The organism is Lederbergia sp. NSJ-179 (assembly GCF_022867885.1).
Lineage (GTDB): Bacteria > Bacillota > Bacilli > Bacillales > Bacillaceae_C > Lederbergia.
Genome location: NZ_JALIFP010000005.1, coordinates 57,672 through 173,014, shown reverse-complemented (window position 1 = coordinate 173,014; position 115,343 = coordinate 57,672). Strand labels below are relative to the sequence as shown.

Here is a 115,343-nt window from a genome sequence, read left to right as displayed (position 1 = left end):
ATTTATAGAATGGACAACATTGTCGAATTAGGAATTGCGGGGAATCCAACAACAGTTGTCAAATGGGCATCAAACAAAATGTTTGTTAATGCTTCTAAAAACTCAAAGTTTACTCTTAACTTAACACATGTTGCTTTGCCGCAAGAAGTGCAAGACAAGATGGACGGAGTAACGCCTGTTAAGGGTATTTCGTTCAGCAACGCTAAGGTTAACGAATACCCAATGTTTGCTCTTGGTTTTATTGCACCACTATCTGATGGATCCAAAGTAGCTAGATGGTATCCTCGAGTACAAAAAGTACCAGCAGAAGAAACATTCTCTACAAACACAGAGGAATCAGAAGTTAAAGATCAGGCTGCAACGTATGAAGCTACACCACTTTTATATAACGACAATACAGAAGTTAAATTTTCGGAGGTACGTGAAGGCGCTGATGGTATAACAGTTGAGGATTTCATGAAACAAGTTATTTGTGACGAATCCGAAATTGCGACAATCTTTCCTGATAAACCCTAAACGGCCCGTAAATTTAGTCTCGGATAATGTTACAGATACAAGCGTTACATTGGTTTGGGACTAACTCAGGGCTATTTTTAATTAAACGAATGGAGCTGAAACAATGGCGAAATTAAGAGATTTGGTAAACGTCAATATTAATAGAAATACCATCAAGATACAGGGTGTAGAAATCCCTGTTATTTTTACGTTTGAAAGTTTCCCGTATTTGGAACAAGCGTATGGAAAACCGTATCATGTGTTTGAAAAAGACCTTAATCAGATGATGAAAAAAGGAAGAGTCACGCTCGGTAAAAATGAATTTAAGCTGATGAAAGCTTTAATCTATGCGATGGTGCGGAGTGGGGGAACCGACTGTACAATCCATGAACTTGAGGGAGCGATATCTATAGATGATTTACCAGGAGTTTTCCAGGTAGTCTTAGGAATCTTCCAAAACCAAATCTTTCAGGCGGACGATGCTCAAAAGATAAAAACTGAAAAAAAAAGCTGATGAATAAGTCTCAGTCCAACGAATTGGATTGGGACTTTTATTTTTATGTTGCTGAAACATTACTTGGTTGGAGTAGAGAATCGTTTTTCAATAGTACACCTGCCCATTGGCTTAAACAATACATCATGCATTTAAAGCACAATGCGCCTGATGCATTAGAACCAGAAAAGAAAATTCACTTCTTGGACGATACGCCATTTTTATAAAAGAGGATGTGAGGTGATATGGCAGATAAGGAAAAAAATGTCGTCCTTAATTTTAAGATGGACGGCCAGGTTGAATATGCTAAAACCATTCGTGATATTAATGCAATAATGAACGCTGCCGCATCTGAATATAAAACGCATATAGCGGCCATGGGGCAAGATGCTTCTGCTACACAAAAGCTTGCAGCAGAGAAAAAGAAATTAGAAATACAGTTGGAAGCAGGTAAAAAGCGTACTGAACAATTAAGAACAGAATATGACGCTATGGCCAAAAGTTCCAAGACAACAACAGGACAATTGGCGGCTAAGCACAATCAATTGATGAAATCAGAACGTGCTGAACTTGCTTTAGAAAAAGCTTTGGAACAAGTCAACGAAGGGCTAAGCGATCAAGCAGAAGAGTCACGAAAAGCTGAACAGGCAATGAATCTACTTGAATCTCAAGCAGAACGTCTTGACTCGCAAACACAGTTACTCAATGCAGAATATGAATTGCAAAAAGAAAAGCTTGGTGACAGTGCCGACGAGAGTGAGAAATTAGCACTCAAAATGGCCCATCTTAATGATATTCATGATGTGGCCAAGGATAAGGTTGAAAATTACGAGGAACAGTTAGAACTTGCCAAGCAACAATATGGCGAGAATTCAGTCGAAGCTGAGCGATATGAAATTCAACTACTCGAAGCCCAAGCTGCTGAACAACGACTGGCCAATGAAATTGCATCAACTAGTAAGGAATTAGACCAACAAGTCAGCAAACTTGCGAAAACATCTAAATCACTTCAAGACCTTGGGAAACGCCTTAAGGATGTTGGCAGTGATATGTCCGACATCGGGAAGGACTTGTCTTTAAAAGTTACTGCCCCTGTTGTTGGTTTAGCAGGCGCCCTTGTTAAAACTGGGGTCGAATACAAAGCGTTCAAGGAAGAAGCAAAACAAGCCTTCACGGTCCTGTTAGGTAGTGCTGAAGCAGCGGAAGAACACATGGACCGCATCATGGCTTTTGCTAAAACTACGCCATTTGCTTTCCCGGATCTCGTCAGTGCTAACCGTAAATTAGTCTCTTTTGGAATGGAAGCCGAAAAGACTGAACCGGTTATGGAAGCAATTGCTAATGCTGTTGCTGCCATGGGTGGCGGGGCGCAAGAAATTGGTACTCTGGCAGATGTCTTTGCGAAAATTCAATCGGGCGGAAAAATTACAGGTGAAGAGCTTAATAGATTTTCCGACCAAGGGGTTAACGCTCTTGCTATTTTGGCAAACCAAGCTGGCGTGTCTATGGACGAAATGCGCAAAAAGATATCTGCAGGTGCAATTGACAGTGAAACGGCCATTGCAGGATTAGTTGATGGAATCATGAATGGAACTGAAGGCGTAGCTGGAGAAACGGCCAAACTTGGTGGATCTCTCGATGCTCTTTCTGGTACGTGGAAAGGTGCTCTTGATAGTATGAAGGGTGCTTGGAGACGTGCTGGGGATGCCATTGTATCGGATGACATGTTTAGCAAGATGACGGAATCTGTTGGGAAATTAACAGAAATCATTAACAAATTGCCTGAAATCTTGGGACCTGTCGCGGATACATTAGGAACTATGTTAATAGGCTTGATTGATAATTTAAGCGTACTAGCCGATTGGTTTTTAAACTTGGATCCTGTATTCCAGCAAATGGTCGTTAAGTTAGGTTTAGTGGCAGTGGCTGCAGGACCGTTGCTTTTAGTGCTAGGAAAAACTATAACTGTTGTTGGAAGTGTAATCTCCACTGTCGGAACTTTGATTGGGTGGTTCGGAAAACTAATTCCGATTATAAAAGTAGTTGGAGTATTTATTGGTGGTATTTCAGCTCCAGTTTGGGGAGTCATAGCAGCCATAGCTGCACTGATTGCAATTGGTGTGCTTGTTTGGAAAAAGTGGGAACCGATAAAAGCATTCTTCATGAATCTTTGGGATGATATTAAAGTTGTTTGGTCAAACTTCGTAGAGTGGAGTAAAGAAATTTTTAATTCTTTCATAGATTTTATGAAGGAATGGGGCCTTGTCATACTAGGTGCTATTCTTGGACCAATCACTTTAGCAGCTGCTCTCATTTTTAAATACTGGGAACCAATAAAGGCATTTTTCACAGAAACGATACCGCAAGCTTTTAATGATTTAGTTGCATATATGCAGGAACTACCTGGAAGAGTAATGGAGTTTTTGACTAAGCTATTTGTTGAAGATATTCCATCTGCAATCGGTTTTGGAATCGGATGGATGGTAACGAAAATATCTGAGGGGATAACAAATACAATTCAGTTTTTCCAAGAATTACCGGGTAAAGTGTTGGTGTTTTTAATAGAAACCATCTCTAATATAACTACCTGGGCAACAAATATGAAGGAAAGAGCAATTCAAACTGGAACAGAGTTTTTAATCAATGTAATTAAGTTTATTCAGCAATTACCAGGTAAAATAGCTTCGTTTTTAACTAACATTATTTCAAATGTTAGTGGTTGGGCTTCGAATATGAAATCTAAAGCTACTGAAGCTGGGAGTAACTTTATTAACAATGTAATTAATTTCATCAAGGGATTGCCCGGTAAAATTGCAAAGTTTTTGATAGAAACTATTTCCAAAGTTATTAAATTCGCATCAGATATGAAGGATAAAGCGAAAGAAGCGGGCAAGAATGCTTATGATTCGATTGTCGATGAAATCAAAAAGATTCCAGGGAAATTAGTAGAACTTGGTGGAGACATTATAAGCGGTCTAATCAAAGGTGTAACAGGTAGTATTAGTAAGGTTGCAAGTCTCGCCAAAGACGTAGCATCTAGTTTTATTGGTGGATTCCGGAAAGCAATGGATATGCACTCGCCATCTCGTATAATGTTCAAGGACGGGCAGTTTGTCATGAAGGGCCTTGGGCTTGGCGTTGAAGACCAAGAGGATTACGTTGTAAACAAGGCGGTAAATGTGGCCCGCTCGATCACAAATACTATGAGAGATGGCATTGAGTTACCAGACATGGAAATAGGTACACTGGTAAGGCAACCATCTAATTTTGGAACCTATGGAAATAACTATAATACCTCATCTACAGAATACAATTACCATACTGTAGACATGCAAGGCATGTTTGATGGTGCTGTATTCAACGTAAGGGATGATCAAGATATACCTAAGTTGGCCAAACAGTTAAATGACTATATCAAAATGGATGCACGTAGAAATGGGGTGGTCATGCCGTGATAAATCTAGATGGTAAAAATATATCTGAGTTTGGTTTCGAGGTGGAACCTGGGCATGAGGACCCGATCACTCCCAACATGGAAAGAAAAACACTTCCCATTCCTGGTCGTCCTGGCCTTTGGGATTTTGGCACCGAGATCAGGGAAAGGCCATTTTCTTTTCCTGTAAAAATAATGGATAGATTTCACGATAACATGCAACAGGCTTATAACGAGCTTGTTGCATTTTTGTTTGATCAATATGGACGGCCAAGAGAAATAAAAATGGTGAGGGAATATGAGCCTGATAAGTTTTATATGGTTAAAGTTGCTCAGCAAATGATTCCAGAAAGGCCTTCTGAAGATGGTACTTTAAATTTACCTTTTGTTGCGGATGACCCATATAAGTATTCGAACACTTTTGCTGATGAAGTTACATGGGGTAGCGAAATAATCACATTCGAATACCATTACCTGCTGGGGCGTGAAGGATTAAATGGAAGTGTGAAGATTACTACCCTACAAACATTAAATATTCCGGTAGACGGTCTAGCAATACAGCCAATCTTTGAAATTAGTGGAACTGCAAGCAATCTTACAATAAGTGCAAATAGCCATTCTTTCACTCTACCAAATTTCAATAACGAAACTTGGGAAGCAGACTTTGAAAAATATGTAGTTTTTAGGAATGGGAAAGATACTATGATTGAAATAAGAGATTTCTACTTAATGCCCGGTAATAATCAAGTGAAGATAACAGGTAGCAATATCAACATAAACATGCGGATTAAATTCCGCGATAAGTACAGCTAGGGAGGTTGTGATATGGCTGAATATATTAGCGAACAAGACAGTTTAAATACTGGCCGAAAAAAGATCAATGAGGTTTTAACGGTATCAAATAATAACGCAAATAAGGCTAAGAGCGATTCGGCAGAAGCTTTATTAAAATCCATAGCATCAATGGAGCTATCGGATAGAACAAGAAAAGAGCTTGCTCAAGCCATTTTAAATGGTGATTCTAGTCCTTTAGGTGGTCAGTTATCTGTTGGTTCTGACGGAACTGTATATAATGATCCACAGGAGAGATTGGTTAAAGAATATTATAAGACTACGTCGCAGTTGGTAGATACTGATAAACAACGTTTTTATGAATCTATGGTAAATCGTAAGGAGCCTGTTGGCTTAAGTTATTCTTGGGTAGATGATGACGGGCAAATTGGTGTTTATACAAAATTAAAAGAAATAGCAGAAGAGTATGGAGTGATTTTTACAAGTGCACTCATAACATCCCGAATCGGGGATGATAGGTATATGGACCTGACCCATATAAAAGAACTGCACGAAACAGGTTTATTTGAGTTTATGTCACACACCCATTGGCATGATAATAATCATCGACCAACAGATATGACGGAGGAAGAGCTTGACTATGATTTTAGAACTAGCCAGCAGATCATAAAATCTTTAGGGTATAATCACAGGGGGTTAGTGTTACCTTTTGCAGGAAACAACGACAAGATACAAAAAGTGGTCAGACGTTATTATGACTATGTAATCGGGACTGGTACAGGTCTAACCGGTCGTCCGCAGTACCCGGGAGAGCTTGACAACTATTATATCAGACGCGTTTCTGTCGAATACGGATTTGATTTCGTAAAAGAACAGTTGGATGCAGCTAAAGCGCGAGGGGTTGCGTGGGTAATTTTCGTTTCACACGTAGATCAAGGAGATTGGTATAGCGATGCTTATGTGCGTCAAATAATAAATTACACTTTATCATTAGGCTTTAATTCTATTAGCACCAAAGAGGGGATTGAACGTTATGGTAACATAGCGCAGTTTGGCGATAATCGAATTGGTGCAGATGGTTCAGTATTTGGGGATAAAATCGGCAAAGTTAGGTATATGAACCCAAACAAAGTGAATTTCGATACCCTTCTAAATGAATTTCAAAGAAACACTATTTCCTTTACTGAATATAGCTCCGTGAACCCTGAAACAGCGAAAATGCCAAAAGGGCGAGCAGGTGTAGCCCAAACACATAACTATGCCGAACTAGCCTATGGATATCAGGACTATACAACTTCACGTGAGCACAGAGATTTTCGAAGGAGCTGGGACGCCAATAACAATAAGTGGGGCGACTTTAAACAGATAAACATTGCCCAATACTTTGGTGACAACGGCATATCATTTGATGAATCGCCTTTGACTACCAAATTAAGGGATATGATCTCTTGGGCGTCGATAAGAAGGGAAAAAGCCGAAGCTGAGGGATGGCCGGAAAATGAGCCTGGCACTGTAATGGTCAATTCATTGAGGGCTCAAGACCGATATCCGTCCAGAGAATACTACGTTTATAATTCCGATAGAGTGTATAAGAGTGTATGGGACAGTACATCGTCATCATGGGCGCCTTTTAAATTGCAACCAAATTATATTGGTAAACTTACTCGCACAGTAAATACAAATATACCACCATTTTCTACAAAAAATTTATATATAGAAGCAAGCAGTATAAGTGGGTCGGAAATATTACAAGTAAATGCGAATAAGTTACTTCCAGATGGCGTGATATATAACTATTATGTGGTGAATAACGGGCAGATACTAATTAGGGTCGCGAATTTATCAGACCAAGAAGTAGTTTTAAATGGCGTCATTTTCGAATGTCACAGGCTCGGAATATAGCTAACTTATTATAAAAAGCTAATCATATAGGAGTTATTTATCTAACAAACTTCTATATGATTAGCTAGGTTTATTTATCCCAAATAAAATAATATGGGTCGAATACGGAATCAGATAAAATCACAAAGTTGTATAAGATTAAAACGAATATCAGCACCATCATGTATATTACTCTTAAATTTTTATTTTGCATTTTTGAAAATAAGAACGGTATCAATAACAGTGCGTAGGACGCGAAGAATCTGGATAATCTTTCTACCATTTCGACTTGGAGTGCTAAGATATTAAAAATGGCATAAAATACAACCGCATTAAACCAAATCCTATGCATATTATTTTTCGGATCAAGTTTTTTAACGTGAAACAAACTAAAAATTAAAAACGCAATAGGCAGAACAACATTCGCAACGTTTTGCCCCGTCATTCCATAGGAGTTTTCTGTGTAGTTGTCATATGCAAAGTTTTGCACAAAGTCTATGACACCATCAAAATAAAAAACTAAAATAGTAGAGCTTATAAAAAATAATAATAAGTTCCTTATATTAATTCTGAAATTTAAAATGAAATAAAAAGGAATCATGATGAGTGCTGTCTTATGAAATAAAAACGCTAAAAGTACAACTAGTAGATATTTGAAAAACTTCCGTTCGTATAAAAATTTTGAGCCGATGAATATTATTGATGCTGCTAATATTTGTCTTGTTATATTAAACGAGGCATAGTAAGAACCAGCAGTGACAAGCATTAAAACGCTAAGCCAAATATTCACAGAGTATTTTTTAAACTGGTGATAAAACCCAAATAATATAATAAATGTTGTGATAGCAAATAAGAAAATTTCGTTACTTGTAAACAATCCTATTGTTCTATTAAGTAATACGTAGCCAAATTCTCTTTCGGGACCATATATAAATGCATCAAAAAACCCAAAACTATTAATTTTTCTAAATAAAAATGTATAATTGTTATAGTCTGTAGTGAAGTTGCCCCTGAATGCAGAAATAATAAATAATAGCAAGAAACTAGGTACTATATAAAAATATGTAGGTAGCTTTTTTTGGATTCTTTGTTTAGTTATCGAATTCACAGCTTCAAAACTCAAACCTAATATAATTAATACTATGGCTACAAGGAGATAAGTTTCCATCTAATGATTTAACGTCCTTTCTTTTAAAGTCCGTTAAATTGTACCATAAAAGATAAGCAAAAAGAATTAGAAAGAGAACAACGGAACCCTAAATAGTAAAATGTTAATAGTGAAAAAGAAGGTTTTCCTCTTTTCGTGTCGAATTGAGTAGATACAAAAGGGGGGATAAATATGACTTACTACGAAGATGAAATCTTAAATGAATTGGAAGTTGGAGAGGATTATACATCAAGGCAGGTTCTTATTTTTCTGTACGAAAATAAAAATGCAACAATCCTTTCAGACTCAGGAAGAATAACTAATAGTAATGAAATTAAATACAGGGTAGTTGGTAGAAAAGATAAATATATTCATACGAGTCGAGATCACGACAGAGTATACACAATACCTAATGAAACTTCTAAAATATATGAAATAGAGAGACTATAAGCACCCACTGCGGTGCTTTTTCTGATGGAGGAGATATTTTGATCCGCACACTAAACCTAAACCGCCAAACCACGGCGATATTAGAAAACGCATATGCAATAGGCTATGAGAAGCAAACCAATGCCATTTGGTCTGCTTCTTTTTCTTTGCCTTTGAATGACCCAAAGGTCGATAAGGTAGAATTATTGAAATATGTGGAGATTACTGATGACGATGAATACATTGGTCTGTTCAGGATTATTCCGAAATTAACCATCAAAAACGAGTCTACCCAAGAGGTAAGATTTCAATGCGAGCATGTTCTGGCCACCCTGCTAGACAGCTCGCTTTTTAAGTACCATCAGAGGTCCAATTTTACTACGGAAAGCAATATTGAGTATTTATTATCCAAACAAAAGCACAAGCACTGGAGAAAAGGGAAGGTAGAGTTTACCCGATATTTCCATTACTCTTGGGAAAATGAAAATCTATGTTCATCAATTTTTAGTGTCCCGAAACCATTTGACGAGCCATATATTTGGGACCATGACACTAAGTCTTATCCTTGGACACTCGATTTAGTTAAACCAGATAACGAGCCTATTTGCCGTATCAAAGAGGGTTACAATCTTATAGGATTAGAGATTGAGGAAAATCCCATGTCCGTTTATAACCGCATCTATCCTCTTGGAGCCGGGGAAGGGGTCAATCAGTTGACGATTGAATCTGTCAATAACGGCATTCCTTACATTGAAGACCGTAAGCCGGGCGAAGAAATTAAAGAATACATTTGGGTAGACCAACGTTTCACGGACGTTAATTCACTTTTAGCCAGCGCCAAAGCCTTGCTAAAAAAATGGAAAGAACCTATTGTCACATGGAAAGTATCAGCTGCAGAGGTATCTAAAATAACGGATTTATCGATTGATAAGTTTAAGGTAGGCAAAGTAGTTCGCCTTGATATAGACGGTCTCCCTGTCACTGACCTGCGAATTATGAAAGAATCTAAGGCAGACATCATAGGTGCTCCAGGCAACGTTGAATTAGAGATTGGTAATGTCCAGGAAGATCTTTCAACTACTCAAGCTGATCTAGAGCGTAGGCAACAAATTAACGAACTTTACAGTCAAGGTGCCACCAACATATTAAACTTCACATATCAGGATAATTGCGATAGTAAAATACCCGCGATTATCCCTTTTTATATTGATGATGATGTGGTCAATATCAATACGGTGGAATTAACATTCAGAACAAAAAAATTCCGTGCTTACTCTCAAGCCACAAAAGGTGGTGGAGCTCTTGTTAAGTCTACTAAAGGTGGCGGGGGCATTGTTAAATCTACCAAAGGTGGAGGAGGTACAACACAAACCACCACAAGTGGAGGTGGTACCACACGATCAACTACCAGTGGAGGGGGATCACAACAAACGTCGTCAAGTGGCGGAGGTGTAGCTAAATCAACGGCAAGTGGTGGGGGGAGTTCCCAAACATCTAACGCAGCTGGAACTCACAGGCATAGGGTATTTGGATACAGCAAAAGTAATGGGGGCGCACCAAGCGCAGGAGATTATGAGCAATTTCATGCGCCTAGAAATCCAAACGGTACAGCTGCAGGATTGCTAATTATCGCGGGTGCTCCAGGTGACGTTTATACAGAGTCTGCAGATGGCTCTCACTCACATAGTGTCTCGATTCCAGCGCATACACATAACTTTGAGGTGCCCAGTCATACGCACAGTGTTAATATACCAGCGCATAGTCATGACGTCACAATACCGGACCATAGCCATAGTGTCACTGTTCCTGACCATACACATGAAATTGATTTGCCTAACCATACGCACGAGATCGAGCTGCCCGATCACACACACGAAGTGGAACATAAGATTGTTGAACTAGATACTATGCCAAGTAAGGTAACTATTAAAGTTGATGGCAATATTGTGCCGCACACTAGCACAAGTGGTGATCGTATTAATCTAGTAGATTACATGTCCAAAGATAGTAGCGGAAAAATAAATCGTGGAAGACACGAGGTGCAAATATTGCCAAACGGATTAGCGAGAATCGAAGCTGACCTTATTTTGAGAGTGTTTATTCAATCACAATTGGGAGGGAATTTTTAGTGAAAAAATATATTCTGATGGCTACTGATGAATTCATTTCAGATAGATTCCAAAGGGAATTTTCTCCATATGATAATGTATCAGTTTGGAATGGAACGTTTGAAACCTTACCAGGTATAGATTGTTTGGTTAGCCCAGGTAATTCCTTTGGTCTTATGGATGGCGGTATGGACCAAGCAATCGTTAATTACTTTGGAGACGAAATACAAATAAAGGTCCAAAGCGTTATTTCTGACGTCTTTTATAGTGAGCAACCTATTGGGACTAGTTTCATCGTAGGAACAGGAGATGATAGCATCCCTTATTTGGCTCATACACCAACCATGAGGGTTCCGACTGATATTAGTAGTACCGATAATGTCTATAACGCCATGAGAGCTACATTAATGGAAACGGAGAGACACGAAGATATAAACACTGTAGCTATTCCAGCGTTTGGACATGGTGCTGGTGGGGTGCATGGTGCTAAGGTTGCCTACCAAATGGCTAAAGCATTTTTGCAGATAGTTGCACAACCAAAAGTAATAGATTGGGAATATGCCACTAAAGTTGACTATGGAGTAGGAGGGAGCTTTTAATGATCAAGCTTGAGGTTAGCACTCACGGCAGTGAAAGCTTCATTGTCGAGGTAGAAGAATACAACGCCGAATCACTAAATGAGCAGCTAAACGATAATGACATAAATACAGTGGTTCTCGGTGATCTAGTCATATCACGTATAAATGTTAAAAGCGTTAAGCCTGTTCAGGAAGAAGAATAAGGCTTTTTCTAATTAAAGAGAAAAAAACGGGGGTATTAAATTATGAATAAGGAGCTGGATAGAGTATGGGAGGTTTTAATTTGGACCACCTAGAAGCTGTTAGATTTTATTTATTTGGAGATGTAAAATTTCTCCATCTGTTAATTTTACTAATGGGATTGGATATTATCACAGGGATTGCTAAAGCGATCAAAGATCAAAACTTATGGAGTCGCAAATCATTGTTTGGATATGCTCGTAAAGTATTGGTCTTGGTAGTTGTCATATTAGCCAATGTGATCGATCAAATATTGGATTTAAACGGGATGGTAGCTTATGCAACTGTCCTTTTTTATATCGCGAACGAGGGATTGTCTATTACGGAAAACTTAGCTCAGGTAGGTGTGTTGGTACCCCAAAACATAGCTGAAAAGCTAAAACACATTGAGACCGGAAAGACATTGCCGGAAGAAGTAAGAGAAGAATTTACTACTAAAGAAGGGGATGATAAATAATGGCGACAATTATTGATATTTCACATCACCAATCACCAAGTTCCATCAATTACGACAAGCTTGCAAAAGAGGTTGATCTAGTTATTATCCGTACCCAATACGGTTCTAATTTGATCGACAGACATTATAAGACCCACCATAAAGAGTTTCAAAAGCGTGGAGTTCCGACAGCGGCCTATGCTTGGCTTAGAGGGGTATCTGTAACGGACATGGAAAAGGAAGCTACAGACTTTTATAACCGTACAAAAGAGTTTAATCCTACTTTTTGGTTTTTGGATGTGGAGGAAAAATCAATGAACGACATGCGGAAAGGGACAAGCGCATTTTTAAAGAAATTGCGCTCTCTAGGTGCCAAGAAGATCGGCATTTATGTTGGCCACCATTTATATAAATCTTTTAATCTAAATTTAAGTGAAGCCGATGCGGTATGGATCCCGCATTATGGTAAAAACAACGGTAAAGCTAACAGCAAGCCATCCTATGCGTGTGATCTACATCAATACACTGATCGAGGTAAGCTCAATGGTTATAACGGCCATTTGGATTTAAACAGGATTATCAGTGATAAAAAGCTTTCTTATTTTACGGATGGCGGGAAGGTAGACAAACCTGTTGTTAATAAAACAGAAAATAAAACTCTCTCCACATACACCGTTAAGTCAGGCGACACATTAAGCCATATCGCTGTTAAATACGGGACCACAGTTAAAAAGCTTGCCGATCTAAACGGGATTAAAAATCCTAACCTAATCACAGTGGGACAAAAAATTAAGTTATCCGGATCTGCACCAGCTAAAACAGCAACGCCTAAGCCTACTTATCATACTGTAAAAAGTGGTGATACTGTTTCTGGTTTGGCTGTTAAATATGGCAGCACACAGGCGCAGATCAAGTCTTGGAACAATCTTAAAAATATCAATAAAATTTATGTTGGACAAAAATTAAGGGTTAAATAATAAAAAAGCCCTCACTTTTGTGGGGGCTAATACATCACATAAACCTTTCCATTGGGGCAGACGATCCAATCTGCGTTAGTATCATTTTCAATTCTATTTTTAGCCTCTTTAATACTCACATTGTACTCTTTGGCAAAATAATTCGCAGCATCTTCTAATCCATTAAATGTTTTTACTGCCTTTTCTTCAAATTCATTTTTAAATTCTTCAAAATGTTTTTTCGTGCTAATCATTTTATTCGCCCTCCTTGATATCAATCCATAAATCATTCAGCTTCAGTTTATTTTTCTTCATAAATTTCCACCCGGTATTTTTTCGCTAATAATTTAATTTCGTTAAAGTCTTCTACGATTTTTAATAAAGTGCTTTTTGTACGCCTTTTTCCTTCATCGTTGTAATATATCTTAACAAGATAAACTCGATAACGATTATCGTCTGTCTTTTTAAATTTGATATACATTAGTTCACCCCTTTTTTTATGAGGTATCTCTTTTTAAAATACTCGCTACACTCCTTACAGTATGGCTTTCCAGATTCAACTGGAACCTTGCCACACTGCTTACAGAGACCTTTCCTTTCCCGTTCCTTGTATTTTCTTCTTTTATTTACCCTCCACCTGCATGTGTCGGAACAATATTTTCCTGTAGAAATTTTAGGAATGAACCGTTTCCCACAATCTAGGGCAGAGCAAACTCTCACGTTACCACGTTTTGTATCGCCATCTTTATACGTCACTAGCGATCTCATGCCTTTGTTTATAAAATCCTAGTAACCATTTATCACTTAGTGGGCGATCATCATAAGATTCAATGCCGATTTTGTCCACAATTTGATCAAATAACCTTATTAATCGCTCTTCTTTATCACCAAATTTATGCGTGTAGTTCATTAACTCTTCATGGATTTTGGCAAAAGTGGTCATTGGTTTGCGCTGGAATTTTTCCATATAACGCGCCTGGACAGCAGATTTACCCTTTTCAAATACCAATTGCCCAAACACGTCACATACACCAAATAAACGCCCGAAAAGCAAATCCCTGTCCTTGTTGCCAATTTCTTTTTCCTCTTTTAGTTGGAGATAGCAATTATACAATTTGATTGCATTTCCAAAGGTCATATTCTCGATGTCCGATTTACCGTTGGAATACTTCCCAAGGACAGGGGGGCTAATCCCTGTCATCTGAGAAATTTTATAATTAGATATACCTGATTCGAAAAGTAAGTATTCTATTGCTCGCTTTGCTTCTTGCATTAGAAATCCACCTGTCCATTTACTACTTCAAAAGTAGGGTTTTCCCAATATCCTCTTTCAACCCAATCGATTAATTCCAAGATATCCTCTTGACGATCTTCTTCATCCGCATAGTATCTGTATTCATTCAATGGGGTATCGTGTGTGACGTGAAACTGATTACTTGTAAGGTGTAGTCCTAATTCACCTTTTCTTTCAAATTTAGTAAATTTAAAACCTGGTTCGTTTGTCATTTTTAATTTCCTCCTTTGGTTTGATCATGTTTTATTGATTAACTAAAGTATAATAAACTTAAGTATATTAGTCAAGGGTTTTTATAAAAAAGTTTTTATTTATTTCCCAAAAAGAAAAAAGCAATTCACCACATTGATGGGTGTCTGCTTTTTCTGTTAAGCATATAATCCTCTAAAAGTTCCTTACTTCGAGTTTTGAGTACATGTTTTGTAAATCTTCGTACCTCCCCATAACCTTTGTATATTACCTCATACTTTGTATAACTTAAACGGTATACCTTTATATTATTATCTCTCATGTATTTCTTCGTTTTGTATGAATCCTTCTGAATAGCATGCATTAATTTTTCCACATATCTATAGTAAGGCTCCTTAAATTTTAGTTGGCTTTGCGCAATAGCTTTCAGATCATGATTTAAAACCTTTATAAGTAACGGGAGATAAATAGCCTTTTCAATTATGGGTTCGTCATGATAAGGTATTAGCATAAGATCACCTTTTTGATCTTATTTTAGCTAAGTGGGGCCAGATAATCAAGAACATTAGTTCTATATGAGATCGTTATCTTTGCTCCTTTCATATAGTTCCCCGATGTCCACCTCTAATAAATCTGCTAATTTATATGCTTTATCCATAGTTGGGTATGTTTTCCCTACACTCCAATTAGAGAGCGTATTTGCGCTTACGCCCAAAACACTTTGGATATATTCCCTTCTATATTTGGATGTTCTTAACAAACTTCCTATTCGGCTTTTTAACATTGAATCACCTCTGTTATTAAATTTCCACAAAAAATCATTAAATCCTTTCACAAATATTTGTGATAAAAACAAATGATGACCCATATAGATAAATTAAGACGTCACCAGACGCCACTTGACGTCATTACAAGTCTAGGAGGGCAATAGATGTATAGACCGACAGTTCGATATGCAGACGTCTATAAAAGCTATGTAGATGATTTATTCCAATCCACTTATTTAGATCGTAACCAAATAATCAGGGCCGCACTTTTTACAGCTGCACATTCTTCCGTTTTTTTAAAACTAATGAATGAGAACAAACGACCTGACGTCCTTCTCCCCTCCCCACTATGGCAGTTAGATCAACCGGAATTATGGATGGAAAGTAACCCTAAATTTGAGAAGGAGAGGAGAGACGTCAGCAGTGTTGACAATAAACGAGCAGGAAAAATTGAAAGCATTAATGACATTGATTGGGGATCCGGAGGAGGAGAAACGACAATCCAACATAGACGTCAGAGGGAGATCCAGAGACGAGAAGGGGAGGTTCGCACCGGAAACGGAGGAATCAGAATCAAGATCGGTTAGACAAATAAAGTTGGTGAAAGTGAAAGGGTCCTACGGGACGTATCTGGTTCAAGATAAAATCACCTGGACAGATAGGCTTTATGTGGTTATGATATTATTGGTGTTTTTGGTTTTAATGATCTTTTAAAAAAGGCCCCTATAAGCAACACATTTTATACATTTTTTAAAACACAACACAAATACAACACAGCACAAGCGCCGTGCATTGATATATCAAGGGTGGAGGGGCTAAGTTACACCCCGACCACCGGTATTAAGAAAGACTGATATGATGACATTTTGACGGAATTATCCGTTAGGATGTCGTCTTTTTTAAAAGGTAAGAAAATAAATATAAAAATTGGCTAATGTTTGGATCTAGCTCCAGCGCCTAGCCCCTCGAGGTCAAATAACCTGAGACAATAAAAGTCAAAACCGGACTTTTCTTGTCTCAGAGCATTTGCTTGTCGGGGCTGACCAAGGCGCTTGCGCTTTTCTTACGTTAAACGTGACGATAACTGATCGTGTGCCTAATTCGGTACATACGTACGCTATCGCTTTCCTTCAAAATTAACGGAGGGGAGCGATTTTATTGTCTAAACGGAGAGATAAAGTTCACGCGAAATTGACGTTGCAATCGAGCCGATTGAGTTCAAGCGGTTATGTGATGATGTTGTTGTTCATTTGTTTGCCGAAAGGGATATCCATTCTGGCACCCACACGATGGCGACTGCCTGCCTTACATTTCATTCTTAATAAATTCGTAGAATGAGATGCAAGTGAGAGGCGTTGTTTCTTATTGAACAAACACGGGGATCGAATGTTGAATAAGTATCACCCTGAATAACGACATAAATAATCAAATTAAAAGAATTGAATTTTCAAGTAAATATAATCAAAATTCAAGGGTTGCCTCCCAGAATCTTTTCGAGAAAAAGAAATTCTTCAATCCATTGATCCGTCATTTCCGTCTCCAAGGGATATTCTAAGCCCTTCTTTTCAGCTCTCTCAATGATCTCTGTTACCTTTGGCCGAGAGTTAGCCGTACTTACTGCGATTTCCCTTAGACTGATTTTTTCATGATGTAATTCCAAAATCTTTCGATAATGAATCAACCAAAAAAACTGCTATATAAAAGTGTCACTTCTCCGTAGGTGTGCTCACTAATTATATAAGAGGTTTTAGCTGGTAAACAGTTTGGCAATCGGTGGTAAATTTTTGTCATACGATGGTAAATAAGATGGCAGAGGTGGTAAATTTCAGTGGTTGTAATCACAGTAGTTCAAGGTACTTAGTCGATTTCCCAAAAGGGGGTCTTGGCTGTTTTTACAATGTAGAAAACAATAATTAGCTGCATGAAATAGGGTACTAACTTGATAAAGATAAGAGAGATTAGCCATTGTAATTCCAACCCTCTCCGAAATTTTTGTTACGTGTTAAAATAAAGAAAAACTAAAGGTGGTGAGAGGATGAGAGCCCCGAGAGTGATTTTCGGAATATTGACCACAGCGATTATGATTGCGCTAATTTTTACAATCTACTTTTATTTGAAGGCGCTCTCTTATGAGGTTACGATCAATGGTCAAGAAGAGGAGAAGGAATATGATTATCATTTCTCACTCATCGTTCAGGAATATAATAATCCTTACCTTGTGGAATTGTCGAAAGGGGCACAAGAAGCTGCCCGGCAAAATAATATTTCTCTCGAATACCGCGGCCCGCGGCAAACGAATTTTGAGGAACATATAAAAATGATTGAAAAATCAATTGCATCTAAAGTGGATGGCATTATTACGCAAGGGCTTTCTGAAGATTTTATTCCGGTTATTCAAAAAGCGGAAGAAATGGGGATTCCGGTTATTACCATTGATACAGATTTAAAAGCAAGTGGCCGCAAGACGTATATCGGTACAGATAATTACCAAGCAGGATTTCAAGTTGGTTTAAAGGTGATCGAAGAGAATCAAGCAAAAACGAAAGTAGGTATCATAGCTGGTGATTTAGAGACCAATCAGCATAGTCAAAGAGTAGAGGGTTTTTTGGATGCAGTGAAATCCGCGACACATATCGAGATTGCAGCGATTGAAGCATCCAATTTGAGTAATATCCAGGCCACGGAAAAAACGTACCAAATGTTGCAAGATCATCCTGATATTGAAGTTTTCTTTGGAACAAGTGCAATGGATGGACAAGGAATTGCAAGTGCGATTGATATTTATCGACCACAAAGAAAGATTAAGGTTTATGCATTTGATGATCTAGAAGAAAATATGGAATTGTTAAAAGAAGGAAAGCTCCATGCGGTGATTCAACAGCTGCCGTACGATATGGGGTATGAGAGCATCCGGTTAATGACCCAATTGAAAAAGGGAACGACCATTGAGACGGATCATTATACCGATGTTCATATCTTGCAAAAGGATGATGTACTTCACAATAGATAGGCGGTCATTGAAATGTATAAAATTCAAACAAAAACGATCTTATTTTTCATACTCTTATTTTTAATTTTAAATAGTTACCCCTTCTTTTTGATTTATACTCATACACAAACGATTGAGGAATACGATCAAATGTTAAATCGGTTTTTTATCTTCAATGATGCTTCGAAAGCAACAAACGAACTCTATGCCAACATGGGTTTGTATTTAAATAAAAAGCAATCAGAGAGTTATGACGACTATATGGATGTACGAGAAGAGTTACTTTCCCTTACGTCAGAAATGGATAAACGAATAAAAAATAGTCACAATAAAATAACGATCACAAACTACCAAAATATGATTCATAGTTTCATTGATGAAAGTGATGATTCCTTGTCAACCTTCTTAATAAATGATGTGGAGTCTTATTCTATGAAACAACGAGAAGCGTTGAAACTATTAGAGTTTATTCAGGAAGAAACATTGGATCTTTTAAATAATGATTTAACGGAATTTCATTCTTTCTATGAAAACATGAAGATCCGTAATCAATACATGAATTACATGGGGATTTCTTTGTTTATTGGAACGTTTTTAACTGGGCTATTCATCGCTTATGTATTTAGTCGCGATATTACGAATCCAATCAACCGCTTAACGGGTATAGCCAAAGATATTGCGAAAGGAAATTTAGATGGAGAAGAGCTTCATTTAAATCGAAAGGACGAACTCGGCTTTTTAACGGAAACGATGACCCAAATGCGACGGGATCTTTCCTATTATGTAAAACAAATTAAGGAAAAATCTGAACAAGAAAAATTACTGAAAGAGATGGAGTTGAAAAGTCTTCAAAATCAAATCAATCCGCATTTTCTCTTCAATGCGTTAAATACGATTGCCAGAACTGCCTACTTAGATGGTTCTCAACATATCTCAAATTTAATTACAGCGTTATCGAAAATGCTCCGCTATAATTTAGGGAAATTGGAGAAACCGGTGACCCTGAGAGATGAGATGAATAATGTGAAGGAGTATTTTTATATTCAGAAAACAAGATTTGGAGAGCGTGTGCATTTTGAACTTGACTTACCAGATGATTGTGCATCTGTCCGTTTGCCGATCTTGACGGTTCAACCACTAGTTGAAAACGCCTTTATCCATGGGATTGAGTCTATGGAAAGTGATGGAGAAATCCATGTCAATGCACAGAGACAAGGGCCATATACAATCGTTCAGATCACTGATAATGGAATGGGAATGGATCCTAAAATTGTTCAACAATTAAAGGATAGAAAAGAAGTGACAAGCATAAGTAAAAAGAGAGATTCAACGGGATTGGGATTAGGCAATGTGATCCGCCGATTGGAACTATTTTATCAGCGATCGGATGTGGTACAAATTGAGTCTGAAGTAGGAAAAGGGACAACGATTATGTTGAAATTGGGGGATGAAGACAAATGGGAGCAAAAATATTAATCGTTGATGATGAAGCACTTGAAAGAAAAGCGATTCGGAAATGTTTACAGGATCATGGGCGTGGTCAATATGAAATCGAAGAAGCGGAAAATGGTCGGGTTGCAATCATGAAAGCGGAGGATTTTCGTCCGGAGATTATTTTTATGGATATAAAAATGCCCGGAATTAATGGGATTGAGGCGGCTACTGAAATTTTAAAACAACAAGCTAGTGTTCGTTTTATTATGTTATCAGCATACGACACGTTTGAATACGCTAGGCGGGCCATGAAAATTGGGATTAAAGATTATTTATTAAAACCGAGTACAGATCAGGAAATAATGAATACAGTCCACCACCTTATGGAAGAGATTCAACGGGATCGGATAAAGAGACAGGAGGAAATTGCGTTAAGAGATCAATATCAACGAGCACTAACGGTGATTGAAGAAAAGGTCATTAATTTAATTTTAGCCGGTGAGGAATGGAATAGCGCCGATCCCCCATTTACGCAACATTATATTGATCAACTTCAGCGCCCAAGTCTTGTCGTAGTTGTCGAATGCAGGGAAAAAGATAAAAGTTCAATAGGAAGTTCGCTTCTCCATTCAGCTTTTTCCTTCATATATTCCTTTTTTGATCAGCAGTACGCGAAAGTGTTCCAGGGGTCACGCCAAAAACATATTTTTCCGTTGCTTATTCAATTGAATCGGGAAAATCGAAAACGTGATTTTAATAAAGAGATAAAGGAGTACGGAACTGAGTTGATTCAAAAATGTTCCGAACGGTATCCGGAACTTGTTGTTCGCATGGGAATTGGAACCGTTTACGAAGAGCTTGATTTATTTGCAAATTCCTATCAAGAGGCATTATTTGCTTTACAGGCTTATTCACCCACAGGCAAAGATATTTCTTTTTATAGGCAGCTGATTTACCATCAAGCGCCGGCAAGCTCTTATTCTTATGAGTTGGAATCAAGATTAGTAGAAATTATTGTTTCTGGGCTAAAGGATGAATTTGATGACTATTTTAAAAGGTATTTTTTCATGTTATCCCACCATGGTCATCAACGCTTAAAAGAGGTGGAGAAAAAATTGCATGAATTTTTAATTGTGTTAAATAGAGAGCTACAACGCTCCATTCCTGCTCTAAAGTTTCCTGCCGTTCAGCTAAAGGCTAGTACATTGACGGAGCTTCAGAGAATGGTGAAACAAGCTTTGTTGCGATTAACGAATAGGATTTTTCATCTGCATTTTTCTAGTCAACAGGATCGAATAGATGTGGCAAAGAAATATATTGATTTGCATTATAAGGAACAGCTAACATTGGAAGATGTAAGTGAATTTGTTCAGCTAAGCCCTCCATATTTTAGTAAATTGTTTAAAACACGAACGAATCGTTCATTTATTGAATATGTTACAGAGGTGCGCGTAAACAAAGCAAAGGAGTTATTGGTAAATCCTGATGTGAACGTAAAAGAAATTTGCTTTGATGTCGGCTATAAAGACCCGAATTATTTTAGCCGCGTCTTCAAAAAAGTAACGGGACTTTCGCCAAGTGAATATAAAGGGAAGCTTCAATCAGATTATAATCAAAGGGCTCATAATCGGTGAAAAAATAACCAACCTGAAGGAAGACACTTCCAAAACGAACAATGCTCAGCTAAATGGCGGAGCATTTTTTTGATGATAAAAAAATGCTCTTCAAGGTAAAAGAATGCTATTGGAAGAGGAATCGATGAGTCGGACACAAGAAACAACAAAAATGTATAGGCTTTCATGGAAAGATGAAGCAATTCCTCCCGTTACGGCGCCTACTTACCAATTATACTTAAAGCGGATTTAGTAAAAAGAAGGGGAGGAAAGGCAATGAAAAAGTATATAATTGCCATCGTATCATTGTTACTCGTTATTTCGTTAGCAGCATGTGGCGGTAAAGCCGGGGGGAGCAAAAAAGGATTTGTCGGAATTGCGATGCCAACAAAATCATCAGAACGTTGGGTGCACGATGGTGAAAACATGGTGAAAGAATTTGAAGAGCTTGGGTATAAAACGGTTCTTCAGTATGCAGAAGATGTAGTAGAAAACCAAGTGTCACAGATTGAAAACATGATTAGCCAAGGTGTGGATGTCTTAGTGATCGCTTCTATTGATGGTGAAGCACTTACAAATGTTCTTGAACAGGCAAATGCAGAAGGGATCGAAGTGATTGCGTATGATCGTCTTATTAAAGGAAGTGAGCATGTTTCCTATTATGCAACCTTCGATAATTTCCAGGTTGGAGTATTACAAGGGCAATATATTGAAGAAGCACTCGATTTAAAAAATCAAGCGGGACCATTTAACATAGAGCTATTTGGTGGATCTCCAGATGATAACAACGCGTATTTTTTTTATGATGGAGCGATGTCGATCCTCCAACCATACATCGATGAAGGAAAACTTGTTGTCAAGAGTGGCCAAACAGGAATGGACAAAGTTTCAACATTAAGATGGGATGGAGCTCAAGCTCAAGCAAGAATGGAAAATTTATTAAGTACTCATTACACCGATGAGGAAGTGGATGCAATTTTATCACCATACGATGGAATCAGTATTGGGGTTATTGCAGCTTTAAAGAATATCGGTTATAAAGAACTACCAGTCATTACGGGACAAGATGCGGAGCTTGCATCGGTGAAATCGATTGTCGCTGGTGAACAAACAGCTACCATCTTTAAGGATACCCGTAAACTTGCAGAGAAAGCTGTCGAAATGGTAAGCGCTGTCCTTGAAGGAGAAGAAGCAGAAGTAAATGATACGGAAACGTATGATAACGGAAAGAAGATTGTTCCTTCTTACTTGCTCGATCCAGTGCTTGTTGATATTGACAACTATAAAGAGATCCTAATTGATAGCGGCTATTACAAAGAAGATGAGATTTAAATAAACAATGGAAGCGCCATTCAGTACAAGCTCTGTTTTGAATGGTGGCTTTCATGCTAGGATTCACTCCTTTCATAATCCTTTATTTCATTTTCTTACCCCTAAAAATAGGCTCAAAAAGGTGTGACAAACATGAAATCAATTTTATTAGAAATGAAAAATATAACGAAAGAATTCCCGGGTGTAAAGGCCCTTGATGATGTCAACCTGCAAGTGCTTGAACATGAAATCCATGCATTATGTGGTGAGAATGGTGCTGGAAAATCAACATTAGTGAAAGTATTAAGCGGCGTTTATCCACATGGATCCTATGAAGGAAGAATCCTTTACAAAAATAAAGAATGTGAGTTTAAAGATATTCGCCAAAGTGAAGAATTGGGAATTGTTATTATTCACCAGGAATTGGCGCTCATTCCAGAACTTTCGATAGCAGAAAATATTTTCCTTGGAAATGAACAGGCGACTCAAGGTGTCATTAATTGGAATGAAACAAAGCGGAAAACGAAAGAGCTGTTAGAGGTCTTAGGTTTGGATGAGTCTCCAGACACGTTAATTAAAAATATTGGGGTCGGAAAACAGCAACTGGTAGAGATAGCCAAGGCTTTATCAAAGGATGTTCAATTATTAATTTTAGATGAGCCTACTGCTGCTTTGAACGAAAATGACAGTGAAAATCTACTAAAGCTTTTGCTGGCGTTACGGAAAAAAGGGATTACGGCGATTTTAATTTCACATAAATTAAATGAAGTGAAACAAGTGGCTGATAAGGTGACGATTATTCGGGACGGGAAAACGATTGAAACGATCGATGCTAAAGAGATTACAGAAGATCGAATTATTCGTGGAATGGTTGGGAGAAGTTTATCAAACCGCTATCCCGATCGTACACCAGCTATCGGTGCTGACTTTTTTGAAGTGAAAGATTGGAACGTCTATCATCCTATTCAGCAAGATCGTCAAATCGTCAAAGATGTGAACTTTCATATCAAACGTGGTGAAATTGTTGGAATTGCTGGTTTAATGGGTGCAGGACGAACCGAACTTGCGATGAGTATTTTTGGTCAGTCATATGGGAAGAAGAAGTCTGGTGAGGTCATCAAGGACGGGAAGCCTGTTGATGTATCAACCGTTCACAAAGCGATTGAAGCTGGAATTGCTTACGTAAGTGAAGATCGAAAAAAGTATGGCCTTATTTTGATGAACGATATAAAAGAAAATATTACTCTATCTAAGCTCGATAAAATAGCGAAAAGGAAAATTGTAAATGAGTTTGATGAATATGAGCAGGCGGAAATGTATCGGAAAAAGATGAACATTAAAACCCCTTCTGTTCATCAAGTAACGGGCAATCTTAGTGGTGGGAACCAACAAAAGGTTGTATTAAGTAAATGGATTTTTTCAGATCCTGATTTGCTTATTTTAGATGAACCTACTAGAGGGATTGATGTGGGGGCGAAATATGAAATTTACTCTATCATTAACCAGCTCTCCAATGAAGGGAAAGGAATTTTGCTCATTTCATCAGAATTACCAGAAATTCTCGGAATGTGTGATCGAATTTATGTGATGAGTGAAGGTGAGTTTACAGGTGAAGTGTCGGTGGAGGACGCGACACAAGAGTTATTGATGAAATGTATGACAAAGAGTAAGGGGAATGCACTATGAAGGCATCTTCAAAACTTAATGTGCGGCAATATAGTATGATTATTGCTCTCATTTTAATTGTAGTCTTATTTCAATTTTTGACGGGAGGAACACTGTTAAAACCTTTAAATATTACAAACTTAATCTTGCAAAATAGTTATATTTTAGTGTTAGCGATCGGGATGGTGCTTGTCATCATTACGGGCCATATTGACTTGTCAGTCGGATCGGTTGCCGCTTTCGTCGGCGCCATTTCGGCCATCTTAATGGTGAATATGAACATGAATCCTTTCCTCGTGATCCTGATTTGTTTAATACTAGGTGCGGCTATCGGGGCTTGGCAAGGATTTTGGGTTGCGTATGTCGGCATTCCAGCATTTATCGTCACCTTAGCAGGAATGTTGTTATTCCGCGGTTTGACTTTAGTGGTACTGAAGGGTCAATCAATTGCACCGTTTCCGATGTCCTTCCAGAAGATCAGTACAGGGTTCTTGCCAAATCCTTTTAATGATGGTGGGTTCCACACGTTGTCGATGATTGTTGGTTTTGCCCTATCACTTGTCCTTATAGGGATGGAATGGAGGAATCATCAATCTCAAATAAAATATCAATTTGATGTCTTATCACCAAAAATATTTTACAGCAAAATGATTGCTATCTTTTTAATTGTGAATGGTTTTACGTATATTTTATCGACGTACCGGGGGATCCCTAATATATTAGTCATCCTGTTCGTGTTAATAGCGTTATACACATTTATTATGAAGAAAACGATCATCGGACGCCACATTTATGCGGTCGGTGGTAACTTAAAAGCAGCGGAACTTTCTGGTGTCAAAACAAAACAAATTACGTTCGGCGTGTTTATCAATATGGGAGTGCTTGCTGCTTTATCTGGTCTAATCTTTGCCGCTCGCTTAAATGCGGCCACACCAAAAGCCGGTAATTTATTTGAACTTGATGCCATCGCTGCTGTTTTTATCGGTGGAGCTTCTGCTTACGGTGGTGTTGGAACGGTGATTGGCGCCATTGTCGGTGGTTTAGTTATGGGAGTCATGAACAATGGGATGTCGATTCTCGGTTTGGGAATTGACTGGCAACAAGCGATCAAAGGTCTCGTTCTATTAATAGCTGTTGCGTTTGATATTATGAGTAAGAAGAAAGCAGGGTAGAGAGTTTCGATAGTAAATAACAAATGCATCCGATCATTATCGGACGGAGGACTCCCGCTTCAATCATGTGGAAGGCTTAAGCTCATAATATTTAAGCCTTCATATATATGCAAAGTTAAACACAAAGCCCGGTTAGCGCAGGGCTTTGTGTTTGTGAAACAGCTTTGTGTTTTAGACTAGCTTCCGCATATCAAAACCTTAACGTTCAAAGAACAGATTAAGCAGGAAAAAGCATATGGCTGCAAGGGTAGCAGAAATAGGCAAGGTGATCAGCCACGTAATTACCATCGTTTTAGCTGTCCCCCATTTGACTCCTTTCAATCGATGGGAAGCACCGACACCTAAAATGGAAGAGGAAATAACATGAGTTGTACTGACTGGCAAGCCGATAAAAGTAGCACCGAAAATAACGGTGGCTCCCGTTAAATCTGCTGCCACACCACTAACCGGTCGGATTTTCATAATTTTCCCGCCGACCGTTTTAATAATTTTCCATCCACCTATAGCCGTTCCGCATGCCATCGCTAGTGCACAAATAGTCTGTACCCATAATTGAATATCATTTGACTCCTGGTAGTTATTCACCATTAAAGCCATCGTAATAATCCCCATTGCTTTTTGTGCGTCATTTGTTCCATGGGAGTATGCTTGCAAAGCTGCTGTCGCAATCTGTACTCTTCTGAAGTTTTTGTTCGTTTTCGTCAAATTACTATTCTTAAAAATTACTTTTATTATACCGTAGACAATAAAGCCAACGGCAAAGGCTAAGAGGGGAGACAAAATGAGCGCTTTTATGATGTTTAGAAATCCACCATAATTTAATGAGTGAAAGCCGGAGGCAGCAATGGCTGCACCAGCGATCGAACCGATTAACGCATGGGAGGAACTGCTCGGAATTCCATAATACCAAGTGATTAAGTTCCAAATAATTGCAGCCAATAGCGCCGCAAGAATAACTGTTGTACCATTTTCTAATGTAAAGGGATTGACAATATCCTTTGTTATCGTTTTAGCGACTCCTGTGAACGTCATGGCACCGATAAAGTTCATCACAGAAGCCAATATAATCGCATGTCTTGGTTGCAGGGCCTTAGTCGAAACGGAAGTCGCTATCGCATTGGCTGTATCGTGGAATCCATTAATAAAGTCAAACACAACTGCAAAAACGACAATTAAAATTGTTAGGATCAAGATTGTATTCATGCTGTGTATTTACTCCTTAGGCATTTTTCATAATGATGGTTTCAAAAGTATTGGCGACATTCTGGCAGTAGTCCGCTACTTCCTCAAGCTCTTCATAAATTTCCTTGTACTGAATGATGTTGATAGGGGCCTTTTCAACTTGAAATAAATGCTTAATCGAAACTCGTAAAATTTCGTCACATTGGGATTCATAATCTTTTATTTTAATCGCGTTTTCTCGAATAAGAGGGAGGTTCTTTCTGGATAATAATTCAATCGCTTTTTCAATTTCTACGACACATTTTTGAATAGCATGAACAAATTGTAGCATATAATCATCTGCTCCTGTCACAGAATACATATCTAATAGCGCCGCTGTGTGCTCTAGGCCATCTAGAACATCATCCATATTCATGGCTAGAGCTAAAATATCTTCTCGTTCAATAGGTGTGATAAATACATTGTTTAAATCCAGTATGACTTGATGAACGAGTGAATCTCCCTGTTTTTCGTACTCTTTCATTTTTTCGGAGAAGATTTTCAGGTCTTCCATATTGCTTAGCATATAATCTGTGAAATAATTCATGCTTTCTGTTAAGTTAGCAGAGATACTAGCTAAATGACTAAAAAATGGATCTTCCTTTTTCTTTAACATTTCTTTATCATTCGCTCCTTTTAAAAAAATTAAGCCCTCTTATCATAGCGTAATTTGTCGATTTACAACATAACCTTAACAAATAATTTACATAAACTTTACATTAGGTCATTTTTTGTGGCAATATCAATGGAACAACTTTTAAATTTGGCCAAATAGGAGTATGATAAAAATAAAAAGGAGATGCCTTTCGTGAGACCAGGAATCGTCAGTATTGTCATTATACTTATTTTTGCCTTGCTTATTTTTGGCCCCAGTAAATTACCTGAACTAGGAAAGGCGCTGGGCAGTACGTTGAAAGAATTTAAAAAAGCAACACAAGGTTTATCTAATGAGGATGGTACTGAAAAGAAGGAGAAGCAATAAATCTCGAAAGGAAATGAACAAAAGCTGGCCGGTTAGATTCCGGTCAGCTTTTCGTGTGTCTCGCTGTTTGTAGTTGATCGTAATTGAATAATAGAATCATTTAAAAAAAGATTATGGATATCGAAATAGCCGATATGGCTATTGTACTTGATGAATTTGGCGGCACAGAAGAATTAATTACAATTGAAGATGTAATGGAAGAAATTGTTGGTGATATTTCTAGTGAGAGTAATGTGCCTAGATCTATCGAGGAAGAAATCAAACAAATATCTTCGAATCAATATATAATGAAGGGGCATTTCGACTTTGGGAGCTTGAAGATATTTTAAAAGTTGAATTTCCAACTGAAGAATTTGATACAGTCAGTGGATTTCTTATTAGTGAAATCGGCTATATTCCCTCTGAAGAAGAAAATCCAGTCATTACGTACAAAAATATGACTTTTGAAGTAAAAAAAATAGTGGAAAACAGAATTGAAAATGTGATAGTAACGATCAGGGACAATGACAATAAAGACAATATACTGGCTGTCGAATAACCTCGACAGCCTATTTATGTGGAATTAGGGGACATATTAATAGTCCACTTCTTTATTCCTTTGACTACTTACACGATCATCCGGATTCCAACAATAACTAATACGATGCGAAGAATCGTAACGATGGTATTGCTACTTAACTTTGAATTAATATATGCACCTAATTTTCCACCAAACCAAGCACCGGGAATTAAAAGTAAAGCAAACAACCAATTCACATTTCCTAAAGTGATATGGGTAATCGCACTAACAATTGCCGACAAAAATACAATGAGCATCGATGTCGGAATGGCAATATGTGGGGGAAATGAGAAAAGCAAAATCAATGCTGGGACAAGCAGTGAACCTCCCCCGATCCCGAAAAGACCAGAGATAAAACCAATTAAAAATGCGATCGGAATGGCGACAGTTAAATGAAACCCGTATGTATAAATATCTCCTTCCGTCGTCGTGAATTGACGTTGGATACCAGTTTTTTTCGGTTTCTCTACTCGTTTCTGTTTGTGCTTTAACGTGAGCAAAATGGCTACTAAAATAATAAAAATCCCAAAATAAAGTGAAAACGAATCATCGTTCAAATAGCGATTAACCCAAGATCCAGCAATTCCGCCTGGTCCACTTCCAACAAAAAGGTAAAGACTACTTTTGTAATCTACTCGTTTAAGTTTCATATAAGCAAGGGTAGAAGCCAGTCCAGTAAAGACGACTGTAATCATGGAAGTTCCTACTGCTATTTGGGGGGACATAGGTAATATTGATACAGCCCCCAGTCCCAGAAGAAGAGGAACGATGACAATTCCACCCCCAAGTCCAACAAGGCTCCCGATCGTGCCAGCTAATAATCCACCGAATAATAATAGTATATACTCCATTTTCTATAACTCTTCTTCCTAAAGGATTATGGTCAATATATGTATACCCATTATAGATACTGTTTTAAATTTTCAAGAATGACAGCATAGGCATTTGGCCATAAGTGAATCCCCTCGATCGTATATTCCTCTTTCAAATTACCTTCTTCATCTACTAACCCATCATTCACATGAATAAATTCATAGTGATAATGATGAGCTAAGTCCTTTATTGCTATATTGGCTTCCTGTATCGATCGATTATTTCTTGTCTTAAACATTTCATTTTTTTGATCTTGGCTTATTAACGGAAAATCGGCTTTTGCATTAACTGGGTAATAAGCCATTACATATACTGTGCAATTGGGTAATCTATTCTTTATCTGACTTAAAATTTTATCATAGTTTATCATCAAATGTTCTTTTTTGTAATCAGGTGAACCAATATCATTTGTTCCAATATTAATAAATATTTTTGCAGGTTCTAGTTCAAAAATACACTCATCCATGGACGCTAATAGTTCCTTTGTAACAAATCCACCTACTCCTCTATTGTAGATGATGTAGTTCTTCTCTAAGGTTTGTTGCAGTTCATTGATAGGGAACTGCTCCATTAACGAAGAACCCACAAATAGAATTCCCCCCTTTGTTACTAATTGATTAAGCATCTTGTACTTTTTTACCTTTTCTTTTTTGTGCTCATCCATAAATACCGTAATTTCTTCTGTATCAGGCTTTTCCACCTTTTTCCACCCCTTCAACTCCATTTTTTAATTTTCAATTTAAGCTAAAATTCATTGCTTGTAAAATGTTATACAAATAATTATAGATCAATATTTTATAATGTATAATATATAATTAGTCATATCTTTATATTCATTTAGTTATAATGTGATTTCAATACTTTTGAAGCAAAAATGTAATTATCACCAACGAACTCTTTAGTAAGCCGCTTCAATTTTTACAACAAGCGTTTCTAAACAAATTGAATCATAAATAAAAGGAATGAAATAAACATGGAACTTCAATACTTACGCTATTTTAAAGTCATTGCAGAGTTAGAGAATATGACGCGAGCAAGTGAGGCATTGCACGTTGCACAACCTGCACTGAGCAAAACGGTTCGTATCTTGGAGGAAGAACTTCAGGTAAAGCTGTTTAATCGTAAAGGTAAAAATATTATTCTTAATGAAAATGGACGTATTCTGCTCAAATATACATATCAAATCTTAAATTCGTTGAAAGATGCGAAATTAGAGATTGCGGAAAACAATAAAATACAAGAGAATACGGTATCGATCGCAATGCATGCAGCGTCTAGGTTGATTCCGCCAATTCTTCTAGACTTTAAAAAGCAATATCCAAACATAAATTTTAACATTGAGCAACATAGGAATAAAAAATACGCCGAAAAGAATGCCGACTTCATTATTTATTCAACCAAGGATAAAGTGATCGATCGAAATGTTGTTACTTTGTTAGAAGAGGAAATTTTGATAGCGGTTCCTATAGATCATCCTTTAGCCAAAAAGGAACAGGTATATTTGGAAGAATTGGCTTCAGAATCTTTTATAAGCTTGCAACAAGGAAAGGGATTAAGTGATATAACGAATTATTATTGCCGCCTTGCTGGATTTGAGCCAAAAATAGTTTTGGATAGCGATGATCCTGCAACGATTCGTGGATTAATTGCTGTTGGACTTGGAATTTCCTTTTTGCCAGCCATTACATGGAAGAGTGATCTAGTCTCTAATATTAAATTATTATCTATTTCCAATTTCGATTGCAAACGCTATATCCATATTTCTTGGAAGAAAGGGACGTATCGATCTGAAGCATCCAAATTGGTTTGCGATTATATTATTAAATTTTTTAAGCAACTCACCTAATCTAAGTTAAAATAACCCTTGGGAATATCAGTGGTAAAATAAAAATGTAGCTTTAGCAGGTTAATTTATGTGAACAGAAGCTGTGTTAAATTTCCGTTATAAAATAATTGAAAGGAACGAAGTAGTTAGCCGTGCCCAAAAACGCAGGAAAGTGGGAACGAGGTTAAGTGAAGAACTTTTAGGGCGTTGTCATTAAATGGAGGCATTCTTGATACAAAGGATATTTAGTAAGCTGTATCGAAGTAGTTTAATGAACATTTCTTAAAAGACAATAACAGGATGTTTGGGAGAAATACGCTCTTCATAAAAATCCACTCAAAAAACATGCTATTTATAGAGAAGGGAGTAGGGAGATTGAAGGGACAAATTATATCTGCATTGATTTCATTTATCTCTGTTGTAGCTTTATCACCGTTACTGATTACATTTTTAAGGAAAAGGAGACTTATTCAACCGATAAGAAAAGAATTACCCTCTACGCATCAGTTAAAAAAGGGTACGCCATTAATGTTTGGCATAATCCTATTTGTCGGACTCATCATTGCCTTGCTTTATTTCCCCACGCCCCTTATGTTTTTACTGGCGGTTATTTATATTTTGTTTAGTTTTATCGGCTTTTTAGATGACTTTTGGAAAGCTTCCAGACAAGACCCTGGAGGTGTATCTGGTAAGACAAAACTCATTTTTCAATTTGGATTCACTGGAATTTTGCTCTTTTACATCATTTGGAAATTGGGAATAGATACAGAGATTCATATTTATAAGCAGATTTCAATCGATTTTCCAATGGTTCTTTATATCGTTGTGATTGCCTTTTTTGTAGTCGGATCCGCAAACGCTATCAATTTCACTGATGGATTGGATGGGCTTTTAGGTGTTGTTGCAATCCCTACTTATTTTTTCTTTTTTATGATATCAGAAAGGCCGGAGGTACAAACATTCTGTTTGATCATGATCGGCTGCTTGCTTGGATTTCTCATTTACAATATTTTTCCGGCGAAAGCGTTTATGGGAGACACGGGCTCTTTAGCAATAGGAGGATCGCTTTCCTTTCTTGCGGTTCTTGAAAAAGTTGAGATATTAATCCCCATCTTATTTTTTATCTATTTTGCAGAACAATTATCGGTCATTCTACAAGTGGGCTATTTCAAACGGACACGTAAAAGGCTGTTCAGAATGACACCCATCCATTACCATTTTAGCCTAAAATATGGATGGTCGGAAACGACAATTGTCATGATATTCGGAATTGTGTCCTGGTTTTGTACGTTTATCTGTTACGCATATTGGAAATACATTCTTCATCTATAAAAGGAACAAATGTCATCCCGACCAGAAAAAGCGGTAACCAACCAAGACTGACGATTAGAAAAAGAAAAAAAGGACGTGTATCTGCGATCACATACAGCGAAGTACCAATGAAAATTCCAACAAATAAATAAAGTAAGGATATTTCCATTTGTTATCAGACTCCTTTTTAATATTATAAGAGAAAACATGAAAAAGGTTTGTGTTCAAGTGGAAAAGTCAAGAAAATCCTTGCATAGATGGAGGAGAAAATTTTAAAAAAGGGGATGATCACTTGACAGTAAAATATTTGTTCCACTTTGAAAAGGCAATCAAAGCGACGGAGCTAATGAAGCTATATAGGGACGCAGGCTGGTGGGAGGGGAGAAATGAGCAAGATATCGAACAAATGTTACGAACCACATTATCCATTGGTGTATGGGATGGAGAAACTTTAATTGGGTTTGCAAGGGCAGTATCAGATGGTCATTTTAGAGCATACATAGAAGATGTTGTCGTGCACCGGGATTATCGAAAGTCGGGGATTGGAGTAAAACTTGTATCAAAACTGTTAGACGATCTTTCTTCTATAGATGTGGTCAGCTTATTTTGTGAGGAGCAATTTATCCCTTTTTACGAAAAAAATAACTTTAAGCATAGCCACTCACAATTGGTCATGCATAGAAAGGGGACATTCACTTGAATATATTATGGGATTTTGACGGCACCCTTTTTGATACATATCCCGTTTTTACAAAGGTACTCAAACAGGTGATGAATACCGATATTTCAGAAGAAGAAATTTATGCACAAATTAAGGTCTCTTTCTCACGTGCAATTCAGTATTTCGAGTTAACAGAAGAGCAAATGAATAACTTTATTGTACTTTACAACCAGCTACCAACAAACGAGTTTAAACCCTTTAAAGGTGTTGAGCAAATTTTGCAGTACGCTCGAAAAAATGTCATTATGACGCATAGTAGCCGCATGGAAGTTCTGAAAATTATAAACAATTATGGATGGGCAAAATATTTTGACGAGATTGTTACGGCTGACGATGGCTTCCCGCGTAAACCCCATACGGCTGCTTACGAGTATCTTCAGCAAAAATATTCGCTTGATTTAGTTATTGGGGATCGACTCATCGATATTATTCCCGCAAAAAAACTGGGAATCAAGACATGCCTATTCCAAAATGAAGAATGGGGGGCTGATTATTATTTGAGCTCTTATGAGGAATTTTTTGAACAGGTGAAAGAATGTTGACGAGTGTACCGAAATACAAAAATATTTTGACGAAGTCTAATAAGGAGGAGCATTCAATAAATAGGCTTTTCGGCTATTGAATGCTCCTCCAAATTTACGACGAATGTTTAAATTTCTAAGGTTTTGACTTAGCCTTTCTAGAAGGATAAATTTTGGACTAGCTGAGAAAGATGGTGTCAGCATTTTTCTTATGATTGGACAAGCTCAGCGCAACCTTTTCAAAGAAACAGATTAGTCATTTTTTAAAGGTGTGTATGGTGCTCCCTGAAACGTAATAGTAACAGGCTCTATGGTTCCATCTTTGTTAAAAGATAAAGAGTCTATACAAACTTCGCGGTGATTGGCATCGGTTTCTGTTAAAGGTCTTCTGTGATAGACAATATACCAATCATCCGTCCCTGGGATTTGGAACATGCCGTGATGTCCTGCCCCTGTTGCCACTTCAGGATTTTGTTGCAAGATTTTTCCGACGCGTTTAAAAGGCCCCAGCGGAGAGGTGGACATGGCATAAGCAACGGAATAATCAGGGCCACCCCAACCGCCCTCAGACCACATAAAATAATAAATATTTTCCCGTTTGATCATGCAAGGCCCCTCAATAAATCTTTCGGGTGTAATCTCCTTATAGGTAGATCCATCTTCAAATGAGCCTAGGCTGATCATATCATCATTGAGCATGACAACATTGCAATGTCCCCATCCACCATAATATAAATAGGCTTTTCCATCATCATCGATAAAAACATGTGGATCAATGGGTTGTGCCCCATAGTGGATTTGATCAATTAAAGGTTTTCCAAGTGCATCCTTAAATGGACCTGCGGGAGAATCAGCGATCGCTACACCGATCCCGCCCAACTCTTCATTGCTTTGAATATCATTGGCGGCAAAATAATAGTAATACTTTCCGTTTCTCTTAATGGGAGATGGTGCCCACATAGCTCGCTTCGCCCATGGAATATCGTCTTTTTTCAAGATGCGTTCAACCTTAGTCCAGTCTACTAGATTATCAGAATAAAAGGCATCAAAAAAAAGCTGTTCATCATAGGGTGCTGAATAGGTTGGGTAAATCCAGTAACGATTATCGAAAATTCTTGCCTCTGGATCAGCATACCATCCTGGGAATAGTGGGTTTCCTGAAAAAGTTTTTTCCATATATGTATCTCTCCTTATCATATTCTTTTATCTCTTTTTGCTTAAAGCCATTATACCAGAGTTCAAGATTATGTAATCATTTAGTTGACAATTATTTGGCTAATAATAAAATTTACAATGAGAAAGAGTAGTAAGCAAAAAGATCCACACAAGAGAGGAGCAAAACCTCATTAATAATATTTCTAAAGTTATAAATCTATTTATGCGCCCAAAATTGGGCTCTTCCTCAGATTTTGGGTGTTATGAACCTGTCTATGCGCCCAAAATTGGACCTTCCGCCTGATTTTGGTCGTTATAAACCCGTTTAATCGCTCAAAGTTGGACCTTTCATCAGATTATGGTCGTAATGAACCTGTTTATGCGTTAGTTTTGAAAAGATACCCTTATAAAAGACGATATGTAAAATGATTGTACAATCGCTTTCTCCGGAAGGGTGGAATGATAGAATGAGTGTGAAAACATTCAAGGATATTTTCTATGGCCCTTATGTACGAAATAAATTAGATGCGTACATTATTGAAAATAGGAAAAATCCTACACCTGTGTTGTTCTTTTTTCATGGGGGCGGATATATAGGTGGAGACAAAAGTGATTTGTTGACAAGTGATTTGATACAAGAATGTCTAGAGGTTGGCATTTCTGTTATCACTTGTAATAATAGGATAAACGAGATATCTAGGATAAAAAAGGGGCGCCTCTCAGTCGATTAATCGACTTTTGAGCCGCCCCTTTCATAGAGGGAGAACAATTGGAATCCAATAAAATTTTTTGCGATTGCCTAAGTTGGTGATTGGTAATGGGTTATCAGGTAACGGGGAACGGGTCATTGGTTGTTCTTCACCATTAAAGATAAGGTTCTCCACTCTATGCCTTGACAAGGAGTCTCACCTTGTCAAGGTTAAAAGTATTTATCATCATCAAATTCAAGGGTAATGGAATAGTTCTTTGCATTAATTAAATTTGAAAGTTTATGCGCCTGTTTTTCTAATTGAAGTGCCTGAATCCGATATTCCTCCGGCTCAAACAAAGCGACTTGATAGACAGTTGTATTATCAGCGTAGCCATATTGAATTTCTTCCTTTTGCGCAGAACCAAGTTCTTTATACATCCGTGCTTTTGCCCGTAATTGTGTGGCTAGTTCGATGGCTTCTACAAGTGTCAGTTCTTTCTCTTGATAGGGAATAGTATGATCGATATTTGCTCGATACATTAGCTTATCTAAAAGTCGTGTATCCGCGCGAATTTCATCAAGTTCTTTTTCTACATCAAACAAGGATCTAGAAATGGGTCCGATTTCTTCTCCTTTTTCAATGGTCACAAAGGCAACTCGGCGAATTTCTTCTTCTAGTTCATGAATTCTTTTCGTTAAAATACTTTTGAGTTTCACAGCTTCCGCTAAATTGATTTTCGCCATAACCAGTCTCCTATCTTTTCCGTTCTTTTTCAATAGTTTACCATATTGAACATCAAAAGTGTAAGCAGAAGGTTCTTGGGAAATAAGCGTAGCACAAGCTGAAAATATGAAAAAATCGGCTTTGTTTTTGGGCATATTGAAACGCCTCTAACACTTCTTCATTGGTCACTACGACATACTACGCACGACCTGTTGTTTGAACTACACCCTATAGACTTAACCCCCCACCAGAATAAAGTTATGAATGGCTACGTTTTGCAACTAAACTAATTCACTAGTTTTACTTCTTGCTCTAACGGTGTCCTCGCTTTTTGATTCGGAATGAATAAGTTTAATAGAACGGTAGCTAAAGCCCCGACTGTTGTGGCGGAAGATAAAATATAATTGGCCCAGTCAGGAACATTGTTTAAAGCTTCCGATGGTAAAATGGTGACCGCAATCGTTAATAAAATGGGAATGCCAATAATCATCATGGTACGGTCATCAATAACAATAGGTTGAATGACTTTCATTCCATTGGTCACAATCGCTACACAGACGATTCCAAAGATGCCATTGATAACAGGTTCTGGAATACAAGTAATGGCTGTTGACAGCTTGGGGATAAGGCCAAGACAAACAAGGATTGCTCCGCTTGCCATTATGACCATTCGACTAGCCACACCTGTGATCGCAAGTAATCCAGCATTTGAGGAGTAGCCAGTCATAGGTGTACTACCAAATAGGGAACCGACTAGACATCCAAGTCCTTCACCCACGGAAGCACGATTTAAACGCTTGTCATTAAGTTCTTCTCCCGTAATAGAAGAAACGACAAACCATGTTCCGGTTGTCTCTAGTAATATGATGAAATAGACGAAGACCATTGTAATAATCGCACTCACATTAAATACAGGTTTTCCAAAAGGAAAAAAGGAAGGCAATGAAAACCAACTCGCTTCTTTCACTGGTGAAAAATCGACGCTGCCGAAGAAACTTGCTGCGATCGTTCCAGCTATAATCGCAATAATGACGGATACTAAACGAAAAAACGTTCCGATACCACGCATATTACGCCCAAGCAGCATACAGATAATTAATACCGCAGCTGAAATAACAGCGATAAGAATATTTTCGCCAATATTTCCTTCTGCTTGATAAATATTGTTCAATCCAGTGGGCATTAAAGAAATGCCGACAATGATAATGACTGTTCCACCGACAAGAGGTGGAATAATTTTTCTTACGGCTTTTGCAAACCATCTTACTGGATAGCCGATCAGGGTAATAATAATCGCGCCAGGAATCAGACTTCCGGCAATTGCGCCAAGCCCAAGTTTCCCGCCAATCGCTGCAATCGCTCCGATCGGGACATAGGAAGGACCTTGTACAACAGGAAGTTTAAGGCCTGCTCCTGTTTGAATTAAAGTAGCGATTCCCGTTGCGAGAAAACACATTTGTACAAAAAATGAAGTGTTTTCCGTACTTAAGGAAAGAAGGCCAGCAATAATGATCGGAGCGATGTATAAATCCATTGCTAATACATGTTGTAAACCAAGAATAAATGCTTTTTGATAACCAATTTTCTCATTAACGCTGATGAGCATGTTATTTTCTGCTTTGTTCTCCAATCTTTTATCGCTCCTTTTTAGTAAAAAATAAACATTTACCTTGGATTATATATAAAAACAATTCATTTGTATATAAAAAACGAACGTTTTTATTTATTTATATAAAATAGTTCGCATTTAATCTTGACCGTTTCATGAGAAATTATTAAGATAGAAGCAGGAGATCAAAATCTGGAGGGTTTAAAAATGTTGGAGGATAAAGTATTGCAACAGGACTGGCTTGTTGCTTGCCGGTCAGAAGATGTAAAAGAAAGGCCCATTCAAATTGTGTTAATGGGCGAACGTCTAGCGATTTTTAGAAATAGTAAAGGTGTCCATGCCTTTAAAGATCTTTGTATTCATAGAGGTGCTGCTTTATCGCTTGGGGAAGTGAAAAATGATTGTTTGGTCTGTCCTTATCATGCTTGGGAATATAATGATAGTGGAGCCTGTGTGAAAATACCCCAGCTTCCAGAGGGAAGACCGATTCCCCGAAAAGCAAAAGCAATTTCCTATGCTTGTCAGGAAAAATATGGTCTGATTTGGGTCAATCTTGCTGGGAATGATCCTGAGTTTTTTCACTATAAACCAATGGAAGAAACAGAATTCCACAACGTGATTTGGGGTCCGCAAGAAGTGGTTGCAAAACCTCCACGTATTATTGAAAACTTTCTAGATGTTGGTCATCTGGCTGTCGTCCATGAGGGGTATTTAGGTTCAGAAGAGCATCGCGAAGTTCCGGATTATAAGGTTCATCGAGAGGGGGACAGGATCTACTCAGATGAAATTGCGATTTTTCAACCTGACCCAGATGGTTCTGGTCAACCAAAATATGTTTATTATACGTATGAAATTCATCGCCCATTGACGGTGAGCTTTACAAAACGAGATCGGGAAAATAATACGCTCATGACAATTTTACTGACTGTTCGCCCTATTGATGAGGAAAAATCGATGGCCTATGGCATTTTATCTTTTAATTATGATACAGGCTTATCCGATGAAAAATTAATTAAGTTTCAGGATGAAATTTTTACACAGGATAAGCCGATTGTGGAGAATCAAAAACCGGAAGAGCTTCCCCTAGATCTCCAAATTGAATTATCACTTATTTGCGATCGTGTCAGTATCGCCTATCGACGGTATTTAAAAGAGCTTGGAGTAGAGCTTGGAACAGCATAATGATGGAAAAAGGCTTACTATCGGAAACTTTAAACCGAAAGTAGGCTTTTTTAAACCAAATAAATTATATTTCACTTTAAAAAAGGAGAAGCAACTATTAAAATGAAAATAGCGTTATGACGGTAAATAAATCTTTTGGCCATAAAGGATGGTTAATATGGATGCGAATATAAAACGATTAACCGAACAGGAAATTCTAGCGATTTTAAGGGCAGCAGATGAACTAATAGGACAAGGTGGGCGAACTCTTCTCGCCAAAATTTTAAAAGGATCACGGGAAAAGAAAGTGGTAGCATTACAATTAGATCGGTGTCCTGTTTATGGTTATTTTCAATCAGAAACGTTGGCTGTGATTACGGAGAAGATTGATTGGATGATTAGCCATGATTTTCTAGACATTGAGTATTTTGGCAAGTTACCGATGATTGTTTTTACGGATCGGGGCTGGGAGATTGAAGCGGATCAGCGTGCAGATGAATTTTTAAGTGAATGGAATGAATGGTTGGCAAAGGATCAACCGATTCCCGATATGAGTTATTTAAAAGACCGCAATCGCAAAATGATTTTTTTATTTCTTGAAAAAGTGAGAGAAACAGGCGACACAAAATATATTCCTTATCTTGAAGAATGGAAAAAAGTGGATTATAAAAAGGTGAAAGCTGAAATTTCGACAACGATTCATGCTTTGACCTCAGGTAAAGGCATGGACGAGCTATCTGCACATACGAGAAAAAGAGCAATAGAAGAAGCATTGCTAGGAGAGGGGCCACAAGACTTTCTTATAAAATGCTGGGAATGTGGGAAACGTTTTACCTTCACAATCGGTGAACAACAGTTTTATAAACAGAGAGGATTAAGTCAACCAAAGAGATGTGAAGAATGTCGATTAAAACGTAAATTTGGGGAAATTTTTTAGAACGCATTCTTAATTTTTAAATGGGAAAAGCAAGTTTTTGACATGTTGAAAAATAAATAGAAACAAATAACCCAAGCTTCTGAGTTCTGAGTGTGTTAGGAAGCTTGGGTTTTGCTTCTTCTACTATCGGGGTTTCCGCTTCTTGATTTGGAATGAATAAGTTTAATAAAACGGTGGCTAAAATCCCGACTGCAGAGAGAGTGCGCGGCAATTTGAGGTTTTTTATTCCAGCCCGAGAATACAGATTATTCAAATTCATCCGTGATATCCACTATATCTAATCGAAATTGAAAACCTTCCTTACTCATCATCATTTTTCCAATTTCTTCCCATGTATACGGCCTACCGTCAATATTCAATAATGGCGTGTCACTTTCCTCATTATATTCAATTCTTCCAATCACTCGGTCGCCAACCATCGTTAGAAAACGGTGGCCACTAATCTTTTCTTCCTCTAGATAGGTGTTGGCAACGCCATCCTTTACTTTTTTAACAAGCTTTTTAAATAGCATTCTTTGATTACAGTCAAACTCACCAAGAACGGAAAACTTATAGCCATCCATTTTATTTTCAACTGCCTCCATGGAAATACCCGTTGGCATAAAAATTTTATCTATTGCAAAAGTACGGATGTTTCCACCTCCATCCTTAATTGAAATAGCTTCGGGATATGTTTCCACTGTAACCCCAATTTCAGATGCGATCATCTCATTAAAACAGTTCGTACAAAGTACTGCTTGCTCTGTTTTTCCGGACAACGCTATTTTTGTATTTTCATTTCCGCATCGGTCACAAAAACTCATAATTTTAACATCCTTTCTACATACAGCAACGTTTATACTTCTTTCCGCTTCCACATGGGCATGGATCATTACGTCCAATCTTTTCCGGTTTTACAATAGGTTGATTTGCTCCCATTTGGATAAAAAGATCTGATATGCTATTGGAAGGGGCGTTTTCGGGTAACGTATTTCCCATCTTTTTCAGGTGATTACATGTAAAATGTCCGAACGGATTCATTTCAATAGAAGCAATCTCATAATAGCTTTCGTATTTTCCTTCTTTTAATTGATAGTCTAGATTAAATAAACCAAAGTATTCGATGATGGGGAGGATGTACAGAAAAAAATGATCCGCGGAACCGATGAAGCCTCCCGTGAATGTTTGATTTATTAGCGATATACCGAGTCGATCCTCCTTAAGACTGATTTTCTCCCCAACGGGAAATTGTGAAAGGACATCTGCTAAATTGGAACGTCGCGCCTGAGTAATTTCAATTCGGCCGCCTGTATGTGATGGTTGGATTTCATGCCAAGATAGTTGGTTCCATAACCCGTCCATCATTAAAACGAATTTTTCCTCATGGGATAATGCCTGATAATGAGGAAGAAGCTTCGTCGGTATTAGTTTATTCCCAGTTATTCGATATAGTTTTAAATGTTCACCCAGTAAATAGAAATAATGATATAATCCGATATCCTCTTGGTTTAATGTCGGCTTGCTAAACAACTGTAGATTTAGTAACTGATCCAATTCTTTCCAAAAATTCCTTGTGATATGCTGTCTCGTACTTGTCAGTTTTACGTTTGCTTCACTTTGAATTTTTTCAAGGAAAGCAGAAAAGGCGAACACGGCGATTGGGGCTTCAAAGTTTTTCTCCATTAGTAATTGGACAAAGTTGGGATCAATATTTAGCTTTTCATCGCCTGTCAAACTATACTCGTCCTCTATTTCCTCAAGGTATTGGTATAAATCATTGTTAAAATGCCATTCTTCCAAATCACTTGATGAAAAGTAAGTGTCAAAGCGATGCAAAAAGAATTCCTTCTGTTTACATACCATTTTAATTTCATCAAAATCCTCTTTACTTAGATATCCATTTTCATACGCAAACTTTGCAAATTTTTTAAATGAGGTTAAGTAAGGAGCAATGTCGCTTTGCTTGCTATCTAATACTTTTCGAATATAATAGTCTCCTAGAAAGTCTATGATATAGTCGGCGTGTATTTCCTCTAAATTCACACCACGATGATACAAATAGATTTCTGCAAAGAATCCCAGTCGCCTCACATGGCGATTAACGGTCTCGATTTTTAGTCCTTGGTTTTCAGATAAGTCAGTAGAAAATGCATCTAGAGTCTTGCTGAGATTTTCAAAATAGTTCTTTTCAGATTCTTTCTCTTCTGTCAAATCATATAGATTCATTCATATCCCTCCGAGCTTTAGATACTTATCTTTATTCTATCACACACGAGCTTGTCGTTTACATATTAGAAAGAACGTGAAATAGAACTTGTTCGGCAAAATGATGATAAAGGGACGGCTCCTCCAGTGGAAACTTCTATACGAAAAAAATTGTGGCGAAACTTGCATTTTATTCCCTAATTTTGTATACTATTAAAGTGAACTTTTTCAAAAAGGAATGCGGGTGTAGTTTAGTGGTAAAACTACAGCCTTCCAAGCTGTTGTCGTGGGTTCGATTCCCATCACCCGCTCCATACATACCAACGCAGGGTTTTGTTTTATAAAAAACAAGGCTTTGCGTTTTTTTATTGCCAGGAATTTTAAAATTAGTTTTGGATAATAGTTCTCAATGATAGTAGTTGAAATGAATACCTTGTAGGGGTATAATAAAGATATATAATAAAAGGAAGTGATCCATTTGGATAAATTCTTACATGATCACCCAAGTAAACCAAGAACACAGGATGAAAAACAAAAAGTTATTAATCGTTTAAAACGTATAGAAGGCCAAGTTCGTGGAATACAGAAAATGGTAGAAGAGGACCGTTATTGTGTGGATATACTAGTGCAAATTAGTGCCATCCAATCCGCTTTAAAAAATGTAGGTTTCGCTATTACTGAACGACATATTAACCACTGTGTCAGTGATGCGATTAAACAAGGTGAAGGAAAAGAAACAATTGAGGAATTAATGAGTGTTCTGAAGCAGTTTTCCAAGTAAGGAAAAAACTCTTAAAAAAAACTATAAGAATCAGTGATGCAATTCGGCAAACGCGCCTGAGGTCGTACAACCAAATAAACCGTAATGAATAAGAGACGGGGGCTGTTCAGAAAGTCAGTGCAAACTGAGTTTCTGGACAGCCCTTTTTAAAAAGGTAAGAAAAATTGGCTAGTCTGAGGATCTAGCTCCAGCGCCTATTTTCATAATTGATCTGTACGCTTTGATTAGAAATACAAATGGAATAAAGGAGAACGCTGTTGGTGCAAGTGCATCGTTTCTAGGTAAGTGGGTGCAGGATTTGTTGGCAAAAATCCAAACAGAATTCCTATACAATCAACATTGTTTGAAAAGCGTGGTCAAAATGATCGCGCTTTTCTTATGCTGAATGAATGAGTTGAAGAAATCGTATGTGCCCGGTAGAATAAGGATAAAATGTTTCTTATAGTTTATAGCTATCATTCAAAAGAGGAAGGGGACGAGCTTATGGATTATCATCAGCTTAAAAAAGATATTATCCAATTTAGTGAACAAATTGGAATTGATAAAATTGGATTTGCCAGCTCTGATCCTTTTATCGAGATGAAAAATAAATTAATCAGACAACAAGAACTTGGGTTTCAATCAGGTTTTGAACATAAAAATATCGACGAACGAACAGATCCTTCCTTGATCTTTGATCAGCCGCGCTCCATTATTGCGATCGCGCTTGCTTATCCTTCGAGAATGGACAATCCGCCGCGTGGCAAAAAAGGAGAGAGAAGGGGCATATTTTGTCGTGCTTCATGGGGGACTGATTATCATCTCCTAGTTCGTGAAAAAATGGAACAACTGGTTGATTATATTCAAAGTCGGGTGCCAGAAAGCAGATTAAAGTCAATGGTGGATACAGGCGAGTTAGTCGATCGTGCTGTAGCGGAGAGAGCGGGCATTGGTTGGAGTGGAAAAAACTGCTCAATTATTACGCCAGAATTTGGCTCCTATGTGTATCTTGGTGAAATGATTACGGATCTCCCACTTGAACCAGATGAACCTCTCCATGATCAATGCGGAGAATGCACCATGTGTTTAGACGCTTGCCCAACTGGAGCCTTGGTCCAAGCAGGGCAATTAAATGCACAGCGCTGTATTGCTTTTTTAACTCAGACGAAGGACTTTTTGCCAGATGAATTTAGGACAAAGATTGGGAATCGTTTATACGGTTGTGATACATGTCAATCTGTTTGTCCAAAGAATAAGGGGATGGATTTTCATCATCATGAAGCGATGGAGCCGGAACCGGAGATTGTGAAACCACTTTTAGATCCACTTTTACATTTGTCCAATCGACAATTTAAGGAAATATTTGGGGAGCTGTCAGGTTCATGGCGCGGGAAAAAACCAATCCAAAGAAATGCGATTATTGCGTTAGCCCATTTTAAAGAAAGGGATTCTGTCGGTACATTAGTTCAAGTTATGAAAGAAGACGTACGTCCGGTTATTCGTGGTACCGCCGCCTGGGCTTTAGGGAAAATTGGTGGGGAGGAAGCGAAAGAGGCATTGATTCAAGCAAAAAGTCAAGAACAGGATCAATCTGTTTTATTAGAGATAAATAAAGGATTAGAGTTTTTTGGTGCAGAGAACGAGGGATAATTTTCGTTTCTTTGAAACTGTATGATTTTTACTGTTTGCCGAAACAGAAGAGGATATTAAGGAAGCTAATGGAGATCACAAAAGAAAGAACAATAGAATTAGGAATAGGAAATACTTTCAAAAAAAGGAATTATATTTGTACTACTTTTAACCAGCTTACGAACCTTAACTAAGGTTTATAAGCTTTTTTTATCTTGCGTAAAGCTGCATCGGAAACAGCGAATCGGCTGGTTGTGCCCGGAAAAGGGATCCAAGGCCAAAAAGGTAACAGCGGATCGGTTGGTTGTGCCCGAAAAAGGAATCCAGGGCCAAAAAGGTAACGGCGGATCGGCTGGCTGTGCCCGAAAAAGGGATCCAGGGCCAAAAAGGTAACAGCGAAGCACAGGGTGTGGGGAGAAGGAGTTCTTTTTAACGTTCATTAAACGATTCAAAAATGTTCTAATCATCATTTCCCTGATCTAAAGCATATATTTTACAAAAGGAGGGGAGAGGGTGAGGAAGCAATTAATTTCGGCATTTGAAGACAGAATAGCCCAATTAGTTAGACGGAAAGAAGTAAAAGAGGAAAAAGTGATAAAAAAACTTAATTCCATTGAAAATCGTAAAGCAGCTTTGGTGAAGGCGATGGGAACAGGTAAAATAACGTCCGTGGAAAGAGGGGAAGATCAAAACGATATTTCCTATCAGCTTCATTTAAAATACCTCATCAAACAATCTGATTTTATCTATATAGAAGAAGAAATAGAGCACCGAATGGCAACTTTTTATAAAAATGAACTAGTTAAAGATATTGAAACACCGATTTTATACCCAGAATCGATTGAGACCGAAAGCACAGTCCAAAATGATGAGGAATTGGAAAGGGTCCCATTTATGTATGATCGCTTAAAAGCGGTACGTTATGCCGAAAAATGGTGGAATGATTATAATCCGGCTTATGAAAAATTTGAAGTGGATTGTACGAATTTTATTTCTCAATGTCTCCATGTTGGCGGAGCCCCGATGAGAGGATATCCCAATCGCAGTAAAGGCTGGTGGTATCAAAACAAAAATTGGAGTTATAGTTGGTCGGTTGCGAATGCATTAAAAGTCCATTTAGAAAGCTCTACAATTGGACTTCGAGCAAAAGAAGTAAAAGATGCACGGGAATTAAAGTTAGGAGATGTCATTTGTTATGATTTCCAAGGGGATGGACGTTACGACCATAACACGATTGTGACAGGGAAGGATGCGGCAGGAGAGCCACTTGTCAATGCTCACACCTATAATAGTCGAATGAGATATTGGGCGTATGAGGACTCCTCCGCCTATACACCAAATATTCAATACAAAATGTTCACCATTATAGATGATTCTTAAATTGCGTGTTCAAAAAGGAGGATAAAAAGGACCAAGAAGTTCGAGGCGGCGCAGTTTTGAGCAGCGGAATGTATGCTTTTAAATACATGAGCAGCGGAGAAACAAGCCAACGAAGAAATTCGCTTATGTCTTTTTACCGGACTTTTTGAACATCCTCTTAAAAATAAGTGTATAATGACACAGTAATGTTTTTTTGATGAGGTGAATGTAAGTGCCAAACCATGTTGTTTTATATCAACCAGAAATTCCAGCAAATACTGGGAATATTGCAAGAACGTGTGCAGCGACAGATACCCATTTACATCTAATTAGACCACTCGGTTTTTCAACAGATGATAAAATGTTAAAACGTGCAGGATTAGATTATTGGGAGTTTGTCCATATTACCTATTATGATTCCATTGAAGACTTTTTTGCCAAGAATCAAAATGGCCAATTTTACTTTTTAACCAAATTCGGGCAAAAGCCGCATACAACCTTTGATTATAGTGATCGATCGATCCATCATTATTTCATTTTCGGTAAGGAAACAAAAGGATTGCCAAAGGATTTGCTTGAATCCAATCTGGAGCGTTGTTTAAGAATCCCAATGAATGATCATGTTCGTTCATTAAATTTATCCAATACAGCTGCTATACTTGTCTATGAGGCGTTGAGGCAACAGGGATATCCTCATCTTCATTAAGGACAGGAAAGATCTCCGATAACGATGGAGATCTTTCCTTTTTAGTCACGCTTATAGTGAAGATATTGATGACCAAGCTGGATAATTTCTTGGATTTCATTTTTATAGAAAGAAGAATCTGACTTATCTTCTATGGAAAAAAGCACACTTTCTATCAAGAAATCCCTGGGTGAATCTTCTTGAAGTTCTGTGTGGAGAAATTCAAACCATTCTGTCCTACTTTGCCTTTCTGTCCTCTCTTCCATTCGGTTAAGCAACATGCCCAATTGTGTGACAAGCTGCTTTTTAATATCTGCTGGCGTTATTAAAATGTCTTTTTCAGCTGGATAAAGCCAGTCAGCAGGGAAGAAAGGTTTATCCTCTTTGCTTTGGTTCGTAATGAGGGATCGTAATTGTTTAATGATAAAATAAACCATTTCCTTCAAATCATATTCTTTCGCCGATCCCAACTTCCATACATGCATCATTTGATGAACCATCCCAAAGAACATACATGCATAATCAATTGAATATTCCTTTGTCTGCTCCCCAAATAAATCGACAAGTCTTAAAGCAACCCATTGTAATTCTGCCTTATGCTGCTTTTTCATGAAGTTTTTTAAGTCTTGATCCTTTGAGCTATAGATAGATTCAAACAAAGGAAGCAAATTTTGTTCCCGATCCAACTCCATTCGAACCAAGACCTGCTGAACAAATATATCAGGATCATCTTTTGGCTTACCAAAAGAAAGTTCTTCTCGAACCCTTCGCGCTTTATTTCTGACCATTTCAAGAATAGCCATCAAGCATTCATTCTTAGAAGCAAAATGATTATAAAAAGTCCCTTTCGCAATGTCTGCTTCCGTTAATATATCTTTAATCGATGTAGCAGAAAACCCTTTTTCGATAAAAAGACGGTGTGCTACATCAATAATTTGTTTTTTTCTTGGATTCATATGCTCACCTTTGTACCCTTGGTCTATTTAATAGTTTACCTTAATGACAATGTTTAGGCAATTTTTAAAAAGAAATAAAATTTTTTTGTTGATTTTTTTAGACCATGAGTTTAAAATGTTTAAAGTAATGAAGCTGACTTATACTAATACAGATGAAATACCGATTGGGGGAATTTAATATGGATATTGAATCCATTCAAAAAAAACCGCCTTATGGTGCTATAGCGGTTCTTTTTATTGGCGCATTTGTGTCGATCTTAAATAACACATTAATTAATATTGCTTTGCCATCTATTCAAAGAGAGTTTGAAATAGGTACAGCAACCGTACAATGGTTAGCAACAGGGTATATGCTTGTGAACGGCATTCTCATTCCGGCGAGTGCTTTTTTTATTCAGCGTTTTTCGAACCGCAGTTTATTCATCACAGCGATGAGTTTATTTTCTTTAGGAACGTTATTAGCGCTTATTGCTCCTAATTTTGGTATGTTGCTTGCAGGAAGAATGATCCAAGCATCAGGATCTGCGATTATGATGCCATTACTGATGAATGTGATGTTAACGGCCTTCCCTGTGGAAAAAAGAGGAACGGCAATGGGCTTCTTCGGCCTGGTTATGATTGTTGCTCCTGCTATTGGACCAACATTATCAGGTTATCTTATTCAGACGTTTAGCTGGAGAGCTTTATTCTCTGTCGTTTTACCGTTTGCTATAATCGTATTAATATTAGCGATCTTTAAATTAAAAAATATTACGCCACAAGAGAAGGTTCATCTTGATGTTCTTTCCCTAATTTTATCAAGTATTGCTTTTGGCGGGATCTTGTATGGATTTAGTTCAGCGGGTGACATGGAAGTTGGTTGGGGAGCGCCGCAGTCATATGTTCCATTAGTTGTAGGTGCGGTAGCACTAGTGATCTTTATTTTACGCCAACTGAAAATGAAAGAACCAATGCTCGAATTCCGTGTCTATAAACATCCTATGTTTGCATTGTCATCCGGTATTTCTATCGTGATTGCCATTTCGATGTTTTCTGGAATGATTTTAACGCCTCTTTATGTTCAGGAAATAAGAGGGATTTCTCCTTTGCATTCCGGCTTGTTAATGCTACCTGGAGCCTTGATGATGGGCATTATGTCGCCGATAACGGGTCGCCTTTTTGATAAGTATGGAGCTAGGATTCTTGCCGTTATCGGTATTACAGTGATGACAGTGACGACTTATTTATTTTCAAAATTAACAATGGATACTTCGATCACTCATTTAGTGTTACTTTATACATTTAGAATGTTTGGGATGTCGATGGTCATGATGCCAGTCATGACAAATGGGATGAACCAATTGCCGATGCAGGATAATCCCCATGGAACAGCGATTAACAATACGCTCCAGCAAGTTTCAGGAGCGATTGGAACGGCCTTTATGGTTACCGTTATGTCTAAAAGAGCGGAAAGTTCAGGAAAAGAATTGGCTGCTGAGGCAGCGGCAAAGGCTGACCCGAATGTACAGCCAACGCCAGAAGCAATGGCGAAAATGCAGGAATTAATTGGACATCAAGCGATGCTAGACGGAATTACGCATGCCTTCTTTATCTCTACAATATTTGCTTTATTGGCTCTTATTCTTGCCTTATTTATGAAACGAGTAAAGCCGCCAATGCAAGAAGTACCTAAAGAAGCAATGGTTAAAACCAAACAAGTGGCAACCGAATAAGAAGAAAAAAGCTGTCTTGTCATTGAATTTCCAATGATAACAAGACAGCTTTTTTTTACCTTTTATTCGTTCCTGGTTTATCTTCATATCCCGCTGTGAAAATGGCTGCCAAGAATGCAATACATACGCCGATAATTAAGATTAGTTTCATTTCTATGTAAGCCTCCTTAAGAATCAATTCCGTTTCACCAATTATTATAGCCTATTCTCGACGGAATGTCGCATATTTAATCAATTCTTCACAATTCCATACTTGAGGACTGATCTATCCTTTCTCGAAATCCTCTAGCGTTAAGTAGTACCCTTTCCACCTAAGAAAGCATAACCAGTAGTATGGTATTTGCAAAAGAATGTATGTACAAACTGCGCTCACCGGGGGAAAGTATCATGTTTAGTTGTCCATTCGCATAGAATGAAATAATCATCTCTCATCACACCTACTGGGGAGGTTTATATGGATATTTTAAAAAGGATTGAACAATACCGATCACAAGAGGAAAATTTGAAATGGGAAGGGACCTTTGCTGAATATTTGCAGCTATTAGAGGAAAAGCCGTGGATCGCCCAATCTGCCCATTCACGCATATACAATATGATTAAAGATGCAGGTGTAGAGGAGAAAAATGGCAGAAGGGTGTATAAATTTTTTAATACAGAATTATTTGGATTAGAAGAGGCATTGGAAAAATTAGTCGAGGAGTATTTCCATCCATCCGCTAAACGATTGGATGTGCGAAAAAGAATTCTTTTATTAATGGGGCCTGTAAGCGGCGGAAAGTCAACACTTGTCACAATGCTGAAAAGAGGTTTGGAGGCGTATACGAGAACCGACAATGGAGCGGTTTACGCGATTAAAGGCTGCCCCATGCATGAAGATCCCTTACATCTCATCCCAGTCCACTTAAGGGATGACTTTTATAAGCAATATAAAATTAAAATTGAGGGGCATTTATCGCCGTTAAATTCATTGCGACTTGAGGAAGAATATGGTGGACGAATTGAAGATGTCATCATTGAACGAATCTTTTTCTCAGAAGACAAAAGGACTGGAATTGGTACCTTTAGTCCTTCAGATCCGAAATCTCAGGATATTGCAGACCTAACGGGTAGTATCGATTTTTCCACGATTGCTGAGTATGGTTCAGAATCCGATCCAAGAGCCTACCGTTTTGATGGAGAACTGAATAAAGCCAATCGAGGATTAATGGAATTTCAAGAGATGTTAAAATGTGATGAGAAATTTTTATGGCATTTATTATCTCTTACACAGGAGGGAAACTTCAAAGCAGGGAGATTTGCACTTATTAGTGCAGACGAATTGATTGTCGCCCATACGAATGAAACAGAGTATCGCTCTTTTATTGCTAATAAAAAGAATGAAGCGCTGCATTCGCGGATTATTGTTATGCCCGTTCCTTATAACCTAAAGGTTTCGGAGGAAGAGCGCATTTATGAAAAGATGATTCGAGAGAGTGATGTGGCGGATGATGTCCATATTGCTCCCCATACTTTACGAGTCGCAGCAATGTTCACGATTTTAACAAGATTAAAGGACACCAAAAGAGGTGATGTAGACGTTATCAAGAAGATGCGACTGTATGATGGAGAAAATGTAGAGGGTTTTAATTCTGCAGATGTAGATGAAATGAAAAATGAATTTCAAGAAGAGGGCATGAGCGGCATTGATCCACGTTATGTGATCAATCGGATTTCTTCCACGATTATTCGCAAGGGGATTACTTCGATTAATGCCTTGGATGTATTACGATCCTTAAAAGAAGGACTCGATCAGCATCCATCTATTACGAATGAACGCAAGGAAGTCTATTTGAATCATATTTCTTTAGCAAGAAAAGAATACGATGATATTGCCAAAAAAGAGGTTCAAAAAGCATTTGTCTACTCTTATGAGGAGTCAGCGAAGACATTAATGGATAATTATCTTGATAATGTTGAAGCCTATTGCAATAAAGTGAAATTGCGAGATCCATTAACAGGGGATGAAATCAATCCAGATGAAAAACTAATGAGGTCGATTGAAGAACAAATCGGCGTTTCAGAAAATGCGAAAAAAGCGTTTAGAGAGGAAATTTTGATTCGGATATCGGCCTTAGCTCGAAAAGGAAAAAGCTTCGATTATCGTTCCCATGCAAGACTTCGGGAAGCCATCCAGAAAAAACTATTTGCAGACCTAAAAGATGTTGTGAAAATTACGACCTCTGCAAAGACTCCTGATGAACAACAATTAAAGAAAATCAATGAGGTTGTGGCAAGATTGATTGATGAACATGGCTATAATTCCACTTCTGCGAATGAATTATTAAGATATGTCGGAAGTTTGTTAAATCGATAAGGTTCATTCTTTACACAATGCAAAGGTTGCCCTCACATAGAAGGCAACCTTTGCTGCTAATCGAAGGGAGCGTTTTTGGGATCCGAAAATAATTGGAAAAGTGTTCATCTTGTCGAACCCCTAAATTTGTCCAAATTTAAAAAAGTTTGTAAATATCTTGTTTTTCTTGCATAGGATAAAGTATCAACAAAGCAAACCAGCTAAAATATCACCATCTTATTATATGTTGACCGTTAGAAATGGTGAATAAGTTTGAAGGAGGGTGAAAAAATGACGGAGTCAGAACACCGCCAGTTTGTGATATCACAGGAAGATTGGTCCCTCCATCGAAAAGGCTATGATGATCAAATGCGACATCAGGAAAAGGTCCAAGATGCGATTCGGAAGAATTTGCCAGATCTAATAACGGAAGAAAGTATTATCATGTCCGATGGGCGGGATGTTGTGAAAATACCGATTCGGTCATTGGATGAATATAAAATACGCTATAATTACGATAAGAATAAACATGTGGGGCAGGGTGACGGAGATAGCCAAGTAGGTGATATTGTTGCCAGAGGCCAAAATACGCAGAAAGGGCCAGGGAAAGGTCAAGGAGCAGGTGATACAGCGGGAGAGGATTATTACGAAGCAGAAGTCTCCATGATGGATTTAGAGGAAGCCCTATTTAAAGAATTAGAATTACCCAATTTACAAAGAAAAGAACAGGATCTTAATCAAATTACTGATATAGAATATAATGATATAAGAAAAACAGGTTTAATGGGCAATATTGACAAAAAGAGAACAATGCTATCAGCTTTCAAGCGAAATGCGATAAAAGGAAGCCCCAGTTTCCATCCGATTTATCCAGAGGATTTAAAATTTAAAACTTGGAATGAAATTCAAAAGCCTGAATCCAATGCGGTTATTTTAGCCATGATGGATACGAGTGGTTCGATGGGAATTTGGGAAAAGTATATGGCTCGAAGTTTTTTCTTCTGGATGACCCGTTTTCTTCGAACAAAGTATGAATCTGTCACCATTGAATTTATTGCTCATCATACAGAAGCAAAGGTTGTGACAGAAGAAGAGTTCTTTTCCAAAGGGGAAAGTGGGGGAACGATTTGTTCCTCTGTTTATAAAAAAGCTTTAGAGCTTATCAATGAAAAGTATGACCCAGTGCGCTATAATATTTACCCTTTTCACTTTTCAGATGGCGATAACTTAACCTCTGATAACGCAAGATGCATTCGCTTGGTCAATGAAATTATGGAAAAGGCAAATATGTTTGGATATGGGGAAGTCAATCAATATCAGCGGAACTCCACGCTTATGTCTGTCTATAAACATATAAAAAACGAGAAGTTTTATTATTATGTGCTAAAAGATAAAGCGGATGTTTTCCATGCGATGAAAAGTTTTTTTAAAAAAGAACCGAATCACCAACCTGTATGATTGAAAGCAAAGAAAATCCCGAGAAAATTTCGGGATTTTCTTTGCTTTACCGCGTTGATCTATTGACTAAATGGGATCGTTTGTGTACGATTACATAACATATTGGGGAAATTTAAAATGAATAGTTTAAAAGAATATAGGGGGAAAAAGTATGAATAGTAGTTGGAAAAAAATAGCGATGCTGGCTTTGTTGATCGGGTTTGTTTTGACTGGATGTGGTCAGACATCATCAACACCAGACACAAGTGGTGGGAAGGCTGATCAAGGAGAAGAAAAAAACGAGAACGCAAAGAAAACGTACAAAATTGGTGTGACTCAGTATGTGGAACATCCATCCTTAAATGCAGCGTATGATGGGTTTAAAAAAGCGATGGATGACTCAGGACTTAATGTTAAGTATGTGGAAAAAAATGCTAATGGAGATAGCGGTACCAACACAACAATTGCGTCTGATTTAATCAATTCGGATGTCGATCTTATTTTTGCTAATGCTACTCCTAGCGCACAAGCGGTAGCGAGTGCAACAAAAGATATTCCTATCGTCTTTACTTCTGTAACAGATGCGGTTGGGGCAGAATTAGTTGAATCAAATGAGAACCCGGGTGGAAATGTCACAGGAACCGTTGACATGCATCCTGATGCGATTACAAATACAATTACATTTTTGGCTGAAGAGCTAGGAATGAAGAAAGTTGGCATGGTTTATAACGCGGGAGAACAAAATTCACGTGCACAAGTAGATATTGCGAAAAAAGCAGCGAAAGAGCTGGACTCTGATATAGGAATTGAAGAGGTTACTGTCGCTACTTCTGCTGATGTGAAACAGGCAACAGAATCATTAATTGGAAAAGTTGATTCTCTTTATATTATTACCGATAATACGGTCGTATCGGCACTTGAGTCGGTCATCACTGTTGCGAATGAGAATAAATTGCCTTTAATGGTTGGGGAAATTGATTCTGTACGAAGAGGTGGATTAGCCGCTTATGGGTTCGAATATACCGATATTGGTTATGAAGCGGGAGAAATGGCGATAAAAATCCTAAAAGGGGAAGCAGAGCCAGGGGAATTACCTGTACAATATCCGCCAAATTTGAAACTTGTTGTGAATCAAGAGACTGCCGAAACCATCGGTTTAGATATCAAAGATGAATGGAAGGCAGAACTTGAATAGATAGGAGCTGATTTTGAATGTTTGCAGCACTGTTTGGCTCCGTTGAACAAGGAATCATCTATGCGATTATGGCTCTCGGGGTTTATCTCTCCTTTCGAGTGCTTGATTTTCCGGATTTAACGGTTGATGGAAGCTTCGTCACAGGAGCATCCGTTGCCGCTGCAATGGTCGTGTTAGGCTATAATCCGTTCATAGCGACAGGATTGGCCTTAGTAGCTGGCTTTTTGGCTGGATGTTTAACAGGGCTTTTGCATACAAAAGGGAAAATAAATGCCCTTCTTTCCGGAATATTAATGATGATTGCCCTCTATTCTATTAATCTACGGATTATGGGCTTGACGACAGAGAGTTCCGTCAGTCGACCTAATATTCCGTTAATGAATGAGGAAACAATTTTTACAAAATTTGTTGAACTTTGGAGTCCATTAGGAATTGATGATACGTTAAATGGTTTGCTGTCTAGCATGGGTGTCAAATTTCTCCCTTCCACATGGGGAATTCTTTTGTTAATGATCCTAATTACATTGGTTTTTAAATTTTTTACAGATTGGTTATTGCAAACGGAAATCGGTCTTGCGATCCGGGCGACTGGTGATAATAAAAAAATGATAAAGAGTTTCTCGGCTAATACAGATTATTTAATTATTTTTGGTTTAGGCCTTTCCAATGCCCTTGTTGCATTCTCAGGTGCGCTTTTTGCCCAATATTCCAAAAGCTCAGATGTTGGGATGGGAATTGGGATGATCATTATCGGCCTTGCTTCTGTTATTATTGGCGAAGCGATTTTTGGTACAAAAACGTTAATGAGAACAACGATGGCGGTTGTGGCGGGGGCTGTGATTTATCGAATGATCCTCGGACTCGCTCTTCGAGTTGAAATTTTGGATACAGGTGATATGAAATTAATTACAGCGGTCATTGTCATTTTAGCATTAATCATTCCGCAATTTTTTGAAAAAAGAAGAGAAAAGAAGCGAAAAGCAAAACGGCATGCGGAAAGAATGGCGGCAATGAACAAATCCCTTGGAAAGGGGGAGAATTCAGTTGCTCAAACTGGCACAGATTAATAAAGTTTTTAATGAGGCAACACCAGATGAAAAAATCGCCCTTGATCAAATTAATTTGGAATTGCAGGCGGGCGATTTCGTGACGATTATCGGTAGTAATGGGGCGGGAAAATCAACTTTGATGAATATGGTTTCTGGAGCCCTTTCACCTGATATGGGCGAAGTTTGGATTCAGGGTAAAAATGTGACGAAATTAGCTGAGTTTAGGCGTTCCAAATTGATTGGCAGAGTTTTTCAAGACCCAATGGCCGGGACAGCACCTTCGATGACAATCGAAGAGAATTTGGCGATGGCTTATTCTCGCAACAAAAAAAGAGGACTGAGAAAAGGTGTAGATAAGCAAAGAAAAGCATTCTTTCGCGAATCTTTAGCATCCCTTCATTTAAATTTAGAAAATCGCTTGAATGCCAAGGTTGGATTATTGTCTGGTGGGGAGCGTCAAGCGCTATCCTTGTTAATGGCAACCTTTACCCAACCAGCGATTCTTTTATTAGATGAGCATACTGCTGCATTGGATCCTTCAAGAGCGGAATTAATCACCAATTTGACCAAACAGCTAGTCGAAAAAAATCGTTTAACGACGCTTATGGTGACTCATAATATGCAACAGGCGCTAGATCTTGGCAATCGTCTAATCATGATGGATAAGGGCCAAATTATTTTGGAAGTGGATGAAGAAACGAAACCAACGCTGACAATCGATAAATTAATGGCAGAATTCCAGCGAATTCGCGGAGAAAAACTAGTCGATGATAAAACATTATTAAGTGTGTAGTAAGAAAAGCGCAAGCGCCTTGGTCAGCCCCGACAAGCAAATGTTCTGAGACAAGAAAAGTCCGGTTTTGACTTTTATTGTCTCAGGTTATTTGACCTCGAGGGGCTAGGCGCTGGAGCTAGATCCAAACATTAGCCAAAATTTATACTTTCCTATTCCGTAAGAAAAGCGGGACCGCCTTTAGTGATTAGAAACTGGCGGTTCCGCTTTTTCTGTGAAAACTAGGTTAAAAATCGTTTCCGAATTCCTGGGGAAGGGAGCATGCAACTTTCCGCTTTCCCAAACCATTTATAGCGATTTTTTGCAATAAAATCGTAAACAAGATTACGAATAGGAGTAGGGATCACAATAAAAAGATAAGCAAGCGGCCATAATCCCTTTAAGTGTTTACAGATTCTTAAGGCCGCTGTGCTTTTGCAATAAAACTTTCCGTCTTCAATAAGAATCATACTATCTACGTCATCATTAAGTTGATTATCTGCTAATAACTTCTTCCCATAATTCCCCTGTAACGATGAAAATTGAAAATAGCCAGCAGGATCACGTTTAATCGTAAATTGAACACTTCTATTACAGAAATGACATTCCCCATCGAATAGAATAATCGCGCCCATAAGCATCTCCCTTATTAAAGATCGAGTTCAAAAAGGAGGATAAAAAGGACCAAGAAGTTCGAGGCGGCGTAGCTTTGAGCAGCGGAATGTATGCTTTTAAATACATGAGCAGCGGAAAAGCAAGCCAACAAAGAAATTCGAAGTGTCATTTTTACCGGACTTTTTGAACATCCTATTAAAGAACAGTTTAAGGCTAAAACCATAGAATTACATTGAGAATATAAATTCAATCCGCGATTGTACATTTCCTTCTATTATATAATGTATAAGAATCTTAAACAAATAAATTTAAAATAAAATAAATAAAAGCAGCAAGAAGGGCGCTGATCGGTAGGGTAATGACCCATGTAATTAGCATTCGTTTCGCTGTATCCCATTTCACTCCCTTTACTCTATGGGAAGCTCCAACGCCTAAAATCGAAGAAGATATAACATGGGTAGTACTAACTGGCAAATGGATATACGTTGCACCAAAAATAATAAGAGCTGAGCTTAAGTCAGCAGCAACCCCATTGACAGGACGAATTTTCATAATTTTCCCACCAACTGTTTTAATAATTTTCCAGCCACCAATCGACGTTCCTAACGCCATTGCGGTAGCACAGGATAATTGCACCCAGAAAGGAATATTATCGGTTGTATGAAAATTATTCGCCATTAAGGCCATCGTGATAATTCCCATCGATTTCTGAGCGTCATTCGTTCCATGTGTGTAAGATTGCAAGGCAGCCGTAAAAATTTGAAAATAACGGAATCGTTTATTCGTTTTTGGTAAATTTAGATTCTTAAAGATAATTTTAAAAATCGAATATATGGTATAGCCAATCACAAATGCAATAATGGGAGACAGGATTAATGCTTCGATAATTTTAATAAATCCTCCGTATTTGATCGCGTGAATTCCAGCAGAAATGATCGTTGCACCTGCAATCGATCCAATAAGAGCATGAGAAGAACTACTTGGTATGCCAAAATACCAAGTAATTAAATTCCAAACAATGGAGGAAAGTAAAGCAGCCATTAACACCAAAGAGCCATTATCCAATGTGAAGGGATCGACAATATCTTTCGTTATCGTTTGAGCCACACCTGTAAAGGTTAAGGCTCCAAGGAAATTCATGAGAGCGGCCATTGCAATCGCTATGCGTGGTGGCAGAGCTTTAGTAGAGACAGATGTAGCAATCGCATTTGCCGTATCATGAAAACCGTTTATAAAATCAAAGATTAAAGCGAGCATAACAATAAAAATTGTTACAAGCAGGACTGAATCAATCATGGTTGTAAACTCCCTTAAGCATTTTTCATGACAATACTTTCAAGTGTATTGGCCACACCTTGGCAACTGTCGGCAATTTGCTCCAAATTTTCATATATTTCCTTAATCTTAATTAATTGAATAGGATCCGATTCAACGGTAAATAAATGCTTAATGCTCTCCCTTAAAACATCATCGCAGTGGGATTCGTATTCTTTAATTTTGATGGCATGGGGACGTACATCTGGTAATTTCTTACTGAAGACTAAACCAATACATAATTCGATTTCATTCACACATTTGCCGATGGCTTGTACAAATTGATACATATAATCATCGGCTTGGATAATATTGTACATGTGGAAGAGAGCCGCTGTATTTTCCATCCCATCGAGTACATCGTCCATGATCATCGATAAAGCGAGAATATCTTCCCTTTCGATCGGGGTGATAAAGGAATTATTTAATTCTGTAATGATTTTGTGCACATAGTCATCCCCGATTGATTCGTATTCCTTCATTTTGGCAGAAAAAATTTCCGTATCCTCGATCGTATTTAATTTGTATTCGGCAAAATAATTCGAGCTTTCCTTCAAATTCGCTGCGATCTGTTCAAGTAAAGCTGCAAATTTATCCTTTTTATTTTTAAAAGCCATTTTGTCTCCTCCATAATCATGATCAAACGTTATTATTTTACCGCAAAAGCCGGAAAAGATAAAAGATTTTGTCGTAATTTGCAATGATCTTATTTTTGAAACGCCTTACAATTTTTAAATGAGCGGGTGGAGATGATGATATTTCCAAAAATGATTTTTTCAGTAGTGACCTGTTTCTCCTTTTAGGTTACTTGATTTTTCCAAGTTATTAGGAGGTCTTTGTATGTTATCCTATATAAAAGATCAAAAAAAGGCGGGGTTTTAAAAACAATGAAAGTAATCGTGGCTTCGACCGAAGAACAAGTCAATAAATTGGATGAGTTGATCCGTTATATTTATCAATCCGCATTTCCACGTTATTTTACGGATTATGAAATCGCTCAATACATGGAATGGAAGGTCTTACATTTTCCAGAGGAAAAGGAACATCCTCTTTATACATTGGATGTTGCTTTCCGAGCGATTACAAGCTTGGAAGTGATTATTTCGATATTAGATCTATCCCCCCAAAACCATGATTTATTGAAACATCAGAATTTATTTAATAAAAATGTGGATATTCTTACGCAATCCGGTTTGTTTTTCCCTTTTTCTTATCAAAATTTTCTGGAGAAGAATAGTACAAAGCATAGCGATGCTTGTAGTATCTATGCAAAACCAACAAATCTATATATCATTTAATTTAAAAAAGGTTGTTTTCCAGAAGGACGATCAATTCGTATTGGAAACAGCCTTTTTTTGTCTCTGGAACTTCCCTTTTCATACTAAAGTTGTAGTGGAGATTCATACGAATAGTGAATGAATGTTGATAAGACGTACTTATATAATATAATAGAGTGAAAAAGATAGGGTGATTTTTGTGTCAAAGCAACTTGATACTCACTCCAATTTACGCATTTTAAAAGAAATTGCCGAATTGTTAAATGAAGGGACGGAAATCTCTCCGCTTTTGTCAGGAGTATTGCAAAAGCTTTTGAAAGTTACAGGGGTTACCACTGGGTGGATTTTTTTAATAGATAAGGATGGACGGCATACAGTGGAAGCGACTGAGCATTTGCCTCCAGCCCTTTCAAAAAACGATTGTGAGCCATTGAAAAAAGGAAGTTGTTGGTGTATGGATGGATATAAAAAAGGAACATTGACAAAAGCTTCTAATATTATCGAATGTCGGAGAATTGAAACAGCGATAAAACATAAGCAAGGCGAAACCAATAATATTGCCTTTCATGCCACCATTCCTCTTCAATTGGGAGATGAAATGTTTGGGTTATTAAATGTTGCTGCACCAGGAAAGAGAGAATTTAGCCGTGATGAACTGGCTTTATTAGAATCTGTCGCCCTTCAAATTGGTTCAGCGATCAAACGGATTCGACTGACAAAGAAGGAACAGGAAATCGCTCTTATTGAAGAGAGAAATCGACTTGCTCGCGATTTGCATGATTCGGTGAATCAATTATTATTTTCTCTTTCTCTTACGGCAAGAGGTGGCGTAGAGATGACAACAGATACCGATACGAAAAACACCTTTCAACATATTCAAAACCTCTCACAAGAGGCCCAAACAGAAATGCGCGCTCTTATCTGGCAACTAAAACCGAGTGGACTCGAAAAGGGACTTGTGCAGGCGATTAAAGGTTATGGGGAGATGTTAGGCTTAAAGGTGGATACAAGGCTGGCAGGCGTATTATCCTTGCCATCACAAGTGGAGGAGACCTTATGGCGGGTTAGTCAGGAAGCCCTTAATAACTGTAAACGTCATTCAGGACAGAAAGATGTATCGGTTTCGATTCTTGTAAAACGTGGTCTTGTTTGTTTGACTATTTCTGACAACGGATGTGGCTTTAAATATGAAAAAGAGCAAACACTCCCATCATTAGGAATTGAGGGTATGCAAGAGCGAGTGGAGTCACTAGGTGGCTTTTTTACATTGAATAGCGCACCAACACAAGGGACATCCATTGTCGTAGAACTGCCTTATTAGGGGGGATGAAAGTGACCATTCAAGTCTTGATTGCAGATGATCATCATGTTGTGAGAAGAGGACTTGTCTTTTTTCTACAAACACAAAAAGATATTCAAATCGTTGGAGAAGCGAAAAATGGGAAAGAAGCCGTTGCGCTTACCGTTGAACTTAAACCCGATGTCGTTTTAATGGATCTTGTCATGCCTGTGATGGACGGTATTGATGCAACCATTCAAATTAAAAGAATCAGGCCGGAAACAGAGATTTTAATCCTTACAAGTTTTGCGGATCAGGACCATGTCATTCCCGCTATTGAAGCAGGAGCTTCGGGATATCAATTGAAGGACATTGAACCAGATGCTTTGGTTCACTCGATTCGAAAATTAATGGATGGAGAGAATACCCTTCATCCAAAAGCAACCAATTTACTGATGAATCAGATGAACCAAGCCAATCATGTGAATAATCTGATCTCAGGATTAACGATTAGAGAAAAGCAAGTATTAAAGGAAATAGCGAAAGGAAAAAGCAACAAAGAAATTGGGGCTTATTTAAATATTACGGAAAAAACAGTAAAAACCCATGTATCAAATATTTTTATCAAGCTCAATGTAGCAGACCGAACTCAAGCTGCCTTATACGCAGTCAAATATGGCTTTGCTAAACCTTGATAATTATTGGCATCTGAGAATTTAAGGAGAGAATCAAATGGATATACTTATCATTAATGGAGGTATGCCAAGAGGTGGAAGGACAGAATTTATCACTCGTTTTATTGCCAAAGAATATCAATTCCACTATATAGATATTGGTGAGATAAAACTGCCTTTATTAACAGGCGAACAAGAGCAGTGGCAATTGCCTGAGGTGGTTTCTTTTAAAGAAAAAATGAAAATGGCTGATGGTATCATTCTCATTTCCCCTGAATATCATGGCGGAATGAGTGGAGCATTGAAAAATACACTTGATTATTTATCAAGGGAAGAATTAGCTCATAAACCGGTAGCCTTAATAGCAACAGCAGGTGGAGGAAAAGGTGGGATGAATTGTTTAAATAATATGAGAATCGTCATGCGTGGCTTCTATGCGAATGTCATCCCAAAACAGATTATTCTCGATCCCGATTGTTTTGATTATGATGGAAATAAATTATGGGAAGAACCTCGGAAATTAGTGGAGGAAATGGTGAAAGAGCTTGAAATGTATGTGAAAATCAGTACGAACCTTATGCTACCTGGAAAATAGCTGTCCGACATATTGCCGAACAGCTATTTACTTTATACGAGGAGAACAGGCTCACTTTCCTGCTGGGGTATATAACCCATAACTCCATTGGCATGATCGATATAGCGGAGCAATGCGTATAATTTTCGCTCAATGACTGTATAGTCCTTTGAATATTGATACGCATGCAAAAAGTACTCAATTTTTTTGGACAATATCTGATCTTTCGTTCGAACCATCAGTATCAGCAAATTGTCCCATTCAGAACGATTGGTGTAATACAATGCTCGATCGTAATCCAATATGTCCATAAGTTAAACCCTCCTTTTGGAGTTACTCCTATTATTTGCAATGACCTCTAGAGCATTCCTTTGTAAAAGTTGACAATTTAGTTGGTGAAAGGGAATCCGTTATATTGGTAAAATTTGTTTGGGGAAAAGTAATGATAGATCTGCAGGACGCAGGTCACAAAGGCGTGGCGATTGTTGTCGCGAACTTAGGCCAACAGGATGTTGGGCAGAACGGCGAAGGCGTCTTTAGCCGTTTATCCTCTATTCTTCCATGATCCTTACTTTTCGAACTTCCTTTTCATGAAACTCCCTTTTTTTTCATACAATTGTGTAAGGGAGGGAGCCGTGATGAAATCAGAAGCCAAAGCATTAGAATATGCGATTAGTGAAATTACGGAGATTGCGAAGGGATTTGGTCTTGATTTTTATCCGATGCGCTATGAAATTTGCCCAGCCGAAATTATTTATACATTTGGTGCATACGGAATGCCAACAAGGTTTTCTCATTGGAGCTTTGGAAAACAATTTTTTAAGATGAAACTACAATATGACCTTGGATTAAGTAAAATTTATGAGCTCGTGATTAATTCCAACCCTTGTTACGCATTTTTGCTTGATACTAATTCACTTATCCAGAATAAATTGATTGTTGCGCATGTATTAGCCCATTGTGACTTTTTTAAAAATAATGCGCGATTTCAGAATACAAAACGTGATATGGTGGAGAGTATGGCTGCAACAGCGGAACGTGTCCGACAATATGAAATTGAATATGGAAAGAAAGAAGTGGAGGAATTTCTGGATGCTGTACTGTCCATTGAAGAACATATCGACCCTTCGCTTCTGCGGCCAAAATTAAATGGGCAAAATGAGGATACGGAGTGGGAGGAAATTTCCGCTCAAAGAACAGAGTATGATGATCTTTGGTCATTAGATGAAGGGGATCAAGATAAACCAAGAAGAAAAAAGGTGAAGAAGTCGTTTCCACCACAGCCTGAGAAGGATATAATGCTTTTTATCGAACAATATAGTAGAGAATTGGAAGACTGGCAACGGGATATTATGACGATGGTTCGGGAAGAAATGCTTTATTTCTGGCCGCAATTAGAAACAAAAATCATGAATGAAGGATGGGCTTCTTATTGGCATCAGCGGATTTTGAGAGAATTGGATTTAACAAGTGAAGAAGCGATCGAATTTGCGAAATTAAATGCAAGTGTGATTCAGCCATCTAAAACAAATATTAATCCGTATTATCTGGGTTTAAAAATTTTTGAAGATATTGAAGAACGTTATAATCATCCAGACGAGGAAATGAAAGAACAAGGGATCAAAGAAAATTCCGGGCGAGAGAAAATTTTTGAAGTCCGTCAGATTGAGTCAGATATTTCTTTTATCCGGAATTATTTAACGAAGGAATTAGTTTATCGTGAGGATATGTATTTATTTCAAAAGCGTGGTAGGGATTATAAAGTTGTCGATAAAGAATGGACGGAGGTTCGCGACCAACTTGTCAATATGAGAGTGAATGGCGGTTTCCCCTATATTACTGTGAATGATGGTGATTATTTAAAAAGTGGGGAATTATATTTAAAACATTGGTACGAAGATGTGGAATTAGATTTAAATTATTTGGAAAAGGTGTTACCCTATATATATCAACTCTGGGGGAGACCGGTTCATATGGAGACTGCAGTGGAAGAAAGACCGGTATTATTTAGTTATAACGGAAGAAATATCCAAAGGAAATTCCTTTAATAGGATGTTCAAAAAGTCCGGTAAAAAGACATAAGCGAATTTCTTCGTTGGCTTGTTTCTATGCTACTCATGTATTTAAAAGCATACATTCCGTTGCTCGAAACTACGCCGCCTCGAACTTTCGACGCACAGGACGTGCTAGTGTCGGCGTTGCTGACAGGACGTCAGCGCCCTAAGCCGACGGGTCCTTTTTATCCTCCTTTTTGAACACGCACTTTACTAACAAGGCACACCTTGACAGGTGTGTTTATTTCATAAACAGAGAGGAGAATTCAGATGAACATTATCGATTTACATTGTGATGCCTTGTTAAAATTATGGGAAGGGAAGGGGGACCTTTCTTTTCGAGATGAGGAGAAGTTAGATACAAACCTAGAACGATTGAAAAAAGGGAAGGTAAAAATTCAATGTTTCGCTATTTTTATTCCTCCAGAGTTGAAGGCGGAAGAACAGTTTCAAGTGGCTTTGGATCAAGTTGATTATTTTTACACAGAAGTGATAGGCAGAAACGAAGAAATGAAACATATAAAAGATTGGGAATCGATTTACTCGCTTCAAGCCCATGAAATTGGAGCAATCCTAACATTGGAAGGAGTAGACTGTATCGGGAATGATTTGCATAAACTGAGAATTTTATATCATTTAGGTGTACGTTCGGTTGGTTTAACGTGGAATTTTGCCAATTTAGCGGCAGATGGGGTGGGAGAGCCAAGAGGTGCTGGACTGACGTCATTTGGTAAAGAAATCGTCGCACTGAATAATACATACCACGTATTGACAGATGTTTCTCATTTAGCGGAGAAGGGGTTCTGGGAGGTTATGGAACTAGCTGACTACCCGATTGCTAGTCACTCTAATTCAAAATCGATTTGCCCGCATCGGAGAAATTTAACTGACCAGCAAGCACTTGCTTTATTCCAAAAAAACGGAATCATTCATGTGGTCTACCATCCAGCGTTTACATCGAGTAAAAACACCGCAACGATCGCGGATTTACTTCGGCATATTGATCATTTTTGTTCTCTTGGCGGTGTCAAGCAAATTGGTTTGGGTTCTGATTTTGACGGGATTGATGAATATATTATTGGATTAGAAAACGCCTCTAAACATCAAGATTTAATCAATGAACTTTTGAAATATTATTCAGAGGAAGACGTGAAAGGATTTGCGGGCCGTAATTTTCTTGAACATCTTCCGGTATGAACGAACCGAATCTTGAAATAATAGAAGCAGCAACGCCGGTTGCTGCTTCTATCTGCACATAACAATTTCTATTTTTCATCCTTTAGCGCTGCTTTCAATGCATCCGCCATGCTGTTTCCAAAGCCTTCATCCTTTGTGTATTTTTTTAGTAATTGTTTTTCTTCCCTCTTTGTAACAGCCTTTTTCTGCTTATTCGCTTTTTCTACAAGATTGCAGTTTCTACACTGAAAATAGGTACCGGCTTTCCCATTATGGATTTCCATTTTTTTATGACATTGTGGGCAGCGGCGATTGGACAGCTTCGGATCCTTTCGTTTGCGAAATTGGCATTCCCTGTTGGAACAGACGAGCATCCTCCCGTCACGACCTTTTACCTCTTTCATGAAGGAACCACATTCAGGGCATTTTGTTCCCGTTAAATTATGTGCCTTATATTTTTTCTCACTTGTTTTTACTTCAGCAACAAGCTGTTTCGTTTGTTGACGGATTTTTTGTAAGAATTGATCTGCCTTTCCTTTGCCACGTGCAATGGCTTCTAATTCAGCTTCCCATTTGGCTGTCAGCTTTGGCGATTTCAATTCATCATTCACCAAGTCAATCAATTGTTTTCCTTTTGGCGTTGGATGAAGATGATTATTTTGACGATCGATCGATCCAGAACCGAGCAATTTTTCGATAATATCAGCTCGTGTGGCAGGTGTACCTAATCCGTACTCCTCCATTTTTGCGAGCAAATCTGCTTCTGTAAATCGTGCGGGTGGTTCGGTTAGTTTTTTCTCCAATTTCGTATTAGAGACAGAAAAGGTCATCCCTTTTTTCAAATTCCCCATTTGTCCTTCTCTTGCATTCTCATCTTCTTTTCCTGTCACGATTTTAAAGCCGGAATCACGTACAATGGACTCATGAGCGGATAAAGTGTGACCGGCAACCTGGAACTCCACTTGAATCGTCTCATAGCGATATTTTGGATAAAAAAGAGCTAAAAATCGTTGGACAATCAGTTCATATAATTTTCTTTCATCAGTGGAAAGTGACCCTAATTTTGGCCGTTCATCTGTTGGGATCAACGCATGGTGATCCGTCACTTTTTCATTATTAAAGACTCTTTTCGCTAACACTTTCCCTTTTATCACGGGTTGGACGATATCTTTAAAGGAAGAAAGCAGGGCTTGTAAGCGATCTGACATCGTATTTTCCAAATCAGTTGTTAAATAGCGTGAATCTGTCCTAGGGTATGTGACTAGTTTATGTTGTTCATATAAATTTTGCAGGACATTCAGTGTTTTTTTAGCCGAAAATCCAAACCGGCGATTGGCATCACGTTGTAATTCGGTTAAATCATACGGTAGCGGCTGTTGTTCGCTTTTCTCTTTCCGCTGAACGAAAGCGACCTCGGCTTGTTGATTTTCAATTTTATCGATGATCTCATTCGCTCTTGCTTCATTAAAAATTCTCCGTTCTCCCTTTTGGTGCCAAGTCGCATTTAAAAGGCCAATTTTAGCTTGAATGGTCCAATATTCCTTCGGGACAAAAGCTTGAATTTGTTTTTCCCGATCTAAAATCATCGATAATGTCGGTGTTTGTACCCTTCCGGCTGAAAGGGGATCATCATATTTTGTCGTAAGAGCACGAGTCACATTCAATCCAATCAACCAATCGGCTTCTGAACGGCAAACGGCAGATTCATATAGGGAATCATATTGTTCAGCTGGTTTTAGTTGTTTAAACCCTTCTTTGATGGCTCGATCTGTTTGTGAAGAAATCCATAGTCGTTTAATCGGCTTTTTCCAATGAATTTTTTCGATAATCCATCTTGCTACAAGCTCGCCTTCGCGTCCGGCATCTGTTGCAATAATAAGTTCCCCTAGATCTTTTCGCTTCACAAGCTGTTGGATTCCTTTAAATTGGGGGGCGGTTTGTCGAATGATTTTTAACCCCATTTTGTCTGGAATAATCGGTAAATCCTCCATTTTCCAAGTTTTATATTTTTGATCATAATCCTCCGGCATTTTTAATTCAATTAAATGGCCTAGTGCCCATGTGACAATATATTTGGGGCCTTCCATATACGTTTTATGTTTTTGCGTACAACCTAACACACGAGCAAGATCTCGTGCAACACTAGGTTTCTCTGCCAAGACAAGTGATTTCAATGTTAAGAACTCCTTTCATATTTTTAAGTATAACAATTAAAATTCAATAAAGGCAAAAAAACTCTTCAGTGTCCATACATCTTTTTGAAGTTTTGAATAGTATATGGTGCAAGGGTGATATCACTCTAATCCTGATCAGGGGGTGAGACTATGGGCTTCGGCGGATGCTGCGGCTACGGCGGTTATGCCGGCGGCGGTGGCTATGGCTATGGCGGTGGTTTTGCGCTAATTGTCGTTTTATTCATCCTGTTAATCATTGTTGGAGCAGCTTGGCTATAAAAGAAAATATAAAACCTACTTTGACTCTATGATCTAACAAAGGAAAAAAGGAAACCATTCAATACGATGCTGCAGAACAATGATTGGAAAAACAGGAAAGTGGAGAGAATCTTCTCTCCACTGATTTTGTAAAGGGAAAATCACTGTTTTTTTTTTGTGAATGGGGAGAATAATGGTAAATTCTGTCCATTTTTCGTCAGAAGTACAAATTAACTTTCCCTGATGCTTGTTAATGATTTCTTTACATACATATAGTCCAAGTCCAGTTCCGTCATCTTTTGTTGTGACAAAAGGATCAAAAATCGTTTGAACGATATTTTCAGGTATTTTAGGACCTGAATTAGCAATTTTTATATAAATTTCTTCTTCTTTTTGGTGGCCGGTTATTTTGATAACTGGTTGAGAAACCTTGCAAGTCATGGCCTCAATGGCATTAAAAATAATGTTGATTAGCACTTGCTTTATTTCTTCCGCATACCCATTTATATATAATTTCCCACTTATATTTGTTTCTAGTTGGACATTTGATTCCAAAATTTTAGGATAAATAAAAGACAGCAATGGATCAAATAATTCTGATAAGGAAAAAACCGTTTTCTCCTGATTCGTTATTTCCTTTTTTGAAAGCATTAAAAATTGGGTTATTTTTAATTTCAAATCATCTAATTCACCTTGAATAATATCTAAGTAGGGAAGATCTGGATTATCTGAACGAAGTAATTGAATAAATCCATGTACAGTTGTTAAGGGGTTACGAAATTCATGAACAAAACTAGCTGTCATTTGTCCCAAAAGGGTTAATCGATCTTCATGTTCCTTTTTTGCTTCTTTTAAGGAACTTTCCGATTCCGATATATAATCTAAAGTATAAAATAAAAAAGAATCAATAATGCAAGAGAATTTATAACAGAAAGGAAGAGAAACTTCTGCTTTTATCGGTAATTTTGACAGAACGGCCAATAATTCTGTTTTTAGGCGATTGATATTTTGTACAAAAAAACTAATAACGGCTGGATTATACATTTTTTCTGATACTTGTTCCGCTCGTTTTTTTAAAAATTCCTCTCTTTCTGGTTCAGATAATGTGAATGCTTGGAGGAAAATATCAAATATAAGCTGGATACGATCCTCCATCCATTCGTTCAACAGTTCATCCGGGGTATGAAGCATTTTCTCCTTCCATTGTGTCAAAATAGAATGTTTTTGTGCCTGAACAAAGGATAAAATTTTTTTCATGATCTCACCTCTCTTTGTATTCATTTCTGTTCGGATTATTAATATCCTTTCATATTTTACAATAATTTACAATAATTAGCTGAAATTCGATAATATGAGCTAAAAACTGATTGGTTCATGTATATTATCACATATTGCTTTATATTCATCTTTAATAACAAACAGAAATTTTTTCCTATACTGGATGATGAAAAAGAGAAGAATAAGTAGAATTTTGTGGATAATCTTATTTAAAAGTATTATAGTGTATTTGGTTAATGTCGAAGAAAAAGTGGTGATATCGGAATGAATACAATCAAATCAATCATGGATGCTTTGAAAAGATTCTGGAAAAGAGCTCATCTGAATCAAATTTTTCTATTAATCATATCATTGACCATTTTAATAGGGCTCGGCTATTTTGCTTGGATTGCAAGCACCACCAATGTAGAGGCCTTAAAACAGGGATTATCTCAATCCACCATTATTTATGATAAGGATGGAGATGAAGCGAGCAAAATATCTGCAAACAGGATGGAAGGTGTACCGATTGATCACGTACCGGATTACTTGCAGAATGCCATTATCGCGATTGAAGATCATCGCTTCCATGAACATAATGGCTTCGACGTAAAGGGGATCATGCGTGCCTTTTTTTCAAATTTAAAGGCTGGAAGAATAACAGCGGGTGGTAGTACGATTACACAGCAATTAACAAAAGTGGCTTTGTTATCGCCAGAAAGAACATATAAGAGAAAATTAGAGGAAATCTTTCTTGCCGTGAAACTGGAGAAAACATTTACAAAAGATGAGATTTTAGAAATGTATATGAACCAAGTGTTTTTCGGAAGCGGCGGTTGGGGAGTCCAGAATGCTTCAAAGACGTATTTTGGAAAAGATGTGTCAGATATAACGATCAGCGAGGCAGCGATGTTAGCGGGGATTATTAACCGACCATCCGCGTTAGATCCTTATAAAAATATGGAAGCCTCCTTACACAGGCGTGATATCGTTTTAAAGCAAATGGAAAAGTATGGAATGATTACGAAAGAACAAAGGGATCAGGCCTTACAAGAGAAAATCGTTTTAGACAATAAAGGGGAAGATCCTTTAAAAGGAAAATATCCATATTATGTTGATGCTGTATTAAACGAAGCCATTAATCAATATGGTCTTACACAAGATGAAATCTTAACAAGGGGATATAAAATTTATACACAAATGGATCAAAATCTTCAATCCACATTGGAAAATGTGTACACAAATGATGCTCTTTTTCCAGTAAGTCAAGACGGAACTTTAGCTCAAAGTGGGGCTATTTTACTTGATCCAAAAACAGGCGGAATTAGGGCCCTTGTAGGAGGGCGCGGGGAGCATACTTTCCGTGGGTATAATCGGGCGACACAACTAACAGCACAGCCAGGCTCCGCGATTAAACCATTAGCGGTGTATAGTCCTGCTCTCGAGGCTGGGTATACAGCTTATTCGATCTTAAAAGATGAAGAATCACTTACTTTTGATGGATATAAACCGCAAAATGCGAATCATCAGTATTTAGGAGAAGTTCCCATGTACCAGGCTATAGAAGATTCTTTAAATGTTCCGGCTGTCTGGCTTTTAAATGAAATAGGGATAGAAAAGGGGAGCGATGCCCTCAAAAGATTCGGGCTGCCTGTTTCAAAAGAAGATAAGAATCTAAGCCTTGCTCTTGGTGGAACGAAGACTGGGTATTCTCCAAAACAAATGGCTGAAGCTTATTCTACCTTTGCAAATGGGGGCCAACGTATTCAAAGCCATATTATTACCAAAATCGTTGGACCTACAGGAAAAGCAGAAGTAGAAGTCCATCCTAAAAAGACTCGAGTGATGGATGCTTTTACAGCCGAACAGATGACATCCATGTTATTAAATGTTGTCGAATCTGGGACAGGCAAAGGGGCAAAAATAGATGGTTATGAAATAGCTGGAAAAACGGGGTCTACGCAGTTATCTTTTGATTCAAATGGAACGAAAGACCAATGGTTTGTTGGTTACACACCAAATATAGTAGGCGCTGTGTGGCTTGGATATGATTACACAGATCAAACTCATTATTTAAAAGGGACAAGCGGGGATGTGGTTGTTCCCATTTTCCGCAGTATGATGGCAGGGAGCCTTCCTTATATAGAAAGTGAAAAATTTTCTACAAAATCGATTAATCAACATATAGAAGAAAAAGAAAAACAAGATAATCGTTCTATTAAGGAAAAATTAAAAGATTTTGATGATAAAATGACAAATGAGGCAGAGAAATGGAAGGACAAGCTTGATCAAGGAAAAAGTAAACTGAAAGAAATGGAAGAGAAATTGAAAAGGAAACTGAAACAATTTCAGTAGGGTATAAAAAAATGGAATTTGAAGCATGCAATCACTCTCGATTGTATGCTTTTTTTCTCTTGGGAAAGTCTCGGTCGCAGCGAACGCCCTGGCTGTGCCCGCATTCGAGGAAAATCTGCAAAGAGGTCGCAGCGAACGCCCTGGCTGTGCCCGCATTCGAGGAAAATCTGCAAAAAGGTCACAGCGAACGCCTTGGCTGTGCCCGCATTCGAGGAAAATCTGCAAAGAGGTCGCAGCGAACGCCCTGGCTGTGCCCGCATTCGAGGAAAATCTGCAAAGAGGTCACAACGAACGCCTTGGCTGCGCCCGCATTGGGGGAAAATCTTCCAAAGAGGTCACAGCGAACGCCTTGGCTGTGCCCGCATTCGAGGAAAATCTGCAAAGAGGTCGCAGCGAACGCCCTGGCTGTGCCCGCATTCGAGGAAAATCTGCAAAGAGGTCGCAGCGAACGCCCTGGCTGTGCCCGCATTCGAGGAAAATCTGCAAAGAGGTCACAGCGAACGCCCTGGCTGTGCCCGCATTCGAGGAAAATCTGCAAAGAGGTCGCAGCGAACGCCCTGGCTGTGCCCGCATTCGAGGAAAATCTGCAAAGAGGTCGCAGCGAACGCCCTGGCTGTGCCCACATTCGAGGGAAATTTGCAAAGAGGTCACAACGAACGCCTTGGCTGCGCCCGCATTGGGGGAAAATCTTCCAAAGAGGTCACAGCGAACGCCTTGGTTGTGCCCACACTCGAGGAAAAAGTCAAAAGAGGTCCCGGTGAAGAAGGCGAAGTTGAAAAGATGAAAAAATCCATTGATTATGAGAAAATAGGGTGAATAACGAAAGAAACAGGAGGCTTATACATATGGATTATCGCATTGAGAAAGATACAATTGGAGAAATTAAAGTACAAAAAGACAAGTATTGGGGTGCCCAAACTCAAAGAAGTAAACAAAATTTTAAAATCGGCACAGAGAAAATTCCATTGGAAGTGATAAAAGCGTTTGCCCAGCTTAAAAAGGCAGCAGCTATCGCGAATCATCAATTAGGAAAGCTCTCATCTGAAAAAAAATCGGCTATTTGCCAAGCTTGTGATGAAATACTTTCTGGTCAATTGGATGAACATTTTCCACTTGTCGTTTGGCAAACCGGCAGTGGTACCCAATCTAATATGAATGTCAATGAGGTTGTGGCGAGACGTGCAAACGAGCTATTAGCCGAACAAGGAGCAGATGAAAAGGTACATCCTAATGATGATGTGAATATGTCACAAAGTTCAAATGATACGTTTCCTACAGCGATGCATATTGCAGCCTATCAACAAGTTCATAAGCATTTGCTCCCAGCTCTTGAACAGTTAAAAGCAACATTATTGGAAAAAGAAAAAGCCTATATAGACATTATTAAAATTGGTCGCACCCATCTCCAAGATGCGACACCTCTCACTTTAGGTCAAGAAATCAGTGGTTGGCGGGCTATGTTAGAAAAAAGTGAAAAAATGATCCACGAGAGTGTGGAACATTTGCTCAGTCTTGCGATTGGTGGAACAGCAGTAGGAACGGGGATTAATGCCGATCCCGCATTTGGAGATATGGTGGCTGACCAGCTTCAGCAGCAAACCAAATATTCCTTTATTTCTTCTGATAACAAATTCCATGCTTTAACCAGTCATGATGAAATCGTATTTGTTCATGGAGCACTAAAAGGATTGGCAGCGGATTTGATGAAAATTGCCAATGATGTTCGTTGGTTGGCAAGTGGTCCTAGGAGTGGAATAGGGGAGCTTTCTATTCCTGCCAATGAACCGGGAAGTTCCATTATGCCTGGAAAAGTAAATCCTACTCAAAGTGAAGCGATGACCATGGTTGTGACACAAGTGATGGGAAATGATGCCGCGATTGGATTTGCAGCGAGCCAAGGGAACTTCGAATTAAATGTTTTCAAACCTGTGATTATTTATAATTTCTTGCAATCCGTACGACTTTTAGCTGATAGTATGGTTTCCTTTAATGAAAAATGTGTCCAAGGCTTGGAACCTAATTTAGAAGTGATTGAAGAAAATGTCAATCGTTCTCTTATGCTTGTGACAGCCTTAAACCCGCATATCGGCTATGAAAAGGCAGCGGAAATTGCCAAATTAGCCTTTAAAGAAGGAACAACTTTAAAAGAAGCAGCCATTCAAACGGGATATTTGACAGCAGAGCAATATGATGAATGGATTGATCCAAAGAAAATGGTGAATTTAAAATAATGAAGAAGCCCCCGGGAAAACCCGAGGGCTTAGCCATATGGTATTCAATTTTTATTGGCCTTGGAATCCGCTGCCGCCAAGTTGTTGTTGAGCGATAGAAACTAAACGTTTCGTAATTTCTCCACCAACAGAACCGTTAGCACGAGAAGTGGTATCTGCTCCAAGGTTTACTCCAAATTCTTGTGCAATTTCAACCTTCATTTGGTCAATTGCTTGCTCTGCACCAGGAACTAAAATTTGGTTTGAGTTGTTAGAATTGTTGTTAGCCATTTCTGTCATCTCCTTGTTGTATGGTATATGGTTGGGTCAGCCGGAATTGCACCAGCACACTAGATTGTGTCCTACTGAGGTAAGACCCATCAATGAAAAGCGGTTTATGGTTTTATTATGTTTTTTTGCTTTAAAATTATTCATATAAAGCAGCAGGGAATTTTTCCCGCTTTTCCTTTAGTTGATTCCTTGCATCTTTCTTGATAGTAGTATTTCTAATAGAACCAAAAAAACCCTACCAATTTTTACAAACAGGTAGGGTTTTTGATACATACGTTTAGCGAATCCTTTGTTCAGATGTTGGATCAAAGAAATGGGCTTTATTCATATCCAAGGCAAGTTCCATCGATTGACCAGGCTCTGCAATCGTTCTAGAATCAATTTTTGCCACGAATTCTTGTTCTCCTATTGAGGAATAAAGCTGTGTTTCTGCACCTAGAAGCTCAGATACATCAATTTTGACTGTGATTTTTGAATTAGGTGACGCTTCTATGAATGCTGGCTCATCATGGATATCTTCAGGACGCACGCCCATTATAAGATCTTTACCAACATAACCTTGTTCGCGAAGCATTTTCATTTTACCTTCTGGAACAGTTACCTTTGTTCCCTCATCTATTTTGAACCCATCTTCTTCAAGCTTACCATTGAAGAAGTTCATTGCAGGTGAACCGATGAATCCACCAACAAAGATATTTTCTGGGTTATCATAAACTTCTTTCGGACTACCAACTTGTTGGATCACTCCGTCTTTCATAACGACAATTCTAGTAGCCATTGTCATCGCTTCTGTTTGGTCATGGGTAACATAAACGGTTGTTGTTTGTAGTCTTTGGTGCAATTTCGCAATTTCCGCACGCATTTGTACACGAAGTTTTGCATCTAGGTTAGATAAAGGTTCGTCCATTAGGAACACTTTGGCATCCCGAACAATCGCGCGTCCAAGGGCCACACGTTGACGCTGACCACCGGAAAGAGCTTTTGGTTTACGATCAAGGAAGCTTTCTAGACCAAGAATTCTAGCTGCATTATTCACTCGTTGTTCAATTTCTTTTTTCGGCATTTTGCGCAGTTTCAAACCAAATGCCATATTATCGTATACTGTCATATGTGGATAAAGAGCATAGTTTTGGAATACCATCGCAATATCGCGGTCTTTAGGAGCGACATCATTTACTCTTTTATCATCAATGTAGAAATCACCTTGGGTAATTTCTTCCAATCCAGCAATCATCCGTAATGTTGTTGATTTCCCACAACCGGAAGGCCCTACAAAAACGATAAATTCTTTATCTTGCACATGAAGATTGAAATCCGATACTGCCGTTACTTTATTGTCATAAACTTTATAAATACCATCTAGGCGTAACTCAGCCATTAATAAAACCCCCTAAATATGATGTAACTTCATTGTACAGAATCCGCTTTCACATGGATATGGACAAGGTGCACAAAATATAAATTCCAATTTTGGGCAATCTGCCTATTCTTATTCTTGCAGGCCGTCCACATGCAGGCAAGCTAAGTAGGTAAAAAACGCACCATGGAATGTTTTAATATCGACTCCTGTTTTTTCAATGAATTTATCGATCCGATATTGAAGACTGTTTCGATGCATAAATAACTGTTTGGCTGTAAAAGTAGCATTGGATTGGTTTTCAATATAGGTTTTAATCGTTTTTGTTAACTCAGGATCATCTATTAAAACACGATGGATATCCGCAAATAGTATAGATCGCTCTTGATCGGGGAGATTAAGATATAGATAATTCGGAATGACCTTTTCACGTGTTATGATTCTATCTTCAGGATGATCCGCTAAGGAAACGGTTAGTAATTTTTGTTCTAATTGGAATCGAGACTTTAAGTGATCATCAATGGGCTGAAAAAATCCAAGGTAAAAATGAATTTTGATAAAAAAATCACTTTCTAAAGCTTCAATGGCAGAAGAAAGCTCCTCTTCCGTAATGGAAAGATTTGGTTTTTCCTCAATAATAACACCACGATGATGGCTAAAAGGGACGAAGATGACATCAGTAGAGAAGAGACTTTTCGTTGCTTCCTCCCATTCATTATACTGAAAATCATCCCGGACATTTGGAATAGCAAAATGCACGAATCGGATATTTTGCGACTTAGAATGGGGAACTTTTCCATTATGGATCAAAAAATGGTACCATTCTTCTGCAAGAGGTGTACGATCGAGATATACTTTTTTAGCGCTTAATGGGAAAAGATTGGATAATAAGATCATCTCTTCTTTCGTTAAATTTGAAAGGGGGATACCAATATAAGACTCTCCATCCTCATCATCTTTTAGCCACATATAATTGGAATTTGTGTTAGGTTCTGGACTGGTAATAGCCTCTGGGTATAGTTGTAATAATCGATTAATCATATGTAACTCCTTTTCGAAATAAAAAGGGGCTGAATACAGAATCAGCCCCCTTTATGTTAGATCTTTTTAGGCTCCTCTTCCGGGAAAAAATCCATGGATTCTTCAATATTCGTGGAATCCTGTCTCATAAAGACGGACCCGCCTGACATTCCTTCATTGACCATTCGATCGATATCAATATATAATTTATCACGACCTTCAAAGTCTGTATCAGGCAGAAATTGATTCTTCTTTTTTCTTTGGCTCATGCCATCAGCCCCCTCCATTTTAGTATGGAAGGAGAATGGATGTAACATGCTTTTAAAATAATGGCAATCTTTTTTCTCATTTTAGTTTACCAAATATAATCCGGCATTTAAAAGAATATCGTTTCATTTAGAAAAGGGAACTTTTTTTCGTTAAATTCGTAAAAGAGGATAAAGTGAAACTTCATTCAGTGGGAGTTTTTTTCACCCCCACTGATGGGTAGATCAAAGGCTAAATTCGCGACGTCCTGTCGCAACGCCTTTGTGACCAACATCCTGTTGGTCCGAACGAATCGGGGATTTGACTTTCAGTTGATCCCCCACTTACAATTCTTGTTTTTCCTCGAATTCTTGAAGTGGGGGTCTTACTGCCAGTTAATTCGGGATAAAGCATTCAGGAGGAGGAAAAATGCCAAACTGGACATGGACATTATTATTTATGATTGTGGTTGGAGCCATTATTGGAGGGTTTACAAATTTTTTGGCTATTCAAATGCTCTTTCGCCCTCATCGCCCCATCTTTATTGGGAAATGGCAACTCCCTTTTACACCAGGATTGATTCCAAAAAGACAAAAGGAGCTTGCGGTACAAGTTGGAAAATTAGTGGTCAATCATTTAGTGACACCTGAAAGCATACAAAAAAAGCTCTCAGAACCAAAGCTTAAGCATGAAATGGCGACTTTAGTAAGTAATAAAATTCATAGCTGGCTTGATCAAGGACTGACAGTACAACAGGTATTAGATTCCTTGCAAATAAAGAATGCAGAACAAAGAACGAAGGCATATCTACATAGTAAGGTAGGTCAAAAATATGCAGCGCTAAAACAAAAATATTGGAATGAGCAAATAAATGAACTCATACCAGAAGAATGGAAGGCAAGTGTACAGGAAAAGATTCCCGTTATTTCTGATAAAATAATCGAGAAAGCGATCGATTATTTTTCAAGTGAACAGGGAAGAGATAAAATAAACAACATGATTGAGAACTTTTTTGAGGATCGTGGACGCGTTTGGAATATGATTCAAATGTTTGTTGGAAATCATTCGCTAGTAGATCGTTTTCAACCGGAAATCATTAAGTTTTTACGTAATGATGGCACGAAGCAAATGCTTAATACTATTTTGCAATCTGAATGGCAAAAACTACAGCAAAATTCCCTTCAAGAATTATTTCCCAATTGGCAGGACGAGCCATTGTTGGATTATATACAAACATGGGTGGAAGAAACAGTTTCAATAGAAAAGCTCTTCCGCACTTCGATTCATGAACTCATTTTGCCTTATAAAGCAAAGATTGATGGAAAATGGATCCCGTTTCTTTTCGATTCAATAGGGAATTTTTTCGTACAGCGAACAGAGGAAATCATGAAAAGATTCCATGTAGAAGAAATTGTTCGTGAGCAAATTGAAGCATTTTCTACAGTGAAATTGGAGGAATTAGTCCTCTCGATTGCGAAAAAAGAGCTTACAATGATTACGTATCTTGGCGCCATTCTTGGTGGTGCGATTGGCCTAATTCAAGGAATCATTGTGATGATCACCTCTTAGTATGTTACACTGTTTGGGAAGGAGGAGATTACAGCAATGGCAACAAATCTTTATGATTGTGCATATGAGCTTGAAAAGGCCTTACGTCAAAGTGATGAATTTACAGATTTGAGGAACATGTATAAAGCAGTTGAAGATGATGCAACAGCAAAATCCATGTTTGATTCATTCCGCCAGATTCAAATGCAGCTTCAGGAAAAACAAATGGCTGGACAAGATATTTCTGAAGAAGAAGTGCAACAAGCACAAATGATTGCAAACCAAGTGCAACAAAATGAAAAAGTAACGAAATTAATGGAAGCGGAGCAACAGATGAGCATGATGATTCAGGAGTTAAATAAAATTATTATCAAACCACTGGATGATTTGTATGGAGTTTTAGGGGTACAATGATGTGTTCTCAAAATGTTAGGCGATTCCCTTTAGAGGATGTTCAAAAAGTAAGGATCAAAGGCTAAATTCGCGACATCCTGTCGCAACGCCTTTGTGACCTGCTTCCTGCAGGCCTCCGGTAAAAATGACACTTCGAATTTCTTCGTTGGCTTGCTTTTCCGCTGCTCACGTATCGGGATAAGGTTCTTCTGCTAAAACCGCCCACGTCCTGTGGGCAACGCAGAAGTCAGTACATCCTGTACAAGTCCGCTGCTCAAAGCTACGCCGCCTCGAACTTCTTGGTCCTTTTTATCCTCCTTTTTGAACACGCACCTTTAGGGATTGTTGCCTAGCATTTTTTGGTTCTATCCCCTCTTTACTTGCATAAAATATTTATAGAACAAGTTGGTCCTGCACAATAGGGGGGTATCAGCATGATTTATAAGTTACTTGCTTTGAATCTGGACGGCACTTTATTGCAGGATAATGGCCGTATAAATAAAGTGACAAGGGAAGCTATTGAATTTGTTAGAGATAAAGATGTTAAAATTATTTTAACGACTTCAAGAAATTTTCCATCTGCCAAAAGAGTAGCCAAATCTTTAAAAATGGAAGATCATATTGTGGCTCATCATGGGGCTTTTATCGGGAAAGAATTAGATAAGCCTGTGTTCATTAAACGGATTCCGGAAGATCTTACAAATGAAATCATTGGATTATTAGAATCCTTTTCCTGCCAGATTAAAGTGATCCACGAACAGTTTATGATCGGGAATAAAATGAGTTTGCCGAATCATTTAAGGGCAAGGGTCGTTTTTCAAAAAGCGAATCGATTGGCTTATTCAGAGCAGTATGTAGATCATTTAAGGGAAGAGCTTCAAGATAATCCGATATCACCGACAATGATCGAAATATTATTTGAACATAAGAATGATCGAGCTGATGCGAAAAAGGTTTTTGAAGAACTGTACGATGAAATTGAGTGTATTGAATCAAGCCCATTCCAATTAACGATTGTCCCTACAAAAGTATCCAAATTAAGAAGTGTCCAATATTTATGTGAGCAACATGGAATTAAAAGAGAAGAGGTTGTCGCGATTGGCTCAGATTTAGATGATTTGCCTTTGATTAAGTGGGCAGGGCTTGGAGTGGCAATGGGGAATGCTCCGGCGGAAGTAAGAAAGGCAGCCGATTGGATCACAAGATCTTATGAGGATAATGGTGTAGCCTATATGGTTAAGGAACATTTTCGTAAACAACATCGATTAACCTTTCTGCGAAATATATTAGAGAATGATTAAAAAAACAGCGCTGATTATGCTGTTTTTTTCTGTGTATTTATTGTATAATGAGAGAACGTATATTCGTCGGAGGAGGATCCAATTGAAAAACGAGATTCATTTTATTCATACGGCTGATTTGCATTTGGATAGCCCTTTTCTTGGATTGAAGCATTTACCAGGAGAACTTTTTGAGCGAATTCAAAATAGTACCTTTTTAGCCTTTGAAAAAGTGATTGATGAAGCGCTTAACAGAAATGTGGACTTTATCGTTATTGTCGGGGATTTATACGATGGGGAGGATAGAAGCATTCGAGCCCAGGCCCATCTGAGACAGCAAATGGACAGGCTGAATCAGGCAGGGATACATGCCTTTCTTTCACACGGAAATCATGATCATTTATCTGGACATTGGTTGAACTTAGATATGCCCGCCAATGTGCATATCTTTCATAAGGAAGTTGAATGGATTCCCTTTACAACAAGGAAGGGTCAAAAAGTTCATTTATATGGATTTAGTTATCCTACTAGACATGTAAGAGTCAGAAAGATTTCCGAATACAAAAAGGAGGGGGAGGCGGACTTTCATATCGGCCTTTTACATGGGCATTGTGAAAGCAGCCGAAGCAAGCACCAACCATACGCCCCATTTTCTATTAAAGAATTATTACAAACACAAATGGATTATTGGGCACTAGGACATATACATAAAGCCGAAGTTTTACATGAAAATCCATATATTGTTTACCCAGGAAATCCGCAAGGCCGGCACAAAAATGAAGAAGGGGAAAAAATGTGTTGTGAGGTTCAGATCAATGCAGCAGGACAAACAAAATTAACGTTTATTCCTACCGCTGTCATTCGTTGGGAGAGCCTAGCTATTCCTTGCGTGGAAGGAATGAATTTTACTGATTTATATCTGACATGTGTCAATGGAATGGAAAGCATGCTTGCGCACAAGGAATGTGGAGTATTACTCGAAATCATTTTATCGAACGCTAGCACCCTCTCTACAGAAATCAAGGAAAAAATTGATAATGGAGAATTTTTGGAAATGATCCAAGCAGGGTTGGAGATGGAATCCCCCTTTATCTGGCCGTATAAGATCAGTAAACAAAAGCAAAAAACAAATCCGAAAGCCATACAGGACCCGACTTTTTTGAATGTAATCGATCAGTCGATATCAGATTTATTGGCGGGAGAAGAATTAGATGAATCGCTCTCCCCTTTATTTTCTCATGTTTATGCGAGTCGCTATTTAACTCCTTTTGATGAAAAAACAAAAAAACAACTTTTAATTGGGGCAAAGGAACTGATAGGCGATCGCTTGGTTGTGAAGATGGGTGGGAAAATCAATGAAACTTAAAAGCTTATATATTTATGGATATGGAAAATTCACGGAATTTGAATGGAATTCGATTGACACTTTACAGGTCATATATGGTGAAAATGAAGCAGGAAAATCGACGATCATGTCATTTGTTCATAGTATCCTCTTTGGGTTTCCTCCTAGGCAATCTTCCCAATTACGATATGAACCAAAATTTTCTCATGCTTATGGTGGCAGAGTGGTTGTCGAAACGAAAAATGAGAGGAAAATCATCATTGAGCGGATCAAAGGAAAGGCTGGTGGAGATGTTCAAGTCCAATATGAAGACGGTACAATAGGTGGAGAAGAACGATTAATCGCTTTGCTATCGGGAATCAATAAAACAATGTATCAAAATTTATTTTCTTTTGATCTTCAAGGTATTCAGGAAATTCAACGACTTCAGGGGGCCGAAATTGGACGCTATTTAATGGCAACAGGGACGATTGGGACAGATCAACTTCTCTCTCTTGAAGCAGACTTAAAAAAAGAGTCAGAGCAACTATTTAAACCCAACGGGAGAAAACCGAAATTAAATGAATCCCTACGTCAATTACGGGAGGCGGAAAAAGAACTTAAAAAAGCGAAACAGCAAAATGGAGAATATGAAGCCCTACTATCAAAAAGAGACAGCTTGAATCAAGAACGAATCAATCTTGAGCATGATGTGATAAAGAATACAGCTAAACGGCAACATGTACATACATTATTGGATAAATGGCCGATTTTAAAAGAGTATAATAGAATCGAACAACGTTTGCAAGAATTGGGAGCTATAGAATTTCCAATAGATGGTTTAAAAAGGTATGAGAAATATCAAGATAAAATGATATCCATTTCCAATCGAATCAAAAGTATAGATGAAAAAATAGAGAAAGCAAAACAGCTCCTTGAGCGTTCGAAACCATCCCCAACCTTTCAAGCAGTTATTCATAAAGCGGACAAGCTTATTCAGGAATGGCCGTTGTTTTTACAAAATAAGACAGAGATTCATGAGATGAATAGAAAAATAGAAGAAAGTGAAGAAAGAATCGATGAGATTGAGCATATTTTACAACTTTCTTTAGAAGAACGAGATGAAAAGATCGATCTTGGGATGAATAGAAAGGAACAAATTAGGCAGACATTGAATCAACAATTAAAAGACCAGTTAAAAGCGGAAGATATTTCGAACCAAATAGATACAGTAACAAAAGAATTAAACAAGATGGAAGAGGAATGCCATCATATTGAAGCGCGTTTATGGTCGGAATTAGACTTTAAAAGGTTACAAAGAGAGAAAGATGATTGGAAAGAGACAGAAGAAATAAAAAGCGAAAAGGAAAGATTAAAGCAAGAACTTGAACATATTCAAAAAGAAGGAACGCAAAGAAAATATAGAGGAATCGGGGAGGGACTTCTCTTATTTGCGAGTGTTATTCTTTTCATATGGTCTGTTCTCTCCTCTCAATGGCTTCTAGGCGCTTTTGCTAGTCTGGTATGGGTGTATCTCTTGATGACTACCTTTCTAGCTAAAAGGGCTAATAAGAGTGCAATGAAGGATAATCTGTCTACGCGGTTACGAGAGTTAACAGAGGAATTGGAAAAGAGGGAACATGATCATCAGCAAAATCCCAATAAACTGTATGAAAAACAAATGAATTTGCGTAATGAATGGAAAATTATATATCAATCATTAGAACAAACAGAACAGTTAAAGGAAGAACTCCTTCTCCAAGAGCAGCAAATAAAAGTTTCTTTAGCAAGAAATAATGAAAATATCCAAAATTTAAAAAAAGCGTTATATCTAAGTCCTGAGTTTCCGGCTTCCCGATTAGAGGATGCTGTTGATTTACTGATAGAACGCGCAGCTAAAAGGAAGGAAGTAGAGAAACGAAAGAGAATGAGCCAAGAAAAGGTAGAAAAACAGGCCAATTGGTTAAAAGAACTTGAGAGAATTGCTGAGGCTGCTGAATGTACAACGGAGGATCATTCTGAAACGATCATTTTAATTAAACAGACATTAAAAACAGAAGAGGAAAAACGAATTAGACAAAAAGAATGGAAAATGAAAAAGGAAGAATTAGAGAGTGAAAGGAAGAATCTCCAAGGGGAATACGATCAGTATCGCATTCTGCTCAACCAATTGCAGCAAACGGCCCATACAAAGGATGAGGAAAGTTTTCGAGAAAAGGCCAAGAACTACGAGGAGATGCTCCAATTACAGGCTCGCCGACAACTTTTACAAGATCAACTCAATGAATCACTAATGGAAGATTTTACATTCTATTCGGCGCAAGAGGAATTGAAACAAAAACAGGCGGTCCTCACAGAATCCATCAAAGAAATGGAACAATCATTGAATCATGTTCGACAGGAACTAGCGGCTATTCAGCATCAAATCAGTGTTTTGGAAGAAGGGGGCACTTATACAGAAAAGCTCCATCGGTTCTATCAAAATCAATCCAACTTTCAAGAAGACGCAATGAGTTGGGCTAAAATTAAACTGGCCATTACTTTACTCCAAAAGACAATGGATACCTATATTCAAGAGCGATTTCCTCAGGTGGTAAGAAAAGCAAGAGAATACTTTGGTTTCTTGACGGATGGTCATTATCCTTCCCTGCATTTTCATCAAAATGATCGATTATTTGTGGAGAGAAAGGATGGGACCTTCATGGAACCTTCAGAATTGAGCCAGGGAACAAAGGAGCAATTATATATCGCTTTGCGATTTGCCTTAGTTTTTGTTCTTCAGAAAGATTATCCATTGCCCATTATCATTGATGATGGGTTTGTGAATTTTGATAAGAATAGGACGGAAAAGGTATGTTCACTTGTTAAGAAAATGAGTCAACATTCCCAAGTGATTTTATTTACTTGCCATGAGCATATAAGGGATTTATTTCCAAGCGAAAGTATCTTCACTTTGTCCTCAACTATTCCAGAAAGCGATAAGAGTCATAGTATGATATAATTTTGAAAAGAAAAACTGGGAATGGGGGGCGTTTGAAAGATGAAGGAAATATTAGAACATGAGGTTGGAGAACATGTGGATCTATTTTTATTGATCAAAAGTGCAACAAAAGGGATCGCTAGTAATGGAAAGCCCTTTTTAACTTTAATTTTACAAGATAAGTCAGGGGATATTGAGGCAAAACTATGGGATATATCGAATGAGCAAGTGAAAATGTATCAACCAGAAACGATTGTGCGGGTAGCGGGTGAGGTCCATAATTATCGTGGGAGACTTCAATTAAAAATTAGGCAAATTCGTCCCGCTTCTTCACAAGATGGAGTAAGCGTGGCGAATTTCCTGGAAACAGCTCCCATTAGTAAGGAAGAAATTTCAAGTAAAATAACGCAGTATATATTTGAAATGAAAAATCCGAATATCCAACGAATCTCTCGGCATTTAGTCAAAAAATATTTGGAGCGTTTTTTGGAATATCCAGCAGCCACGAAGAACCACCATGAATTTGTGTCAGGTCTCGGCTACCATGTTGTGTCTATGCTTGATTTAGCAAAAGCGATTGCAGAACTGTATCCTTCCTTAGATCGTGATCTTTTGTACGCAGGAATTATTCTTCATGACTTAGGGAAAGTCATAGAGTTATCAGGTCCGGTTTCAGCTACCTATACGATAGAAGGAAATTTGCTCGGACATATCACCATAATTGTCAATGAAATTGCGAAAACAGCAGAGGAATTAGGCATCCATGGAGAAGAAGTCGTTGTATTACAGCATGTTGTGTTAAGTCATCATGGAAAGTTAGAGTGGGGAAGTCCAAAGCAGCCGATGATTAAGGAAGCAGAAATATTACATATGATCGATAATTTAGATGCAAAAATGAATATGTTGGATCGAACTCTAAAACGAGTGAAACCTGGTGAATTTTCTGAAAGGATCTTTCCCCTGGACAATCGTTCGTTCTACAAACCAACATTCCATTCTTAATGCCTTTCTAATGAAGTGCGTGTTCAAAAAGGAGGATAAAAAGGACCAAGAAGTTCGAGGCGGCGCAGTTTCGAGCAGCGGAATGTATGTTTTTAAATACATGAGCAGCGGAGAAACAAGCCAACGAAGAAATTCGCAGTGTCATTTTTACCGGACTTTTTGAACATCCTTTTAAAAGGCATTTTTTTTCATTTCCAACATATAGTGTACTAAACGTCCTCTATATTGACGCATAACTTAATGGACAAGCATAGGAAGGAGTGGATCATATGTCTTTACCCATCTGGATATACGTAGTGGTGGCAGGGATATTCGTTAGTGCTTTTATGGCTGTGAAGACGGCAAAAGAGGATAAAGATATGGAAGAGGAATGGATTGAACAGGAAGGGCAAGTATATGTAGAGCGGATGAATAAAGAAAAAGAACAGAGAGAAAAACTGAAAACACCGAGCTAGGATAAGCATGAAAAAAGCTGCCAATGGCAGCTTTTTTTGTTACTTCTCTTCTTTATCTGTAGCGGGAGCATCGTCTTTTTTATTGTCTCCACTCTTTAGATCATCAGTGGTATCTTCAGGATTTGGAGCATCAAGAATCGGTGCTACAGCATCTTTTAAATCTTTATCTTTAATTTCGACCTTTGCCTTTTTCAGTTCTCTTTTCATGGCTTGGGTGACAGAATCTTGATCAAGCTTGGACACTTTTAATTCCTGAGTATACTCATCTTTCACTTTATCATACGCTTCTTTTTTCGGCTTTTTCGTCACTTCAATAATATGCCAGCCAAATTGAGTTTTTACAGGGTCGCTAATTTCTCCCTCTTTTAAAGCAAAGGCTGCCTTTTTAAAATCTTCATCCATTTGTGGATCATCTCTTGAAATGGTTCCAAGCTCTCCACCTGTTTGGGCTGATTGATCTTGTGAGTACTCTTTGGCAAGATCGGCAAATTTTTCGCCATTATCCAATTTCTTTTTTACTTCTTTCGCCGTTTTTTCATCTTTAACGATAATATGGTTCACATCAATATCCGGCTCTTTTTGCTCGTAATATTCCTTTACTTCTTCATCCGTGACTTTTATATCTTTCGTGGCTGCTTTTTGCTGCAACAGGTTCAAACGCAATACATCACGGAAAGCATCCTCATCTTTAAACCCAGCTTGTGTAAGCTGCATTTCAAATTGAGGTCCAAGCTGGTCTTTTAGTTTCTTTAACTCTTTATCTAATTCTTTATCGCTTACCTTATACTCTTTATTAAGGACTTTTTCTATAACAAGTTGTTGAAGCGCTTGGTCTCCAATTTGCTCCTTCATTGATTCATACAATTCATCTTTTGTTACATTTCCTGCTTTTGATTTTGCGATCGTATCGCCACCGTTTCCGCTGCATGCAGCAAGTCCAACTACACCAGCAGCTAACGTAAGGGATAATACCCATTTTTTCATATTATACAACTCCCTAAAATTTAAGTGTGTGTTTAAAAAGATATTCGCCAACTAGAAACCTCGATGTGTCATTTTTACTGGAGGCCTGCAGCACGCAGGTCACAAAGGCGTGGCGATTGTAGTCGCTGATCCTAACATTTTGAATATCCTCTTATGTTGAAGATTGTGTTTAAAGCTACAAGTCATACTATAACATAGATTAATGTCGATAATAAATACTTTTTCTAAGAAATCGTCAAAAAATGGGCATTTCCCTCATGCCAATTATTGGTTAGGGCATATGGTATAGGGAATGGGAACAAAATAAAAATTTTGTACGATGTATAGAAAGAAGGGATTTTCCCTGCCTGAGACATTTTATTTTTCATGTAATATAAATCATGAAAGTAGCATATTTTTCGGCGAAAAATGAGTAATTTGGGCAAACGTCCTGACCAATGCAAAAAAAATGAATAATATATAGTAAGATTTAGAGGAGGTGTTGTAATTGTCAGCTGGAGCTGGATACGGCGGAGGCTTCGCCCTAATCGTTGTATTGTTTATTTTGTTAATTATCGTTGGGGCGGCTTGGCTATAGTAAAAGACGGTCGCAAATACAAAAAGGCGTGTTCCTAATTGGGAACGCGCCTTTTTACGTATATAAAATTTCAATGTAGGATGAAAAAAGGAGAATGGTGATGAGAACATTGATGGTCCGAAACACTTTTGGCTGGCGTTCTTCTGGTATTTCCCTAAGGATACAAAGGGAATTTGTAAGATTGTTGAATAGATATAACATAAAAACAGCAAAAACAAAAAAAAGAGCTAGCAATATTTTTTTCCTTCCCTTCGTCTCCTTTGTTGTATAGTAAAAGAATAGCAAACTTATAATTAAAAAGATAGGATAAATTAAAAAACATTAAAGCAATGGAGCTATCTTGTGCAAAACGGTAAGATATAGTAAACGTATTGCTTTTACTTGTTAATCAAAATTTCATAGCCATTTTCATTTTCTTCAACAAACGCACCACTGGGAGAGGACAATAATGTTTTTATAAATTTTAAATCTGGTGTACAAAGTCCGATATGATAAGAAAGTAAAATAGCAATATAATGGCGATAACTAGGAAATAAAAATAATATGGTGATTAATAAAGCATTAATGATTATAAACGGAAAAACGAGAGCAAGCGAATACTGTGTTTTCGAAACAGGTGTATACACCTTTAATTGAATAATAGGCAGGATATAAAAATACCATTCTATTTTCATATTGATATGAGCAAAAGCACTTTTCAATGGCAATAAATGACAAAATTTATGCAAAGGGTATAGTAAAATAAAGATAATGAAAAAAGTAATCGCATGATTATCCTTTAATTGACCGGAAGTCGTCGTTTGGATCACAACATAAATAAATAGAAAGACAAGTAAGGCGATCAAACTAGAGATCGTAAACAAACGAAAAAAATGATACTTTCTATTTACACTACATGATTTCCAGCAATGCATCATCAGATCCTCCAAACTGAGAAAATAAATAACTCTACATACCTTACGATGAAATACATGTAAAATCAATAGGCTTTTTATAAAAAAATAATTAAGATCATATCGAGAAAGGACGAACGCCGGTATGTCGGCATATCAAGATAAAGATGGGGTACTCATAATGGATCAATTATTAGCAAGAATAAAAAAACTGGAATACCATCAAAAATTATTATTGAACATGATACATGGAGAAGGATTTGAATTTGATCGATTGATTGTTGTGAATAATTTAGACCAAAATGAAGTTGAAGAATTCTTGAAAATGTGTGAGGACTTGAACAAAGAAATGCTAGAGCAAAAAGCGGAAAAGTTTATCTTTTACGCTCCGCTTTTTGCTGAATTTAAACATCGACTAACTCCGAAGTTAGATCATCGGGAAGTGATTGAGGCTTGCTTGAGGCAACAGATTTACCCAGAATTAATGGAGAAATTGAAGAGAAATATTCTGGATTAAACGACCTTTTCAATTTCTGCTTTTTCGGACTTATTTTCCTTTTCCAGAAATTCTTTTTCTAGGCTGGAAAAGGAGGTTTCAAATATATCCATAAAATCTTTGCCATAAATATTACGTACAATTGCTAGTAGCTCAATAACCTCAGGGAATTTACCATATAACTCACGTAAAGGGAGGGATCCTTGGTATACCGAATTATTGGCTGGCTCGTAGGCATCCATCAATTCGGTAAGTAAATTTTTCCCTTTATCCGTTAGCTTAATGTATGTATTGCGCTTATCATTTTCTCGTTTAGAAAGGGTTAGGAATCCACGCTCCTCCAGTTTCTTGGAAAAATTAAAAGCTGTTGAAACATGCATGACACCAAATTTGGCTACATCTGAAATAGTTGCGCCATTTAAATAATGGGCAATCCATAGAACATGGTATTCATTAATATTTAAATGAAATGGTTTGATCCATCGCTGCCAGTCTTTTTCAATTGCTTTCCAAAGCGCTTTAGAAAGCTGGGCCATTCTTTGAGTGAAAAGCATAGATTCTGTAAATTCTTTTTCTTTCATTGTTTTCCCCGCCTTTTGAACTTTAATAATATTATGCCAATAAAGTAAAGATTAATAAAGATGTAAATTCACAAAATCTTTAAATGCCAAAAAATATAGTAAAAAATATGAAGGATTTCCATAATAAAATGGAAATCCTTTACAAATTGTTTAGGTTATGATTGATTTTCCTTTAATTTTTCCTCAAGCTGTGCAATTGTTTTTTGAATTTCTTTCATTTCTTCTTGTAAAACCTTTTTATTGGGTTCCACATTTTTTTGCCATTCTTCCACGGCCACTTTTACATCTGCCGCCAGTTCTTTGATCACTTCTTTCCCTTCCTTGGATACCTTTGAAACAGAATCCTTAATATCCATGACATCTTCTTTTAATTCCGTAGCCATTTTCAGCCATTCATTCTTTGATTCTTTAACCTGATCACGTAATTCTCTTCCTGAACTGGGTGCTGTAAGTAATGCTGTCGCTGCCCCAACGACTCCGCCAATTAAAATCCCAGTCACAATTGCTTTTCCGTTCATTTGGATCACCTCAAAATTATTCTAATCTTATTCTTATATGTTCTCCATACTTTTAAAAAATCCTGCATTATTCTTTACCCTATTTCACTCATGCTTATTCATATTAAAGCATAGATTATAAAGAAGAAGTAAGGTTTGATCTGAATAGATAGTGGATGCTAAGGGATGGGGTGGGCAGAAATGACATTAATGAAAGTGGTATTTATCACCTTGGGACTCATTCTGCTTTTTATAATGGCACATCAACTGACAATGTATGTGCGACCAGGAATCTTTCCGCCCAAAAGAGTTGTGAAGGAGCGGATTGTTGTGGCTGGAGGAGCAGGGGTCTGTTTTTTGTGTATTGGGATCCTATTTGCTATTTTGGCAAAATAAAAAACCTAGTATAACAAGTGGATTATACTAGGTTTAACGCTCTTTTACATAGTGGTGGTGGAAGCGAAATTCGTTCTCTTCAATATTGTTGTAACAAACGGGTATAGGATAAACAGTATAATAGCATTAAGCGCCATTGCAGGTAGGACCGCTGATCCAAATAAGACAATAAATGGCCCTGGCAATCCAAATAGAATATAGGCAGAACCAAGGAATAGAATACCCGATACTAGTGTACAAACAACCGTAAGAATGGTAAGAGAAAGTAGCTTCGATACCTTTTTGCTAAGTAAAAGAAACAAGCCATAGAAGACAAAGGCTGTGATCGGTTTATCAATGATATTTGGAATTTGACCCATAGGAAAACCTGTTGTTAATGCGGTCAAAAGCCCTGTTGCGATTCCCAAAAGCAGGACATTTTTCCTATCGGGAAATAAGGCAATCCCGAGGAACATCATGGCCAGCATCATATCAGGTTTAATGGTCCAAGGTTCAGGCATAATTAGATGAAGCACCGTCCCAATTCCAAGCAGCACGGATAAAAACACGAGCGTTTTTGTATTCATTTGTACTCTCCTCTTCTCAACTAAACTATGCTTTCTCTCCTGACGTGCACTTTTGCCGCCAGCGAAAGGTTAGGAATATTTTATCATATGGCAGGATCTAAGGGAAGATGTTAAAAACACAAAAACCCCCCGTTGTACAGAGTCAGATTTGAACAGCTTGGTTGATAGCGGATGCGATTTGTTTTAAGTCTTCTTGGTCATAGTCCGCTTGATGGCTTATATATTTGGTGCGAATGCCATCTGTTTCATTATAGCGAGGGATAAGATGTAAATGATAATGAAAAACTTCTTGTCCCGCAAAAGACCCATTATTATTGATGATATTGAGTCCCTTTGGCTGAAATTCGGACTGTATGGCTCTAGCAATAGCTGGAACGACAGCAAATAATTTCTTGGCCGTATCAGCATCTAAATCAAAAATCGTTTCATTATGTAATTTTGGAATAACAAGTGTATGCCCTTTTGTTACCTGGCTTAAATCAAGGAAAGCAAGGACATCATCATTTTCAAATACCTTTGCTGAAGGAAGCTCTCCATTGATAATCTTACAAAAAATACAATCACTCATTTGTGTCACCTTCCAATTTTTATATTCATTTTAACATAAACTAAAGGCGGCGCACAGTTCCGCCATAGACACCCGAAGTTCAGTAGTTCCCTCCCGAAGTTCAGCAATTCCCACCCAAAGTTCAGCAATCCCCTCTCGAAGTTCAGCAATTCCCACCCGAAGTTCAGCAATCCCCACCCAAAGTTCAGCAATCCCCACCCAAAGTTCAGCAATTCCCTCTCGAAGTTCAGCAATTCCCACCCAAAGTTCAGCAATCCCTTCCCGAAGTTCAGCAATATAAGGTTGGGGTGAGATTAAAATTAAAAACGTGCAAGGTCTCTAAGAAACCTTGCACGGTGAAGGGGTTAACGGGTTTTAGGAAAGATTCTCTTTGTAAGTTATTTCCTTTTACAGAAACAACTTAATAAAAAGATTTTCCCGATTTTCCACTACCATGCCCAACGGAATCATCTCCCTTGTCAAGCAAGTTTGATTTATCCAATCTTCATGATCAATGTTCATCGCTACTTACTTTCCAATGCTGTTTTTGGTCTTTCGACTATTTCAGCTTGTTTCCCGCCCCTTCATTCATTATAGTAGCCTGATTTTCGTTTGATCATACTGGTAAAAGGATCCAAAAAAGATTTTTGAAAATAAAGCAGGATTTTGCTAAGGAAAAGAAAAATCGGCAACATATGAAATAATTTGGTACACTAATGACAGAGAGAAATGAGAGAGAGGACGAGGGTAAATGCCTTTACTAGATGTAAAAAATGTCACGGGCGGATATACGAAGCGGCCGGTCATAAAAGATATTTCTTTTCAAGTGGAAGCTGGTCAGATCGTAGGATTGATCGGATTAAATGGAGCCGGAAAAAGTACAACCATTAAACATATCATTGGCTTAATGGAAGAACGCTCAGGAGCAATCACCATTAATGGATTATCACTAAAGGAAAAACCGGAGGAATATCGAAAACAGTTTTCTTTTGTTCCTGAAACCCCAATCCTATATGAGGAATTAACATTAGAAGAGCATTTAAAACTGACCGCCATGGCTTATGGGGTTCCTGAGGAAGTATATAAAGAGCGGGTTGACCCCTTATTAAAGGAATTTCGGCTGGATAAGAAGCTGAAGTGGTTTCCAGCTCATTTTTCGAAAGGGATGAAACAAAAAGTCATGATTATGTGCGCCTTTTTGAATGAACCTTCTTTATATATCATTGATGAACCCTTTGTTGGGCTTGATCCACTCGGAATTCAATCCCTTTTAGAGTTAATGGGTAAAATGAAGAATGGGGGAGCTGGGATTTTAATGTCAACCCATATATTAGCAACAGCTGAGCGGTATTGTGACAGTTTCATTATTTTGCACGATGGGAAAATCCGAGCCAAGGGAACGCTCCGAGATTTACGTGAGGAATTTTCGATGAAGGATGCAAACCTTGATGATATCTACGTGCAATTGACAAAGGAAGAGATCGATGAAAACAATGGATGAGCTGTGGAAAGAAAGAGTCCGAGACTATATAAAAGAACTGCAGAAATATATGAAATATATGTTTAATGATCACTTATTGTTTGTCTTGATTTTTGGTGGAGGAGCGGCCATTTATTATTATTCACAATGGGTAAAAACCCTTGATTCCTCTTTTCCAGTGGCCATCATCATGGCGATCCTTTTGGCTGTAATCTTATCCGCGAGCCCCATTTCTACGTTATTGAAAGAAGCGGATCTTGTATTTTTACTGCCTCTTGAGACGAAAATGCAACCATTTTTTAAAAAAGGAAGATGGCTAAGCTTTCTAACACAGGCCTATCTTATTTTGCTTGTGCTTGCGGTCTGTATGCCGATGTTTGTTCAGGTAACAGGGAAAGGCTATAAGTGGTTTTTTTATTTGCTTATCATCACTGTTTTATTAAAATATTGGAATTTGCTGATCCATTGGTGGATGTTAAAGATAACGGCCCCTTACTCGCTCTGGTATGACTGGCTGATTCGTTTTACAATTAGTGGACTCCTGCTTTATTTTATATTAGAAGCTGCCTCTTTTTGGTTTATCGGTGCCGTGCTATTTATTTTAGCGGCCTTTACGGTCTATATAAGGGAAGCAGCTAAAAATAAAGGAATAAAATGGGAGCTGTTGATTGAAAAGGAACAAGCAAGAATGCAGGCTTTTTATCATGCAGCGAATATGTTTACAGATGTTCCCCATTTAAAAGGACGGGTAAAAAGAAGGAGCTGGCTTGATTCAGTCTTTTCTTCGATCCCTTATGGCCATGAGCAAACATTTCGTTTTTTATATGCCCGCGCTCTTGTTAGAACAAGTGAATACTCAGGTTTGATTGTACGATTATCGCTTATTTCAGCGCTTATTATTTTGTTTAGCGGCAGTTTGTATTTATCTCTCGCCATTTCTTTATTATTCTTATATTTAACAGGGTTTCAACTTTTTCCACTGTTACGGAGATATGAGCTGAAAATTTGGACAAGTCTTTATCCAATTGACAAGAGCCAAAAAAGCCGCGTGTTTTTACAATTACTGTTTAAAATTTTACTCATCCAAGCGCTTTTTTTCGGTGTTTGTGCATGGATAGGGGGAGACATTCTGCAAGGAGCAATTGTCGCTGGTGTTTCCATTTTATTTTCAATCCTGTTTTCTAAAATGTATGCTCCGAAAAGAATCAAGAAACTCTTATTTTTTCCGTGAAAGGTTGAAAAGGAAAGCTCTGTGGCAACGGACCACAGAGCTTTTCCACTGATTAGCTGGAAACAGAACCCGTTGCCTTTAATGCGGCAAGACCGAGAGTTTTTGCAGCAGCAAGCATCGCCTTTTCATTTATATCAAATTTCGGGTGATGGTGGGGATATGCAGTTTTCACTGAATCTGGCTTGGCACCTGTAAAGAAGAACGTTCCTTTCACATTCTCCAAATAATAAGCGAAATCCTCTCCGGCCATTTCGGGTATAGATTCTTCGATGGTTTTTATTTCAGGGATTTCCTTGGCACATTGAGCAAGAAAATCTGTCTCCGCATCATGATTGACAACGGCCGGATATCCTCGATGATAATGAAATTCATAGTCACAATTGGCTGCAAGACATGTACCTTCTACAATCCTGCCAATTTCTTTTTCTATCATCTCTTGGACCTCAGGGTTAAAAGTTCGAACAGTTCCTCCAAGTGTTACCTGGTCGGCAATTACATTAAAGGAATTCTCTGCTAGAAAATAGCCTACGGAAAGAACCGCTGACTCAATCGGATTCACTTTTCTGCTGACAATTTGCTGTAAATTCATCACTAATTGGGAGCCAATCACAATCGAGTCCTTTGTTTTATGCGGTTGGGCGCCATGACCCCCATAGCCTTTTATTTGAATCTCAAAACGGTCGGCTGCCGCCATGATTGGTCCTTTTCGATAACGGATTGTTCCATAGGGAACCGTCACCCATAAATGAGTGCCGAAAATAACATCCACTTCGTCTAAGCAACCATCTTCAATCATGGGTTTGGCGCCACCCGGGGAAACTTCCTCGGCATGCTGATGGATTAAAACATAAACACCCGCAAGCTCTTCCTTCATTTCGAAGAGAATTTTTGCCAGTACAAGAAGAGTGGCAGTATGGCCATCATGTCCACAGGCGTGCATGACACCGGGTACCTTGGATTGAAAGGGAAGGCCGGTTTCTTCTTGAATAGGAAGAGCGTCAAAATCCGCTCTTAAGGCAACGGTTTTACCTGGTTTTCCGCCCCTTATTTTCGCCACAATTCCATTTCCTCCCACATTTGTACGAACATCCGTTACCCCTAATGCCTGATAATATTTTGCAATATAGGCCGCAGTCTGTTTTTCTTGAAACGATAGCTCAGGATGTTGATGAAGGTATCTCCTGATTTCAACCATCTCGTCGTAGTTTTGTTCCAATTGATTAAATAATTGTTTTTTCATCTACACCACGCACCTGACTCAAAGTATTTTGAGTCTATTATAGCAGTATTTTTCTAAAACTTCTTGGCCCTTTTTATCCTCCTTTTGCACACGTACTTATAGAAAAGACTTAACCCGAAAAGAATTAAGAGCTTTTCGGGTAGCATCATCATTGATCCTGTTCTTCCTCTACTTCTTCTTCCGCTACCGTAAACGTATACGTATGGGGGGCACTTGAAAAGACGTCACCCAAATGTTGATGAACTTGGAATTTTTGGAAGGTTGGTGAACCTTGCCAACGTACATAATTTTTTTCGCTTTCCCACATTGTCATGATGATATACACATCACTTGATAAGGGGCGTAATATTCTTGCGGCTAACAAGCCTGTTTCCCCTTTTAAGAGCGCTAATTTATCGTCAAAATTATATTCAAATAATGGTTTGTTCTCGTCCCTTACTGGAACGTAATGGCAGGCTACATATCCCACTTTAGCCAATTCCCCTAATGAATCTATGCAGTCATATTTTCTCGGCGATTGGAAAACGGACCGTTTTTCCGTTTCATGCCATAATTCTGTTGTTCGCATATTTTGCAATAGAAGCATTTTTTCAGAAGGATGGTTTTCCTCTATTTTTTTTAAAAATCGATAGGTTCCAGCCGTTATGTACATATACATTTTCATCACCCCTTGCTATATTATAAACGTTATTTCTCTCTGATAGTATTTTACCCATAGTTGGGATAATCAAACCAGCACTGTTTGGATAGATTTATGGCTAAAATAGGAATAAAAAGCAACGGTAAAAAGGACAAATTTATGACAGAGATCCCGATTTGCTATACTTTGCTTGCCAAAAATACTATAGTTATGACAATAACTTGTAAATTATAATATGTTTTAAAAAACATACTGATATTGAAAGGTGGATTGGAAGATCCATGACAAAAATAAGCAATGATACATTTTTAAGAGCGGCAAGAGGAGAGCGAACAGATCATATCCCTGTATGGTATATGCGTCAAGCCGGCCGTTCCCAGGCTGAATATCGAAAATTAAAAGAGAAATATTCTTTATTTGAGATTACCCATCAACCAGAATTATGTGCCTATGTGACAAAGCTACCTGTTGATATGTACCAAGTCGATGCTGCCATTCTTTATAAAGATATTATGACACCCCTCCCCGCTATAGGAGTCGATGTTGAAATAAAAAGCGGAATTGGACCTGTCATTGACCAAACGATTGGGGCGAAATCTGATGTGGAGAAGCTAGGAGAGCTAGATCCAGAAACGGATATTCCCTACGTTTTAGACACGATTAAGCTTTTAACAGAAGAGCAATTAACGGTTCCTTTAATCGGATTTGCAGGTGCTCCTTTCACTTTGGCTAGTTATATGATTGAAGGTGGGCCTTCTAAAAATTATCATCAAACAAAAGCATTCATGTATCGAGAGCCAGAAGCTTGGTTCCTATTGATGGATAAGCTTGCCGATATGACAATCCGCTATCTAAAGGCTCAAGTACGAGCGGGTGCCAGTGCCTTGCAGATTTTTGATTCATGGGTAGGGGCCTTAAGCCGAACGGATTATCAATCCTATATTAAACCGACAATGGAGAAAATATTTACAGAAATGAAAAAAGAGAAGGTTCCCTTAATCATGCACGGTGTCGGAGCCAGTCATCTCGTATTGGAATGGAATGATCTCCCCCTTGATGTTGTTGGATTAGACTGGCGTTTGCCGATTGCAGAGGCAAGAAAATTAGGTGTTACAAAGGTTGTACAAGGAAATCTTGATCCAGCTGTGTTGATCGCTGATTGGCCAACGATTGAAGCAAAGGCGAAAGACATCCTTGATCAAGGGATGCAACAACCTGGCTTAATCTTTAATCTTGGTCATGGTGTTTTTCCAGAGGTTAATCCCGATGTATTGAAAAGATTAACGACCTTTGTTCATGAATACAGTGCAAATTAGGAATAATCAGGAGTGAAGAAAATGAGTAAGAAAAAAATGGGTTTATTAGTAATGGCATATGGAACTCCTTATCATGAGAAGGATATCGAACGTTATTATACACATATCCGTCATGGGAGAGCTCCTGCCAAAGAGGCGTTAGAAGATTTAAAAAATCGTTATCAAGCAATTGGTGGGATTTCTCCTTTAGCGAAAATTACTGAACAACAAGCCTATGGTCTACAAGATCATTTGAATCAACTTCAGGATGAGATTGAATTTAAAGTCTATATTGGTCTAAAACATATTGAGCCTTTCATCGAAGATGCCGTGGAAAAAATGCATAAGGATGGGATAGAAGAGGCTGTATCGATCGTGCTTGCGCCTCATTTTTCTACTTTCAGTGTGCAGTCCTATAACAATAGAGCGAAAGAAGCGGCCGAAAAATGTGGTGGACCGACAATTACGTCCATTGAGAGCTGGTATGAGGAACCTAAATTTATTCAGTTCTGGGCAAAAGAAGTGAAGGAGATCTATGAGCAAATGGGCGAGGAAGAACGAGAGTCAGCCTGTTTAATTGTGTCCGCACATAGCCTTCCAGAGAAGATTTTGGAATTGAGTGATCCTTACCCACAACAGCTTGAGGAGACAGCTAAATTGATTGCAGAGGCAGCAGAGGTTGCAACCTATTATGTTGGTTGGCAAAGTGAAGGAAACACACCAGATCCGTGGCTTGGTCCCGATGTACAGGATTTAACACGGGAGCTATACGAGCAAAAGGGTTTTAAAGCCTTTGTCTATGTCCCAGTAGGGTTTGTCTCCACCCACTTAGAGGTTCTTTATGATAATGATGTCGAGTGTAAAATGGTGACAGACGAGATCGGTGCTACATATTACCGTCCAGCAATGCCAGATGCTCAGCCTGAATTTATGGATGTGCTGGCTACTGCTGTGCTCAAGCATCTTGGAAAACTAAAGTAGGCGATGGATGTATGAATCAACAGAAGAAAAAGGTGGTTGTAGTCGGTGGAGGCATCACCGGCTTAACGGCTGCTTTTTATTTGAACAAAGCGATCCGACAACACCAATTGCCATTTGAACTGACACTAATTGAAGCAAGTCATCAATTAGGTGGAAAAATACAAACAGAATATCGGGATGGATTTGTAATTGAGAAAGGGCCTGATTCCTTTTTGGAACGAAAGACAAGTGCTAAACAGCTTGTACATGATGTAGGCTTAGAGTCAGATTTGGTGAGAAATACGGCAGATAAAATTCATATTTTAGTAAAGGATCAAATATACCCTATGCCGATTGGAGCGGTGATGGGGATCCCCACGAAACTAGGACCGTTTTTGAAAACCGGACTTTTTTCCGTGCAAGGAAAAGTAAGAGCAGCTTGTGATTATATTTTGCCACGCTCCAAAAAACAAGAAGATCAATCGATCGGTCATTTTATTCGAAGAAGATTGGGAGATGAAGTAGCGGAGAATTTAGTGGAACCCCTTGTATCTGGCATTTATATTGGAGATATGGACCAATTAAGCCTTATGTCTACTTTCCCACAATTTTATCAAGCAGAATTGGAGCATCGCAGTCTGATTCGTGGATTAAAGAAAATGTCTAAAAGCCCCACGGCAACTACGGTCACTAATCAAAATCAAGGGGTTTTCCTTACACTTAAAAGTGGATTACAGTCACTAGTCGAGAGAATCGAAGCGCAACTTGCAGACGCGACAATTTTAAAAGGTTCGGCTGTTAGGGAACTAAATAAAACGACAAACGCGCATTATGAGTTGAAATTAAACTACCGTGAATCGATTAGAGCAGACGGTGTGATCCTCGCTCTTCCTCATCCAAAGATGGTCGAATTATTTCCAGATAAGCACAATATAAGGGAATATACCCAAATGCCTTCTACCACAGTGGCAACCGTTGTGATGGGGTTTAAGGAAGAAGAGATTCAGATAGAGGATGGCACTGGCTTTGTCGTATCTAGGCATAGTGACTATACCATTACAGCCTGCACATGGACCCATAAAAAATGGCCGCACACAGCTCCAAAAGGGAAGGCACTGCTTCGTTGTTATGTTGGTCGTAATTGGGACGCAACAGTTGTGGAATTATCCGATATGGAGATTGCGGCGATCGTTTTAGAAGATTTAAAGAGAGCCATCAATCTATCGGCAAATCCAGACTTCTCCATCGTGACAAGATGGACAGAAGCCTTTCCGCAATATACAGTTGGTCATTCCCAACGAGTAAAGGAAATGACAAATAAGTTAACCGGAGAATTCCCTGGAGTATTTTTCACTGGCAGTTCTTTCGGTGGTCTCGGTCTTCCTGATTGCATTCGTCAGGGAAAAATGGCGGCCGAGCAAATGATTGATTATTTTGCTCGAGAAAATCAAAAACCCTAGGAAAAACAAAAGCCAAGCAAAGAACAAAATTCAGTGTTCTTTGCTTGGCTTTTAATGTTTGCGAGCTGACTTAATATCTTTCAGTATTTGTTTATAGGGGACATCTTCATTTCCAGGATAATCACTGATCACTTCGCCTTTTTTATTAATCAGAAAAAATTTTGTACCGTGGATGACCTGGTCATCATCTTCAGGTTTGACGACCCATTCTTTGAAATTTTTCAAGGCATAATCTTCTATCTCTTTTTGTGTATATCCAGTTAAGAAATGCCAAGTTGAGAAATTGGCCGCAAAGGATTCAGCATATTTTTTTAAAGCCTCTGGGGAGTCCACCTCCGGATCAACACTAAAGGAGACAAAATGCACATCATCCAATCCCGCATCCTCGACTTGCCGTTGAAGATCACTCATATTGGCGGTTAAGGTGGGACATACGGTTGTACAATTTGTGAAGACCATATTAGCGACCCATACTTTCCCTTTCAGATCCTTAAGCCCTAACGCTTGTCCGTCTTGATCAGTATATTGGAAATCTGCTAAAGGGCGTCCTTCCTTAGCTGAACAACCAGTAATGACGAATAAACAAAATAATAAAAGTAAAAATACATTTTTTTTCATAAGAAAACCTCCGACCATTCCTAATCTACCATCATTATACCCAAAATGGTAAAGCGGTTGGGTATTTCTGCAATCTGTTCAGAAACTGTTCACTTATTGCTGCCCCAGCCTTTTCACAAATGGCAAAAAGTAAGGTATTTTTCGTCTCACGAAGAATAAGAGTATAAGTAAATTTATAGGAAAAGAAGGGGAAATATCGTGGAAAAATGGCAAAATGACCATAAACAATGGGAGAAAGGAAGGGGATCTACCATTTTTAAGGGTACAGAGTGATGAAAGAATGAACTGGATTATAAGCCTCGCCTCTGCTGTTTCTTGCTTTGTGTTTCTTTCATTATATTCGTCTTAAGCTTTTTCATTTTATCTTGTTTTGGACCCGTCAGGCGGCGTACGATATAACTTATCACTTCTTCCACAATAACCAGGGTCAAGAATGGTACAATAATAAGTAAAATCCATTTCCACATATAAATCACCTCTAAGAACAGTAGAGTAGCTATCCAGATAAAACTAATTTTTCATCCATTTTATTTTCTTATTTTAACATGAAGTGGGAAAAGATACGCTATTTATTGATAATAAAAGAAATATTATAAAAATTAGTCCGTAATAAAGGGTGAGATATTTGGTGAAAAATAACAGTGTAAAAGATGTCATTAGCAATAATATGTATATGATAAAATTACTAGTTAAAGCTTCAAAATGGAGATTGCTTTTAGAAAGTTTGTTTTACACTTCAAAAGGTGTCATTCAAACCCTTATCTATGTTATTTTATTCGGAAGTATTATAAACGCTTTACAGGATGGATCTTCCTTTATGTATATCGCTATTTTTATAGGCGTGATTGCGATCATAACTTGTATTGCTTTATTTTTTCAATCATGGTTTACAGATGTGTTTTTAATGTATGATAACGCTGCGATTCAAAAGTACTTTACGAGAAATGTTTATCAGCATGCGGTGGAGCTTGATATAGAGAAATATGATGATCCTAAATTCTATGATCAATACATCCTCACCTTGGAGGAGGCACAAAATAGAGCGATCATTTTAGCGCAAACAGTGGCTCAATATATCGGTACGTTGATTACGGTTATTCTCTTACTAACAACCATTGTTGCCATTGATATAAATGTGCTTTGGTTTGTCGCTTTGCCACTGATACCGAGTCTTATCATCGGAAAGAAAAAGAATAAATGTTATTACGATTTGTATATGAATAATCTCAATCCCTCGCGAAAAACGGCTTATGTTAATCGGGTCATGTACCTTAGCAAATATGCAAAAGATATCCGCCTTACTAATATATTTAATCGTGTAATCAACACATATCATCGAAATATGGACAAAGTGATCGATCGAAAAATAGGTCGCATAGCCATGTTCTATGAGCCCAAAATGATGCCAAATCGAAAAATAGGTCGCATAGGCTTGTTCTATGAGCCCAAAACGGTGCCAAATCGAAAAATAGGTCGCATAGGCTTGTTTTATGAGCCTAAAATGATGTCAAATCGAAAAATAGGTCGCATAGCCATGTTCTATGAGCCCAAAATGATGCCAAATCGAAAAATAGGTCGCATAGGCATGTTCTATGAGCCCAAAATGATGCCAAATCGAAAAATAGGTCGCATAGCCTTGTTCTATGAGCCCAAAGTGGTGCCAAATCGAAAAATAGGTCCCATAGCCATGTTCTATGAGCCCAAAATGATGTCAAATCGAAAAATAGGTCGCATAGCCATGTTCTATGAGCCCAAATTGGTGCCAAATCGAAAAATAGGTCGCATAGCCATGTTCTATGAGCCCAAAATGGCGCCAAATCGAAAAATAGGTCGCATAGCCATGTTCTATGAGCCCAAAATGGTGCCAAATCGAAAAATAGGTCGCATAGGCTTGTTTTATGAGCCTAAAGTGATGTCAAATCGAAAAATAGGTCGCATAGCCATGTTCTATGAGCCTAAAACGGTGCCAAATCGAAAAATAGGTCGCATAGCCTTGTTTTATGAGCCCAAATTGGTACCAAATCGAAAAATAGGTCGCATAGGCCTGTTTTATGAGCCCAAAACGGTGACAAATCGAGAAATGGGTCCCATAGTCTTGTTTTATAAGCCCAAAATGGTGATAAATTGGAAAACATGTAACACAAAACCGGTATATAAGCTCGAAATCACGTGGAAGTGGGAAAGCCGGTTACCTAGAAGGAAGTGAATTTTGATTCAGTTAATGGCTTCACTAATACAACATTCAATTTATTCACCTTTCGACAGCCCTCCAAGTCTGTCTCACTCAATAGTCCTAAATCTAAAGCTGATTTTATTTTTTTCTCATCGGGCTTTTTTTGAATAAGTTCGTTGAGATGTAGGGATTCTAGTCTTTTGACGGTTTCTTCCTGCTCATATTTTTCCGCTGTACGAATTTGCCTCTGTAATTTATACTCCTCTATCGTTATTTCCCCTTTTTCGTACTGTCCAACGGATAGATCAAAATATTGATTAAATACCTTTTTTAGTTCACCTAGCTGTTGTTCAATTGCTTTTTTCTTCTGGTTTAGCTCATGAAAACGTACAAGCATTTCTTTTGTAATGAGTTGATCCACATTGGCCACGAACATCGCTCCATTCTAAATTGAATTCTATAAAATCATATGGGAGAGAAAGTAGAGATATTCCTTGTAGGAGACACTGGAGTGAAGTTTGATCTAACCACTAAATCTTTTTTCCTAGACCATGCAGGATGAGAAAAAGAAATGTCGTTCTTTTTACCCCAATTTTCCCGAAACAATCGATTATGCTTCTTTGATGGCGTATACTGAACGGTGTTTATTACAGCTCGATGTTGAAAGCGGAATTGTTTTAGGAGGTTTTACGGTGAAGAAGTTTTTACGAGTAATGGGAAAAATCATTTTCATCTTATTTACTGTATTTATAGCCTGTTCCTTACTGATTGTTGCAGGAATTTGGGGCTATCATAAATACCAAGATTATAAACTAGGAAAATATTTAAAAGCTTTACCAGAGGATCCAACGATTTCAACCGATATGATGGTTGAGTTACATGGGGATGAAAAAATTGGCGATCAAAAAATGACAATTCGAGAAAAAGTGGATGCCGGTTTAAATCCGTATGTCGCAGATACATCGGGGAATGGGATATCAGACTGGGATGCCATCCATACGTATCATACGGATCCGAAAAAGTTTTCAACCGCTGATGACGGAATAAGTGATTTAGCAAAAATAAAAGAAGGATTAGACCCCACAAAGCCGATTGATAAGGATTCAATTGAGAAATTTAACATTGTAGATGAAAATCTAGATGCAGCCATTCATACAAATGATTTAAATGCAAAATATTACACCTATATGGAACCGTATCATCAATCCGAGCTTAAAGAGATTTACCAACCCGTTCGAGAACCTGTGCAATTTTTTAATTATACAGGGGAAGTAGAATTGAAGCTTCCGGAAGGAGTGAAAAATAAAAAGAAATTAAAAGCTTTTTATTTTGACTTTGATAAGGAAGATTTTGTTGAAATTAAAAAACAATATTTGAAAAATGATGCCATTTTTGCAACGATTAATGATTCATTTCCAGTCTATATCCTTGATCCTGATACATATGAAAGAATTGAAAAGTATTATTATTTCCGTGTGTCCGGGTTTCAATTTAGTCGAGCGATCGCAGGTTACGACCATAAAGTGTTTATCTTTAAGCGTGCCTGGCGTGATAGTGATCAATTTGTGGAAGATAAATATGAGGATGAGGAATATGGAGTTACAGAGTTATCGACTGGAACGATTGGGCCGATTTCCGCTGCTTTCTTAGATGGTGTATATGCTTTATTGGATAAAGTTTTTCAGCCGCTAGACGAGACAGATAATAATTGGTTGGCCCGCGCCCTTCTTGACTATGGGACCGTCATGGGAACCCCTGATTATGTAAAAAAATACTCAATGCCTTGGATTTTTGATGATGAATTTAATCAAGAAGAGGTATACTCTGCTAAAGTCATTGATACTGGCTTTCTTTCGAATGAAAATGCGTTCCGATTCGGCAATATGCTGACACCGCTTGGGAATGGTGGAATTTGTGCGGGAATCGTGCGTGTGATTGAACGTGTGTTTAATCATGAAGAGATCGAGAAGGAACTGAGCTATAAACCAGAAACAGTTAAATCATGGTTACGTGAGCATTTAGGGAGTAAAGAATATAAATCTTTATCTTATAATTTGGAACCGCACTGGGACTCATACACTTTTTTGAATGATGGTTATCTTTACGGTTATCGTTTCACTGATGAGGATATTTCTTATATTGGAAAAGAGACCTATATTGATGATTTCGTTATCGATCCGAGTAAAATTGATGAGCCGGATCGAACGCTTGTGAAAATGCTGGAAACACAGTGGATCTACGCCAATGAAGTAATTAATTATAAGACAAAACCCTATGATTCTTCGAATATCACAATTTTGGATCAAGTGGAAGATGCTTTAGCAAACGGAAAAACCTTATATGCTTCTTTGCACAAGGGTTCAGGGGGGCACGCCGTCAATATTTATAAAATGGAGTATGATGAATTTGATCCCAATCTGATTCGATTGTATGCCTATGATTCTAATTTTCCGTATGGACGGTTAAAGCAAGAGAAAAAACGAGAACTTTTTATGAATATCTATAAGAAAAAACGGAAAACCGAAGATGGAGTAGAGGAATATTTTCAATTTGACTATACACCTTTTCCAAGTCAGCGAAAGAATTATTCATATAATAATGTAGAAAAGGATCATGAAATCCGCTTTTTTGTGAACGACAAGGCATTACAGGAAAATAAGAAAAGCGCAAGCGCCTTGTTCAGCCCCGACAAGCAAATGTTCCTGAACCTAGGAAGGGCGATCTTTCCCTTCATAGGTTCAGGGTTATTTGACCTCGAGGGGCTAGGCGCTGGAGCTAGATCCAAACATTAGCCAATTTTTATGCTTTCTTACCTTTTAAGAAAAACCGCCTTCTGTGAATAGGCTTCACGGAAGGCGGTTTTTTTACCCGACTGAATTGCATTGATCACATAAATTTCCATAACATTCATGCTGTTCTTCGATTGGCTCACCACATTCAGCACATTTTTTTGGAGGCAAGTCTTTAAAAAATTCTACGATGCTTTGAATCATTTTTCTTTTCTCCCTTCGCTTGTTGTAGTACTGCTTTATGTTTGATTTATTGTATTATAACAGTTGAGGATTTGTCAACAATAATTTAAAAACATGAAAAAATCGTTAAAATAAAGTATAGTTAATTTGATCGACAACCTTTCATAATAAGGAGTTGGTGAGCCGTGGAATTAACTGTGATCGGACATTGGGGTGGTTTTCCGAAAGTGGGGGAGGCCAGTACAGGTTATTTGCTGGAGCATGAAGGATTTAAGCTTTTGATTGACTGTGGGAGTGCTGTATTATCACAGTTACAATATTATGTAAAACCAACGGAATTACATGCGGTCATTCTTTCGCATTATCATCCTGATCATGTGGCAGATATTGGGGTCTTACAGCATGCTTTATTGATTGGAAAATATACAGAAGGATTTTCCGGAAATTTACCTATTTATGGTCATCAAGAAGATCAAGCGGGTTTTGCAGCTTTAACGTATAAAAATGTAACAACGGGGATTTCCTATAAAGGGGATGAATCGATACATATTGGTCCATTTCAGATTGAATTTATCAAGACGCTTCACCCGGTTCCTTGTTATGCCATGCGACTAACAGCAGGAGGAAGGACGCTTGTTTATACAGCGGATACCGCCTATTTTTCTGATTTAGTGGCTTTTGCTCGTGAGGCTGATTTGTTATTATGCGAATCGAATTATTATAAGGACATGAAAAAGTCAGCGGTTAATCATATGACCAGTGATCAAGCGGGACAATTAGCTAAAGCAGCTAATATAAAGAATTTAGTTCTGACCCATTTACCCCATTTTGGGGACCATGAACAATTAGTTTCTGAGGCAAAGGAAGAGTATGCGGGAGAAATCACCTTAGCTTTATCTGGATTAAAAATAACAATTTAAATGTGGAGGTTTTTTTATGATGTTATTTATTGATAATCAGGGTATCACAGATCCCCGTATCAATTTAGCGATAGAAGAGTATGCGTTGAAACATTTGGATATTAATCAAGATTATTTGTTGTTTTATATTAATGAGCCTTCAATCATTATCGGGAAGAATCAAAATACGATTGAGGAGATCAATACTGATTATGTGGAGAAAAACGGTATTCATGTTGTCCGCAGGTTGTCTGGGGGCGGGGCGGTCTATCATGATCTTGGAAATTTAAACTTTAGCTTTATTACAAAGGATGAAGGCGACAGTTTCTTGAATTTTAAAAAGTTCACCGAACCCGTGGTCAAGGCACTGAAGAAGTTAGGCGTTCAAGCGGAGATGAAGGGACGGAATGACCTTGTCGTAGGGGAACGGAAAATTTCGGGAAACGCTCAATTTTCTACTCGTGGAAGAATGTTTAGCCATGGCACCTTAATGTTTGATTCCGAAATTGAAAATGTTGTTTCAGCCCTTAAAGTGAGAAAAGATAAAATTGAATCAAAAGGAATTAAATCGATTCGCAGTAGGGTTGCCAATATTTCGGAGTTTATGGGAGAAAGGATTTCGACCGAAGAATTTAAGGACATATTATTGCGTAATATTTTCGAAGATGTTTCTCCTATTCCAGAATATACATTAACGGCAGCGGATTGGGATAAAATTCACCAAATTTCTAAAGAGCGATACCAAAATTGGGATTGGAATTACGGGAAATCACCGGAGTTTAATTTACAGTTTTCTCATCGTTTTCCGGTCGGGTTAATTGAGTTTCGCTTAAATGTTCAAAAAGGTCAAATTACCCAATGTAAAATATTCGGCGACTTCTTTGGCGTTGGGGATGTTGAAGAGATTGAAAAAAGATTAACAGGAATTCGCTATGAGCGCTCCGAAATTGCCCGTGCCTTAGAACAAATGGATATCCCACATTACTTTGGAAATGTGACTCAGAATGAAATTATGGAATTGCTTTATTAATCGATTGTCCTGTCTTATCGTGATAAAGAAATAACCCCTTAAGGGCATTTGAATGAAGGTGTAAATTGGCGTGATGTATACCACGCCAATTTTTTTATGCTTTCTTTTAAAAAAGGCGAACTTAATACCCCTTCCAAAATCCCTTTTTAAAAAGGGAACTGCAGTTTTGAATTTTGTTATTTTCAAAACTACAGCTTGTATTCTAGTGTTGTATATACTTTTTGCACTTTAAACAATGCTGTAAGCTCATTTTACGCATCTTTTACACTGCCTTCACTTTCGATTAATATTCAAAGGTTATGATGTAGATAAATAAGAATAAGGAGATGATTGTTATGAGGATTGCGTTAATTGGTGATTTACATTATCCATCAATGATTGGTCAAAGGAAGGATGTTAAGGAAGCAAGGGATAAATTTTACACGAGTTTTATCCATTCTTTCTTTGAAATTGAGGCAGATTATTATGTTTCTATCGGGGATTTGACCAACTTTGGAATGGAAGATGAATTGCGCGAAGTTTATCAAATTATTCGCAAGTATCATAAAAACTTTATTCATACCCTTGGTAATCATGATTTATACGGTATTCCTCGTGAAGAAGTTTTAAACATTTCCGATATCGAACAGAATATTTCCATGGAAACCGACCTAGCTCATCTTATCTTCTTAGAAACAGCACGCGACCATAATGATGAAGACTACAGTGGTTACTTAAGCGATGACCAATTAGCGTGGCTAGAAGAGCAAATCATACAAAGTGGGGAAAAACTTGTTCTTATCTTTGCTCATCATCCGGTTTACAATACGACGGCAAGATCAAATTTTCCATACCTCTCTATCGTACCTGAAGTCCCAATCCAGGATATTTTACGTAAGAAGAGAGGAAATGGAATGTATGTGAATGGGCATAACCATATCGATTCGATCGAAACAATTGATAATTGGACCTATATTCAAGCTGGTTCTATTCTTGATGATCCAAGCATTCGTATATTGGAAATAAATCAAGACGAAATTTCGATTAAAGCAATAAATGTAGGAAATCCGGAATTAAAAAAACAAAGCCAAATGATTGGGTCGGCTATTCATCACTTCCAATTCAATCCATACGGGATTGGTACCACATCAAATCGAGAAAAGGTAATCAAACAAGTTAGATATAGTTAGTTTCATGATGAGCTATTTCTATTAATAGATAACTAGATTGGAAGAAGAAAAATTGGAGGGATGAACATGAGAAGGTTCTCTTATTTGGTACTACTTACAATGATTGTCCTCACTTTAGCAGCATGTGGAAATGGGAAGGCTGCTAGTTCAAAAGCTAAATCTGATAAAGATGGTCCAATTGAACTTACATACTGGTATGCCTGGGGAGATAAAATTGGGGAAAATAATGAAAATCTCGTCAAACAATTCAACGAAATGCAAGATGAAATCCATGTTACGGCAGAATTTCAAGGTAACTATGATGAATTACATTCGAAAATACAGGCAGCATTTGCAGCTAAAAACCCACCAGATGTAACAATGAACGAAATTTCTTATATTGAAACATTTGCAAAAAGTGGGATGACACAAGAATTAACTCCTTTTGTAGAGCAAGATCCGAAAGGAATTAATATGGATGACTTTAACCCAGGATTAATGGGGAACTCTTATGTAGATGAAAAATTATATGGGCTTCCCTACTTAAGAAGTACCCCTATTGTATATATAAATAAAACACTTTTTGACGAAAAAGGAATAGATCCACAATCCATTCAAACATGGGAAGACTTCAAAGAAACAGCTGAAAAATTGACAGATGACAAACATATTGGTATTTCGATGCCTGTGGATATTTGGTTCTATGAGGCATTTGTTGCCCAAGCAGGTGGAGAAATGATCAATAAAGATGGCGAAATGGCGTTTCATGAAGCAGGTGGGGTAGAAGCACTAAATCTGTGGAAGGAAATGGTGATAAATGGAACGATGCGAGTTCCGGGTGGGGAACCACAACAAGCAGCTGATATGGCAAGACAGGATTTTGCTAATGGTCGGACTGGAATGTTTTTCTCTTCTACTGCTGACCTAACATTAATGTTGCAATTAGCGGAAGAAAACGGCTATGAATTAGAAACGATCATGTTCCCAGAAAATAAGGAGCGCAAAGTACCAACTGGCGGAGCGAACTTTGTCATGATTGCTGGATTAGAGGAGGAAAAACAACAAGCTGCATGGGAATTCATTAAATTTATGACTGCTCCAGAACAAGCCGCTTACTCTAGTGCATATACCGGCTATTTACCAAGCAGACTTTCCGCCGGAGAATCGGAGACAATGCAGGAGCTGTATAAAGAAAAACCACAATTTAAAGTAGCAGTAGATCAATTACAATATGGGAATGCACGTCCAATGATTAAGGGATATCCTGAAGTGCAAAAGATTCTCATCGAAGAAATTCAACGATTAATGCTCGATACAAGCCTTGATGCACAAGATGTACTGGATCAAGCTGTAGAACGTGCCACAAGTGCAATTCAATAAATGATTTTCGCACCTATGAACGTGACATATCACGTTCATAGGAGTAAAAGTGAAACTTCATTCAGAGGGGTCTTACTGTGAGTTCATTCGAGATAAATTTTTAAGCTAAGGAGTTTGATCATGGCTAAAATACAATTGAAAAACGTATCCAAAGCGTATGGGGATCATAACAAGGTAATTGAAAATATGAACTTGGAAATTCAAGACGGTTCTTTTACCGTTTTAGTTGGTCCATCTGGTTGTGGAAAATCAACGACATTAAGAATCATTGCTGGACTTGAGGAAGTAACAGATGGTGAAGTTTGGATCGGCAATCAGCTTGTTAATGATGTGGCACCCGGTAAAAGAGGAGTCTCCATGGTTTTTCAAAACTATGCATTGTACCCAACCATGACGGTACGTGGAAATATTGAATTTGGTTTGGAAAATATGAAAATACCAAAAGCTGAACGAAAGAAGATGGTAGAGGAAATTGCGGAGACGGTGGACCTTACGGATTATTTGGATAAGAAACCGCAAAACTTATCGGGTGGTCAACGTCAACGTGTTGCTTTAGCACGGGCGATGGTGAAAAAGCCAAATGTATTTATTTTTGATGAGCCTTTATCCAATTTAGATGCTAAGTTACGGGGACAGATGCGGACGGAGTTAATACAATTACACAAACGATTAGGAACGACATTTATTTATGTTACTCATGATCAAATGGAAGCCATGTCCATGGGGGATGAAATTGTTATTTTAAATAAAGGACAAATGATGCAGCAAGCTGCACCAATGGAAGTGTATCATAATCCAGCGAATCAGTTCGTTGCGAAATTTATTGGTACACCAGCGATGAACGTTCTACCGATTGCAATGGTAGAAGGAAAACTCGGAAAAATAATCGATAAGAATATTTTTTATGTTGGCTTCCGTCCAGAACATGCAAAAATTCAAATGACGGATCTGTCAACATTTGGACTCCATCTCTCTTGTAACGTGATGACAATGGAAACCCTTGGCTCTGAAACCTTATATTTATTGAATAGTGAAGTGGGGCAATTTCAAGTGAAAAGCTACCTTCCCCCATTAATAGATACGGAGAAAGTGCATGTCACCATTCCAGCGGAGAAATTGTACTACTTTGATGAACGAGGGAACCGTATTTACTTAAAAAAGCTTCCTTTTGAAAGGTTGGGTGAAGTGGTAAAAGGAGGAGTCCTCCTATGAATTCAGGTAAGTGGCGCCCATATCTTTTTATTGCTCCAACCTTCCTTGTTTTTCTTGTGTTTTTTATTCAACCGATTGTGTATATGTTTTATTTGAGCTTTCATGATTGGAATTTTATTAGTCCGGATAAAACATTTGTTGGCCTGAAGAATTTTAAGGCATTGTTAGCTGATCCAATGTTTTTACAGGTTATCAGAAATACGTTCGTTTATACGTTCTTCACAGTGCTATTTTCCATTAGTATGGCTCTTCTCCTATCCATATGGTTGAACAAGCAAGGGAGGATGTACCGTTTTGCACAAGGAGCGGTTTTTACCCCACATATCATCTCTCTTGTTTCGATTGCGATGCTCTGGATGTGGATTATGGATGCCGACTATGGATTATTAAACTGGTTTTTGAGTTTGTTTGGGATTGGGAAGATCCCTTGGTTAACTAATCCAGACACGGCTTTGGCATCACTGATTATGATCGCGATTTGGAAAAATATCGGCTATTATACGTTGATCATTATTGCAGGATTGCAAAGTATACCAAAACATTTATATGAAGCGGCAGCCTTGGACCAAACGCCGAAATGGAAAAGATTTATCAAAATTACCATGCCTATGCTGTCGCCAAGTTTATTTTTTTTAACGATTATCGGGGTTCTGGATTCCATTAAAGTATTTGAAACGATAAGCATCATTACAAAGGGAGGACCACTAAATTCCACGAATACACTTGTTTATTACATATATGAAAATGGCTTTGCTTTCTTTAAAATTGGCTATGCGTCAGCAGCTGGTGTTATTTTGCTACTTATTTTAAGTGTATTAACGTTAATATATTTTAAAGTGTTAGGGAAAAGAGTTCATTATCAATAAAATAGAAGGAGATGCCTATGTTGAAAATGTCCATGCCTGTTAAAATATGGAATATAATCTGCTTACTAATGGTCATAGCTATCTTTGCTATGCCGTTTGTCTGGATGGTTTCTACAAGTTTAAAAACGCTTGGAGAGACGATGGTTTTTCCCCCGAAATGGATTCCAAATCAACTAATATGGGAAAACTTTACCGATGCTTGGAACTCAGGTCCATTTCTTCAATATTTTATCAATAGCATAGCAGTATCTGTCGGGATTTTAATTCTCCAATTCATTACAGTCATTCCCGCTGCATATGCGTTTGCAAGATATGAATTTCGTTTCAAAGGTGTCTTGTTTAGTATCGTTATGGTGACAATGATGATCCCTGCTCAGCTTATTTTTCTACCAGTATTTTTAAATTTAAGTAACTTAGGCATTCTCGATACATTATGGGGACTGATTCTACCTTTTGCTACCAGTGCTTTTGGCATCTTTATGTTAAGGCAGACATTTAAGCAGGTTCCTGAAGAATTGCTAGAGGCCGCCCGGCTAGATCATACGCCGGAGTTCAAAATTATGTTGAGAATTATGGTACCGATGGCCAAACCAACGTTGATTACACTTGGACTTTTTAATTTTATTACACATTGGAATGATTATTTCTGGCCGCTCGTTATGACGACGACAGAGACTGCACGCACGCTTCCAGTTGGAATTGCGCAATTGCGCCAAGTCGATGGCGGGGTTGCATGGAATATATTAATGGCGGGAAACGTCATACTCGTTATTCCTATTCTAATTATCTTCTTCTTTGCCCAGCGCCATATCATTCGAGCATTTACGTATACAGGTGTTAAATAATCCTTGGAGCAAAGGTGCTGGCAGTTGTATGGGGCAGGATTGTGATTCTTAGTTTATCTGCTTATTTTCTCTAGAGAAAAAATATATACGAAATACCCGTAAAAAAAGTCGCATAGTTCTAAATGAAGAAAAAAATTCTACATATAATAAGAGATGGACAAGGGGGGAAAGATGATGATTCGAAAATGGGCTTTCCGTGCCATTGTTTTGTATCTCTTATTCGGAGTGGCGATGTATGCCTATTTATTTTTTTTCGCGAACTCTTCGATTCCGGAGGCACTTCGTGGAACAGTAGTTGACCCAGCAACCTTTTTAAATGATCGAGAATTAATGTTAAGCGAAGATTATTCTAGAATTCGCAACTTCTTATTTTTTTTAGCAACACCTTATGAATGGCTTTTTTATTTTCTCATTTTGATTTTTGGGGTATCGGCTACATTTGAGCGATGGGCAAACCATACCTCTAAATTTTTCATTATTCGATCGGCTGTTTATTTGTTTTGGCTGTCCTTGGTTTCGTTTATAATCATGTTCCCATTAAGTTATTTATCCTTTACCATTTCGAAATCCTACCATATATCCACGCAAACTTTTTCTAGTTGGATGAAAGATAATCTGATTGATTTTTGGGTGAATTATGGGACGATGTTTGTTGTCATTACAGTCTTATATTTTTTGATCAGAAAATTTCCAAAGCGCTGGTGGCTTGCCGCTTGGGGACTAATGATCCCCTTTTCAATTTTCATGATGTTTGTTCAACCAGTCCTCATTGATCCACTATACAATGATTTTTATCCATTGAAGGATAAAGAACTTGAAGCCAAAATTTTGGCCATGGCGGATCAAGCGAATATCCCGGCTGAACATGTATATGAAGTGGATATGTCGACGAAAACAAATTCATTGAATGCATATGTAACAGGGATAGGGGCGAATTCTCGGATTGTTCTATGGGATACCACATTAGAACGGTTGAGTGATGAAGAGATATTATTTATCATGGCTCATGAAATGGGGCATTATGTTGAAAAGCATATTTACATCGGAATGGCCGGTTATATCTTATTATCCTTGGTAGGACTTTGGTTGACAGCTAAGATTATGGAGCGCTGGACTGCGAAACAATCAAAGGATTGGAAAGTGGAGAAAATGAGCAATCTCAGTTCATTACCAGCTTTTCTGTTGATTACCTCTGTGCTTTTATTTGCAGCGAGTCCGCTTACGAATATGGTATCACGGTATCAGGAGTCGAGGGCAGACACATACGCGATTGAAATGACAAAGGATAAAGAGGCAGGGATCAAGTCCTTCCAAAGTCTGACGAAAGCAGGACTGAGCCAAGTAAATCCTCCGTATCTGGTGAAAATATTCCGTTATGGACATCCGACCATGCTAGAACGGATTAAAAAGATTGAAGACTATGATCTGAAAAACGAATAAACAGTCCAAAAAAGATCCTCTTTGCAAAATAAGGAGGATTTTTTATGCTTTAGGAAACCATAAAATTTTTGGCTTGCGCTTTTGTTCTTAAACAAAAAAATCCCCTTTAAAAGGGGAGTTAATATCCAACAAGATCGTTCAATTCTTTCGATAACCTTTTGAAGGCTTTTCTATCATTCTGATCAAGCGCTTGATCAATGGCTGCCCGAAGCTCTCGTTCGTGCCTTTGCTGCAAAAGGTCATTTAAAAGGAATTCAACATACCATTGCATTTCTTGAGTATTATTTTTGTTCTGTGTCATCGTATATTCTTTTAGCAGCTCTTGGTAAGATTTTCTTTTTTCCATTGCTGATCACCTCTGACACTTTTTTTAATTATAACGAATTAAGAAATAAAAATCAATGAATAGTAAGAATTTTCGGATGTAAAATCTTGGATTTTTCCTTATTGGATTATTTTGACAAACTATGACATTTGATCTATACTGGGATGTGAGTTAAATCCCGCATGGAGGAGGAAAAGCATGGAAAAAGAACTAATAGAAGAATATATCATTAATCCATTTACCCTGATGATCAGACCAATGGCATGGGAAGGACAAATTATTTCAGAAATTATTGATTGGGAAGAGACGTATTTTTCAATGGAACAGCCATTGAATATTATTAAACGAAATTGCGGGTATTACGGCTGCGATTATAACGGACGTCGAAATGGCACAAGACAATTAACCAATATTACCCACAAGGCACCTATCCTCTTAGAATCACACACACCCATTTACTTTTTCCCAACAAAGTCACCACTACATGAACAATGCATTTGGGTTGCTCATGATCTAGTAATTACTTATCAAAAAGGGAAAGCTGCAACGACCATTGTGGAGTTTGAGAATAATCAAAAATATGAGCTGCCTATTTCCAATAATTCCTTTCATTCCCAAATGTCTCGGACAGCTACGCTGAGAATTGAATATCAAAAAAGCCTTGACAGGATTGAAATGTACAATCATTTAAAGCAGGCTTTTATTCTGAAAGTTACGGAAAACAAGCGACTTTATAGACCATATAAATAGAAAAGCAGTGATCCTGTAGAATAACGGAAGGGAGCGTTTAAGCGTTTTCCTTCCTTGTTTGTGATTGAAATCTTTTCTCCAGCATATAATGCTCCATTAATTCTTCTGTTTTGGTACGTAACCTAGGATTGAAATAATTATGAAGTTCCTCATATCCTTTATAAAGAAAGAGATACATCGTAAAAGCCTCATCTGATTTTAAACGTTGCACTTTGATTTTGTTTTGTTGCATATAATATTTCGCTTTTGCTAAATCCTTCTGGATATCTGTCATTGTTTTTTCAATTAGTCTTATATACGGGTTTTTTAACTTAAAAGGGGCTTTCTCTATAAACTGTACATCACGTTGTAATACCGTAAGCAACATGGGCAAATAAATGGCCTGCTCGATCATCTCCAGATCATTTGGTGGAATCCTCGTCATCCTAAATCCTCCCTTTCGTTAAAAGAACGTGTGTTCTTGTATATTTTACACAGAAAAGAATCATTTGACAAGTAACAAATAATGGCAAAATATAGGAAGGGAAACTACCTGAGAATGTCGAATTTTTATTCAGAGCTTAAAAAATGAGGAGTGAATAAGGATGACTGCGAAAAAAGGAATGAGGCCAACTGATCTGTATGAATTAAAATCGGTAGCAGATCCAAGATTGTCACCTAGTGGGGATGAAGTGATCTATGTTGAGACACATATAGACAAAGATAAGGATGATTATGTTTCCAATCTTTTTTATATAGATTTAAAGGAAAAAGAGCCGGTACAATGGACATTTGGTGAGCACAAAACACATTCACCTGTTTGGTCACCGGATGGAAGCAAGCTTGCTTTTGTTTCTACACGTAGTGGTAAATCGCAAATTTACATTTTATCTAAAAAGGGTGGGGAGGCGAAGCAGGTCACTTTTTGTAAAAATGGTGCCACAAACCCTGTTTGGTCACCCTGTGGG

At 38.0% G+C, this 115,343-nt stretch carries 117 protein-coding genes, 1 tRNA gene and 1 pseudogene (2 of these 119 cut by a window edge); 76 read left to right on the top strand and 43 right to left on the bottom strand.

Annotated features, from left to right (window positions below; all coding sequences use genetic code 11):
* The 6 genes from MUB24_RS06140 to MUB24_RS06115 form a co-directional block, all read left to right on the top strand.
* Window positions 1-516 carry the 3' portion of a major tail protein gene (locus MUB24_RS06140; RefSeq protein WP_244702358.1) on the top strand. The gene continues 120 nt to the left of window position 1, outside the view, so 516 of the gene's 636 nt are visible here — the last part of the coding sequence; its start codon lies beyond the left edge, outside the window; its stop codon occupies window positions 514-516.
* Window positions 517-619: 103 nt separating this feature from the next.
* Window positions 620-1,009 (top strand): hypothetical protein, encoded by a 390-nt coding sequence (locus tag MUB24_RS06135; RefSeq protein WP_244702357.1) that lies wholly within the window; start codon window positions 620-622, stop codon window positions 1,007-1,009.
* Window positions 1,009-1,215 carry a hypothetical protein gene (locus MUB24_RS06130; RefSeq protein WP_244702356.1) on the top strand — a complete coding sequence of 69 codons (207 nt, stop codon included), beginning with the start codon at window positions 1,009-1,011 and terminating at the stop codon, window positions 1,213-1,215. The genes MUB24_RS06135 and MUB24_RS06130 overlap by 1 nt, the downstream gene beginning before the upstream one ends.
* An 18-nt stretch (window positions 1,216-1,233) precedes the next feature.
* A complete protein-coding gene (locus tag MUB24_RS06125; RefSeq protein ID WP_244702355.1) occupies window positions 1,234-4,443 on the top strand; it encodes a tape measure protein in 3,210 nt (1,069 codons plus the stop codon).
* Window positions 4,440-5,234, top strand: a complete 795-nt coding sequence (locus MUB24_RS06120; protein ID WP_244702354.1) for a distal tail protein Dit — start codon at window positions 4,440-4,442, stop codon at window positions 5,232-5,234. The genes MUB24_RS06125 and MUB24_RS06120 overlap by 4 nt, the downstream gene beginning before the upstream one ends.
* Before the next feature lie 12 nt (window positions 5,235-5,246).
* Window positions 5,247-7,115, top strand: a complete 1,869-nt coding sequence (locus MUB24_RS06115; RefSeq protein ID WP_244702353.1) for a polysaccharide deacetylase family protein — start codon at window positions 5,247-5,249, stop codon at window positions 7,113-7,115.
* Window positions 7,116-7,185: 70 nt separating this feature from the next.
* Here MUB24_RS06115 and MUB24_RS06110 read toward each other — a convergent pair whose 3' ends face one another.
* Window positions 7,186-8,262: an EpsG family protein gene (locus MUB24_RS06110; protein WP_244702352.1), complete on the bottom strand. Its 1,077-nt coding sequence runs from the start codon at window positions 8,260-8,262 to the stop codon at window positions 7,186-7,188.
* A 171-nt stretch (window positions 8,263-8,433) separates the two neighbouring features.
* Here MUB24_RS06110 and MUB24_RS06105 point away from each other — a divergent pair, with 171 nt between their 5' ends.
* The 6 genes from MUB24_RS06105 to MUB24_RS06080 all read left to right on the top strand — a co-directional run bounded on the left by MUB24_RS06105 (window position 8,434) and on the right by MUB24_RS06080 (window position 13,009).
* Window positions 8,434-8,691: a hypothetical protein gene (locus MUB24_RS06105; RefSeq protein WP_244702351.1), complete on the top strand. Its 258-nt coding sequence runs from the start codon at window positions 8,434-8,436 to the stop codon at window positions 8,689-8,691.
* A gap of 38 nt (window positions 8,692-8,729) precedes the next feature.
* Window positions 8,730-10,799 (top strand): phage tail protein, encoded by a 2,070-nt coding sequence (locus MUB24_RS06100; RefSeq protein WP_244702349.1) that lies wholly within the window; start codon window positions 8,730-8,732, stop codon window positions 10,797-10,799.
* A complete protein-coding gene (locus MUB24_RS06095) occupies window positions 10,799-11,377 on the top strand; it encodes a macro domain-containing protein (protein WP_244702347.1) in 579 nt (192 codons plus the stop codon). The genes MUB24_RS06100 and MUB24_RS06095 overlap by 1 nt, the downstream gene beginning before the upstream one ends.
* A complete protein-coding gene (locus MUB24_RS06090) occupies window positions 11,377-11,559 on the top strand; it encodes a hypothetical protein (RefSeq protein ID WP_244702345.1) in 183 nt (60 codons plus the stop codon). Before MUB24_RS06095 ends, MUB24_RS06090 begins: the two co-directional genes overlap by 1 nt.
* A gap of 65 nt (window positions 11,560-11,624) precedes the next feature.
* Window positions 11,625-12,053: a phage holin family protein gene (locus MUB24_RS06085; protein WP_244702344.1), complete on the top strand. Its 429-nt coding sequence runs from the start codon at window positions 11,625-11,627 to the stop codon at window positions 12,051-12,053.
* Window positions 12,053-13,009, top strand: coding sequence for a glycoside hydrolase family 25 protein (locus tag MUB24_RS06080; RefSeq protein ID WP_244702343.1), 957 nt, complete (start codon window positions 12,053-12,055; stop codon window positions 13,007-13,009). The genes MUB24_RS06085 and MUB24_RS06080 overlap by 1 nt, the downstream gene beginning before the upstream one ends.
* Window positions 13,010-13,035: 26 nt before the next feature.
* Here MUB24_RS06080 and MUB24_RS06075 read toward each other — a convergent pair whose 3' ends face one another.
* The 6 genes from MUB24_RS06075 to MUB24_RS06055 all read right to left on the bottom strand — a co-directional run bounded on the left by MUB24_RS06075 (window position 13,036) and on the right by MUB24_RS06055 (window position 15,255).
* Window positions 13,036-13,242: a hypothetical protein gene (locus MUB24_RS06075; RefSeq protein ID WP_244702342.1), complete on the bottom strand. Its 207-nt coding sequence runs from the start codon at window positions 13,240-13,242 to the stop codon at window positions 13,036-13,038.
* Window positions 13,243-13,289: 47 nt separating this feature from the next.
* Entirely contained in the window at window positions 13,290-13,469 is a 180-nt protein-coding gene (locus MUB24_RS06070) for a hypothetical protein (RefSeq protein ID WP_244702341.1), read from the bottom strand.
* A 264-nt stretch (window positions 13,470-13,733) separates the two neighbouring features.
* Window positions 13,734-14,261 (bottom strand): type I-C CRISPR-associated protein Cas8c/Csd1, encoded by a 528-nt coding sequence (locus tag MUB24_RS06065; protein WP_244702340.1) that lies wholly within the window; start codon window positions 14,259-14,261, stop codon window positions 13,734-13,736.
* Window positions 14,261-14,494 (bottom strand): hypothetical protein, encoded by a 234-nt coding sequence (locus MUB24_RS06060; protein WP_244702339.1) that lies wholly within the window; start codon window positions 14,492-14,494, stop codon window positions 14,261-14,263. The genes MUB24_RS06065 and MUB24_RS06060 overlap by 1 nt, the downstream gene beginning before the upstream one ends.
* Window positions 14,495-14,619: 125 nt before the next feature.
* Window positions 14,620-14,982, bottom strand: coding sequence for a YhjD family protein (locus MUB24_RS23815; protein ID WP_483869165.1), 363 nt, complete (start codon window positions 14,980-14,982; stop codon window positions 14,620-14,622).
* Window positions 14,983-15,042: 60 nt separating this feature from the next.
* Window positions 15,043-15,255 (bottom strand): helix-turn-helix transcriptional regulator, encoded by a 213-nt coding sequence (locus MUB24_RS06055; RefSeq protein WP_244702338.1) that lies wholly within the window; start codon window positions 15,253-15,255, stop codon window positions 15,043-15,045.
* Between the two features lie 147 nt (window positions 15,256-15,402).
* Here MUB24_RS06055 and MUB24_RS06050 point away from each other — a divergent pair, with 147 nt between their 5' ends.
* Window positions 15,403-15,825, top strand: coding sequence for a hypothetical protein (locus tag MUB24_RS06050; RefSeq protein ID WP_244702337.1), 423 nt, complete (start codon window positions 15,403-15,405; stop codon window positions 15,823-15,825).
* 881 nt (window positions 15,826-16,706) lie between these two features.
* On the opposite strand, the gene MUB24_RS06045 is transcribed toward MUB24_RS06050, so the two are convergent.
* Window positions 16,707-16,919 (bottom strand): integrase, encoded by a 213-nt coding sequence (locus tag MUB24_RS06045; RefSeq protein WP_244702336.1) that lies wholly within the window; start codon window positions 16,917-16,919, stop codon window positions 16,707-16,709.
* Between the two features lie 354 nt (window positions 16,920-17,273).
* Between MUB24_RS06045 and MUB24_RS06040 the strand changes: the two genes are divergently transcribed.
* From MUB24_RS06040 to mmsB, 6 genes are all read left to right on the top strand, one after another.
* On the top strand, window positions 17,274-18,248 hold the full coding sequence (locus MUB24_RS06040) for a substrate-binding domain-containing protein (protein WP_244702335.1): 975 nt from the start codon (window positions 17,274-17,276) through the stop codon (window positions 18,246-18,248).
* 12 nt (window positions 18,249-18,260) lie between these two features.
* Complete coding sequence (locus MUB24_RS06035) at window positions 18,261-19,703, top strand: sensor histidine kinase (protein WP_244702334.1); 1,443 nt, start codon at window positions 18,261-18,263, stop codon at window positions 19,701-19,703.
* Entirely contained in the window at window positions 19,685-21,295 is a 1,611-nt protein-coding gene (locus MUB24_RS06030; protein WP_244702333.1) for a response regulator, read from the top strand. Before MUB24_RS06035 ends, MUB24_RS06030 begins: the two co-directional genes overlap by 19 nt.
* A 255-nt stretch (window positions 21,296-21,550) precedes the next feature.
* Window positions 21,551-22,606 (top strand): multiple monosaccharide ABC transporter substrate-binding protein, encoded by a 1,056-nt coding sequence (gene chvE / locus MUB24_RS06025; RefSeq protein ID WP_244702332.1) that lies wholly within the window; start codon window positions 21,551-21,553, stop codon window positions 22,604-22,606.
* Window positions 22,607-22,738: 132 nt separating this feature from the next.
* Window positions 22,739-24,271: a multiple monosaccharide ABC transporter ATP-binding protein gene (gene mmsA / locus MUB24_RS06020; protein ID WP_244702331.1), complete on the top strand. Its 1,533-nt coding sequence runs from the start codon at window positions 22,739-22,741 to the stop codon at window positions 24,269-24,271.
* On the top strand, window positions 24,268-25,422 hold the full coding sequence (gene mmsB / locus MUB24_RS06015; RefSeq protein WP_244702329.1) for a multiple monosaccharide ABC transporter permease: 1,155 nt from the start codon (window positions 24,268-24,270) through the stop codon (window positions 25,420-25,422). The genes mmsA and mmsB overlap by 4 nt, the downstream gene beginning before the upstream one ends.
* A gap of 198 nt (window positions 25,423-25,620) precedes the next feature.
* Here mmsB and MUB24_RS06010 read toward each other — a convergent pair whose 3' ends face one another.
* Window positions 25,621-26,625, bottom strand: a complete 1,005-nt coding sequence (locus tag MUB24_RS06010) for an inorganic phosphate transporter (protein ID WP_244702327.1) — start codon at window positions 26,623-26,625, stop codon at window positions 25,621-25,623.
* A gap of 16 nt (window positions 26,626-26,641) precedes the next feature.
* Window positions 26,642-27,259, bottom strand: a complete 618-nt coding sequence (locus MUB24_RS06005) for a DUF47 domain-containing protein (RefSeq protein ID WP_244702325.1) — start codon at window positions 27,257-27,259, stop codon at window positions 26,642-26,644.
* Between the two features lie 183 nt (window positions 27,260-27,442).
* Here MUB24_RS06005 and MUB24_RS06000 point away from each other — a divergent pair, with 183 nt between their 5' ends.
* The 3 genes from MUB24_RS06000 to MUB24_RS23435 all read left to right on the top strand — a co-directional run bounded on the left by MUB24_RS06000 (window position 27,443) and on the right by MUB24_RS23435 (window position 28,163).
* Window positions 27,443-27,625, top strand: a complete 183-nt coding sequence (locus tag MUB24_RS06000; protein WP_244702323.1) for a twin-arginine translocase TatA/TatE family subunit — start codon at window positions 27,443-27,445, stop codon at window positions 27,623-27,625.
* A 134-nt stretch (window positions 27,626-27,759) separates the two neighbouring features.
* On the top strand, window positions 27,760-27,954 hold the full coding sequence (locus MUB24_RS05995; protein WP_244702321.1) for a hypothetical protein: 195 nt from the start codon (window positions 27,760-27,762) through the stop codon (window positions 27,952-27,954).
* A complete protein-coding gene (locus MUB24_RS23435) occupies window positions 27,867-28,163 on the top strand; it encodes an HlyC/CorC family transporter associated domain-containing protein (RefSeq protein WP_313898426.1) in 297 nt (98 codons plus the stop codon). Before MUB24_RS05995 ends, MUB24_RS23435 begins: the two co-directional genes overlap by 88 nt.
* A gap of 68 nt (window positions 28,164-28,231) precedes the next feature.
* Here MUB24_RS23435 and MUB24_RS05985 read toward each other — a convergent pair whose 3' ends face one another.
* Window positions 28,232-29,035 carry a sulfite exporter TauE/SafE family protein gene (locus MUB24_RS05985; RefSeq protein ID WP_244702319.1) on the bottom strand — a complete coding sequence of 268 codons (804 nt, stop codon included), beginning with the start codon at window positions 29,033-29,035 and terminating at the stop codon, window positions 28,232-28,234.
* A 50-nt stretch (window positions 29,036-29,085) separates the two neighbouring features.
* Window positions 29,086-29,757 (bottom strand): GDSL-type esterase/lipase family protein, encoded by a 672-nt coding sequence (locus MUB24_RS05980; RefSeq protein ID WP_244702317.1) that lies wholly within the window; start codon window positions 29,755-29,757, stop codon window positions 29,086-29,088.
* Between the two features lie 273 nt (window positions 29,758-30,030).
* Between MUB24_RS05980 and MUB24_RS05975 the strand changes: the two genes are divergently transcribed.
* The 4 genes from MUB24_RS05975 (at window position 30,031) to MUB24_RS05960 (ending at window position 33,456) form a co-directional block, all read left to right on the top strand.
* Window positions 30,031-30,903, top strand: a complete 873-nt coding sequence (locus MUB24_RS05975; RefSeq protein ID WP_244702315.1) for a LysR family transcriptional regulator — start codon at window positions 30,031-30,033, stop codon at window positions 30,901-30,903.
* Between the two features lie 354 nt (window positions 30,904-31,257).
* Complete coding sequence (gene mraY / locus MUB24_RS05970) at window positions 31,258-32,214, top strand: phospho-N-acetylmuramoyl-pentapeptide-transferase (RefSeq protein ID WP_244702314.1); 957 nt, start codon at window positions 31,258-31,260, stop codon at window positions 32,212-32,214.
* Window positions 32,215-32,539: 325 nt separating this feature from the next.
* Entirely contained in the window at window positions 32,540-32,893 is a 354-nt protein-coding gene (locus MUB24_RS05965) for a GNAT family N-acetyltransferase (protein WP_244702426.1), read from the top strand.
* On the top strand, window positions 32,890-33,456 hold the full coding sequence (locus MUB24_RS05960; RefSeq protein WP_244702312.1) for an HAD-IA family hydrolase: 567 nt from the start codon (window positions 32,890-32,892) through the stop codon (window positions 33,454-33,456). Before MUB24_RS05965 ends, MUB24_RS05960 begins: the two co-directional genes overlap by 4 nt.
* A 231-nt stretch (window positions 33,457-33,687) precedes the next feature.
* Here MUB24_RS05960 and MUB24_RS05955 read toward each other — a convergent pair whose 3' ends face one another.
* A complete protein-coding gene (locus MUB24_RS05955) occupies window positions 33,688-34,611 on the bottom strand; it encodes a glycoside hydrolase family 43 protein (protein ID WP_244702311.1) in 924 nt (307 codons plus the stop codon).
* Between the two features lie 446 nt (window positions 34,612-35,057).
* On the opposite strand from MUB24_RS05955, the gene MUB24_RS05950 reads away from it, so the two are divergent.
* Window positions 35,058-35,321: a carboxylesterase/lipase family protein gene (locus MUB24_RS05950; RefSeq protein WP_244702309.1), complete on the top strand. Its 264-nt coding sequence runs from the start codon at window positions 35,058-35,060 to the stop codon at window positions 35,319-35,321.
* 188 nt (window positions 35,322-35,509) lie between these two features.
* On the opposite strand, the gene MUB24_RS05945 is transcribed toward MUB24_RS05950, so the two are convergent.
* Together MUB24_RS05945 and MUB24_RS05940 are read right to left on the bottom strand one after the other, a co-directional pair.
* Entirely contained in the window at window positions 35,510-36,025 is a 516-nt protein-coding gene (locus MUB24_RS05945; RefSeq protein ID WP_244702307.1) for a DIP1984 family protein, read from the bottom strand.
* Between the two features lie 266 nt (window positions 36,026-36,291).
* Entirely contained in the window at window positions 36,292-37,611 is a 1,320-nt protein-coding gene (locus MUB24_RS05940) for a solute carrier family 23 protein (RefSeq protein ID WP_396426699.1), read from the bottom strand.
* Between the two features lie 210 nt (window positions 37,612-37,821).
* On the opposite strand from MUB24_RS05940, the gene MUB24_RS05935 reads away from it, so the two are divergent.
* Both MUB24_RS05935 and MUB24_RS05930 read left to right on the top strand, forming a co-directional pair.
* On the top strand, window positions 37,822-38,796 hold the full coding sequence (locus MUB24_RS05935; RefSeq protein ID WP_244702304.1) for an aromatic ring-hydroxylating oxygenase subunit alpha: 975 nt from the start codon (window positions 37,822-37,824) through the stop codon (window positions 38,794-38,796).
* 157 nt (window positions 38,797-38,953) lie between these two features.
* Window positions 38,954-39,712: an RQC-minor-1 family DNA-binding protein gene (locus tag MUB24_RS05930; protein ID WP_244702302.1), complete on the top strand. Its 759-nt coding sequence runs from the start codon at window positions 38,954-38,956 to the stop codon at window positions 39,710-39,712.
* A gap of 245 nt (window positions 39,713-39,957) precedes the next feature.
* On the opposite strand, the gene MUB24_RS05925 is transcribed toward MUB24_RS05930, so the two are convergent.
* Window positions 39,958-40,515 (bottom strand): DUF7686 domain-containing protein, encoded by a 558-nt coding sequence (locus tag MUB24_RS05925; protein ID WP_244702300.1) that lies wholly within the window; start codon window positions 40,513-40,515, stop codon window positions 39,958-39,960.
* 16 nt (window positions 40,516-40,531) lie between these two features.
* Window positions 40,532-40,618 (bottom strand): annotated as a pseudogene (locus MUB24_RS23605) (SEC-C metal-binding domain-containing protein); the annotation flags it as partial.
* Between the two features lie 1,518 nt (window positions 40,619-42,136).
* Between MUB24_RS23605 and MUB24_RS05915 the strand changes: the two are divergent.
* The 5 genes from MUB24_RS05915 (at window position 42,137) to trmL (ending at window position 46,350) form a co-directional block, all read left to right on the top strand.
* A tRNA-Gly gene (locus MUB24_RS05915) sits at window positions 42,137-42,210 on the top strand.
* A gap of 164 nt (window positions 42,211-42,374) precedes the next feature.
* Window positions 42,375-42,677, top strand: coding sequence for a metal-sensing transcriptional repressor (locus MUB24_RS05910; RefSeq protein WP_244702298.1), 303 nt, complete (start codon window positions 42,375-42,377; stop codon window positions 42,675-42,677).
* 483 nt (window positions 42,678-43,160) lie between these two features.
* Window positions 43,161-44,306, top strand: coding sequence for a tRNA epoxyqueuosine(34) reductase QueG (queG, locus tag MUB24_RS05905; protein ID WP_244702296.1), 1,146 nt, complete (start codon window positions 43,161-43,163; stop codon window positions 44,304-44,306).
* A gap of 492 nt (window positions 44,307-44,798) precedes the next feature.
* Window positions 44,799-45,665, top strand: coding sequence for an amidase domain-containing protein (locus tag MUB24_RS05900; RefSeq protein WP_244702295.1), 867 nt, complete (start codon window positions 44,799-44,801; stop codon window positions 45,663-45,665).
* A 211-nt stretch (window positions 45,666-45,876) separates the two neighbouring features.
* Window positions 45,877-46,350, top strand: a complete 474-nt coding sequence (trmL, locus tag MUB24_RS05895; RefSeq protein ID WP_244702293.1) for a tRNA (uridine(34)/cytosine(34)/5-carboxymethylaminomethyluridine(34)-2'-O)-methyltransferase TrmL — start codon at window positions 45,877-45,879, stop codon at window positions 46,348-46,350.
* 41 nt (window positions 46,351-46,391) lie between these two features.
* On the opposite strand, the gene MUB24_RS05890 is transcribed toward trmL, so the two are convergent.
* A complete protein-coding gene (locus MUB24_RS05890; protein WP_244702291.1) occupies window positions 46,392-47,285 on the bottom strand; it encodes a TetR/AcrR family transcriptional regulator in 894 nt (297 codons plus the stop codon).
* Window positions 47,286-47,464: 179 nt separating this feature from the next.
* Here MUB24_RS05890 and MUB24_RS05885 point away from each other — a divergent pair, with 179 nt between their 5' ends.
* The 6 genes from MUB24_RS05885 to MUB24_RS05860 all read left to right on the top strand — a co-directional run bounded on the left by MUB24_RS05885 (window position 47,465) and on the right by MUB24_RS05860 (window position 55,803).
* The gene (locus MUB24_RS05885) at window positions 47,465-48,997 is read left to right on the top strand and encodes a DHA2 family efflux MFS transporter permease subunit (protein ID WP_244702289.1); all 1,533 of its coding nucleotides are present in this window, start codon (window positions 47,465-47,467) and stop codon (window positions 48,995-48,997) included.
* A gap of 454 nt (window positions 48,998-49,451) precedes the next feature.
* Window positions 49,452-51,350: a PrkA family serine protein kinase gene (locus tag MUB24_RS05880; RefSeq protein WP_244702287.1), complete on the top strand. Its 1,899-nt coding sequence runs from the start codon at window positions 49,452-49,454 to the stop codon at window positions 51,348-51,350.
* Between the two features lie 270 nt (window positions 51,351-51,620).
* Entirely contained in the window at window positions 51,621-52,787 is a 1,167-nt protein-coding gene (gene yhbH / locus MUB24_RS05875) for a sporulation protein YhbH (protein ID WP_244702286.1), read from the top strand.
* Between the two features lie 151 nt (window positions 52,788-52,938).
* The gene (locus MUB24_RS05870; RefSeq protein ID WP_244702284.1) at window positions 52,939-53,961 is read left to right on the top strand and encodes an ABC transporter substrate-binding protein; all 1,023 of its coding nucleotides are present in this window, start codon (window positions 52,939-52,941) and stop codon (window positions 53,959-53,961) included.
* A gap of 17 nt (window positions 53,962-53,978) precedes the next feature.
* The gene (locus MUB24_RS05865) at window positions 53,979-55,028 is read left to right on the top strand and encodes an ABC transporter permease (protein ID WP_244702282.1); all 1,050 of its coding nucleotides are present in this window, start codon (window positions 53,979-53,981) and stop codon (window positions 55,026-55,028) included.
* Window positions 55,006-55,803 carry an ABC transporter ATP-binding protein gene (locus tag MUB24_RS05860; protein WP_244702280.1) on the top strand — a complete coding sequence of 266 codons (798 nt, stop codon included), beginning with the start codon at window positions 55,006-55,008 and terminating at the stop codon, window positions 55,801-55,803. Before MUB24_RS05865 ends, MUB24_RS05860 begins: the two co-directional genes overlap by 23 nt.
* Before the next feature lie 221 nt (window positions 55,804-56,024).
* Here MUB24_RS05860 and MUB24_RS05855 read toward each other — a convergent pair whose 3' ends face one another.
* From MUB24_RS05855 to MUB24_RS05845, 3 genes are all read right to left on the bottom strand, one after another.
* Window positions 56,025-56,417, bottom strand: coding sequence for a thiol-disulfide oxidoreductase DCC family protein (locus MUB24_RS05855; protein ID WP_244702278.1), 393 nt, complete (start codon window positions 56,415-56,417; stop codon window positions 56,025-56,027).
* Window positions 56,418-56,691: 274 nt separating this feature from the next.
* On the bottom strand, window positions 56,692-57,693 hold the full coding sequence (locus tag MUB24_RS05850; RefSeq protein WP_280516886.1) for an inorganic phosphate transporter: 1,002 nt from the start codon (window positions 57,691-57,693) through the stop codon (window positions 56,692-56,694).
* A 14-nt stretch (window positions 57,694-57,707) separates the two neighbouring features.
* On the bottom strand, window positions 57,708-58,328 hold the full coding sequence (locus MUB24_RS05845; protein WP_244702276.1) for a DUF47 domain-containing protein: 621 nt from the start codon (window positions 58,326-58,328) through the stop codon (window positions 57,708-57,710).
* 270 nt (window positions 58,329-58,598) lie between these two features.
* Between MUB24_RS05845 and MUB24_RS05840 the strand changes: the two genes are divergently transcribed.
* The 4 genes from MUB24_RS05840 (at window position 58,599) to MUB24_RS05825 (ending at window position 61,536) form a co-directional block, all read left to right on the top strand.
* Window positions 58,599-59,009 (top strand): DUF5365 family protein, encoded by a 411-nt coding sequence (locus tag MUB24_RS05840; RefSeq protein ID WP_244702274.1) that lies wholly within the window; start codon window positions 58,599-58,601, stop codon window positions 59,007-59,009.
* Between the two features lie 178 nt (window positions 59,010-59,187).
* Window positions 59,188-60,309, top strand: a complete 1,122-nt coding sequence (locus MUB24_RS05835; RefSeq protein WP_244702273.1) for a GAF domain-containing sensor histidine kinase — start codon at window positions 59,188-59,190, stop codon at window positions 60,307-60,309.
* 11 nt (window positions 60,310-60,320) lie between these two features.
* On the top strand, window positions 60,321-60,962 hold the full coding sequence (locus MUB24_RS05830; RefSeq protein WP_244702272.1) for a response regulator: 642 nt from the start codon (window positions 60,321-60,323) through the stop codon (window positions 60,960-60,962).
* 37 nt (window positions 60,963-60,999) lie between these two features.
* Window positions 61,000-61,536, top strand: a complete 537-nt coding sequence (locus MUB24_RS05825; protein WP_244702271.1) for an NADPH-dependent FMN reductase — start codon at window positions 61,000-61,002, stop codon at window positions 61,534-61,536.
* 32 nt (window positions 61,537-61,568) lie between these two features.
* Here the strand turns inward: MUB24_RS05825 and MUB24_RS05820 are convergent, their stop codons facing one another.
* Complete coding sequence (locus MUB24_RS05820; protein ID WP_244702270.1) at window positions 61,569-61,826, bottom strand: YhdB family protein; 258 nt, start codon at window positions 61,824-61,826, stop codon at window positions 61,569-61,571.
* 327 nt (window positions 61,827-62,153) lie between these two features.
* On the opposite strand from MUB24_RS05820, the gene MUB24_RS05815 reads away from it, so the two are divergent.
* On the top strand, window positions 62,154-63,563 hold the full coding sequence (locus MUB24_RS05815) for a SpoVR family protein (protein WP_280516885.1): 1,410 nt from the start codon (window positions 62,154-62,156) through the stop codon (window positions 63,561-63,563).
* Window positions 63,564-63,839: 276 nt separating this feature from the next.
* On the top strand, window positions 63,840-64,766 hold the full coding sequence (locus tag MUB24_RS05810; RefSeq protein WP_244702268.1) for a dipeptidase: 927 nt from the start codon (window positions 63,840-63,842) through the stop codon (window positions 64,764-64,766).
* Between the two features lie 68 nt (window positions 64,767-64,834).
* Here MUB24_RS05810 and MUB24_RS05805 read toward each other — a convergent pair whose 3' ends face one another.
* On the bottom strand, window positions 64,835-66,919 hold the full coding sequence (locus MUB24_RS05805) for a DNA topoisomerase III (protein ID WP_244702267.1): 2,085 nt from the start codon (window positions 66,917-66,919) through the stop codon (window positions 64,835-64,837).
* A 150-nt stretch (window positions 66,920-67,069) separates the two neighbouring features.
* On the opposite strand from MUB24_RS05805, the gene MUB24_RS05800 reads away from it, so the two are divergent.
* On the top strand, window positions 67,070-67,198 hold the full coding sequence (locus MUB24_RS05800; RefSeq protein ID WP_244702265.1) for a YjcZ family sporulation protein: 129 nt from the start codon (window positions 67,070-67,072) through the stop codon (window positions 67,196-67,198).
* Between the two features lie 33 nt (window positions 67,199-67,231).
* Here MUB24_RS05800 and MUB24_RS05795 read toward each other — a convergent pair whose 3' ends face one another.
* A complete protein-coding gene (locus tag MUB24_RS05795) occupies window positions 67,232-68,434 on the bottom strand; it encodes a sensor histidine kinase (protein ID WP_244702263.1) in 1,203 nt (400 codons plus the stop codon).
* Between the two features lie 285 nt (window positions 68,435-68,719).
* Here MUB24_RS05795 and MUB24_RS05790 point away from each other — a divergent pair, with 285 nt between their 5' ends.
* Window positions 68,720-70,789: a transglycosylase domain-containing protein gene (locus MUB24_RS05790; protein WP_244702261.1), complete on the top strand. Its 2,070-nt coding sequence runs from the start codon at window positions 68,720-68,722 to the stop codon at window positions 70,787-70,789.
* A gap of 845 nt (window positions 70,790-71,634) precedes the next feature.
* On the top strand, window positions 71,635-73,020 hold the full coding sequence (gene fumC / locus MUB24_RS05785; protein WP_244702259.1) for a class II fumarate hydratase: 1,386 nt from the start codon (window positions 71,635-71,637) through the stop codon (window positions 73,018-73,020).
* A gap of 51 nt (window positions 73,021-73,071) precedes the next feature.
* Here fumC and MUB24_RS05780 read toward each other — a convergent pair whose 3' ends face one another.
* From MUB24_RS05780 to MUB24_RS05765, 4 genes are all read right to left on the bottom strand, one after another.
* Window positions 73,072-73,290: an alpha/beta-type small acid-soluble spore protein gene (locus MUB24_RS05780; RefSeq protein WP_244702257.1), complete on the bottom strand. Its 219-nt coding sequence runs from the start codon at window positions 73,288-73,290 to the stop codon at window positions 73,072-73,074.
* A 277-nt stretch (window positions 73,291-73,567) separates the two neighbouring features.
* Window positions 73,568-74,668 (bottom strand): ABC transporter ATP-binding protein, encoded by a 1,101-nt coding sequence (locus MUB24_RS05775; protein ID WP_244702256.1) that lies wholly within the window; start codon window positions 74,666-74,668, stop codon window positions 73,568-73,570.
* A 111-nt stretch (window positions 74,669-74,779) separates the two neighbouring features.
* Window positions 74,780-75,688, bottom strand: a complete 909-nt coding sequence (locus MUB24_RS05770; RefSeq protein WP_244702254.1) for a PucR family transcriptional regulator — start codon at window positions 75,686-75,688, stop codon at window positions 74,780-74,782.
* 56 nt (window positions 75,689-75,744) lie between these two features.
* A complete protein-coding gene (locus MUB24_RS05765) occupies window positions 75,745-75,936 on the bottom strand; it encodes a hypothetical protein (protein ID WP_244702252.1) in 192 nt (63 codons plus the stop codon).
* Window positions 75,937-76,342: 406 nt separating this feature from the next.
* Between MUB24_RS05765 and MUB24_RS05760 the strand changes: the two genes are divergently transcribed.
* The 7 genes from MUB24_RS05760 to MUB24_RS05730 all read left to right on the top strand — a co-directional run bounded on the left by MUB24_RS05760 (window position 76,343) and on the right by MUB24_RS05730 (window position 84,895).
* Window positions 76,343-77,482: a DUF445 domain-containing protein gene (locus MUB24_RS05760; protein ID WP_244702250.1), complete on the top strand. Its 1,140-nt coding sequence runs from the start codon at window positions 76,343-76,345 to the stop codon at window positions 77,480-77,482.
* Window positions 77,483-77,518: 36 nt separating this feature from the next.
* Window positions 77,519-77,875, top strand: coding sequence for a YlbF/YmcA family competence regulator (locus tag MUB24_RS05755; RefSeq protein ID WP_244702248.1), 357 nt, complete (start codon window positions 77,519-77,521; stop codon window positions 77,873-77,875).
* A 413-nt stretch (window positions 77,876-78,288) separates the two neighbouring features.
* Window positions 78,289-79,155, top strand: a complete 867-nt coding sequence (locus MUB24_RS05750) for a Cof-type HAD-IIB family hydrolase (RefSeq protein WP_244702245.1) — start codon at window positions 78,289-78,291, stop codon at window positions 79,153-79,155.
* An 82-nt stretch (window positions 79,156-79,237) separates the two neighbouring features.
* Window positions 79,238-80,500, top strand: coding sequence for a metallophosphoesterase family protein (locus tag MUB24_RS05745; protein WP_244702243.1), 1,263 nt, complete (start codon window positions 79,238-79,240; stop codon window positions 80,498-80,500).
* The gene (locus MUB24_RS05740; RefSeq protein ID WP_244702241.1) at window positions 80,490-83,459 is read left to right on the top strand and encodes an ATP-binding protein; all 2,970 of its coding nucleotides are present in this window, start codon (window positions 80,490-80,492) and stop codon (window positions 83,457-83,459) included. Before MUB24_RS05745 ends, MUB24_RS05740 begins: the two co-directional genes overlap by 11 nt.
* A gap of 39 nt (window positions 83,460-83,498) precedes the next feature.
* The gene (gene yhaM, locus MUB24_RS05735; protein ID WP_244702239.1) at window positions 83,499-84,440 is read left to right on the top strand and encodes a 3'-5' exoribonuclease YhaM; all 942 of its coding nucleotides are present in this window, start codon (window positions 83,499-83,501) and stop codon (window positions 84,438-84,440) included.
* A 269-nt stretch (window positions 84,441-84,709) separates the two neighbouring features.
* Window positions 84,710-84,895, top strand: a complete 186-nt coding sequence (locus MUB24_RS05730) for a sporulation YhaL family protein (protein WP_244702237.1) — start codon at window positions 84,710-84,712, stop codon at window positions 84,893-84,895.
* A gap of 39 nt (window positions 84,896-84,934) precedes the next feature.
* Here MUB24_RS05730 and MUB24_RS05725 read toward each other — a convergent pair whose 3' ends face one another.
* A complete protein-coding gene (locus MUB24_RS05725) occupies window positions 84,935-85,879 on the bottom strand; it encodes a peptidylprolyl isomerase (RefSeq protein WP_244702235.1) in 945 nt (314 codons plus the stop codon).
* 487 nt (window positions 85,880-86,366) lie between these two features.
* Here MUB24_RS05725 and MUB24_RS05720 point away from each other — a divergent pair, with 487 nt between their 5' ends.
* Window positions 86,367-86,456 (top strand): YjcZ family sporulation protein, encoded by a 90-nt coding sequence (locus MUB24_RS05720; protein ID WP_244702233.1) that lies wholly within the window; start codon window positions 86,367-86,369, stop codon window positions 86,454-86,456.
* 377 nt (window positions 86,457-86,833) lie between these two features.
* On the opposite strand, the gene MUB24_RS05710 is transcribed toward MUB24_RS05720, so the two are convergent.
* The gene (locus MUB24_RS05710) at window positions 86,834-87,373 is read right to left on the bottom strand and encodes a DUF3267 domain-containing protein (RefSeq protein ID WP_244702231.1); all 540 of its coding nucleotides are present in this window, start codon (window positions 87,371-87,373) and stop codon (window positions 86,834-86,836) included.
* Between the two features lie 121 nt (window positions 87,374-87,494).
* On the opposite strand from MUB24_RS05710, the gene MUB24_RS05705 reads away from it, so the two are divergent.
* On the top strand, window positions 87,495-87,866 hold the full coding sequence (locus tag MUB24_RS05705) for a DUF1878 family protein (RefSeq protein WP_244702230.1): 372 nt from the start codon (window positions 87,495-87,497) through the stop codon (window positions 87,864-87,866).
* Here the strand turns inward: MUB24_RS05705 and MUB24_RS05700 are convergent.
* Both MUB24_RS05700 and MUB24_RS05695 read right to left on the bottom strand, forming a co-directional pair.
* Window positions 87,863-88,426 (bottom strand): HTH-type transcriptional regulator Hpr, encoded by a 564-nt coding sequence (locus MUB24_RS05700; protein WP_244702229.1) that lies wholly within the window; start codon window positions 88,424-88,426, stop codon window positions 87,863-87,865. The two genes, MUB24_RS05705 and MUB24_RS05700, sit on opposite strands and share 4 nt — an antisense overlap.
* Window positions 88,427-88,581: 155 nt before the next feature.
* Entirely contained in the window at window positions 88,582-88,944 is a 363-nt protein-coding gene (locus tag MUB24_RS05695; protein ID WP_244702228.1) for a YtxH domain-containing protein, read from the bottom strand.
* Window positions 88,945-89,109: 165 nt separating this feature from the next.
* Between MUB24_RS05695 and yhzF the strand changes: the two genes are divergently transcribed.
* A complete protein-coding gene (gene yhzF, locus MUB24_RS05690) occupies window positions 89,110-89,319 on the top strand; it encodes a membrane protein YhzF (protein ID WP_244702227.1) in 210 nt (69 codons plus the stop codon).
* Window positions 89,320-89,363: 44 nt separating this feature from the next.
* On the opposite strand, the gene MUB24_RS05685 is transcribed toward yhzF, so the two are convergent.
* From MUB24_RS05685 to MUB24_RS05675, 3 genes are all read right to left on the bottom strand, one after another.
* Window positions 89,364-89,885 (bottom strand): tryptophan transporter, encoded by a 522-nt coding sequence (locus tag MUB24_RS05685; RefSeq protein WP_244702225.1) that lies wholly within the window; start codon window positions 89,883-89,885, stop codon window positions 89,364-89,366.
* A 142-nt stretch (window positions 89,886-90,027) separates the two neighbouring features.
* Window positions 90,028-90,453 carry an HIT family protein gene (locus MUB24_RS05680; protein ID WP_244702223.1) on the bottom strand — a complete coding sequence of 142 codons (426 nt, stop codon included), beginning with the start codon at window positions 90,451-90,453 and terminating at the stop codon, window positions 90,028-90,030.
* Between the two features lie 30 nt (window positions 90,454-90,483).
* Complete coding sequence (locus MUB24_RS05675) at window positions 90,484-90,693, bottom strand: hypothetical protein (RefSeq protein WP_244702221.1); 210 nt, start codon at window positions 90,691-90,693, stop codon at window positions 90,484-90,486.
* Window positions 90,694-91,183: 490 nt separating this feature from the next.
* Here MUB24_RS05675 and MUB24_RS05670 point away from each other — a divergent pair, with 490 nt between their 5' ends.
* Together MUB24_RS05670 and MUB24_RS05665 are read left to right on the top strand one after the other, a co-directional pair.
* A complete protein-coding gene (locus MUB24_RS05670) occupies window positions 91,184-91,933 on the top strand; it encodes an ABC transporter ATP-binding protein (protein ID WP_244702219.1) in 750 nt (249 codons plus the stop codon).
* Window positions 91,917-93,143: an ABC transporter permease gene (locus MUB24_RS05665; protein WP_244702217.1), complete on the top strand. Its 1,227-nt coding sequence runs from the start codon at window positions 91,917-91,919 to the stop codon at window positions 93,141-93,143. Before MUB24_RS05670 ends, MUB24_RS05665 begins: the two co-directional genes overlap by 17 nt.
* 52 nt (window positions 93,144-93,195) lie before the next feature.
* On the opposite strand, the gene MUB24_RS05660 is transcribed toward MUB24_RS05665, so the two are convergent.
* Together MUB24_RS05660 and MUB24_RS05655 are read right to left on the bottom strand one after the other, a co-directional pair.
* The gene (locus MUB24_RS05660) at window positions 93,196-94,383 is read right to left on the bottom strand and encodes a M20 family metallopeptidase (protein ID WP_244702215.1); all 1,188 of its coding nucleotides are present in this window, start codon (window positions 94,381-94,383) and stop codon (window positions 93,196-93,198) included.
* 148 nt (window positions 94,384-94,531) lie between these two features.
* Entirely contained in the window at window positions 94,532-95,041 is a 510-nt protein-coding gene (locus MUB24_RS05655) for an antibiotic biosynthesis monooxygenase family protein (protein ID WP_244702213.1), read from the bottom strand.
* 263 nt (window positions 95,042-95,304) lie between these two features.
* Here MUB24_RS05655 and hemE point away from each other — a divergent pair, with 263 nt between their 5' ends.
* Genes hemE through hemY form a run of 3 tightly spaced genes read left to right on the top strand, consistent with a single transcriptional unit; the run spans window position 95,305 to window position 98,738 of the window.
* Complete coding sequence (gene hemE / locus MUB24_RS05650; RefSeq protein ID WP_244702211.1) at window positions 95,305-96,339, top strand: uroporphyrinogen decarboxylase; 1,035 nt, start codon at window positions 95,305-95,307, stop codon at window positions 96,337-96,339.
* Between the two features lie 21 nt (window positions 96,340-96,360).
* Window positions 96,361-97,299: a ferrochelatase gene (gene hemH / locus MUB24_RS05645; RefSeq protein WP_244702209.1), complete on the top strand. Its 939-nt coding sequence runs from the start codon at window positions 96,361-96,363 to the stop codon at window positions 97,297-97,299.
* An 11-nt stretch (window positions 97,300-97,310) separates the two neighbouring features.
* Window positions 97,311-98,738, top strand: a complete 1,428-nt coding sequence (hemY, locus tag MUB24_RS05640) for a protoporphyrinogen oxidase (protein ID WP_244702207.1) — start codon at window positions 97,311-97,313, stop codon at window positions 98,736-98,738.
* Window positions 98,739-98,789: 51 nt separating this feature from the next.
* Here the strand turns inward: hemY and MUB24_RS05635 are convergent, their stop codons facing one another.
* A complete protein-coding gene (locus tag MUB24_RS05635; RefSeq protein ID WP_244702205.1) occupies window positions 98,790-99,356 on the bottom strand; it encodes an SCO family protein in 567 nt (188 codons plus the stop codon).
* Between the two features lie 290 nt (window positions 99,357-99,646).
* Complete coding sequence (locus MUB24_RS05630; protein WP_244702203.1) at window positions 99,647-99,823, bottom strand: hypothetical protein; 177 nt, start codon at window positions 99,821-99,823, stop codon at window positions 99,647-99,649.
* A gap of 161 nt (window positions 99,824-99,984) precedes the next feature.
* Between MUB24_RS05630 and MUB24_RS05625 the strand changes: the two genes are divergently transcribed.
* Window positions 99,985-101,562, top strand: coding sequence for a hypothetical protein (locus tag MUB24_RS05625; RefSeq protein ID WP_244702201.1), 1,578 nt, complete (start codon window positions 99,985-99,987; stop codon window positions 101,560-101,562).
* Here the strand turns inward: MUB24_RS05625 and MUB24_RS05620 are convergent.
* Window positions 101,549-101,959, bottom strand: coding sequence for a hypothetical protein (locus MUB24_RS05620; protein ID WP_396426697.1), 411 nt, complete (start codon window positions 101,957-101,959; stop codon window positions 101,549-101,551). The two genes, MUB24_RS05625 and MUB24_RS05620, sit on opposite strands and share 14 nt — an antisense overlap.
* Before the next feature lie 262 nt (window positions 101,960-102,221).
* Between MUB24_RS05620 and MUB24_RS05615 the strand changes: the two genes are divergently transcribed.
* Window positions 102,222-104,321, top strand: a complete 2,100-nt coding sequence (locus MUB24_RS05615; protein ID WP_244702198.1) for a hypothetical protein — start codon at window positions 102,222-102,224, stop codon at window positions 104,319-104,321.
* Between the two features lie 72 nt (window positions 104,322-104,393).
* Here MUB24_RS05615 and yhfH read toward each other — a convergent pair whose 3' ends face one another.
* Entirely contained in the window at window positions 104,394-104,522 is a 129-nt protein-coding gene (yhfH, locus tag MUB24_RS05610; protein WP_244702196.1) for a protein YhfH, read from the bottom strand.
* 164 nt (window positions 104,523-104,686) lie between these two features.
* Between yhfH and MUB24_RS05605 the strand changes: the two genes are divergently transcribed.
* The 8 genes from MUB24_RS05605 (at window position 104,687) to MUB24_RS05570 (ending at window position 113,321) form a co-directional block, all read left to right on the top strand.
* A complete protein-coding gene (locus MUB24_RS05605; RefSeq protein WP_244702194.1) occupies window positions 104,687-105,421 on the top strand; it encodes an MBL fold metallo-hydrolase in 735 nt (244 codons plus the stop codon).
* A 19-nt stretch (window positions 105,422-105,440) separates the two neighbouring features.
* On the top strand, window positions 105,441-106,430 hold the full coding sequence (lplA, locus tag MUB24_RS05600) for a lipoate--protein ligase (RefSeq protein ID WP_244702422.1): 990 nt from the start codon (window positions 105,441-105,443) through the stop codon (window positions 106,428-106,430).
* Between the two features lie 335 nt (window positions 106,431-106,765).
* A complete protein-coding gene (locus MUB24_RS05595) occupies window positions 106,766-107,599 on the top strand; it encodes a metallophosphoesterase family protein (RefSeq protein ID WP_244702192.1) in 834 nt (277 codons plus the stop codon).
* A gap of 66 nt (window positions 107,600-107,665) precedes the next feature.
* Window positions 107,666-108,958 (top strand): ABC transporter substrate-binding protein, encoded by a 1,293-nt coding sequence (locus tag MUB24_RS05590; protein WP_244702190.1) that lies wholly within the window; start codon window positions 107,666-107,668, stop codon window positions 108,956-108,958.
* 120 nt (window positions 108,959-109,078) lie between these two features.
* Complete coding sequence (locus MUB24_RS05585; RefSeq protein WP_244702188.1) at window positions 109,079-110,170, top strand: ABC transporter ATP-binding protein; 1,092 nt, start codon at window positions 109,079-109,081, stop codon at window positions 110,168-110,170.
* Window positions 110,167-111,036, top strand: coding sequence for a carbohydrate ABC transporter permease (locus MUB24_RS05580; protein ID WP_244702186.1), 870 nt, complete (start codon window positions 110,167-110,169; stop codon window positions 111,034-111,036). The genes MUB24_RS05585 and MUB24_RS05580 overlap by 4 nt, the downstream gene beginning before the upstream one ends.
* Before the next feature lie 26 nt (window positions 111,037-111,062).
* Complete coding sequence (locus MUB24_RS05575; protein ID WP_396426698.1) at window positions 111,063-111,881, top strand: carbohydrate ABC transporter permease; 819 nt, start codon at window positions 111,063-111,065, stop codon at window positions 111,879-111,881.
* A 174-nt stretch (window positions 111,882-112,055) separates the two neighbouring features.
* Entirely contained in the window at window positions 112,056-113,321 is a 1,266-nt protein-coding gene (locus tag MUB24_RS05570; RefSeq protein ID WP_244702182.1) for a M48 family metallopeptidase, read from the top strand.
* A gap of 118 nt (window positions 113,322-113,439) precedes the next feature.
* Here MUB24_RS05570 and MUB24_RS05565 read toward each other — a convergent pair whose 3' ends face one another.
* Complete coding sequence (locus tag MUB24_RS05565) at window positions 113,440-113,667, bottom strand: IDEAL domain-containing protein (protein WP_244702180.1); 228 nt, start codon at window positions 113,665-113,667, stop codon at window positions 113,440-113,442.
* Window positions 113,668-113,844: 177 nt separating this feature from the next.
* Between MUB24_RS05565 and MUB24_RS05560 the strand changes: the two genes are divergently transcribed.
* The gene (locus MUB24_RS05560) at window positions 113,845-114,396 is read left to right on the top strand and encodes a competence protein ComK (RefSeq protein WP_244702179.1); all 552 of its coding nucleotides are present in this window, start codon (window positions 113,845-113,847) and stop codon (window positions 114,394-114,396) included.
* A 37-nt stretch (window positions 114,397-114,433) separates the two neighbouring features.
* Here MUB24_RS05560 and MUB24_RS05555 read toward each other — a convergent pair whose 3' ends face one another.
* Window positions 114,434-114,820 carry a YhjD family protein gene (locus MUB24_RS05555; RefSeq protein ID WP_244702177.1) on the bottom strand — a complete coding sequence of 129 codons (387 nt, stop codon included), beginning with the start codon at window positions 114,818-114,820 and terminating at the stop codon, window positions 114,434-114,436.
* A 160-nt stretch (window positions 114,821-114,980) separates the two neighbouring features.
* Between MUB24_RS05555 and MUB24_RS05550 the strand changes: the two genes are divergently transcribed.
* Window positions 114,981-115,343, top strand: partial view of a S9 family peptidase gene (locus MUB24_RS05550; RefSeq protein ID WP_244702176.1) — the start only. It continues 1,623 nt past the right edge of the window; the window shows 363 of its 1,986 coding nt (coding positions 1-363); the start codon lies at window positions 114,981-114,983; the stop codon falls past the right edge of the window.

Coding starts and splice junctions, on each gene's coding strand:
- MUB24_RS06135 (WP_244702357.1), top strand. CDS start 620: ATGGCGAAATTAAGAGATTTGGTAAACGTCAATATTAATAGAAATACC.
- MUB24_RS06130 (WP_244702356.1), top strand. CDS start 1,009: ATGAATAAGTCTCAGTCCAACGAATTGGATTGGGACTTTTATTTTTAT.
- MUB24_RS06125 (WP_244702355.1), top strand. CDS start 1,234: ATGGCAGATAAGGAAAAAAATGTCGTCCTTAATTTTAAGATGGACGGC.
- MUB24_RS06115 (WP_244702353.1), top strand. CDS start 5,247: ATGGCTGAATATATTAGCGAACAAGACAGTTTAAATACTGGCCGAAAA.
- MUB24_RS06110 (WP_244702352.1), bottom strand. CDS start 8,262: ATGGAAACTTATCTCCTTGTAGCCATAGTATTAATTATATTAGGTTTG.
- MUB24_RS06105 (WP_244702351.1), top strand. CDS start 8,434: ATGACTTACTACGAAGATGAAATCTTAAATGAATTGGAAGTTGGAGAG.
- MUB24_RS06090 (WP_244702345.1), top strand. CDS start 11,377: ATGATCAAGCTTGAGGTTAGCACTCACGGCAGTGAAAGCTTCATTGTC.
- MUB24_RS06085 (WP_244702344.1), top strand. CDS start 11,625: ATGGGAGGTTTTAATTTGGACCACCTAGAAGCTGTTAGATTTTATTTA.
- MUB24_RS06080 (WP_244702343.1), top strand. CDS start 12,053: ATGGCGACAATTATTGATATTTCACATCACCAATCACCAAGTTCCATC.
- MUB24_RS06075 (WP_244702342.1), bottom strand. CDS start 13,242: ATGATTAGCACGAAAAAACATTTTGAAGAATTTAAAAATGAATTTGAA.
- MUB24_RS06070 (WP_244702341.1), bottom strand. CDS start 13,469: ATGTATATCAAATTTAAAAAGACAGACGATAATCGTTATCGAGTTTAT.
- MUB24_RS06065 (WP_244702340.1), bottom strand. CDS start 14,261: ATGCAAGAAGCAAAGCGAGCAATAGAATACTTACTTTTCGAATCAGGT.
- MUB24_RS06060 (WP_244702339.1), bottom strand. CDS start 14,494: ATGACAAACGAACCAGGTTTTAAATTTACTAAATTTGAAAGAAAAGGT.
- MUB24_RS23815 (WP_483869165.1), bottom strand. CDS start 14,982: ATGCTAATACCTTATCATGACGAACCCATAATTGAAAAGGCTATTTAT.
- MUB24_RS06055 (WP_244702338.1), bottom strand. CDS start 15,255: ATGTTAAAAAGCCGAATAGGAAGTTTGTTAAGAACATCCAAATATAGA.
- MUB24_RS06050 (WP_244702337.1), top strand. CDS start 15,403: ATGTATAGACCGACAGTTCGATATGCAGACGTCTATAAAAGCTATGTA.
- MUB24_RS06040 (WP_244702335.1), top strand. CDS start 17,274: ATGAGAGCCCCGAGAGTGATTTTCGGAATATTGACCACAGCGATTATG.
- MUB24_RS06035 (WP_244702334.1), top strand. CDS start 18,261: ATGTATAAAATTCAAACAAAAACGATCTTATTTTTCATACTCTTATTT.
- MUB24_RS06030 (WP_244702333.1), top strand. CDS start 19,685: ATGGGAGCAAAAATATTAATCGTTGATGATGAAGCACTTGAAAGAAAA.
- chvE (WP_244702332.1), top strand. CDS start 21,551: ATGAAAAAGTATATAATTGCCATCGTATCATTGTTACTCGTTATTTCG.
- mmsA (WP_244702331.1), top strand. CDS start 22,739: ATGAAATCAATTTTATTAGAAATGAAAAATATAACGAAAGAATTCCCG.
- mmsB (WP_244702329.1), top strand. CDS start 24,268: ATGAAGGCATCTTCAAAACTTAATGTGCGGCAATATAGTATGATTATT.
- MUB24_RS06010 (WP_244702327.1), bottom strand. CDS start 26,625: ATGAATACAATCTTGATCCTAACAATTTTAATTGTCGTTTTTGCAGTT.
- MUB24_RS06005 (WP_244702325.1), bottom strand. CDS start 27,259: ATGTTAAAGAAAAAGGAAGATCCATTTTTTAGTCATTTAGCTAGTATC.
- MUB24_RS06000 (WP_244702323.1), top strand. CDS start 27,443: ATGCCTTTCGTGAGACCAGGAATCGTCAGTATTGTCATTATACTTATT.
- MUB24_RS05995 (WP_244702321.1), top strand. CDS start 27,760: ATGGCTATTGTACTTGATGAATTTGGCGGCACAGAAGAATTAATTACA.
- MUB24_RS05985 (WP_244702319.1), bottom strand. CDS start 29,035: ATGGAGTATATACTATTATTATTCGGTGGATTATTAGCTGGCACGATC.
- MUB24_RS05975 (WP_244702315.1), top strand. CDS start 30,031: ATGGAACTTCAATACTTACGCTATTTTAAAGTCATTGCAGAGTTAGAG.
- MUB24_RS05965 (WP_244702426.1), top strand. CDS start 32,540: ATGAAGCTATATAGGGACGCAGGCTGGTGGGAGGGGAGAAATGAGCAA.
- MUB24_RS05955 (WP_244702311.1), bottom strand. CDS start 34,611: ATGGAAAAAACTTTTTCAGGAAACCCACTATTCCCAGGATGGTATGCT.
- MUB24_RS05950 (WP_244702309.1), top strand. CDS start 35,058: ATGAGTGTGAAAACATTCAAGGATATTTTCTATGGCCCTTATGTACGA.
- MUB24_RS05945 (WP_244702307.1), bottom strand. CDS start 36,025: ATGGCGAAAATCAATTTAGCGGAAGCTGTGAAACTCAAAAGTATTTTA.
- MUB24_RS05940 (WP_396426699.1), bottom strand. CDS start 37,611: ATGCTCATCAGCGTTAATGAGAAAATTGGTTATCAAAAAGCATTTATT.
- MUB24_RS05935 (WP_244702304.1), top strand. CDS start 37,822: ATGTTGGAGGATAAAGTATTGCAACAGGACTGGCTTGTTGCTTGCCGG.
- MUB24_RS05930 (WP_244702302.1), top strand. CDS start 38,954: ATGGATGCGAATATAAAACGATTAACCGAACAGGAAATTCTAGCGATT.
- MUB24_RS05925 (WP_244702300.1), bottom strand. CDS start 40,515: ATGAGTTTTTGTGACCGATGCGGAAATGAAAATACAAAAATAGCGTTG.
- queG (WP_244702296.1), top strand. CDS start 43,161: ATGGATTATCATCAGCTTAAAAAAGATATTATCCAATTTAGTGAACAA.
- MUB24_RS05890 (WP_244702291.1), bottom strand. CDS start 47,285: ATGAATCCAAGAAAAAAACAAATTATTGATGTAGCACACCGTCTTTTT.
- MUB24_RS05885 (WP_244702289.1), top strand. CDS start 47,465: ATGGATATTGAATCCATTCAAAAAAAACCGCCTTATGGTGCTATAGCG.
- MUB24_RS05880 (WP_244702287.1), top strand. CDS start 49,452: ATGGATATTTTAAAAAGGATTGAACAATACCGATCACAAGAGGAAAAT.
- yhbH (WP_244702286.1), top strand. CDS start 51,621: ATGACGGAGTCAGAACACCGCCAGTTTGTGATATCACAGGAAGATTGG.
- MUB24_RS05870 (WP_244702284.1), top strand. CDS start 52,939: ATGAATAGTAGTTGGAAAAAAATAGCGATGCTGGCTTTGTTGATCGGG.
- MUB24_RS05865 (WP_244702282.1), top strand. CDS start 53,979: ATGTTTGCAGCACTGTTTGGCTCCGTTGAACAAGGAATCATCTATGCG.
- MUB24_RS05855 (WP_244702278.1), bottom strand. CDS start 56,417: ATGGGCGCGATTATTCTATTCGATGGGGAATGTCATTTCTGTAATAGA.
- MUB24_RS05850 (WP_280516886.1), bottom strand. CDS start 57,693: ATGATTGATTCAGTCCTGCTTGTAACAATTTTTATTGTTATGCTCGCT.
- MUB24_RS05845 (WP_244702276.1), bottom strand. CDS start 58,328: ATGGCTTTTAAAAATAAAAAGGATAAATTTGCAGCTTTACTTGAACAG.
- MUB24_RS05840 (WP_244702274.1), top strand. CDS start 58,599: ATGAAAGTAATCGTGGCTTCGACCGAAGAACAAGTCAATAAATTGGAT.
- MUB24_RS05825 (WP_244702271.1), top strand. CDS start 61,000: ATGGATATACTTATCATTAATGGAGGTATGCCAAGAGGTGGAAGGACA.
- MUB24_RS05820 (WP_244702270.1), bottom strand. CDS start 61,826: ATGGACATATTGGATTACGATCGAGCATTGTATTACACCAATCGTTCT.
- MUB24_RS05815 (WP_280516885.1), top strand. CDS start 62,154: ATGAAATCAGAAGCCAAAGCATTAGAATATGCGATTAGTGAAATTACG.
- MUB24_RS05810 (WP_244702268.1), top strand. CDS start 63,840: ATGAACATTATCGATTTACATTGTGATGCCTTGTTAAAATTATGGGAA.
- MUB24_RS05800 (WP_244702265.1), top strand. CDS start 67,070: ATGGGCTTCGGCGGATGCTGCGGCTACGGCGGTTATGCCGGCGGCGGT.
- MUB24_RS05795 (WP_244702263.1), bottom strand. CDS start 68,434: ATGAAAAAAATTTTATCCTTTGTTCAGGCACAAAAACATTCTATTTTG.
- MUB24_RS05790 (WP_244702261.1), top strand. CDS start 68,720: ATGAATACAATCAAATCAATCATGGATGCTTTGAAAAGATTCTGGAAA.
- fumC (WP_244702259.1), top strand. CDS start 71,635: ATGGATTATCGCATTGAGAAAGATACAATTGGAGAAATTAAAGTACAA.
- MUB24_RS05780 (WP_244702257.1), bottom strand. CDS start 73,290: ATGGCTAACAACAATTCTAACAACTCAAACCAAATTTTAGTTCCTGGT.
- MUB24_RS05775 (WP_244702256.1), bottom strand. CDS start 74,668: ATGGCTGAGTTACGCCTAGATGGTATTTATAAAGTTTATGACAATAAA.
- MUB24_RS05770 (WP_244702254.1), bottom strand. CDS start 75,688: ATGATTAATCGATTATTACAACTATACCCAGAGGCTATTACCAGTCCA.
- MUB24_RS05765 (WP_244702252.1), bottom strand. CDS start 75,936: ATGAGCCAAAGAAAAAAGAAGAATCAATTTCTGCCTGATACAGACTTT.
- MUB24_RS05760 (WP_244702250.1), top strand. CDS start 76,343: ATGCCAAACTGGACATGGACATTATTATTTATGATTGTGGTTGGAGCC.
- MUB24_RS05755 (WP_244702248.1), top strand. CDS start 77,519: ATGGCAACAAATCTTTATGATTGTGCATATGAGCTTGAAAAGGCCTTA.
- MUB24_RS05750 (WP_244702245.1), top strand. CDS start 78,289: ATGATTTATAAGTTACTTGCTTTGAATCTGGACGGCACTTTATTGCAG.
- MUB24_RS05740 (WP_244702241.1), top strand. CDS start 80,490: ATGAAACTTAAAAGCTTATATATTTATGGATATGGAAAATTCACGGAA.
- yhaM (WP_244702239.1), top strand. CDS start 83,499: ATGAAGGAAATATTAGAACATGAGGTTGGAGAACATGTGGATCTATTT.
- MUB24_RS05730 (WP_244702237.1), top strand. CDS start 84,710: ATGTCTTTACCCATCTGGATATACGTAGTGGTGGCAGGGATATTCGTT.
- MUB24_RS05725 (WP_244702235.1), bottom strand. CDS start 85,879: ATGAAAAAATGGGTATTATCCCTTACGTTAGCTGCTGGTGTAGTTGGA.
- MUB24_RS05710 (WP_244702231.1), bottom strand. CDS start 87,373: ATGATGCATTGCTGGAAATCATGTAGTGTAAATAGAAAGTATCATTTT.
- MUB24_RS05705 (WP_244702230.1), top strand. CDS start 87,495: ATGTCGGCATATCAAGATAAAGATGGGGTACTCATAATGGATCAATTA.
- MUB24_RS05700 (WP_244702229.1), bottom strand. CDS start 88,426: ATGAAAGAAAAAGAATTTACAGAATCTATGCTTTTCACTCAAAGAATG.
- MUB24_RS05695 (WP_244702228.1), bottom strand. CDS start 88,944: ATGAACGGAAAAGCAATTGTGACTGGGATTTTAATTGGCGGAGTCGTT.
- yhzF (WP_244702227.1), top strand. CDS start 89,110: ATGGGGTGGGCAGAAATGACATTAATGAAAGTGGTATTTATCACCTTG.
- MUB24_RS05685 (WP_244702225.1), bottom strand. CDS start 89,885: ATGAATACAAAAACGCTCGTGTTTTTATCCGTGCTGCTTGGAATTGGG.
- MUB24_RS05680 (WP_244702223.1), bottom strand. CDS start 90,453: ATGAGTGATTGTATTTTTTGTAAGATTATCAATGGAGAGCTTCCTTCA.
- MUB24_RS05670 (WP_244702219.1), top strand. CDS start 91,184: ATGCCTTTACTAGATGTAAAAAATGTCACGGGCGGATATACGAAGCGG.
- MUB24_RS05665 (WP_244702217.1), top strand. CDS start 91,917: ATGAAAACAATGGATGAGCTGTGGAAAGAAAGAGTCCGAGACTATATA.
- MUB24_RS05660 (WP_244702215.1), bottom strand. CDS start 94,383: ATGAAAAAACAATTATTTAATCAATTGGAACAAAACTACGACGAGATG.
- MUB24_RS05655 (WP_244702213.1), bottom strand. CDS start 95,041: ATGTATATGTACATAACGGCTGGAACCTATCGATTTTTAAAAAAAATA.
- hemE (WP_244702211.1), top strand. CDS start 95,305: ATGACAAAAATAAGCAATGATACATTTTTAAGAGCGGCAAGAGGAGAG.
- hemH (WP_244702209.1), top strand. CDS start 96,361: ATGAGTAAGAAAAAAATGGGTTTATTAGTAATGGCATATGGAACTCCT.
- hemY (WP_244702207.1), top strand. CDS start 97,311: ATGAATCAACAGAAGAAAAAGGTGGTTGTAGTCGGTGGAGGCATCACC.
- MUB24_RS05635 (WP_244702205.1), bottom strand. CDS start 99,356: ATGAAAAAAAATGTATTTTTACTTTTATTATTTTGTTTATTCGTCATT.
- MUB24_RS05630 (WP_244702203.1), bottom strand. CDS start 99,823: ATGTGGAAATGGATTTTACTTATTATTGTACCATTCTTGACCCTGGTT.
- yhfH (WP_244702196.1), bottom strand. CDS start 104,522: ATGATTCAAAGCATCGTAGAATTTTTTAAAGACTTGCCTCCAAAAAAA.
- lplA (WP_244702422.1), top strand. CDS start 105,441: ATGTTATTTATTGATAATCAGGGTATCACAGATCCCCGTATCAATTTA.
- MUB24_RS05595 (WP_244702192.1), top strand. CDS start 106,766: ATGAGGATTGCGTTAATTGGTGATTTACATTATCCATCAATGATTGGT.
- MUB24_RS05590 (WP_244702190.1), top strand. CDS start 107,666: ATGAGAAGGTTCTCTTATTTGGTACTACTTACAATGATTGTCCTCACT.
- MUB24_RS05585 (WP_244702188.1), top strand. CDS start 109,079: ATGGCTAAAATACAATTGAAAAACGTATCCAAAGCGTATGGGGATCAT.
- MUB24_RS05580 (WP_244702186.1), top strand. CDS start 110,167: ATGAATTCAGGTAAGTGGCGCCCATATCTTTTTATTGCTCCAACCTTC.
- MUB24_RS05575 (WP_396426698.1), top strand. CDS start 111,063: ATGTCCATGCCTGTTAAAATATGGAATATAATCTGCTTACTAATGGTC.
- MUB24_RS05570 (WP_244702182.1), top strand. CDS start 112,056: ATGATTCGAAAATGGGCTTTCCGTGCCATTGTTTTGTATCTCTTATTC.
- MUB24_RS05565 (WP_244702180.1), bottom strand. CDS start 113,667: ATGGAAAAAAGAAAATCTTACCAAGAGCTGCTAAAAGAATATACGATG.
- MUB24_RS05560 (WP_244702179.1), top strand. CDS start 113,845: ATGGAAAAAGAACTAATAGAAGAATATATCATTAATCCATTTACCCTG.
- MUB24_RS05555 (WP_244702177.1), bottom strand. CDS start 114,820: ATGACGAGGATTCCACCAAATGATCTGGAGATGATCGAGCAGGCCATT.